The 85,724-nt window shown below is 73.2% G+C and carries 80 protein-coding genes and 1 tRNA gene (1 of these 81 running past the window's edge); 35 read left to right on the forward strand and 46 right to left on the reverse strand.

Features of this window, described 5'->3' with window-relative positions:
- Positions 1-1,481: the 5' portion of an ATP-dependent chaperone ClpB gene (gene clpB / locus AC3X7R_RS03760; protein ID WP_489964221.1), read on the reverse strand. It extends 1,114 nt beyond the left edge of the window; 1,481 of the gene's 2,595 nt are visible here — the first part of the coding sequence; the start codon lies at positions 1,479-1,481; the stop codon falls past the left edge of the window.
- A gap of 173 nt (positions 1,482-1,654) precedes the next feature.
- On the opposite strand from clpB, the gene AC3X7R_RS03765 reads away from it, so the two are divergent.
- Both AC3X7R_RS03765 and AC3X7R_RS03770 read left to right on the forward strand, forming a co-directional pair.
- Positions 1,655-2,200 (forward strand): response regulator, encoded by a 546-nt coding sequence (locus AC3X7R_RS03765; RefSeq protein WP_489964222.1) that lies wholly within the window; start codon positions 1,655-1,657, stop codon positions 2,198-2,200.
- Positions 2,197-2,982 carry a pentapeptide repeat-containing protein gene (locus AC3X7R_RS03770; RefSeq protein WP_489964223.1) on the forward strand — a complete coding sequence of 262 codons (786 nt, stop codon included), beginning with the start codon at positions 2,197-2,199 and terminating at the stop codon, positions 2,980-2,982. The genes AC3X7R_RS03765 and AC3X7R_RS03770 overlap by 4 nt, the downstream gene beginning before the upstream one ends.
- Positions 2,983-2,991: 9 nt before the next feature.
- Here AC3X7R_RS03770 and AC3X7R_RS03775 read toward each other — a convergent pair whose 3' ends face one another.
- From AC3X7R_RS03775 to AC3X7R_RS03800, 6 genes are all read right to left on the reverse strand, one after another.
- Positions 2,992-3,249, reverse strand: coding sequence for a hypothetical protein (locus AC3X7R_RS03775; RefSeq protein WP_489964224.1), 258 nt, complete (start codon positions 3,247-3,249; stop codon positions 2,992-2,994).
- 50 nt (positions 3,250-3,299) lie between these two features.
- Positions 3,300-3,746: a heat shock protein transcriptional repressor HspR gene (locus AC3X7R_RS03780; protein WP_489964225.1), complete on the reverse strand. Its 447-nt coding sequence runs from the start codon at positions 3,744-3,746 to the stop codon at positions 3,300-3,302.
- A 2-nt stretch (positions 3,747-3,748) separates the two neighbouring features.
- A complete protein-coding gene (gene dnaJ, locus AC3X7R_RS03785) occupies positions 3,749-4,915 on the reverse strand; it encodes a molecular chaperone DnaJ (protein ID WP_489964307.1) in 1,167 nt (388 codons plus the stop codon).
- A gap of 73 nt (positions 4,916-4,988) precedes the next feature.
- Positions 4,989-5,642, reverse strand: coding sequence for a nucleotide exchange factor GrpE (gene grpE / locus AC3X7R_RS03790; protein WP_489964226.1), 654 nt, complete (start codon positions 5,640-5,642; stop codon positions 4,989-4,991).
- A complete protein-coding gene (gene dnaK, locus AC3X7R_RS03795; RefSeq protein ID WP_489964227.1) occupies positions 5,639-7,492 on the reverse strand; it encodes a molecular chaperone DnaK in 1,854 nt (617 codons plus the stop codon). The genes grpE and dnaK overlap by 4 nt, the downstream gene beginning before the upstream one ends.
- A gap of 184 nt (positions 7,493-7,676) precedes the next feature.
- Positions 7,677-9,374: an ABC1 kinase family protein gene (locus AC3X7R_RS03800; protein ID WP_489964228.1), complete on the reverse strand. Its 1,698-nt coding sequence runs from the start codon at positions 9,372-9,374 to the stop codon at positions 7,677-7,679.
- A gap of 77 nt (positions 9,375-9,451) precedes the next feature.
- Here AC3X7R_RS03800 and AC3X7R_RS03805 point away from each other — a divergent pair, with 77 nt between their 5' ends.
- Positions 9,452-10,261 (forward strand): hypothetical protein, encoded by an 810-nt coding sequence (locus tag AC3X7R_RS03805; RefSeq protein ID WP_489964229.1) that lies wholly within the window; start codon positions 9,452-9,454, stop codon positions 10,259-10,261.
- A 31-nt stretch (positions 10,262-10,292) separates the two neighbouring features.
- A complete protein-coding gene (locus AC3X7R_RS03810; protein ID WP_489964230.1) occupies positions 10,293-11,510 on the forward strand; it encodes an MFS transporter in 1,218 nt (405 codons plus the stop codon).
- Between the two features lie 7 nt (positions 11,511-11,517).
- Here the strand turns inward: AC3X7R_RS03810 and AC3X7R_RS03815 are convergent, their stop codons facing one another.
- The 5 genes from AC3X7R_RS03815 to AC3X7R_RS03835 all read right to left on the reverse strand — a co-directional run bounded on the left by AC3X7R_RS03815 (position 11,518) and on the right by AC3X7R_RS03835 (position 17,836).
- Complete coding sequence (locus tag AC3X7R_RS03815) at positions 11,518-12,102, reverse strand: hypothetical protein (protein ID WP_489964231.1); 585 nt, start codon at positions 12,100-12,102, stop codon at positions 11,518-11,520.
- Positions 12,103-12,182: 80 nt separating this feature from the next.
- Entirely contained in the window at positions 12,183-13,088 is a 906-nt protein-coding gene (locus tag AC3X7R_RS03820; RefSeq protein WP_489964232.1) for a ferredoxin family protein, read from the reverse strand.
- A 20-nt stretch (positions 13,089-13,108) separates the two neighbouring features.
- Positions 13,109-16,090 (reverse strand): helix-turn-helix transcriptional regulator, encoded by a 2,982-nt coding sequence (locus AC3X7R_RS03825; protein ID WP_489964233.1) that lies wholly within the window; start codon positions 16,088-16,090, stop codon positions 13,109-13,111.
- Positions 16,091-16,127: 37 nt separating this feature from the next.
- A complete protein-coding gene (locus AC3X7R_RS03830; protein ID WP_489964234.1) occupies positions 16,128-16,277 on the reverse strand; it encodes a hypothetical protein in 150 nt (49 codons plus the stop codon).
- Between the two features lie 131 nt (positions 16,278-16,408).
- Positions 16,409-17,836, reverse strand: a complete 1,428-nt coding sequence (locus tag AC3X7R_RS03835) for a formimidoylglutamate deiminase (RefSeq protein WP_489964235.1) — start codon at positions 17,834-17,836, stop codon at positions 16,409-16,411.
- A gap of 72 nt (positions 17,837-17,908) precedes the next feature.
- On the opposite strand from AC3X7R_RS03835, the gene AC3X7R_RS03840 reads away from it, so the two are divergent.
- Positions 17,909-18,511, forward strand: coding sequence for a nitroreductase family protein (locus AC3X7R_RS03840; RefSeq protein ID WP_489964236.1), 603 nt, complete (start codon positions 17,909-17,911; stop codon positions 18,509-18,511).
- 12 nt (positions 18,512-18,523) lie between these two features.
- Here the strand turns inward: AC3X7R_RS03840 and mnhG are convergent, their stop codons facing one another.
- From mnhG to AC3X7R_RS03870, 6 genes are read right to left on the reverse strand one after another with little or no spacing between them, the layout of a single operon-like run.
- Positions 18,524-18,892, reverse strand: a complete 369-nt coding sequence (gene mnhG, locus AC3X7R_RS03845; protein WP_489964237.1) for a monovalent cation/H(+) antiporter subunit G — start codon at positions 18,890-18,892, stop codon at positions 18,524-18,526.
- Positions 18,889-19,191 carry a monovalent cation/H+ antiporter complex subunit F gene (locus AC3X7R_RS03850; RefSeq protein ID WP_489964238.1) on the reverse strand — a complete coding sequence of 101 codons (303 nt, stop codon included), beginning with the start codon at positions 19,189-19,191 and terminating at the stop codon, positions 18,889-18,891. The genes mnhG and AC3X7R_RS03850 overlap by 4 nt, the downstream gene beginning before the upstream one ends.
- Positions 19,188-19,745: a Na+/H+ antiporter subunit E gene (locus AC3X7R_RS03855; protein ID WP_489964239.1), complete on the reverse strand. Its 558-nt coding sequence runs from the start codon at positions 19,743-19,745 to the stop codon at positions 19,188-19,190. Before AC3X7R_RS03855 ends, AC3X7R_RS03850 begins: the two co-directional genes overlap by 4 nt.
- Positions 19,742-21,436 carry a Na+/H+ antiporter subunit D gene (locus AC3X7R_RS03860; RefSeq protein WP_489964240.1) on the reverse strand — a complete coding sequence of 565 codons (1,695 nt, stop codon included), beginning with the start codon at positions 21,434-21,436 and terminating at the stop codon, positions 19,742-19,744. Before AC3X7R_RS03860 ends, AC3X7R_RS03855 begins: the two co-directional genes overlap by 4 nt.
- The gene (locus AC3X7R_RS03865) at positions 21,433-21,969 is read right to left on the reverse strand and encodes a Na(+)/H(+) antiporter subunit C (protein ID WP_489964241.1); all 537 of its coding nucleotides are present in this window, start codon (positions 21,967-21,969) and stop codon (positions 21,433-21,435) included. Before AC3X7R_RS03865 ends, AC3X7R_RS03860 begins: the two co-directional genes overlap by 4 nt.
- A complete protein-coding gene (locus AC3X7R_RS03870; protein WP_489964242.1) occupies positions 21,966-24,860 on the reverse strand; it encodes a Na+/H+ antiporter subunit A in 2,895 nt (964 codons plus the stop codon). The genes AC3X7R_RS03865 and AC3X7R_RS03870 overlap by 4 nt, the downstream gene beginning before the upstream one ends.
- A 108-nt stretch (positions 24,861-24,968) precedes the next feature.
- On the opposite strand from AC3X7R_RS03870, the gene AC3X7R_RS03875 reads away from it, so the two are divergent.
- The 3 genes from AC3X7R_RS03875 to AC3X7R_RS03885 all read left to right on the forward strand — a co-directional run bounded on the left by AC3X7R_RS03875 (position 24,969) and on the right by AC3X7R_RS03885 (position 27,600).
- Positions 24,969-25,565 carry a DnaJ family domain-containing protein gene (locus AC3X7R_RS03875; RefSeq protein WP_489964243.1) on the forward strand — a complete coding sequence of 199 codons (597 nt, stop codon included), beginning with the start codon at positions 24,969-24,971 and terminating at the stop codon, positions 25,563-25,565.
- Between the two features lie 71 nt (positions 25,566-25,636).
- Positions 25,637-26,725, forward strand: a complete 1,089-nt coding sequence (locus AC3X7R_RS03880) for an HpcH/HpaI aldolase/citrate lyase family protein (protein ID WP_489964244.1) — start codon at positions 25,637-25,639, stop codon at positions 26,723-26,725.
- Positions 26,722-27,600: an HpcH/HpaI aldolase/citrate lyase family protein gene (locus AC3X7R_RS03885; protein ID WP_489964245.1), complete on the forward strand. Its 879-nt coding sequence runs from the start codon at positions 26,722-26,724 to the stop codon at positions 27,598-27,600. Before AC3X7R_RS03880 ends, AC3X7R_RS03885 begins: the two co-directional genes overlap by 4 nt.
- 34 nt (positions 27,601-27,634) lie before the next feature.
- On the opposite strand, the gene AC3X7R_RS03890 is transcribed toward AC3X7R_RS03885, so the two are convergent.
- On the reverse strand, positions 27,635-28,429 hold the full coding sequence (locus tag AC3X7R_RS03890; RefSeq protein ID WP_489964246.1) for a hypothetical protein: 795 nt from the start codon (positions 28,427-28,429) through the stop codon (positions 27,635-27,637).
- Positions 28,430-28,950: 521 nt separating this feature from the next.
- On the opposite strand from AC3X7R_RS03890, the gene AC3X7R_RS03895 reads away from it, so the two are divergent.
- Together AC3X7R_RS03895 and AC3X7R_RS03900 are read left to right on the forward strand one after the other, a co-directional pair.
- Positions 28,951-29,094, forward strand: a complete 144-nt coding sequence (locus AC3X7R_RS03895; protein ID WP_181309788.1) for a hypothetical protein — start codon at positions 28,951-28,953, stop codon at positions 29,092-29,094.
- Between the two features lie 160 nt (positions 29,095-29,254).
- A complete protein-coding gene (locus AC3X7R_RS03900; protein ID WP_489964247.1) occupies positions 29,255-29,707 on the forward strand; it encodes a hypothetical protein in 453 nt (150 codons plus the stop codon).
- Between the two features lie 15 nt (positions 29,708-29,722).
- Here the strand turns inward: AC3X7R_RS03900 and AC3X7R_RS03905 are convergent, their stop codons facing one another.
- Entirely contained in the window at positions 29,723-31,456 is a 1,734-nt protein-coding gene (locus AC3X7R_RS03905; RefSeq protein ID WP_489964248.1) for a GDSL-type esterase/lipase family protein, read from the reverse strand.
- A 194-nt stretch (positions 31,457-31,650) separates the two neighbouring features.
- Here AC3X7R_RS03905 and AC3X7R_RS03910 point away from each other — a divergent pair, with 194 nt between their 5' ends.
- Genes AC3X7R_RS03910 through AC3X7R_RS03920 form a run of 3 tightly spaced genes read left to right on the forward strand, consistent with a single transcriptional unit; the run spans position 31,651 to position 34,493 of the window.
- Entirely contained in the window at positions 31,651-32,583 is a 933-nt protein-coding gene (locus tag AC3X7R_RS03910) for a hypothetical protein (RefSeq protein WP_489964249.1), read from the forward strand.
- Between the two features lie 3 nt (positions 32,584-32,586).
- Complete coding sequence (locus AC3X7R_RS03915) at positions 32,587-33,870, forward strand: methyltransferase (RefSeq protein WP_489964250.1); 1,284 nt, start codon at positions 32,587-32,589, stop codon at positions 33,868-33,870.
- Positions 33,867-34,493, forward strand: coding sequence for a TetR family transcriptional regulator (locus AC3X7R_RS03920; RefSeq protein ID WP_489964251.1), 627 nt, complete (start codon positions 33,867-33,869; stop codon positions 34,491-34,493). Before AC3X7R_RS03915 ends, AC3X7R_RS03920 begins: the two co-directional genes overlap by 4 nt.
- Here the strand turns inward: AC3X7R_RS03920 and AC3X7R_RS03925 are convergent.
- On the reverse strand, positions 34,405-34,845 hold the full coding sequence (locus AC3X7R_RS03925) for a hypothetical protein (RefSeq protein ID WP_489964252.1): 441 nt from the start codon (positions 34,843-34,845) through the stop codon (positions 34,405-34,407). The two genes, AC3X7R_RS03920 and AC3X7R_RS03925, sit on opposite strands and share 89 nt — an antisense overlap.
- A gap of 48 nt (positions 34,846-34,893) precedes the next feature.
- Here AC3X7R_RS03925 and AC3X7R_RS03930 point away from each other — a divergent pair, with 48 nt between their 5' ends.
- A complete protein-coding gene (locus AC3X7R_RS03930) occupies positions 34,894-35,625 on the forward strand; it encodes a LamG-like jellyroll fold domain-containing protein (protein ID WP_489964253.1) in 732 nt (243 codons plus the stop codon).
- A gap of 277 nt (positions 35,626-35,902) precedes the next feature.
- Here AC3X7R_RS03930 and AC3X7R_RS03935 read toward each other — a convergent pair whose 3' ends face one another.
- Both AC3X7R_RS03935 and AC3X7R_RS03940 read right to left on the reverse strand, forming a co-directional pair.
- Positions 35,903-36,484: a hypothetical protein gene (locus AC3X7R_RS03935; RefSeq protein WP_489964254.1), complete on the reverse strand. Its 582-nt coding sequence runs from the start codon at positions 36,482-36,484 to the stop codon at positions 35,903-35,905.
- An 89-nt stretch (positions 36,485-36,573) separates the two neighbouring features.
- The gene (locus AC3X7R_RS03940) at positions 36,574-36,741 is read right to left on the reverse strand and encodes a hypothetical protein (RefSeq protein WP_489964255.1); all 168 of its coding nucleotides are present in this window, start codon (positions 36,739-36,741) and stop codon (positions 36,574-36,576) included.
- Positions 36,742-36,882: 141 nt separating this feature from the next.
- On the opposite strand from AC3X7R_RS03940, the gene AC3X7R_RS03945 reads away from it, so the two are divergent.
- From AC3X7R_RS03945 to AC3X7R_RS03970, 6 genes are all read left to right on the forward strand, one after another.
- On the forward strand, positions 36,883-40,215 hold the full coding sequence (locus tag AC3X7R_RS03945) for a heterodisulfide reductase-related iron-sulfur binding cluster (RefSeq protein ID WP_489964256.1): 3,333 nt from the start codon (positions 36,883-36,885) through the stop codon (positions 40,213-40,215).
- 139 nt (positions 40,216-40,354) lie between these two features.
- Positions 40,355-40,906 (forward strand): toxin-antitoxin system HicB family antitoxin, encoded by a 552-nt coding sequence (locus AC3X7R_RS03950; RefSeq protein WP_489964257.1) that lies wholly within the window; start codon positions 40,355-40,357, stop codon positions 40,904-40,906.
- Between the two features lie 90 nt (positions 40,907-40,996).
- Entirely contained in the window at positions 40,997-41,836 is an 840-nt protein-coding gene (locus AC3X7R_RS03955; protein WP_489964258.1) for a DUF4097 family beta strand repeat-containing protein, read from the forward strand.
- 10 nt (positions 41,837-41,846) lie between these two features.
- On the forward strand, positions 41,847-41,993 hold the full coding sequence (locus AC3X7R_RS03960) for a hypothetical protein (RefSeq protein WP_489964259.1): 147 nt from the start codon (positions 41,847-41,849) through the stop codon (positions 41,991-41,993).
- Positions 41,994-42,025: 32 nt separating this feature from the next.
- Complete coding sequence (locus AC3X7R_RS03965) at positions 42,026-42,370, forward strand: TraR/DksA family transcriptional regulator (protein WP_489964260.1); 345 nt, start codon at positions 42,026-42,028, stop codon at positions 42,368-42,370.
- A 67-nt stretch (positions 42,371-42,437) separates the two neighbouring features.
- Positions 42,438-43,199: a class I SAM-dependent methyltransferase gene (locus AC3X7R_RS03970; protein ID WP_489964261.1), complete on the forward strand. Its 762-nt coding sequence runs from the start codon at positions 42,438-42,440 to the stop codon at positions 43,197-43,199.
- Here AC3X7R_RS03970 and AC3X7R_RS03975 read toward each other — a convergent pair.
- From AC3X7R_RS03975 to dcd, 7 genes are all read right to left on the reverse strand, one after another.
- Complete coding sequence (locus AC3X7R_RS03975; RefSeq protein WP_489964262.1) at positions 43,103-44,110, reverse strand: glycosyltransferase family 2 protein; 1,008 nt, start codon at positions 44,108-44,110, stop codon at positions 43,103-43,105. The two genes, AC3X7R_RS03970 and AC3X7R_RS03975, sit on opposite strands and share 97 nt — an antisense overlap.
- 55 nt (positions 44,111-44,165) lie before the next feature.
- Positions 44,166-45,116 (reverse strand): siderophore-interacting protein, encoded by a 951-nt coding sequence (locus tag AC3X7R_RS03980; protein ID WP_489964263.1) that lies wholly within the window; start codon positions 45,114-45,116, stop codon positions 44,166-44,168.
- A gap of 22 nt (positions 45,117-45,138) precedes the next feature.
- Positions 45,139-45,966 carry an ABC transporter ATP-binding protein gene (locus tag AC3X7R_RS03985; protein WP_489964308.1) on the reverse strand — a complete coding sequence of 276 codons (828 nt, stop codon included), beginning with the start codon at positions 45,964-45,966 and terminating at the stop codon, positions 45,139-45,141.
- A gap of 5 nt (positions 45,967-45,971) precedes the next feature.
- Positions 45,972-47,036, reverse strand: coding sequence for a FecCD family ABC transporter permease (locus AC3X7R_RS03990; RefSeq protein WP_489964264.1), 1,065 nt, complete (start codon positions 47,034-47,036; stop codon positions 45,972-45,974).
- Positions 47,033-48,070 carry a FecCD family ABC transporter permease gene (locus tag AC3X7R_RS03995; protein ID WP_489964265.1) on the reverse strand — a complete coding sequence of 346 codons (1,038 nt, stop codon included), beginning with the start codon at positions 48,068-48,070 and terminating at the stop codon, positions 47,033-47,035. The genes AC3X7R_RS03990 and AC3X7R_RS03995 overlap by 4 nt, the downstream gene beginning before the upstream one ends.
- Positions 48,067-49,107 carry an iron-siderophore ABC transporter substrate-binding protein gene (locus AC3X7R_RS04000; protein WP_489964266.1) on the reverse strand — a complete coding sequence of 347 codons (1,041 nt, stop codon included), beginning with the start codon at positions 49,105-49,107 and terminating at the stop codon, positions 48,067-48,069. The genes AC3X7R_RS03995 and AC3X7R_RS04000 overlap by 4 nt, the downstream gene beginning before the upstream one ends.
- 106 nt (positions 49,108-49,213) lie before the next feature.
- Positions 49,214-49,789 carry a dCTP deaminase gene (gene dcd, locus AC3X7R_RS04005; protein ID WP_489964267.1) on the reverse strand — a complete coding sequence of 192 codons (576 nt, stop codon included), beginning with the start codon at positions 49,787-49,789 and terminating at the stop codon, positions 49,214-49,216.
- A gap of 51 nt (positions 49,790-49,840) precedes the next feature.
- Here dcd and AC3X7R_RS04010 point away from each other — a divergent pair, with 51 nt between their 5' ends.
- From AC3X7R_RS04010 to AC3X7R_RS04020, 3 genes are all read left to right on the forward strand, one after another.
- Positions 49,841-50,602, forward strand: coding sequence for an SGNH/GDSL hydrolase family protein (locus AC3X7R_RS04010; RefSeq protein ID WP_489964268.1), 762 nt, complete (start codon positions 49,841-49,843; stop codon positions 50,600-50,602).
- A gap of 39 nt (positions 50,603-50,641) precedes the next feature.
- A tRNA-Gly gene (locus AC3X7R_RS04015) sits at positions 50,642-50,717 on the forward strand.
- Positions 50,717-51,361 carry a DUF2461 domain-containing protein gene (locus AC3X7R_RS04020; protein WP_489964269.1) on the forward strand — a complete coding sequence of 215 codons (645 nt, stop codon included), beginning with the start codon at positions 50,717-50,719 and terminating at the stop codon, positions 51,359-51,361. The genes AC3X7R_RS04015 and AC3X7R_RS04020 overlap by 1 nt, the downstream gene beginning before the upstream one ends.
- 10 nt (positions 51,362-51,371) lie before the next feature.
- On the opposite strand, the gene AC3X7R_RS04025 is transcribed toward AC3X7R_RS04020, so the two are convergent.
- A complete protein-coding gene (locus AC3X7R_RS04025) occupies positions 51,372-51,830 on the reverse strand; it encodes an RrF2 family transcriptional regulator (RefSeq protein WP_489964270.1) in 459 nt (152 codons plus the stop codon).
- A 229-nt stretch (positions 51,831-52,059) separates the two neighbouring features.
- On the opposite strand from AC3X7R_RS04025, the gene AC3X7R_RS04030 reads away from it, so the two are divergent.
- Entirely contained in the window at positions 52,060-53,943 is a 1,884-nt protein-coding gene (locus AC3X7R_RS04030) for an acyl-CoA dehydrogenase (RefSeq protein WP_489964271.1), read from the forward strand.
- A gap of 63 nt (positions 53,944-54,006) precedes the next feature.
- Here the strand turns inward: AC3X7R_RS04030 and AC3X7R_RS04035 are convergent, their stop codons facing one another.
- Positions 54,007-55,740 carry an NHL domain-containing thioredoxin family protein gene (locus tag AC3X7R_RS04035; RefSeq protein WP_489964272.1) on the reverse strand — a complete coding sequence of 578 codons (1,734 nt, stop codon included), beginning with the start codon at positions 55,738-55,740 and terminating at the stop codon, positions 54,007-54,009.
- 43 nt (positions 55,741-55,783) lie between these two features.
- Between AC3X7R_RS04035 and AC3X7R_RS04040 the strand changes: the two genes are divergently transcribed.
- Together AC3X7R_RS04040 and AC3X7R_RS04045 are read left to right on the forward strand one after the other, a co-directional pair.
- Entirely contained in the window at positions 55,784-56,596 is an 813-nt protein-coding gene (locus tag AC3X7R_RS04040) for a maleylpyruvate isomerase family mycothiol-dependent enzyme (RefSeq protein ID WP_489964273.1), read from the forward strand.
- Positions 56,593-57,516: an oxidoreductase gene (locus tag AC3X7R_RS04045; RefSeq protein ID WP_489964274.1), complete on the forward strand. Its 924-nt coding sequence runs from the start codon at positions 56,593-56,595 to the stop codon at positions 57,514-57,516. Before AC3X7R_RS04040 ends, AC3X7R_RS04045 begins: the two co-directional genes overlap by 4 nt.
- A gap of 6 nt (positions 57,517-57,522) precedes the next feature.
- Here the strand turns inward: AC3X7R_RS04045 and AC3X7R_RS04050 are convergent, their stop codons facing one another.
- The 3 genes from AC3X7R_RS04050 to AC3X7R_RS04060 all read right to left on the reverse strand — a co-directional run bounded on the left by AC3X7R_RS04050 (position 57,523) and on the right by AC3X7R_RS04060 (position 61,699).
- Positions 57,523-59,139: a hypothetical protein gene (locus tag AC3X7R_RS04050; RefSeq protein WP_489964275.1), complete on the reverse strand. Its 1,617-nt coding sequence runs from the start codon at positions 59,137-59,139 to the stop codon at positions 57,523-57,525.
- A 114-nt stretch (positions 59,140-59,253) separates the two neighbouring features.
- Entirely contained in the window at positions 59,254-60,507 is a 1,254-nt protein-coding gene (locus tag AC3X7R_RS04055) for a fatty acid desaturase family protein (protein WP_489964276.1), read from the reverse strand.
- Between the two features lie 31 nt (positions 60,508-60,538).
- Positions 60,539-61,699: a ferredoxin reductase gene (locus AC3X7R_RS04060; protein WP_489964277.1), complete on the reverse strand. Its 1,161-nt coding sequence runs from the start codon at positions 61,697-61,699 to the stop codon at positions 60,539-60,541.
- Positions 61,700-61,794: 95 nt separating this feature from the next.
- Between AC3X7R_RS04060 and AC3X7R_RS04065 the strand changes: the two genes are divergently transcribed.
- Positions 61,795-62,952 (forward strand): RsbRD N-terminal domain-containing protein, encoded by a 1,158-nt coding sequence (locus AC3X7R_RS04065; protein WP_489964278.1) that lies wholly within the window; start codon positions 61,795-61,797, stop codon positions 62,950-62,952.
- Between the two features lie 29 nt (positions 62,953-62,981).
- Positions 62,982-63,809 (forward strand): TspO/MBR family protein, encoded by an 828-nt coding sequence (locus AC3X7R_RS04070; RefSeq protein WP_489964309.1) that lies wholly within the window; start codon positions 62,982-62,984, stop codon positions 63,807-63,809.
- Between the two features lie 2 nt (positions 63,810-63,811).
- Here the strand turns inward: AC3X7R_RS04070 and AC3X7R_RS04075 are convergent, their stop codons facing one another.
- The 6 genes from AC3X7R_RS04075 to AC3X7R_RS04100 all read right to left on the reverse strand — a co-directional run bounded on the left by AC3X7R_RS04075 (position 63,812) and on the right by AC3X7R_RS04100 (position 72,776).
- Positions 63,812-66,076 (reverse strand): GNAT family N-acetyltransferase, encoded by a 2,265-nt coding sequence (locus tag AC3X7R_RS04075; RefSeq protein ID WP_489964279.1) that lies wholly within the window; start codon positions 66,074-66,076, stop codon positions 63,812-63,814.
- Positions 66,073-67,830, reverse strand: a complete 1,758-nt coding sequence (locus tag AC3X7R_RS04080) for an IucA/IucC family protein (RefSeq protein ID WP_489964280.1) — start codon at positions 67,828-67,830, stop codon at positions 66,073-66,075. Before AC3X7R_RS04080 ends, AC3X7R_RS04075 begins: the two co-directional genes overlap by 4 nt.
- Positions 67,827-68,363, reverse strand: a complete 537-nt coding sequence (locus tag AC3X7R_RS04085) for a GNAT family N-acetyltransferase (RefSeq protein WP_489964281.1) — start codon at positions 68,361-68,363, stop codon at positions 67,827-67,829. Before AC3X7R_RS04085 ends, AC3X7R_RS04080 begins: the two co-directional genes overlap by 4 nt.
- Positions 68,360-69,631 carry a lysine N(6)-hydroxylase/L-ornithine N(5)-oxygenase family protein gene (locus tag AC3X7R_RS04090; protein ID WP_489964282.1) on the reverse strand — a complete coding sequence of 424 codons (1,272 nt, stop codon included), beginning with the start codon at positions 69,629-69,631 and terminating at the stop codon, positions 68,360-68,362. Before AC3X7R_RS04090 ends, AC3X7R_RS04085 begins: the two co-directional genes overlap by 4 nt.
- A complete protein-coding gene (locus AC3X7R_RS04095; protein ID WP_489964283.1) occupies positions 69,628-71,115 on the reverse strand; it encodes a pyridoxal phosphate-dependent decarboxylase family protein in 1,488 nt (495 codons plus the stop codon). Before AC3X7R_RS04095 ends, AC3X7R_RS04090 begins: the two co-directional genes overlap by 4 nt.
- Before the next feature lie 143 nt (positions 71,116-71,258).
- Positions 71,259-72,776: an amidohydrolase gene (locus AC3X7R_RS04100; protein ID WP_489964284.1), complete on the reverse strand. Its 1,518-nt coding sequence runs from the start codon at positions 72,774-72,776 to the stop codon at positions 71,259-71,261.
- A gap of 104 nt (positions 72,777-72,880) precedes the next feature.
- On the opposite strand from AC3X7R_RS04100, the gene AC3X7R_RS04105 reads away from it, so the two are divergent.
- A complete protein-coding gene (locus AC3X7R_RS04105; protein WP_489964285.1) occupies positions 72,881-74,761 on the forward strand; it encodes an LTA synthase family protein in 1,881 nt (626 codons plus the stop codon).
- Here AC3X7R_RS04105 and AC3X7R_RS04110 read toward each other — a convergent pair.
- Positions 74,722-75,648 carry a hypothetical protein gene (locus tag AC3X7R_RS04110; RefSeq protein ID WP_489964286.1) on the reverse strand — a complete coding sequence of 309 codons (927 nt, stop codon included), beginning with the start codon at positions 75,646-75,648 and terminating at the stop codon, positions 74,722-74,724. The two genes, AC3X7R_RS04105 and AC3X7R_RS04110, sit on opposite strands and share 40 nt — an antisense overlap.
- Before the next feature lie 4 nt (positions 75,649-75,652).
- Positions 75,653-75,799: a hypothetical protein gene (locus AC3X7R_RS04115; protein WP_489964287.1), complete on the reverse strand. Its 147-nt coding sequence runs from the start codon at positions 75,797-75,799 to the stop codon at positions 75,653-75,655.
- A gap of 62 nt (positions 75,800-75,861) precedes the next feature.
- Here AC3X7R_RS04115 and AC3X7R_RS04120 point away from each other — a divergent pair, with 62 nt between their 5' ends.
- Positions 75,862-76,332 carry a PPOX class F420-dependent oxidoreductase gene (locus AC3X7R_RS04120; protein ID WP_489964288.1) on the forward strand — a complete coding sequence of 157 codons (471 nt, stop codon included), beginning with the start codon at positions 75,862-75,864 and terminating at the stop codon, positions 76,330-76,332.
- Between the two features lie 3 nt (positions 76,333-76,335).
- On the opposite strand, the gene AC3X7R_RS04125 is transcribed toward AC3X7R_RS04120, so the two are convergent.
- Positions 76,336-77,964 (reverse strand): bifunctional 3'-5' exonuclease/DNA polymerase, encoded by a 1,629-nt coding sequence (locus AC3X7R_RS04125; RefSeq protein WP_489964289.1) that lies wholly within the window; start codon positions 77,962-77,964, stop codon positions 76,336-76,338.
- Positions 77,965-78,001: 37 nt separating this feature from the next.
- Here AC3X7R_RS04125 and AC3X7R_RS04130 point away from each other — a divergent pair, with 37 nt between their 5' ends.
- Together AC3X7R_RS04130 and AC3X7R_RS04135 are read left to right on the forward strand one after the other, a co-directional pair.
- Positions 78,002-78,637, forward strand: a complete 636-nt coding sequence (locus tag AC3X7R_RS04130; RefSeq protein WP_489964290.1) for a hypothetical protein — start codon at positions 78,002-78,004, stop codon at positions 78,635-78,637.
- 43 nt (positions 78,638-78,680) lie between these two features.
- Positions 78,681-79,358 (forward strand): hypothetical protein, encoded by a 678-nt coding sequence (locus AC3X7R_RS04135; RefSeq protein ID WP_489964291.1) that lies wholly within the window; start codon positions 78,681-78,683, stop codon positions 79,356-79,358.
- A 17-nt stretch (positions 79,359-79,375) separates the two neighbouring features.
- Here AC3X7R_RS04135 and AC3X7R_RS04140 read toward each other — a convergent pair whose 3' ends face one another.
- Positions 79,376-80,779: a serine/threonine-protein kinase gene (locus tag AC3X7R_RS04140; RefSeq protein ID WP_489964292.1), complete on the reverse strand. Its 1,404-nt coding sequence runs from the start codon at positions 80,777-80,779 to the stop codon at positions 79,376-79,378.
- Positions 80,780-80,829: 50 nt separating this feature from the next.
- Between AC3X7R_RS04140 and AC3X7R_RS04145 the strand changes: the two genes are divergently transcribed.
- The 3 genes from AC3X7R_RS04145 to AC3X7R_RS04155 are packed head-to-tail and all read left to right on the forward strand — an operon-like array spanning position 80,830 to position 83,679.
- The gene (locus AC3X7R_RS04145) at positions 80,830-81,627 is read left to right on the forward strand and encodes an SDR family NAD(P)-dependent oxidoreductase (protein WP_489964293.1); all 798 of its coding nucleotides are present in this window, start codon (positions 80,830-80,832) and stop codon (positions 81,625-81,627) included.
- A complete protein-coding gene (locus tag AC3X7R_RS04150) occupies positions 81,624-82,166 on the forward strand; it encodes an RNA polymerase sigma factor (protein WP_489964294.1) in 543 nt (180 codons plus the stop codon). The genes AC3X7R_RS04145 and AC3X7R_RS04150 overlap by 4 nt, the downstream gene beginning before the upstream one ends.
- Before the next feature lie 37 nt (positions 82,167-82,203).
- A complete protein-coding gene (locus tag AC3X7R_RS04155) occupies positions 82,204-83,679 on the forward strand; it encodes a carboxyl transferase domain-containing protein (protein ID WP_489964295.1) in 1,476 nt (491 codons plus the stop codon).
- A gap of 686 nt (positions 83,680-84,365) precedes the next feature.
- Here AC3X7R_RS04155 and AC3X7R_RS04160 read toward each other — a convergent pair.
- Positions 84,366-85,685, reverse strand: coding sequence for an HNH endonuclease (locus AC3X7R_RS04160; RefSeq protein ID WP_489964310.1), 1,320 nt, complete (start codon positions 85,683-85,685; stop codon positions 84,366-84,368).
- Positions 85,686-85,724: the final 39 nt, after the last annotated feature.

Genomic DNA, 85,724 nt, shown 5'->3' on the forward strand with positions numbered 1-85,724 from the left:
AGCTTCTCCGCCTGCACGCGGACGGCGTCGAGCCGGCGCCGCAGCTCGCCCTCACCCTCCAGCGACGACTTCTCCCGCTCCCAGCGGGCCTCGAGGGCGCGCAGCTCCTCCTGGTCGTCGGCCAGCTCGGTGCGCAGCGCGGCGAGCCGCTCGGCGGAGGCCTCGTCGGTCTCCCGGGCGAGGGCGAACTCCTCCATCTTCAGCCGCTCGACGCGGCGGCGCAGCTGGTCGATCTCCTCCGGCGAGGACTCGATCTCCATCCGCAGCCGGGAGGCGGCCTCGTCGACCAGGTCGATCGCCTTGTCCGGCAGCTGGCGGCCGGGGATGTAGCGGTCGCTGAGGGTGGCCGCCGCGACCAGCGCCGCGTCGGTGATCCGGACCCCGTGGTGGGCCTCGTACTTCTCCTGGATGCCGCGCAGGATCTGGATGGTGTCCTCGACGCTGGGCTCGCCGACGAAGACCTGCTGGAAGCGGCGCTCCAGGGCGGGGTCCTTCTCGATCCGCTCCCGGTACTCGTCGAGCGTGGTCGCACCGATCATGTGCAGCTCGCCGCGGGCCAGCATCGGCTTGAGCATGTTGCCGGCGTCCATCGAGGAGTCGCCGCCGGCGCCCGCGCCGACGACCGTGTGCAGCTCGTCGATGAAGGTGATGATCTGCCCGCCGGCGTCCTTGATCTCCTCCAGGACGGCCTTGAGCCGCTCCTCGAACTCGCCGCGGTACTTCGCGCCCGCCACCATCGCCGCCAGGTCGAGGCTGAGCACCCGCCTGCCCTTGAGCGAGTCGGGGACGTCGCCGTCGACGACCCGCTGGGCCAGGCCCTCCACCACGGCCGTCTTGCCGACGCCGGGCTCGCCGATCAGCACCGGGTTGTTCTTGGTGCGGCGGCTGAGCACCTGCACCACGCGCCGGATCTCCGCGTCGCGCCCGATGACCGGGTCGAGCCGGCCCTCGGCCGCCGCGGCGGTGAGGTCGACGGAGTACTTCTCCAGCGCCTCGTAGGTCGACTCCGCGTCCTGGCTGGTCACCCGCCGGTTCCCGCGGACCGCGGTGATCCCCTCGCGCAGTCCCTCGGCGCTGAGGCCGAGGTCGGTGAGCACCTTCTGCGCGGAGGACTCCACCGTGACCAGGCCGATCAGCAGGTGCTCCGTGGCGACGTAGTCGTCCTTGAGGGAGCCGGCCAGGTCGATCGCGGAGGCCAACACCCGGGTCAGCGCGGCCGACGCGGCGGGCTGCTGCACGGTGGAGCCGGTGGCCCGGGGCAGCGCCTCCTGGGCCTCCACGGCGCGCGCCAGCGCGATCTCGGGCTCGACACCGGCCTTGGCCAGCAGGCTGCGCGCGATGCCGTCATCCTGGCGGAGCAGCGCCACCAGCAGGTGGATCGGCTCGGTCTGGCTGTTGCCGCCGGTGGTGGCGGCGAGCTGGGCGGCCTCGATGGCCTCCCGGCTCCGGGTGGTGAACTTGTCGGCTCCGAACTGGCTCACGGGTGACCTCCTGCTTCCCTTGCGGAACGTGTGACGACTGTGGACGACATTCTTCTCAACGCCGGAGAAGTTGAGTCTGTTCCACTCAACTTTGCGTTTTGGCGATTCAACCTGCGCCGAGGGTGGACGCGTGGCACCATTGGTCCGCTGACGCACGACACGTGGAGGAATTGGTGAAGCTGTTTCGAGGCAACTCCGACGCCGGCCGGGCTGCGGAGCCGACGCCGGCTGTGGTGGAGAGCCCTGAGCCGTCTCTCCTCTCCGAGAAGGACCGCGGACCCATCCGGGTGGTGATCGTCGACGACGACGAGGAGGTGCGCTTCGTGCTGCGCATCGCCCTCGACTCCTCCGGGTTCGAGGTGGCCGGCGACGCGGGCGACGCCGAGTCCGCGATGGCGATGATCGCCGCGGAGAAGCCGGACATCGTCCTGCTCGACCTGCACATGCCCGAGATCGGCGGCCTGGAGATCATCCCCCTCATCGCCGAGGACTCCCCGCTGAGCCGGGTCGTGGTCTGCTCCGCCATCAGCGCCACCTACATGACCGAGGCCGCCCTCAAGGAGGGCGCCTGGGGCTACATCGTCAAGGGCGTCTCGGCCAAGACCATCACCGAGCACCTGCTCCGGGTCTACGAGGCCGGGGCCGTCCGCCCGATCCGCCCCTACCCCCTGGGCCGCGACTTCGAGCACCGTGACCACGGGGTCCGCGTCGGTCGGTGAGACCTCTCGAGCTCGTCGCCGACTGCAGCCGGTGCACGGGGCTCTGCTGTGTCCTGCTCCCCTTCCGAGCCGCTGACGGCTTCGGGGTCGACAAGCCCGGCGGGCCGCCCTGTCACCACCTGGCGGCCGACGACCGCTGCTCGATCCACGCCGTCCTGCGCGAGGAGGGGTGGCCCGGCTGCACGGTCTTCGACTGCTTCGGGGCCGGACAGCACCTCACCGAGGTGACGTACGCCGGGCGGACGTGGCGCGACCCGGGGGCCGACCGCGCCGAGATGGCCGCCGTGCTCTCGGTGATGCGGATGCTGCACGAGGCGGCGAGCCACCTGCTCGAGGCCGAGCGCCGCGCCGCCGCTGACGAGGTCGCGGCGATGCTGGCACGGGTCGTCCCGCTCACCGAAGGGACCCCCGAGGAGCTGCTGGCCGTCGACCTCGAGGAGGTGATGGCCGAGGTCTCGCAGGTGCTGCGCGCGGCCTCCAGGAGGGTCCGCGCCCGCGAGGAGGGGCCCGGCCTCGCGCGCGCCGACCTGGCCGGCCAGGACCTGCGCGGCCGCGACCTGCGCGGCGCCGACCTGCACGGCGCGCTGCTCATCGCCGCCGACCTGCGCGACTGCGACCTCACCGACGCCGACCTGCTGGGGGCCGACCTGCGCGATGCGAAGGTCCACGGCGCCCGGCTCGCCGGCGCGCTCTTCCTGACCCGTCCGCAGGTGGCCTCCGCGCGCGGGGACCAGCACACGACGCTGCCCGAGGGCTTCGGGGCGCCAGGGCACTGGCGCTGACCGGCACCGTCAGGAGTAGCGGTGACTCTTGGCGGCGTGGCCCTTCTCGCGGGTGCACGACTTGCCGCCCATGTTGCGGTGGCCGCAGAGCTCCTCGGCGGCCTCCGCGGCCGGGGCAGCGTCGGCGGGCTTCGGCCGCGTCGTCTTCGCGGCGGCGGGCGCCACCGGGGGCTTCGCCTTCGGCTTGGCCGGCGCGCTCCCGGCCCGCTTCATCGTCTGCTCGTAACGGGCCTCACGCATCGCCCGCAGGTTGTCCATCTTGCTCATCGGCGTCTCACGGGCATGAGGCTACGGGAACCCGGCGACACGACCGCAAGTCAGTGCGGGGTGCGACGCCAGACCACCAGGGCGGACGGCGCCTGAGCCTGCCGCAGCACCGGCAGCCGGTCGGGGACGCGACCCAGGGAGCCGTCCTGGCTCCGACCACCCCCGGTGGCGCGTCGCAGCGACTCACGGGTCGCGGCGAGCTCGTCCTCCAGTGCCTCGTTGCGCGCCCGCAGGGCCAGCACCTCGTTGTCCAGGTCGAGGATGCGGCGCACCCCCTCCAGCCCGATGCCGGCGCGGGAGAGGTCGGCGATGCGCCGGAGCAGCTCGAGGTCGCGGTGGGAGTAGCGGCGACCGCCGCCCCCCGTCCGGCCCGGGGTGATGAGCCCCATCCGCTCGTAGGTGCGGAGCGTCTGGGGGTGGAGTCCGGTGAGCTCGGCCGCCACCGAGATGACGTAGACGGCAGCCTCCGGCGACGGCGATCCGAGTCCGTCCCTCATCCTCAGCCCCCTTCGAAGAGGTTCGTCCTCAGCGGCCGACCCGCCGTGGCGGCTCGGTAGGCCTCGACCGCCTCACGCGTCGCGGTGTCCACGGTGGCGGGCACCTGCACCTCCACGGTGGCCAGCAGGTCACCGCGGGTGCCGTCGCGCCGGGTCACTCCCTTGCCACGCACCCGGAAGGTGCGGCCGTTGGGCGTGCCGGCCGGGATCTTCAGGGTGACCGGGGCGCCGCCGAGGGTGGGGATCTTGATCTCCGCGCCCAGCACGGCCTCGTCGAAGGCGACCGGGACCTCGAGGGTGAGGTTGTCGCCCGAGCGCCCGAAGACCCGGTGCTTGCCCACCTTGACGGTGACGAAGAGGTCGCCGGCCGGGCCGCCGTTCTCGCCCGGCGCACCCTTGCCCTTCAGGCGGATCCGCTGGCCGTCCTTGACCCCGGCCGGGATCCTGGCCTGGATGGAGCGCGACGAGGTGCCGCGGCCTGAGCCGTGGCAGGTGGGGCAGGGCTCGTCGTAGACCAGCTGGCGGCCGTGGCAGGCCGGGCACGGCTCGTTCATCGAGAAGGCGCCGCCCACCGAGGAGACCACGAACCCCGAGCCCTCGCACTCCGGGCAGACGTGCGGCTTGGTGCCGGGCTTGCCGCCGGTGCCCTGACAGGTGGGGCAGGCGGCGTCGGAGGTCAGCCGCAGCGAGATGGTGACGCCCTCGATGGCGTCGGTGAAGCCGATGGTCGCGGTCGTCTCGACGTCCTGCCCCTTGCGGGCCCGGCTCTGCGGGCGGGCGCGCCCGCCGCCGCCGCCGAAGAGGTCGCTGAAGACGTCGCCGAAGCCCCCCGCGCCTCCGGCGCCGCCCCGGACCCGGTCGCCGAACAGGTCGTTGAGGTCGAACCCGCCGGCGCCGGCCCCGCCCGGGGCGCCGCCGCCGAAGCCCACGCCGGACCCGTAGAGCGAGCGCATCTCGTCGTACTTCTTGCGCTTCTCCGGGTCCCCGAGTACGTCGTAGGCCTCGGCGACGGACTTGAAGGTGTCGTGCTTCTTCTGGTCACCGGGGTTGGAGTCCGGGTGGTTCTCGCGGGCGAGCTTGCGATAGGCCTTCTTGATCGCGGTCTGGTCGGCGCCCTTGTCGACGCCCAGCACCTTGTAGAAGTCCTTGCTCGCCCAGTCGGCTCGCATGCCGTCGTTGCTCACGTGCTCACCCTCCTCCCGTGCTCCATTGCCTCGTGATCAGTGATGGGGTGCGGCGCCGTCAGGCGCCCGGTTCGGCCGGGCCCTCGTCGGTGGCCCCGGCAGCGTCCTCGGACGGCGCCCCCGCGGCCGGGGGGTCGACGACCAGGACCAGTGCGGCGCGGACGACCCGGTCCCCCATCCGGTAGCCCGACTTGGCGACGACCTTGATCGAGGTCTCGGTGACGTCGGGGTCCTCGCCGAGGTGGCTCAACGCCTCGTGCAGGTTGGGGTCGAAGGGCTCCCCGGGCGCACCGAAACGGACCAGCCCGGACTGCCCCACCGCGCGCTGGAGGTGGTCGGCGACCATGGCGAAGCCGCCCTCGACCTCGCCCGCCTCACGCGCCCGGTCGATGCCGTCGAGCACCTCGATCACCGGCGCCAGCGCCTTGTAGGCCGCGTTCTCGGCGACGAGCTGACGGTCCCGCTCGACCCGGCGCTTGTAGTTGAGGAACTCGGCCTGCAGCCGCTGCAGGTCCGCGGTCAGCGCGACCACGTCCTCCTGCGCCTTGGCGGCCTCGGCGCTGGCCGCGTCCAGGTCGCCGACGGCCGGCTCCTCGGAGCCGGCCGGGGCCGGGGCCCCCTCCTGGGAGGGGGCCCCGGCGACGGAGTCGTCGGTCCCGGCGGACTCCGGACGGTCCTGCTGCTGGGCGGACGGGTCGGAGGACTGGGTCACTTGGACTCACCCTCGTCGGTGGCCTCGTCGACGATCTCGGCGTCGACCACGTCCTCGTCCGCCCCACCGGTGGAGCCGTCGCTGCCTCCGGCCGCGGCCTGGTCGGCCTCGGCGGCGGCGTACATCGCGGCACCCATCTTCTGGCTGGACTCACCGAGCTTGGTGACCCCCGCCTGGATGGTGTCGGCGCTGGCCGACTCGTCGGCCAGGGTGGCCTTGAGGGCGTCCAGGTCGCCCTGGACCTCGGTCTTGACGTCCGCGGGAAGCTTCTCGTCGTTCTCGGTGAGGAACTTCTCGGTGGTGTAGACGAGGCTGTCGGCCTGGTTGCGGGCGTCCACCGCGGCGCGCCGCTGGGCGTCCTCCTCGGCGTACTGCTCGGCCTCCTTGACCATCCGGTCGATCTCGTCCTTGCTCAGCGCCGAGCCACCGGAGATGGTCATCGACTGCTCCCGGCCGGACGCGTGGTCCTTCGCGGAGACGTGGACGATGCCGTTGGCGTCGATGTCGAAGGTGACCTCGATCTTCGGCACGCCGCGCGGGGCCGGCGGCAGGCCGGTGAGCTCGAAGTTGCCGAGCGGCTGGTTCTGCGCCCACATCTGGCGCTCACCCTGCGCGACCTTGATCTCCACCGACGGCTGGTTGTCGTCGGCGGTGGTGAAGATCTCCGAGCGCTTGGTCGGGATGGTGGTGTTGCGCTCGATCAGGGTGGTCATCACGCCGCCCTTGGTCTCGATGCCCAGGCTCAGCGGGGTGACGTCGAGGAGCAGCACGTCCTTGACCTCGCCCTTGAGGACGCCGGCCTGCAGGGCGGCACCCAGGGCCACGACCTCGTCGGGGTTGACGCCCTTGTTGGGCTCCTTGCCGCCGAGCAGGTCCTTGACGACCTCGGCCACGGCGGGCATCCGGGTGGAGCCGCCGACGAGGACCACGTGGTCGATGTCCTTGATCGCGACGCCGCCGTCCTTGAGCACCGACTGGAACGGCTTCTTCGTCCGGTCGAGCAGGTCGGAGGTCATCCGCTGGAACTCGGCGCGGGTCAGCTTCTCCTCGAAGTGGAGCGGGCCGGACTCGCCGTGGGTGATGTAGGGCAGGTGGATCGTGGTCTCGCTGGAGCTGGACAGCTCGATCTTCGCCTTCTCGGCGGCCTCCTGGAGGCGCTGCTTGGCGATCTTGTCGGCGGCCAGGTCGACGCCGTTGTTGTTCTTGAAGCGCTCGACCATCCACTCCACGACGCGGTTGTCCCAGTCGTCACCACCGAGGTGGTTGTCGCCGGAGGTGGCCTTGACCTCGACCACGCCCTCGCCGATCTCCAGCAGCGAGACGTCGAACGTGCCGCCACCGAGGTCGAAGACGAGGATGGTCTGGTCGTCGCCCTTGTCGAGGCCGTAGGCCAGCGCCGCCGCGGTCGGCTCGTTGACGATCCGGGAGACGTTGAGGCCGGCGATCTCGCCCGCCTCCTTGGTGGCCTGGCGCTGGGCGTCGGAGAAGTAGGCCGGGACGGTGATCACCGCGTCGGTGACCGGCTCGCCCAGGTAGGCCTCGGCGTCCCGCTTGAGCTTCTGCAGCACGAAGGCGCTGATCTGCTGGGGGGTGAACGACTTGTCGTCGATCTTGGTGGTCCAGTCGGTCCCCATGTGACGCTTGACGGACCGGATCGTCCGGTCGACGTTGGTGACGGCCTGGCGCTTGGCGACCTCGCCGACCAGCACCTCACCGGACTTGGCGAACGCCACGACCGACGGGGTCGTGCGCGCACCCTCCGCGTTGGCGATGACGGTGGGCTCTCCACCCTCCAGGACGGCGACGACGCTGTTCGTCGTACCGAGGTCGATGCCGACAGCACGTGCCATGTTGGGTTACCTCCGTTGTCACCTCCCGGGTGTCTCCCGGGAGAAATCCAGTGAGCGCCATCCTGCGCCGGTCCCGGCCAGTCTGGCAAATTAGTTGAGTCGACTCAACTCAACTTCGCTCACAGAGCACAACGCAGGACCACTCCGGGTTTGTTCCATCCGGAGCAGGTTCCTTTTTCCGGTCTCATCGGTCGCCGGGGCGGGACCGCGGCCGGGCCGCGACCTTCCGGTCGGTGGAGACGATCCAGACTGTCAGCGCGACGCCGGAGAGCACCGCCAGGGTGAAGAAGGTGAGCGCCACCCCCGGCACCCCGAAGATCCTCGGCCCCTCGTCGACCCGCATCATCAGCGAGGCGCCGACCAGCATCGCGGCGATCACCAGGCCCAGGGTGAGCCGGTTGGCGACCCGCTGGAGCACCGTGTGGAGCCGCTCCTCGTCGATGGCGTCGACGCGGATCACGAACTCGCCGTCGGCGAGGTTGTCCATGATCCGGTTGGCCCGCTTGGGCAGCAGCTTGGTGAACTCCTTGGCCTCCAGCGCCGAGGCCATCAGTCCGCCCGCACTCACCTTCATCCCGCTGGTCAGGATGCTGCTGGCGTTGTCGCGCAGCGCCTCGGCCGGGGAGAAGTCGGGGTCGAGGTGGAGGGTGGAGGCGTCGAGGTTGAGCAGCGCCTTGCCGATCATCGACATCTCCGCGGGCGGCCGGAGGCCGTGCGCGCCGGAGAGCCGGCTCAGCTCCACCAGCACCGAGCCGGCCTGCAGCTGCGGGCCGGCGTTGACCGCCTCGGAGACCAGGTGGGCGACCTCGTTGCGGAAGGCGCCCGCGTCGTAGTCGGAGAGCTGGTGCCCCAGCTCGGCGAGCACCGTGGCCGCCTCCTCGCCGTCACCGTCGGTGATGGCGAGCAGCAGGCGGACCACCTTCTCCTGGAGCCGGGGGGAGATCGTGCTGACCATGCCGAGGTCGAGCAGCGCCAGCCGGCCGTCGTCGGTGAGCAGCAGGTTGCCGGGGTGCGGATCGGCGTGCAGCACGCCCTCCGACAGCATCAGCTCCAGGTAGCAGGAGAAGAGCTGCTCGACCACGGGGGTGGTGTCGCGCTCGACCTGGGCCAGCCGGCCCAGCTCGGTGACCTTGCGCCCGTGGATGTGGTCCATGGTGAGCACCCGCCGCGCACAGTGGGTCGGGACCGGCTGCGGCACCACGAGCAGGTCGTAGCCCGAGGTCAGCTCGCCGAAGCGGGTCAGGTTGCGCGCCTCCCGGCGGTAGTCGAGCTCGCCGGCCAGCGTCTTGCGGAACTCGGTCACCAGCTTCTCGAAGCCGTAGCGCCGCCCCAGCTCGGTGCGCTTGTCGGCCAGGTGGGCCAGGCTGGTGAGGGTCTCCATGTCGCCGCGGACCACCTCGCGCGCCTCCGGGCGCTGCACCTTGACCACGACCTCGCGGCCGTTACGCAGGGTCGCGGTGTGGACCTGGCCGAGCGAGGCCGCCGCGAGCGGCTCCGGGTCGAAGCTGCCGTAGAGGTCCTCCAGGGTCCCGCCGAGCTCACCCTCGACGATCTCGCGCACCTGGTCGAAGTCGAAGGGCGCCACGTCGTCCTGGAGCCGGGCGAGCGCCTGGGTGTAGGCGGCGGGCAGCAGGTCGAACCGGGTGGAAAGGAGCTGCCCGAGCTTGATGTACGTCGGCCCCATGGCCTCCAGGTCGCGGGCGAACGACTCCGCGCGGGCGTCGTCGCCCGCGGCCAGGGGCTCGTCGTCGACGCTGAACTCGTCGAGTTCCATCCCCTGCAGCAGGTCCGAGCGGCCGTGCCGGTAGGCAAGCCTCGCCAGTCGCGCGTAGCGACGGGCGGAGGAGGGGGGCGGGGTCGCGGACCGCGTGAGGCTGCTCATGGATGCCGAGGATGCCACTAAACGACGGCTGGTCCGGTTCCCATCCGCCCAGCGGTGCGAATCGGTACCGTGACCGGATGCAGCTGCTCCGAGGCCGGCCGGCCGGCCTGGTGGGCCTGGGCCTGGTGCTCGTGCTGCTGGCCGGCCTGGCGGTGGCCAGCGCGGTCCTCCTCGCGGCGTACGACGACACCGACGGGCCCGGCGGCGCCGAGGGCCGCGACCGGGAGGAGACCACCGCCGCCCAGGCGCCCCCCGACCTGCCGCTGGTGGCACGGTTCGAGCTCGACGAGACACCGGGGGCGACGGTCTTCCGCGACGCGGTGGGCGGCCTGACCGGGGAGGTCGGCGCGGACGTCACCACCACCGGCCGCCACCACCTCTTCGAGTGGGTCCAGCCGCACTCGGGGGTCTTCCCCGGCCACGTCGACCTGCTGCCGGCCGGGCGCCGGCTGCACCGGCTGCTCAACCCCGGCTCGGCGTCGTTCTCCTTCACCCTGCGCTACCAGACCCGGCACCGCTTCGGGAACGTCATGCAGAAGGGTCAGGGCGAGGCCCCGGGCGGCTACTGGAAGCTGGAGAACCCCGAGCGGGCACCGCGCTGCATGTTCCGCGGGGCCGACGGGCGGACCCGCACCGGCTACCTCGACGGGTTCGAGGAGGGCGCCCGCCTCTCCCCCGGCTGGCACACGCTCACCTGCGTCCGCACGCCCGAGTGGGTGCAGATGTGGGTCGACGGGGTGGCCCAGCCGCGCGCCTGGGGGGCGACCGGCGTGATCCGCAACGACCGCCCACTCTCCCTCGGCGGCAAGAGCGCCTGCGACGCCCGGCGCATCACCTGCGACTACTTCTCCGGCCGGATCGACTGGATCGAGTTCCGCAAGGGCTGAGGCGCCCGGCCGGTGCGGCAGAATCCGCGCCATGCCCGACACCTCGCGCCCCGGCCCCGGCGGGTCGCCCGGCTTCCGGCTGCGGGACGTCGCCCTCACGGCGTACGGCCCGACGATCGTCAACTCGATCGGGCACGGCGCCGTCCTCCCCGTGCTGGCGCTGCACGCCCGCGACCTGGGCGCCGACGTGCCGACCGCCGCCTTCGTGGTCGCCCTGCTCGGGCTGGGGAGCCTGGCGACCGCGCTGCCGATCGGGGCGCTGATCGCCCGGATCGGGGAGCGGCGGGCGCTCTTCCTGGCCGGCTTCGCCGACGCCGGCGCGATGGCCGGGGCGGCCCTCACCGACAGCCTGGTGGGCCTGGCCGTCGCGGTGACGGTCAGCGGCATGGCCTGGACCACCTTCCTGGTCGCCCGCCAGGGCTTCATGATCGACGTCGTCCCGCTGGCCTACCGGGCCCGGGCCCTCGCGGCCCTCGGCGGCAGCCAGCGGGTGGGCGTGCTGGTGGGCCCGCTGATCGGCGCGGGGCTGATCCACCTGGGGGACCTGCGGCTCGTCTTCGTGCTGGCCGCGCTCATGTCGCTGGCCAGCGCCGTGCTCGCGCGGCTGGTGCCCGACCTCGGCGCCGACGACCGGGCCCGCGCCCGGGAGACCGGTCATGTCTCGGTGCGAGCGGTGGTCCGGGGACACCGACGGGTGCTGGCCACCCTGGGGGTCGCCGTGGTGGTGATCAGCACCAGCCGGTCGCTGCGCGGAGCGCTCCTCCCGCTGTGGGCCGAGCACGTGGGGATGAGCGCGAGCACCACCTCGTTGGTCTTCGCCGTCGCCGCGGCCGTCGACGTCGCCCTCTTCTATCCGGGCGGCTGGCTGATGGACACCCGCGGCCGGGCGGTGGTCGCGGTCCCGGTGGTGGCGTCGGCCGCGGTGGCCTGCCTGCTGCTGCCGCTGGCCACCGGGCCCTGGGGGGTCACCGGGGTGATGGTCCTCATGGCGGTCGGCAACGGGCTGGGGTCGGGCATCGTGATGACCCTGGGGGCCGACGCCGCCCCGGCACAGGGGCGGGCACAGTTCCTGGGGGCGTGGCGCCTCTGCGGCGACCTGGGCGTCAGCGGCGGGCCGCTGCTGGTGAGCGCGGCGGCCGCGGTGGTCCCGCTGGCGGGGGCAGCCCTGCTGATCGGTCTGCTGATGGTCGGCGGAACGGCGTGGGTCGGCTTCTGGACCGCCCGCCTCGACGGCCGGACACGCGGATAGGGGGCGGTCAGCCGACCTGGACGACGACCTCGTTGGACTCCAGCCCGCTCTCGGAGTCGACGACGCGGAACTTGTTCTCGCCGGTCTGGCCGGTCATCACGTAGGTCCCGAAGCTCTCCCCGTCGACCGAGACGGTGACCGGGAAGTTGCTCCACTCGCCGTTCTCGAAGCGCTGCACCTGGAGGATCGCGCCGGCCCCCTGCGTGTAGGTGCCGCTCAGGTCGATCTGCTGCATCGCGCCGACGGCCGCCTGGCCCGCGGTGAGGGTGATCGCCTTCTCGGCGGCCGGGGTCTCGGACTCCACGGGAGTCTCGGGGGCCGCAGTCACCGAGCCGGTCGGGACCGGGCCGTTGGCGTCCAGGGTGATCTGGGGACCGCTCGGACTGGCCGTCTCGGAGAACTCCGGCAACGTCAGCGTCTCGCCGGCCGTGGCGCCGGCGACGGAGTCACCGTCGCCCCCGCCGAGGCCGAGCAGCTTGGTGCCCACCAGGACCATGACGCCGGCGAGGACGCCGACGACCAGGGCCACCCCACCCAGGGCGAGCAGTCCGGCGAGGACGGGACGCTCCTCGGACTCGGGACGGTCGCTCACCTGGTGCTCCTGCTCGGTCTGGCCGGTCTGGCCGGTCGGGGGTCGGTCCCGGTCATTGTTCCACCCCGACCCGAACCAGGTCACCTGCTCGGCCCAGATGGCACCGGGCCGGCCGCCAGCACCTCGTGGACGGGGACCGGCTTGGCCGTCAGGTCGGCGCAGCTCTGGCGGCGGGGCTCGCCCGGCCGGGTGACCACGCCCGCCTGCCAGGGGGCGCCGTCGGCGAGCAGCCGCACCACCCCGTCCTGCTCCCCGACGACCACCACGTCTCCCAGGCCGTCGAGACCGGTCTGCTCGATCACGTGCAGCTGGGCCGCCTGGGCGGCCCCGCTCATCCCGGCTCGGCCGCGGGAGAAGCCGATCGGGTGCCGGCCGGCCGCCAGCTCCTCGACCGCCAGCACCGCGGACTCCGGGTCGAGGCGCCCCAGGGTCACCGCGCTGGGGAAGGCGATCATCGTGGCGGAGAAGCGGTGCCCACCCAGGTGGGTGGTCTCCCAGGTCTCCTCCGGCCACCGGCCCGAGAGCGAGGCGACGACCGGGCGGCCGCGCTCGGCGCAGCACAGGTCGCGACGTCCGTTGGTGCAGACCAGGAGCAGCTCCTTGTCGTACGGCGTGAGGCCGGGGCTGCGGCCCGCCGCCAGGGCCGCGGTGTCGACGCCCAGCAGCTCGCCGGCCCCGCCCAGCACGGTCGTCTCGATGCTCACCCGCTCGGGCTCCACCACGACGGTGAAGACCCGGACCCCCGGCCCGGAGACGCCGCCGTGGCGGCGGATCAGCTGGACCCGCACCCCGGCGAGGCCGTCGAGCAGGGTGCGGACCTCGTCGGGCAGCCGGCTCTCGGTGAGCGCCTGACGACCCCAGGCGCCGGCGTACTCCACGAAGAGGAAGGCCCGCTCGGTGGGCGCGGTCCCGGCCAGCGGCTCCCCGTCGTGGCGACTGGCGGTCGTGCAGCGGAAGGTCGGGTCGGGGTCTGCGGAGGGCGGCACCCGGCCGATTCTGCCCGACCTCAGGTCAGCAGCCCCCGGCGGCGAGCCACGGCGGCCGCCTCGGTCCGCGAGGCCGCGCCGAGCTTGCCGAGGATGTTGGAGACGTGGACGCTGACCGTCTTGGTCGCGATGAAGAGCTGCTTGCCGATCTCGCCGTTGCTGCGCCCCTCGGCGACCAGGGCGAGGATCTCCCGCTCGCGCGGGGTGAGCGCCTCCCCGCCGGGCTCGCCGCCCCGACCGGCGGGTGCCCTGCCCTGCGGCGCCACCCCGAGCGCCTGGAGCGCGGCCAGCAGCGGCGGGGCGTCGAGCAGCGCGGCCGCCTCCCGCACCTGGTCGGCCACCTCACGGGCAGTCTCCAGGTCCCCCTCCTGACGCAGCACCTCCACCAGCCGGAGCCGTGCCCTGGCCAGCTCGTGCACGTGGCCGAAGGCGGCGAGCTCGGTCTCGGCGCGACGCCAGGCCGCCAGCAGCTCGGCGCACCGGACCGGCTCGCTCCCGGGCGGGTCCACCTGCGCGAGCCAGCGCCAGCGCAGGTGCTCGGCCTCCAGCAGGACAGCCCAGGCGCGGGTCTCCGGCCCGTAGGTTAGGTCCTCGTCGTGCAGGTAGCCGACCACCCGGTGGCCGTCGTCCAGCAGTCGGTCGGCGTCGGGGCGATGCTCCTCGCGCTCGGCCGCGGACTGGCGGGCCGCGGCCGTCCCGAGCACCCCGAGCGACTGCGCGGCAAGCCGGAGCCGGGCCTGGAAGAGCCCGCGCCACAGCCGGCCGAGGTCGCCCACGACCTGGCCGTAGGTGGCCAGGGCCGCCGCGGCGTCGCCGGACTGCTCGGCCAGCTCCAGCTCCGCACCGGCGGCGTGCAGGGCGACCAGGCCGTCCTGCGTCCAGAAGTCGCGCAGCGCCGCCAGCCGATCGGCGGTGCCGCGCTCCCCCCGGGCGGCGCCCACCGCCGCTCCGAAGGTGTCCAGGGCCGCGACGATCAGCGGCGACGGCGCCTGCCGGGCCTGCGCGGCCGCCGCCAGGACCTCGTCCCAGCGGCCCCGCACGTAGCGCGCCGCGGTGGCCATCACCAGCGCGTCGAAGGAGTACGGCGCCCACCGCAGGCCCACCTCGCGCCCGAGCGCGAGCCCCGCGTCGAAGAGCGCCACCGCCTCCTCGAGCTCGCCGCGGTCCTGGTGCAGCCGCCCGAGCGTGTAGTGGCCGCGCATCTCGGCCTTGACCGCGCCGCTGGCCCGGGCCTGGGCGATGACCTCGCCCATCGCCTCGACCACGTCGTCGCCGAGCTCTCCCTGGCGCAGGCCGGCGAGGGTGGTCAGGATGTCGGCGCTGAGCCTGGGCATGTCGAGCCGCTGGGTCATCGCGAGGGCGGCGGCGCCGACCTCGCGGGCCTCCTCCTCGAAGCGGTGCCCGGCGAGGATGCGGGCGTAGATCGCGTACGTGCGCACCTGCTGCGCCTCGGTGCCATCGGCGACGAGCGCCATCGCCCGGCGGATCATCTCGAGCTCGTCGTCGTTCTCCTCGAACTGGTAGATGTTGATCGCCAGCTGGGAGAGGATCCGGCCGTGGTCGACGGCGCCGACGTCGGCGGGCAGGTCGGCCAGCGTGGAGCGGAGCAGCGCCTGGGCACGCTGGGCGTGGCCCGCGCCGGTGAGGGCGTCGCTGGCGCGGAGCACGAGGTCGGCGTGACCGATCCCGACCTCCTCCTCCAGTCCCGCCACCAGGGCCGGATCGGCGGCCAGCTCGAGCGCGTGCAGGTAGTGCTGGGCCGCCTCGTCGGGGCCGCCCACCTGCATCGCGGCCGCTCCCGCCTCGGCGCTGGCGCGCAGCGCGGTCGGCAGGTCCTGGCCGAGGCGGGCGTGCCGGGCGAGCTCGGCGGAGGTCCCGGGAGCCTGCCCGGCCTGCAGCACCCGGGCGTACGCCGCGTGCCGGCGCACCCGCTCGCCGGGCAGCAGGTCGTCGTAGACCGCCTCGGCCAGCAGTGCGTGGCGGAAGGAGTAGGTGTCGCCGCGCCCCGCCTCCAGCACGTGCCGCTCGACGGCCGTGCGCAGCGCCCCCTCGAGCGCCCGCTCGTCGAGCCCCGAGACCGCGGCGAGCAGGTCGTGCCCCACCCGGCGGCCGGCGACCGCGGCGGTGCGGACCACCTCCTGGGTGTCGTCGTCGAGCCGGTCGAGCCGGACCAGCAGCAGGTCGGCGAGGTCGGCCGGCACGCCTCCGGTGGCCCGGGTCGCCCCCACCAGCTCCTCCACGAAGAAGGCGTTGCCCTCGGCGCGGGCGATGATGTCGTCGAGGTCGGTCTCGGTGATCGGGTCGGGGTGCAGGGCCCGCACCAGCGAGCGCACCGCACCGGCGTCCAGCGGCTCCAGCACCATCCGGTCGACCCGCAGCCGCGACCACTCCGCCACCTGGCGGCGCAAGGGGTGACGGCGGTGCAGGTCGTCGACCCGGTAGGAGACGACCACCGCGACCCGGCCGGCGAAGGTCCGGGCGAAGAGGAAGCTGAGCAGGTCCCGGGTCGACTGGTCGGCCCAGTGGGCGTCCTCGACGACCACGAGCATGGGCAGGCTCTCGGCGGCGCGATCCAGCAGGACGTGCATCGCCTCGTAGAGGTCACCCCGCTCGAGCGAGCCGTCGGCCCCGGTGTCGCCCCCCGAGCGCACCCGGCGGCCGGGCTGGAGATGGCGCAGCACGGGGCGGTCGCTCATCGTCGTCTCGACGACGGCCGGGACCTCGGTGGAGAGCCGGCCGAGGATCTCGGAGAAGGGGAGATAGGGCAGAGCCGAGTCGGAGAGGTCGAGGCAGTGCCCGGCCACCACCCGCCACCCCGCCTCCACGGCCCGGTCGCGCAGCTCGGTCAGCAACCTGGTCTTGCCCACGCCGGCGTCGCCGCCGAGCAGGAGCGCGGTCGTGGGAGGAGTGGGGGGCGTGGGCGGTGCCGCGATGCCGAGCCGGGCGCAGAGCTCTGCCAGCTCGGCCTCGCGTCCGACCATCTCGACGCTGCGGTGAGGCACGTCGTCCATCATGACGTGCCCCGCCGACACGCGCAGGTCAGCGCATCTCCCCGGCGCCCCGCAGCGGCCCCTGCCAGCGGCGTACGCCCCGCGCGTCGCCCTTGCGGCGCCGCGGGCCCCAGGCCCGGCGGACCCGCTCGGTCCGGTAGGCGGTCTCGCTGCGGATGAACTCGTCGTTGCCGTACATCTGATCGTCCTTCCCTCGGTGATGATGAGGAAGAGACTCCGCGGCTGAGGTAGGCCCGCACATCGGACGTGTGCCCTATTCCGGGGGCGGCCGCCGGCGGCTGCTACCTCAGAGGCCGGCGGTGCGCCGACCTAGGCGAGGAGGCGGCGGACCACGTCGTCGAGCTCGTGGCCCACCTCGGCGACCTCGCGGGCGACCACCCAGCCGTCGACGACGACGTGGGTGACGTCGGCCGCCGCGGCGGCGAAGACGATGGTGTCCGCGTCCGCGCCGGTGCCGGCGGTCCGGACGCTGCGGCTGTCGAGGGTGACCAGGTCGGCCCGGCGACCCACCGCGATCTCGCCGGCGTCGTCCCAGCCCAGGGAGGCGTGGCCCCCCACCGCCGCGGCCACCAGCTCCTCGGCCCGCCAGTGGCCGCGCCGCTGGGTGGCCAGCCGCTCGTGCAGCTCCACCGCCCGCATCTCCTCGAAGAGGTCGACCACCGCCTGGCTGCCCGAGCCCAGGGTGATCGGGGAGCCGGCCTCGAGGAGGCGACGGGCGGGCCCCACCCCGTCGGCCAGGTCGCGCTCGGTGGTCGGGCAGAGCGCGACCGTGGTGCCGGTGACGCCGAGCAGGCCGACGTCCCAGGTGTCCACGTGGGTGGCGTGCACCGCGCTGGTGCGGGGACCCAGCACCCCCGCCTCGTGCAGCAGCCGCGTCGGGGAGACGCCGTACGCCGCCCGGCAGGCCTCGTTCTCCGCCGGCCGCGCCGAGAGGTGGACGTGGAGCGGCCGCCCGGCTGCCGCCTCCGCGACGAGGCGCAGCTGGTCGCGTGGCACCGCCCGCACGGAGTGGATCGCCGCCCCGACCCGCGCGTGGTCGAGCCCGGCGAGGGACTTCTCCTGCGCCTCCCGGCGCAGCGCCCACTGCTCGGCGTCACCGTCGCTGTAGCGGAGCCGGACCCCCTCCACCGGCTCCCCGAAGTCGCCCGCGAGGTAGCAGGAGTCCAGCAGCGTGATCCGGATACCGGCCTCGCGGGCCGCCTCCGCCAGGACCGTTCCCATCAGGTTCGGGTCGTCGTAGGGCTTGCCGCCGGGCTGGTGGTGCAGGTGGTGGAACTCCCCCACCACGGTGATCCCCGCCGCCGCCATCTCCCGGTAGACCCCCCGGGCCAGCTCGAACAGGGAGTCCGGGTCGAGCCGCCCGGCGACGTCGTACACCCGCTCGCGCCACCCCGGGAAGCCGCCGCCGCGGTGCGTGCGGCCGCGGAGGGCCCGGTGGAAGGCGTGGCTGTGGGTGTTGGCCAGGCCCGGGAGCGTCACCCCGGGGCGGCGGGTGGGCTCGGGTGGATCCCCGCCTGGGCGGGGATGTGCAGGGTTAGTGGGGTCTGTATGCCCCACTAACCCTGTAGTCCCCCGGCTAGGCGGGGATTCGTGGGACACCTCCACCCGCGAGAAGCGGCCGCCCGTCACCTCCACCAGCACCTCGTCGCGGAACTCGCCGCCGATCCAGGCCCGCTCCAGCAGGTAGGAGGTGTCGGGGCCAGGCGCCGGCGTCGGCCACGTCTCCTCGAAGGTCACGAGCCCAGTGCACCGCGCGCGGCGACCGGGGTCAATCGACACGACGCAGGCAGGACACGGGAGGATGGGCGGGTGGAGCTCTCCGAGGTGGTACGCCGCCGCCGCATGGTCCGCCGGTACGCCGACACCCCCGTCGCCCCGGAGCAGGTGGACCGGATGCTCGCGCACGCCGTCCGGGCCCCCAGCGCGGGCTTCTCCCAGGGCTGGGCGTTCCTGCGGCTGGACCGTCCCGAGGACGTCGCCCGCTTCTGGCGCGCCACCTCCCCCGACCCGGACGCCAGCAACGCCTGGCTCGACGGCATGCGGACCGCCCCGGTGGTCCTGGTGCCGCTGGCCTGCCGTGACGCCTACGTGGAGCGCTACGCCCAGGCCGACAAGGGGTGGGACCCCGACGACGAGGAGCGCTGGCCGGTCCCGTGGTGGTACGTCGACACCGGGATGGCCGCGCTGCTGATCCTGCAGACCGCGGTGGACGAGGGGCTGGGGGCGTGCTTCTTCGGCATCCCTCCCGAGCGGGTGACGGCGTTCCGCGAGGAGTTCGGGGTGCCGGCCGACCACATGCCGCTGGGAGCGGTCACCGTCGGGCACCCCGACCCGGCCGCCGCGCCCGGCGGCTCACCGAGCCGGCGCCGGCGCCGGCCGCTCGACGACGTGGTGCACCGCGGCCACTGGTGACCGGCGAGGGGCTCAGGGAGCGCCTCGGACGCCCTCCCAGTCGTGGGTGCTCTCGGTGAGCTCGTCGACGACCAGCAGGTCCTCACGCACCTGACCGGCCCGGAAGGAGGCCCGGCCCACCATGTGGCTGGAGACCACGCTGGTGGCCATCTGGAGGATCACCACCAGCGCCAGCATGCCGAGCACCGACGGGTCGCGCAGCCGCAGCGCCAGCCCCAGCACCACGAAGGAGAGGCCGATCACCTGCGGCTTGGTCGCGGCGTGCATCCTGCTCAGCAGGTCGGGCAGCCGGACCACGCCGATGGCCGCGACCAGGGCGAACCCCGCTCCCACCAGCAGGCAGACGGCCGCGGCCACGTCCAGCACGGTCTCGATGCTCACGGCTGACCACCTTCCTCCTGCTGGTCGTTCTCGGCCTCCACGTCGTCCACGCCGCTGGCGTAGCGGGCGACCGCCACCGAGCCGACGAACCCGACGGCGGCCAGGCAGAGGAGGGCGGGGAGCGCCACGACGCTCTCCTGCTGCGCCGACCAGACCGCCATCCCGCAGACCATCACCGACATCATCACGTCGAGCGCCATGCTGCGGTCCAGGATGGTGGGGCCGACCGTCACCCGGAAGATCAGCAGGGCGGCGGCCACCACCAGGATCGCCGCGGCCACCATGAGCACGACGGTCATCGGGCCACCTCCTCGGTGATCGGCTCGAACGCCGCCAGGAAGCGGGCCTCGACCGCGAGCGCGTCGCGCCGGAACCGCTCGGCGGCCTCGACGTCGGGCACGTCGAGGACGTGCAGGTAGAGGGTGTGGGTGGACCGGCGTGCCTCGACCACGACCGAGCCCGGCACCAGGCTCAGCATGGCGGCCACGCCGGTGAGCACGAAGTCCGAGGAGCTGTGCAGGTTGACCGCGATCACCGCGTTGCGGACCGGACGGCGCCGCAGCACGACGCGGGTGACGTCGATGCTGGCCCGGACCACGTCGACCGCGAACCGCAGCGTCAGCTGGAGCAGGCGGAGCGGGTGGACCCTGGCCTCGAGCCGCACCGGCGGCAGCGGGAACGCGAGGCAGACCAGCACCGCGACGAGCACCCCGGAGGCGACCAGGAGGGGCGTCACGCCGCCCCACAGCGCCAGCCACACCAGCGTGAGCCAGATCAGGGCGAAGGGCTGGAGCGGGCGGTAGCGGGCCGGCCGCACCGTGCCGTCGCGCCGGATGCGCGTGCGCGGGCTCACTGGCCGCTCTCCGGGAGGACGGCCGAGAGGTACGGCGTCCGTTCGACGAGGTCGCGGGCGGCGCGGTCGGTGAACTCGAAGAGTGGCCCGGCCACCACGGTCAGCAGCAGCGAGAGCACCACCAGGGCCGCGGCGGGGGCGGTCATGCTGGGCGGGGTGGTGCGGGAGTCCTCACCGGCCTCGATCAGCTGGTAGAAGTCACGCTCGGGCTCGTCGTCGTCGACCAGCCTGCGCGACTCCGAGAGCACCTGCGCGGTGAGCACCCCGCCGGCGGTGTGCACGTGGCCGCGGTGCTCGACCCGGGGCCGGGTGTCGTGGCCCGGCAGCGGGTCCGCGCCGACGTCCTCGATCTCCGCGAGCGCCTCGTGCGCCTCGAGCGGGGTGCGCCAGAAGGCGACGGCCCAGGTCTTGGCCACGGCGTACAGGGTGAGCAGGCTGGTGGCCACCCCGGCGACGATCAGCGTCCAGGCCAGGGGGGTGCCGAGCTCCTGGGCCGCCTGGAGCAGCCCGACCTTGCCGATGAAGCCCGAGAACGGCGGGATGCCGGCCAGGTTCATCGCCGGGATGAAGAAGAGCACCCCCAGCAGCGGCGCGATCCGGGCGAGTCCCCCGATCCGCACCAGGGAGGTGCTGCCGGCGCGGCGTTCGACGAGGCCGATGACGAGGAAGAGCGCGGTCTGGACGGTGATGTGGTGGACGACGTAGAACATCGTCGCTGACGCCCCCGCCGCCCCGGCGACGGCGATCCCCAGCACCAGGTAGCCGATGTGGCTGACCAGGGTGAAGGAGAGCATGCGCTTGATGTCGGACTGCGCGATGGCTCCCAGGATCCCGATGACCAGCGTCAGCAGCGCCACCCAGAGCAGCAGGTCGGTCAACGGGCTGTGCGGGAAGATCAGCATCTGCATGCGCAGGATCGCGTAGATGCCGACCTTGGTCAGCAGGCCGGCGAAGACCGCCGTCACCGGGGCCGGCGCGGTGGGGTAGCTGTCCGGCAGCCAGAACGAGAGCGGGAAGATCGCCGCCTTGATGGCGAAGGTGGTCAGCAGCAGCAGCTGGAGCATCAGCGAGACGTGCGGGGGCAGGTCGGCGACCCGCTCGGCGAGGTGCGCCATGGTCAGCGTGCCGGTGGCGGCGTAGGTCGCGGCGATCGAGATGAGGAAGAGCGAGGACGACAGCAGCGCCACCAGGACGTAGATGGTGCCGGCCCGGATCCGGGGGCCGGTGCCGCCCAGCGTCAGCAGCACGTAGCTGGCGAAGAGCAGCATCTCGAAGCTGACGAAGAGGTTGAAGAGGTCGCCGGCCAGGAAGGCGTTGGCGACGCCGGCGACCAGCACCAGGAACGTCGGGTGGTAGATCGACAGCGGCGCGGACTCCTCGTCCTCGACCATGCCCTGCCCGATCGAGTAGCCGAGGACCGCCAGGGTCACCAGCGAGCTGACCAGCACCATGAGCGCGGCGAGCCGGTCGGCGACCAGCACGATCCCGACGGTCTCGGGCCACTGCCCCACCCACATCACCTGCGGGCCGGACTGGTCGGCCTCGATGAGGAGCACCGCCGCGATCACCGCGTTGGCGAGCAGCACGACCACGCTGAGCCAGCGCTGGAGCCGCGGCTTGTGGGTCATCACCAGGCTGATGCCGGCGCCGAGGAGCGGCAGCAGGACGGGGAGCGGGACCAGGAGGCTCATGGGTGACCCACCCCGTCCTGCTCCTCGCGCCGGGCCACGTCGGCCACGTCGCCCTCGGCGCCGAGGCCGGGCTCCGGCTCGTCCACGAGCTCTCCTTCTGCGAAGTCACTGGACTGGTCGACCTCGTCGGGGTCGTCGCTGGCCGCCGAGTAGGCCTGGGAGGTGACGTCGGAGGCCGCGAGCCGTCGGATCATGGCGTCCTCGACGTCGTCCTGGACGTCGTCGTGCCCGGTCAGCTGCCAGCTGCGGTAGGCCATGGCCAGCACGAAGGAGACGGTGGCGAGGGTGATCACGATGGCGGTCAGCACCAGCGCCTGGGGCAGCGGGTCGGAGAGCGGCTCGTCGGCCCCCTCGACCACGATCGGGGCCGCACCGCCGGGGCCGCCGGAGACGAGGAAGGCGATGCTGACGCCGTTGCCCATCATCATCAGGCCGACCAGGACCCGGGAGAGGCTCCGCTCGAGCAGCAGGTAGACCCCGCAGCCGATCAGCGCCGAGGAGGTCAGCACCAGGGTGAGGTTGACGTCGGTCATCGGCTCTCGCTCCCGGCGGTCTCGGCGGTCTCGGCGGCGCGCAGGTCACGGATGATGTGCCGGTCGATCTGGGAGCCGAGCGCCCGGAGCAGGTCGAGCACCAGCCCGACCACCACCAGGTAGACGCCGATGTCGAAGAAGACCGAGGTGACCAGGTGGACCTTGCCGAGCAGCGGGACCGAGAGATCCACGATCGCGGTCTGCAGCACCGCCGCCCCGAAGGCCAGCGGCACGGTCGCGGCCACCGCGGCCACCGCCAGTCCGCCACCGATCAGCTTGCCGGCGTCGACCGGGGCCGCCTCGTCGAGCTCGTAGCGACCGCCGGCCAGGTAGCGGAGCACCAGGGCGAGCCCGGTCACCATCCCGGCGGCGAACCCGCCTCCGGGGTCGTTGTGGCCGGCCAGCAGCAGGTAGATGGAGATCATCAGGATGGTGTGGAAGATCAGCCGGGTGATCACCTCGAAGATGATCGAGCGGTTCTCCGGCGCCAGGGTGCGCGGCGCGGGGAGCCAGGCGCGCTTCCCGGCGATCTTGGGCTCCTTGCGCACACCTGCTGGATAGGGGATCTCGTGGATCCGGCGGATCCCGGCGCCCCGGGTGTCGAGGAAGACCAGGCTGGCCACGCCGGTGGCGGCGGCGACCAGGACGGCGATCTCGCCCAGGGTGTCCCAGGCGCGGACGTCGACCAGGATGACGTTGACGATGTTGTGCCCGCCGCCGTAGTCGACTGCCAGCTCGGGCAGGACGGCGGAGACCGGCTCGGCGGTCCGCGACGAGGCGCCGACCAGCAGGAAGCCGGCGACCGAGACCGCGACCCCCAGGCCGAGCGCGATCCGCAGATAGCGGCGCCGGCTGAGCGGCCGGTCGGTGAAGTACTCCGGCAGGCGGCGCAGGGCGAGCACCGCGACCACCACCGTGACCGTCTCGACGAGCACCTGGGTCAGCGCCAGGTCGGGCGCCCCCTGGATGACGAAGAAGAGGGCCGTGCCGTAGCCGGTCGCCCCGGCGAGCAGCACCGCCCGGAGCCGGCGCCGGGCGCGGGCGGCCATCACCGCGGCGACCGCGATCACCGCGCCGATCCCCGCCTGCACCGGGGACTGCCACAGGGTCACGTGGATGACGTCGCCGGCCTGCAGCAGGGTCGACCCCGGCACCAGCACCACCACCAGCAGGATCAGCGCCAGGTAGGCCGCCGCCGAGCCGCGCTGCACCACTCCGGTGACCTCCACGGCGGTGCGGTCCACCGATCGCATCGTCCACCGGTAGGCCCGCTCCAGGGAGAGCTGGTGGGTGAAGGAGAGCTGCCAGCGCAGCACCGCCTCGCGGGCCACGAAGAGCAGCGCGCCGAGGACCAGGGCGACCACGGTGGCGCCCAGCGGGAGGCCCACGCCGTGCCACAGGGAGAGCTCCGCCGCGTGCGCGCCGGGCGGGAACAGGTCGGCCTGGAGCCCCAGCAGCTCGGTGAGCTGGTGGCCGGCGAAGCCGAGCCCCAGGGAGAGCGCCGCGAGCAGCACGGGGCCGGCGGCGAAGCCGCGGGGCACCGCCCGGACGCCGAGCTCCTCGCTGACCTCGCGGTTGCCGAAGGCGCCCCACACGAAGCGGGCCGAGTAGGCCACGGTGAGCACCGAGCCCAGCACCACACCGATCAGGACCAGCCATCCCACCGCGGCGGGCATCCCGGTGCCGTCGCCCTTCTGCGCCACGTCGACCAGGGCGACGAAGACGCTCTCCTTGGCCACGTAGCCCAGCAGCGGGGGCACGCCGGCCATCGAGGCCGCCGCCACGGCCGCGGAGAGCGCCACCACCGGCATCCGCCGGGCGAGCCCGGTGAGCCGGCGCAGGTCACGGGTCCCGGTGGTGCGGTCGATGAGACCGACGACGAGGAAGAGGCAGGCCTTGAAGAGCGCGTGGGCCAGCAGCAGCGCCAGCCCGGCCAGCGTCGCGCTGCGGGTGCCGACGCCGAGCACGAGGATCATGAAGCCGAGCTGGCTGACCGTGCCGTAGGCCAGCAGCAGCTTGAGGTCGTGCTGGACCAGCGCCCGGATCCCGCCCAGCAGCATGGTGGCCAGGCCCAGGACGACCAGCACCGAGCGCCACCCGGCCACGTCGGCGAAGGCCGGGGCGAGCAGCGCCACCAGGAAGACGCCGGCCTTCACCATGGACGCGGCGTGCAGGTAGGCGCTCACCGGGGTCGGTGCGGCCATCGCCGCGGGCAGCCAGAAGTGGAAGGGCAGGAGGGCGGACTTGCTGATCGCGCCGACCAGCAGCAGGTGGACCGCGACGGTGACCGCCGTCCCGCTCGGCGGGTCGGCCAGGATCGCGCTGATCTGGTAGGTGCCGGCCTCGCTGCCGAGGAGGATCGCCCCGACGAGCAGCGCCAGGCCGCCCAGCGTGGTCACCAGGAGCGCCTGGATGGCCGCCTGCCGGCTGCTGCGCCGCGCCGGGTCGTGGCCGATGAGCAGGAAGGAGAAGACGGTGGTCAGCTCCCAGAAGACGTAGGTGAGCAGCAGGTCGTCGGAGAGGACCAGGCCCAGCATCGCGGCGACGAACGCGGTGAGGACGCCGGCGAACCGGGGCACCCCGGCACTGTCGTCGTGGAAGTACCAGGTGCAGTAGGCCAGCACCACGGCGCCGACGCCCAGCACGACCATCGCCAGCACCCACTGCAGCGCTCCCAGCGAGAAGGAGAGCTCCATCCCGATGCTGGGCACCCAGCTCCAGCTCTCCGCCCGACGCTCGCCGTCGAGCACGGCCGGACCCAGCGTCGCCACCCAGACCGTGCCGGCGAGCACCAGCGCCGCGACCGGCAGGAAGGCGCGGCGACCCCATGCCAGGACCATCGGAGGGCACGCCAAGGAGAGACCGAAGAGTCCGGCGATCAGGATCAGCAACAGGGTCGCCCGTCGGGTCTGGGAGGCTCGTCGAAGGTGCGCGGGGTGGCGCGTCCGAGGTGATTCTACGGAAGGCCGGTCAACCGCCCGGACGCTACCGTCGTCGTGATGGCCGACGAGAGCCCCGACCACGCACGACGCGAGCCGGAACGCGACGCCCGCACCGGTGACACGGCGGCGGCTGCCCGGGTCAAGCACCAGGGCCAGTGGGTGGAGCAGCAGCTGCGCGTCGCGATGGAGCGCGGCGACTTCGACGACCTGCCCGGCTACGGCAAGCCGATCGAGGGGCTGGGCGCCGAGCACGACCCCGACTGGTGGATCAAGAGGCTGGTCGAGCGCGAACAGGTCACCGGCGTGCTGCCGCCGGCCCTGCAGCTGCGCAAGGACGACGCGCAGCTCGACGAGCGACTCGACGGGCTCACCGTGGAGTCGGAGGTCCGTCGCGAGGTCGAGGAGTTCAACGCGAGCGTCCGCAAGGCGATCTACACGCCGCCGGTGGGCAACCAGCCCGCCCCGCCGGTGATCACCCGGCAGCGCGACGTCGAGACGGAGACGGCGCGGTGGCGCGAGCGGCGTACGGCGCGGATCGAGGCCCAGCGCGCCGCCCTGGCCCGCGCCGACTCCGAGGAGCGCGCGCAGCGGCGCGACCGGTCGCGCCGCTGGTTCCGGCGCCGCCGCCGCGACCCCGGCACCCGGGAGCCGTGAGCCGTGAGCCGACCGGTCCACCGTGCGAGGCCCCCGCTCCCGGCTGACCGGGCGCTGTTATCTTCCGCCTCATGCGCACTGCCAAGGACTTCTTCGCCCCGCTCGCCGTCGGTGCCCCCGCACCGGTGCGCGAGATCCCGGCCCGGCCCAGCCGCGCCATCCACTTCTTCGACCCGGGCAACCCCAAGATGGCGGCCAAGGTCCCCGACATGGTCGGCACCGTCGACGTGCTCCTGGGCAACCTCGAGGACGCCGTCAAGGCCGAGAACAAGGAGCTCTCGCGCGAGGGACTGGTGAAGATCGGTCAGGAGACCGACTTCGGCCCCACCCAGTTCTGGACCCGGATCAACTCCCTCGACAGCCCGTGGGTGCTCGACGACCTGACCACGCTGGTGCCGGCGATCGGCGACAAGCTCGACGTCATCATGGTTCCGAAGGTGCAGGGCGCCGAGGACATCCACTACGTCGACCGGCTGCTCGCCCAGCTCGAGGCCAAGGCCGGGATCAAGAAGCCGATCCTGATCCACGCCATCCTCGAGACCGCGCGGGGGGTGGCCAACATCGAGGAGATCTGCGCCGCCTCGCCGCGGATGCAGGGCCTCTCCCTCGGCCCCGCCGACCTGGCGGCCGACCGCCGGATGAAGACCACCCGCGTCGGCGGCGGCCACCCCGGCTACCTGGTCCGGGCGGACGCCCCGAGGAACGACGCCGGTGAGACGCAGTACGACGCGGACCGGACGGTCTACCAGCAGGACCTGTGGCACTACACGATCGCGCGGATGGTCGACGCCTGCGCGATGCACGGCATCTACCCCTACTACGGCCCGTTCGGGGACATCAAGGACACGGTCGCCTGCGAGGACCAGTTCCGCAACGCCTTCCTCCTCGGCTGCGTCGGCGCCTGGAGCCTGCACCCGGTGCAGATCAAGATCGCCAACCGCGTCTTCTCCCCGAGCGTGGAGGACGTCGCCCACGCGCGTCGGGTGATCGCCGCGATGGGCGACGGCACCGGCGCGGTGATGATCGACGGCAAGATGGAGGACGACGCCTCGGTCAAGCAGTGCCAGGTGATGGTGCAGCTCGCCGAGGAGCTCGCAGCCATCGACCCGGAGCTGAAGAAGCAGTACGACGCCATCGAGGTTGAAGGAGTGCAGGCATGAGTGAGTCCACCCCGCAGTTCACCCCGCTCCGTTCCGTCCTCTACATGCCCAGCTCCAACGAGCGGGCCCTGGAGAAGGCGAAGAGCATCCCGTGCGACGCTCTGATCCTCGACCTCGAGGACGCCGTTGCCCCCGACGCCAAGCCGGCCGCCCGCGAGGCCGCCTGCGCCGCGGTCGCCTCCGGCGAGTACGGCCGGCGCACCGTCACCATTCGGGTCAACGGGATCGGCACCGAGTGGCACGACGCCGACCTCGCGGCCGCCAGCAAGGCCGGCCCCGCCGCGATCGTGGTGCCGAAGGTCAACAGCGCCGCCGAGGTCGAGCAGCTCGTCGCCGCGATGGAGGCGGCCGGCGCACCGGAGCACACCAAGCTGTGGGCGATGGTCGAGACCCCGGTGGCGATCCTCGACTGCCTCTCCATCGCCCGGGCGTCCGACCGGCTGACCGCCTTCGTGCTCGGCACCAACGACCTGGTCAAGGAGCTCTACGCCGAGCACGTGCCGGGCCGGGCCCCGATCCTGCCCAGCCTGCACACCGTCCTGCTGGCGGGACGGGCCGCCGGCATCGCGGTCATCGACGGCGTCTACAACAACGTCAAGGACACCGAGGGCTTCCTCGCCGAGTGCGAGCAGGGCCGACAGCTGGGCTTCGACGGCAAGACCCTGATCCACCCGGGCCAGGTCGAGGGCGCCAACGAGGCGTTCGCGCCGTCCGCGCAGGCCGTCGACGACGCCCAGGGGCTCATCCAGGCCTGGGAGGACGGTCAGGGGTCCGGCGTGGTCACCTACAACGGGCGGATGGTGGAGAACCTCCACGTCGAGTCCGCCCGCCGCACGCTGAGCATCCACGAGGCGATCCAGACCCTCCGCGCCTGACCCGACGGCACCGCCACCCCCTGGCCGGCCCGGCTCAGCGCCGGGTCAGCCAGGGGGTGCTCGCCTTGTGCGACCGGGCGGCGCGGCGCCCTCCCCCGGGCGCCCGCTGCGCAGGCACGGCGATGTCGTCGTCTCTCGTGGCCGCCGCCTGCTCCCTGGCGTCGGCGAAACGCTCGATCGCAGCCAGCGCCCGTGCCTCCACCTCCTCGGCGGAGACCACCGGCGACTCGACCGGCGACTCGACCGGCGACTCGACCGGGGAGCCGACCGGCGCCGGGGCGACCTCGTCGGCAGACTCGTCGCGGTCCAGCTGCGTCATCGCCCACCGGGTCCGCAGCGCCGAGCCCGCGAGCAGGGCGACCACGAGCAACCCGTAGAGCCCCCAGGGGACGAGACGGGTCGAGGCGTCGACCGCGCTCTCCTGCCCGCCTGCTGCGACGACCCCGGAGACGGTGTGCTTCCCGTGGGCGAGCGTCCCGAACTCGACCTGCACCTCGACCGTGACGCGGGTGCCGGGGGCGAGCTCGCCCAGCGGCGGGACCCCCACGTCCTTCGGGGAGCCGCTACCGTCGCGCCACTCCAGGTCGAGTGTGGGGACGAGCGGGCTCTGACCCTGGTTGTAGAGCACGAGCTCGAGGACCGGCCGGGCCGCAGCACCGAACCAGGTGCCCAGCGAGCTCGCGCCCTCGAGCCGGGCCGACTGGACGACGACCCGGGGCTCCGACCCCGAGTCGTCGGCGGACGCCGGCGCGGCGCCCATCAGCGCCAGACCTACGAGCGCCAGCACGAGCGTGGGCAGCCAGGCGCGTGCGGTGCTGGTGACGAACATCGTTCCCTCCCGGGCCGGAGGCTCCCAGCCATCGGATCGAGCGTCAACTCGCTTGACACCTTCCCCGCCGCAGGTGTTCGGGATATACCCGATTCTCGGTACTGGCCCTTGATGAAGGTGGTGGCGCGGGCCGTGCGGGGGACCCGGCCCGCGCCACGTGAGACGAACCAAGAACCAACCCGAGAAAGGATCGCCCGGTGTCCGTCTCCTTGTTGGCCCCCCTCCCAAAGGGCCAAAGGAGCATCGATCAGTAGCTAGCTGCGGCAGTGCCGACGACCTCCCAGACGTCTGCACGTTTCCTGACGAGCTCCTTGGATGAAAGTGGCACCAAAGTCGGCCCCACGTCAACGGGGTCGGGCGGAAACTACCTAAAGGTAGGTACTTGCCCGGGCTGCTCAGGCGGGGCGCCGGCCCCCTCCTCGAAACCCCCGGAGATTGGCACGTTTGGCCTCCGTACCGCCGGGTACTAGGCGTTCACCTGCGGCCGTAACCCGGACGCTCTTAACCAAGGAGGAACAGAAATGGTCGTTCTCGGCCTGATTCTGCTCATCGTCGGCCTCGTTGCCAACATCAGCATCCTGACCACGATCGGCGCCATTCTCCTGGTCGTCGGCCTGATCCTGAACTTCGTCCCGATCGGCGGCAACGCCCGACGGGTCTGGTAGCAGGACTCTCACTGTGACCGTGCCTCGCACGGTGTGATGGCCCGAGGCCCCCGCGTACGCCGCGGGGGCCTCGGTCTTTCCATGCCCGGTCGCAATCAGCCCGTCAGCGGAGTGCGGCGCGCACCACATGTCGGGTGTGCGCGCTGGGTACTGCCGGGGCATGGACAATGAAGAGATCGTCTGGCTCGTCGTCGCCATCGTGGTCGTGCTGGCGCTCCTCGCCCTCGCCGCCTGGTTGATGAACAAGAAGAAGCACGAGCGCGCGCAGGCCGAGCAGGCCGAACGCACCCAGCGCGCCGCCGAGCTCCGGCAGGAGGCCGACCGCGACGCCGCGGTGCTGCCCGACGCGGAGCTGCGGGCGAAGGAGGAGGAGGTCCGGGCCGAGAAGCTCCGCCGCGAGGCGCAGCAGGCCGAGGAGCGGGCCCAGGAGGCGCAGGTGGGCTACCAGCAGCAGGCGGCCCGCCACGAGGACCGTATCCGCGAGGCGGACCGTCTCGACCCCGACGGCTCCGCTCGCGCCGACGCCCAGTCGGACGGCACCGTCGACGAGTACGAGAAGGGCTACGAGGACGGCCGCCGCGACGAGACCCCCGGCGGGGACCCCCGCGTCTGAGGCAGCGAGGGCGGGTCAGCGGCAGGCGCCCCACGAGCCTGCAGCCCGGGACCGTGCGGCCCGCTGCGCCTTCACGTAGGCGGACCGGCGCTCGAAGGCCCCCTTGGCCACCCGCAGGTACCCGGTGCGGACCATCCGGAGGCCCAGGTCCTTGCCCGTGACCCGGACGTAGTGGCCGGTGCCGCGCGTCCGGCGATCGCGCACCAGGACGACCTCGGTGCCGCGGCGCAGCTGACTCCGGGCGGCCTTCCGGGCCGCCGGACGGCACGCCGCTCGGGGCTGCCGCACACCGGCGAGCCGGACCACGGTCGTGGCCCCGTCGGCGAGCCTCACCCGGATCCGGTCGGGCCGCTGGCTGCGCAGCACCGTGGCGTGGGAGAGCCGGGGTCCGCCCGCCGGAACTTCGGAGACGCTGCCCGGCGCCCCCTCTGCCGGCACCTCCCGGACCGGGGCCGCCTCCCCGCCCGGGGTGGGGGCGGGGGCGGGGACGGGGTCGGCCGGCGGCGGCTGGCCAGGACCGTAGAGCTCGAAGTCGAAGAGGGAGACCCCGTAGCCGGTGGCCCGCCGCTCCGCAGTCATCCGCACGTACCGCGCCCGGGTCGGGGCGAAGGAGGCGGTGTCGTGCCCGCCGTCGCCGTTGATCGTCGACCAGACGGTGCGCCACCGGGAGCCGTCGTCGGAGACGTCGAGGCGGTAGGCCGTGGCGTAGGCCTTCTCCCAGTTGAGGACCGCACGGTCGACCCACCGGGGCTCGCCCAGGTCGACCTGGAGCCAGGCCCCGTCGGCCCGCTCACCGCTGGCCCACCGGGTCGAGGTGTCGTGGTCGACGGCGTACGACGGCGCGAAGCCGTGCTCTGTCCCCGACGCCTGGACCTGCGTGCCGCGCGCCAGGTCGCGGCCCATCAGGGTCTCGTAGGCGAGCTTGGCGCTGGCCTCCATGCCCGAGGCGAAGGGGTGGTACTCCATCGCCTTGAGCACGTCGATCCACCGGCCCTGCACCCAGGCGTCCTCGCCGGCGCAGGCGTCGTGACCCCGGGAGGGCCCGTACGTGTCGACGTAGAGGACGCCGTGCTCCGCGGCGGCCTCGGCGAGGGCCTCGTTGAGCCGCCGCTGGAGCCCGTCGGCCCAGACCATGTCCTGGCTGGTCATCGGGACCGCACCGTTGGTGCAGGAGCCGCTCTCGGGCATCAGGCGCAGGTAGCCGACCACGGCGACGGTGGCGTAGGGCGAGCGCTCGCGGATCCCGTCGAGGACGCCGAGGACGTCCTTCTTGGTCTGCACGATCTTGGCGGCCATCAGGTCGACCCCGCCCTGAGTGAACTCGTCGCGGCACGGCGAGCCGTCCGGGTCGCTGGGCGCGACCTCCGGGCAGCGGTCGATCAGGGTGCCGAAGAGGCCGCCGTCGTTGCCGCCGATGCCCAGTGTCACCAGGTCGGTGTCGGGGCGCAGCGCGTCGAACTGCGGCGGGGCGGTGCCCAGGATCCCCTCCTGGGGTGCGGCCATGTGCTCGGTGCGCGCCGAGGAGCAGGAGACGTCGGTGAGCTCCAGGCCGAGCCGGTCGGCCAGGATCCGCGGGTAGTTGCGGGTGGAGCGGGCGCAGGGGATCAGCGAGGTCGGCGGGATGAGCGGACCTGCGGTGAAGGAGTCGCCGAGGGCGACGTAGTGGTCGAACGGACGCGTCGGCACCGCGGCCTGGGCCGGGGTCGAGCCGGCCAGCACGGCGGCCAGCGATCCGATGAGGGTGAGCACCACGGAGGTGCAGAGGCGTGGCAAAGGAGGACCTTCCCGAGAGCTGCGGACCCGGGGATGTGACACCCCGGCGCCGACTGTCACGTCGGCGGCAGCAACGTACGTGAGGGGCGCCACAGATCTCAAAAGGTGGTCCAGACCGGTCCAGCCCGCGACCCTGGCCGTGACGGACGTTTTGAGCATATGCTCAAAACATGTCGAAGATCCCGCCGCTGGAGCCGTTCCCCGCCCCGGAACCCGGGCCGCCGGACCCGCCTCCGCGTACCCACTGGGCAGCGCGGGCAGGCATGCTCGCGCTCGTCCTCGTCTTCGCCGTCCTCGGCGTGGTCATCTCCGCGGCCACCGGACGCCTCGACTCGGCGCTGCTCTTCGTCGGCATCCCGTGTGCCCTGGCCCTCGCCGTCGGGTGGATCGACACCAGCCGCAGCGGCGCCGCCACCGCCTTCCAGATCACCACCGTCCTGCTGCTGCTGGCCTCGGCACTGCTTCACGAGGGAGCGCTCTGCGTGCTGATCGTCGCACCTCTGGTCTACGGCGTGGTCTTCCTGGTCTTCGGAGTGGTCTCCGCGGCCCGGGGCGCCTTCACCAAGCACCTCGGCGTGCTGCCGCTGCTCGCCGTGCTCGCGCTCGAGGGAGTCGTCCCGGGCCTGCGGGTCAACCCCGACCAGAGCTCGTCGGCCACCGCCACGGTGGCGCCGACCTGCGCGGAGTTCGAGTCGGCGCTGGCCCGCGGCCCCCGGATCGACCCCGACGACGACCGGGGCCTGCTGCTCCGGCTCGCGCAGTACCCCACCCCCGTCGCCGCCGACGGTGGCGGCCTGGCGGTGGGTGACACCTGGGAGCTCACGATGCCAGCCGGCACGATCGCCACCCGGGTGACGGCCAGCGAGGTCACCACCGGCGAGCGCGGCCGACTCTCCTTCGACGTCACCGAGGACACCGCCCGCACCACCCGCTGGGTCACCCTGCGGACCGGCTCGCTGACCTGGGGGCAGGCCGGCGACGGGTGCCACGCCACGCTGCAGGTGGACTACACGCGCAAGCTCGACCCCAGCTTCTGGTTCGGCCCGATCACCGACCTCTTCATGGGCGCCGGCGCCCAGGCGTTCCTCAACGCGCTGGACTGAGTCGTGGCCCCCGACCCCGGCACGGACGTGCTGCGCAACCTGACGCTCGTGGTCCCGCTGGTGGGGCTGGGGCTCGTGGTGGCGCTGCGCCACGCAGGGGTGCTGCGAAGGCGGCGCCACGACGTCCCGTACGCCGCTCTGGCCGCGCTGCTCGCCTGGGTGGGGATCCTCGCGGTCGAGCAGGCCACGGGGCTGTGGACGTTCGCCGCGGGCCCGACGGACCTGCTGGGGATGCCCCTGGAGACCAGCCTCGGGTGGGCGCTGGCCTGGGGCGCGCTGCCCGTGCTCGCCGGCGGCCGGCTGCTGCTCTGGTGGGGCGCCCTGGCCTGGGTGGACGTGCTGGTGATGCCGCGGCTGGAGCCCCTGGTCGTCCTCGGTCCCCGCTGGTGGGCGGGCGAGCTGTTGCTCCTCGCCGGAGTGCTGGCGCCGGCGCTGGTGCTGGGCCGCACCATGCAGCAGCGCTCCCATCTCTGGCTCCGGGTGACGCTCCAGGGACTCACCGTCGCCGGCGCCTGCCTCTGGCTCGTGCCCACCCTCGCCTTCCGGCGCGACGGCGGCAGCTGGGAGGCCGTGGTGGCCCACCCGCTCCCGGTCCGCACCGCCCTGCTGGCCACGGCGGTGCTGCTCGGCGTCCCGGTGCTTGCCGCAGTCGCCGAGCTGGCCCGCGTCGGCCGTGGCACGCCATACCCGTGGGACCCGCCGGACCGGCTGGTCACCACCGGTCCCTACGCCTACGTCACCAACCCGATGCAGCTGGGCGTCACCGGGATCCTGCTGCTGCTCTCCCTCGCCGCCGGTTCGCCGCACCTGCTCCTCGCCGCGCTCTGCGCCGGCACCTTCTCGGTGACGGTCGCCGGCCGCCACGAGGCGGCGACGATGCGCGACTGGCCCGGGTACGCCGACTACCGCCGCACGGTGCGCGCCTGGCTGCCCCGACGCACCCCCTACGTGCCCGTCGGCTGCGACCTGTGGGTGAGCCGGGAGTGCGGGATCTGCCGGAGCACCGGGGAGGCGATCGTCGCCATGGAGCCGCACGGCCTCACCGTGCGAGCCGCAGAGGAGGCCGGGATCCGCCTGACCCGGATGCGGTGGGTCGGACCCGGTACGGTCGACCGCGGGGTGGCTGCCTTCGCCCGGGCCCTGGAGCACGCCGGTCTCGGCCGTGCCTGGCTCGGGTGGCTGATCCGGCTCCCCGCGGTCACCTGGGTGGTGCAGACTGCCGCCGACGCCTGCGGGCTGGGGCCCCGCGAGGTGGTCCCGTCCCAGGAGCAGAGGAGCACGGCGTGAGCAGCGCGCAGACCCGGCAGAAGCTGATGGACGCGGCCGTCCGGCTGGTCTCCCGGGAGGGGGTCCGTGCGGTGACCGCCAGGGCCGTCGCCGCCGAGGCGGAGGTCAACCAGGCGCTCGTCTTCTACCACTTCGACGGCCTCGACGGGCTGCTCCGCGAGGCCTTCGAGGAGGCCACCGCCCGGATGGTCGCCGGCTACGTCGCCGAGCTCGAGCAGGCCACCACCTTCGCCGACCTGCACGGCGTCGGCGTCCGACTCGCCGAGAACAGCCGGGCGGACGGCACCGCCTCCCTGCTCGCCCACGTGATCGCCGCCTCGCACACCGACGAGGCGATGGCGCGACTCCTCGGCGAGCTGCTGCAGAAGTGGCGGACCGCCCTGTCGGAGACGGTCCGCCGGATCCTCCTCGCGCGGAGGCTCGAGGACTCCCTGGACGTCGACTCGTTCACCGACGCCCTGGCCGCGGCGTCGATCGGGATGATCACACTCGACGCCGTGCCGGGCCAGCCGCTCGGCTCCACCCTGCCGTCGCTCAGCGGGGTGGCGACGCTGGTCGACCGGGCGGCTCGGCTGCTGCCGGCGCCCCTGGTCCGGCGGCTCCTCGGTCGTGCCCAGCGCTGACCTCGCGGACCTGGACGGCGACGTCCCGCGGCTCCTCCTCGGTGCTGCCCCAGATCGTGACCACCGCGAGCCCCGGCGCCACGCCCATCACGTCGTACTCGCGCCCCAGCACGTCACGGACCGCGACCAGCCCCTCGGTCTCGATCCGGAACTCCCCCAGCCTGGTCAGGCCGGGCGCCGGCGCCGGGGAGAGGGCCACCCGGGTCGGGGAGGTGGTCACATCGACCACGGCCACGGCGACGCAGTCGGCCGTCGCCACGCAGGTGGCCCCGCCGAACGTGGTGGGCGGGGAGAACTCCTCACGCCCGACGACGAGGAGCACCGAGTGCGGGGGTCTGGTCATCGTGCTCATCCCGTGATCCTTGCGCAGGACACCGACAACAGCAGCCATCATGGGCGCATGACCTCCCGCCTGCCCGTCGCCCTCGGCGTCCTCCTCTCCGCCGCGGCCCTGCTGGCCGGCGGGCTCTCACCCGCCTCCGCCGCTCCTTCCACGGCGGCCGGCGACGGCACCCGACTGTCGTTCTCCTTCGACCAGGGGCCCGCGCTGGGCCACGGCGACCCCGTGCTCGGCAGCCCCCGACGGGCCTCCGGCACGGCGGTGACCGACGGCAGCGCCCGGATCAAGCGCGCCACGGGCGTGACCGGGCGGGCCATGCGCTTCCCGTGCCTGAGCTGCGGCCGCGCCATCATCGAGGTCCCGGACCGCAACTCCCTCGACCCCCGCCAGGACACCCTCGTCTTCGGCGCCTCGGTGCGGCTGACCGCCCGCCAGGCGGCCGGCTCCATGAACGTGGTGCAGAAGGGCTGGTACGACGAGGTCGGCGGCCAGTACAAGCTCCAGGTCGACGACGGGATCCCCAGCTGCGTGGTCAACGGCTCGGGCGGGCGCGCCACCGTGCTCGGGCAGGCCTCGGTCGCCGACGGCGCCTGGCACGCGCTCGCCTGCCAGCGCGCGGGCAGCGTGGTGGCCCTGCTCGTCGACGGCGCCGTGGTGGCCCAGGTCGCGCTCGAGACGGGCAACGTCGCCAACGCGGCACCGGTCTGGATCGGCGGCAAGGCCGTCGGCACCAGCGACCCCGACCAGTTCCGTGGCCGGATGGACGACGTCTTCATCCGCATCCTCCGCTGACCCGGCCGTCAGCGCTCGCAGCCAGACTCCTGCTCCGCCCGGCACAGGTCGACGCCCTGCCGTCCGAACACGCGGTCCCGGCCGGGACCGCCGAGCAGCCAGGACGAGCACCCCGTCGCGCAGCGTCCGGCCGGCGGCGTTGTCCACCAGCCAGGAGACCAGGTCGACTCCGGGGCCGACGTCGGCCCCGGCTCCGCCGTGGAACCGGTCGGACCCCGCCCCGAGCGACACCACCGCGGCCAGCGCCCTCGGCGGGGCCGCGGGGGCGTCATCGGGATCAGTGGAGCATCCGGCTCCGGGTGACCGCCTCGTAGTAGCGGCTCGACTCCGACTTCCAGAGGAAGACCACGATGACGACCGCGAGCACCACCGTGAGCAGGTTGAGGATCAGGCCGATCCCCGAGGTGCCCGGCTGGGAGAGGCTGGCCAGCGTGAAGAGCACGTTGAGCACCGCCAGGACGGTGGCGGTGATCCTGGCCCAGGACCTGCCCTGCCCGTTCTTCCAGGCCATCCACAGCCAGAGCGCGACACCCACCAGCCCGACCAGGAAGATGAACGCGAGCGAGACCGTGTAGGCCGCGTCGATCGTGCTCTGGGTCGCGTTGGGGTCGGTCTCACGCAACGACTCCTCGATGTCGTCCTTGAGACCGCCGAGGGTGGCCAGGCCGAGGATCAGCGACAGCAGGCTCAACCCCGCCCCGGCGTACATCAGCTTCACCGCGGTGGCGATGCTGCTCGGCTGCTGCGGGGCCGCCTGGCCGGGACCCTGCCCCGCGGGCGACCCGGGGTACTGCGGGTACTGCGGGTACTGCGGATCGGGCTGCTGCGCGTTCGGATCGGACGGATACTGCTCGGACATGGATCCTCCTCGGACCGTAAACATGGGCGTGTTCGTCAGTGTCCGACCCTCCCATGCCCGGCCCCCGGTCCTCAACGTCCGCGGGCTCCTCAGGGGCGCGGCGCGTCTCCGCCGGTCCGCCCGCGGGTCTCGCAGTCGTCGTTGGTGCAGACCCGGTCGTCGATGGTGCCGTCCGGGTCCTTCTCGTTGCGGGAGCGGTGCGCGCGCAGGCGCACCTCGGCGCCGCAGACGCGGCACGGCTGGCTGTCGAAGTACACCGTGAACCCTTCCGTGAAGTTACTGGGCGGCAGCCTCGCTGCACGGGACAGTGCTGACTCGTGCACGGCCACGACATAGGCTCCGCCCTGACGCGTCGTCGCAGGACGGTGCGTGCTGACACCTAGAGGAGCCATCCTTCCATGTTGCAGACCATCGCGATCGTCGTCTCGTTCGCCCTGACCGCCGTGGCCATCGCCATGCTGGTCCCCGCGATCAGGAAGATGCTCGGCGTCATCCGCACCGGCCAGCCCGCGCCGGGCCGCAGCGGCAACCCCGTCGGCCGCACGGTCACCATGCTGAAGGAGACGTTCCTCCACACGCGCATGCTGCAGTGGACGTGGATCGGTGTCCTGCACTGGTTCGTCTTCGCGGCGTTCCTCTTCCTCAGCACCGCCGTGGCGCAGGCGTACTTCCAGCTCTTCGACCCCGAGTTCGTCTGGCCGATCATCGGCCACTTCTACCCCTACGAGTGGTTCAGCGAGCTCATCGGCCTGCTCAGCACCCTCGGCGTGGTGGCGCTCATCGTCTACCGGCAGAAGCACCACCCGCGCTCCGAGGGCCGCAGGAGCCGGTTCTTCGGCTCCACCATGTGGCAGGCCTACTTCGTGGAGTTCCTGGCCCTCTTCGAGGGGTCGGCGATCCTCTTCGTCCGCGGCGCCGAGTACAAGCTCGAGGAGGCCGGCGGCCGGTCGCACTTCCCGATCTCCTCGTGGCTCGGCGACCTGCTCTACCGGACCGATTCCGAGGCCACGCTCCACAACATCATCTTCATCATCGCGATGTTCAAGATCGCGCTCGCCATGGTCTGGCTGATGGTGATCGCGCGCAACATCACCATGGGCGTGGCCTGGCACCGCTTCACCGCCTGGGTCAACATCTGGTTCAAGCGCGAGGACGACGGCAGCACCGCGCTGGGCGCCATGAAGCCGCTGATGTCCAACGGCAAGGCGATCACCCTCGACGACATCGACGACCTCGACGAGGAGTCCGTCCTCGGGGTGGGCAAGCTCGAGGACTTCTCCTGGAAGGGCATCCTCGACTTCACCACCTGCACCGAGTGCGGCCGCTGCCAGTCGCAGTGCCCCGCCTGGAACACCGAGAAGCCCCTCTCCCCCAAGCTGCTGATCATGGGCCTGCGCGACCACGCCTACGCCAAGGTCGAGGGCACCGAGTCGCACGCGGAGCGGGCCCTGGTGGGCAGCGGCTCGAAGGGCGAGAGCGCCGGCGCCGGGACCGACGTCCTGGACTACTTCTACAACCCCGCCGACGGCGACTTCGTCATCGACGAGGACGTGCTCTGGTCGTGCACCTCGTGCGGCGCCTGCGTGCAGCAGTGCCCAGTCGACATCGAGCACGTCGACCACATCATGGACATGCGCCGCTACCAGCTGCTGGTGGAGTCGAACTTCCCCTCCGAGCTCAACCAGCTCTTCAAGGGCCTGGAGAACAAGGGCAACCCCTGGAACATGTCGCCCAACGCGCGCATGGACTGGGCCAAGGACCTCCCCTTCGACGTCAAGGTCGTGGGCGAGACGATCGAGTCCCTCGACGAGGTCGACTGGCTCTTCTGGGTCGGCTGCGCCGGCGCCTACGAGGACCGCGCCAAGAAGACCACCCGCGCGGTCGCCGAGCTGCTCGACATCGCCGGGGTGAGCTTCGGCGTCCTCGGCAACGGCGAGACCTGCAGCGGCGACCCGGCCCGCCGCGCGGGCAACGAGTTCGTCTTCCAGGGGCTCGCGCAGCAGAACGCGGAGACCTTCAAGGAGTACAAGGTCAAGAAGGTCGTCTCGACCTGCGCGCACTGCTTCAACACCCTGAAGAACGAGTACAAGGACTTCGGCGTCGAGCTCGAGGTCGTCCACCACACGCAGCTGCTCAACCGCCTGGTGCGCGACGGCAAGCTCACCCCGGTCAAGGAGGGCGCGGGCGCCGCGAAGCGCTCCATCACCTACCACGACCCCTGCTACCTCGGCCGCCACAACAAGGTCTACGAGCCGCCGCGCGAGCTGCTGCAGATCCTGCCCGGCGCCGAGTACGTCGAGATGGAGCGGAGCAACGAGCGCTCCTTCTGCTGCGGCGCCGGCGGTGCCCGTATGTGGATGGAGGAGAACCTCGGGGAGCGGATCAACGTCAACCGCACCCAGGAGGCCGTGGCCACCGGTGCCGACCAGATCGCCGTCGGCTGCCCCTTCTGCCGGGTGATGCTGGCCGACGGTCTGACCTCGGAGCAGGCCAAGGGGAACGCCCGCGAGGAGGTCGAGGTCCTCGACGTCGCGCAGATGCTGCTGGCCTCGGTCAAGGGCGAGCAGGCGACCAAGGCCGCCCCCGGCTCGTCGAAGAAGGCGGCCGCGGTGGGTGCCAGCGCCGGGACCGGTACGGCGACCGCGGACGTCGCGACTAAGGACGAGCCCGAGGTCGGGGACGTCACCCAGACTGAGGAGACCGTCACCGAGACCGCGGACGTCGGCCCCAACGCGAAGGCCAGCGGCGGCTCCTCGCTCTTCGACACCCCGGCATCCGAGCCCGCCGCCAAGCAGGAGTCCGGCGGCTCGCTCTTCGACACCCCGGCCCCGGCCCCGGCCGAGCAGAAGACCGAGGCCAAGACGGAGACCAAGTCCGACCTCGGCGGCGGTTCGCTCTTCGACCTCGGTTCCGAGACCCCGGCCCCGGCCGAGGCGAAGGTGGAGAAGAAGCCCGAGCCCGAGCAGCCCGAGCAGCCGGAGGCGAAGGCCGCCCCCGCGAAGCCCGCCGCCGACCTGAGCTCGGGTGGGTCGCTCTTCGACCTGGCCGCCCCTGCCGAGGCACCCGCCAAGGCCCCCGCCAAGGCCCCCGCCAAGGCGGAGCCGACGGCAGAGCCCGACGCCAAGGCGGAGCCCGAGCCCACGGCGGAGCCGAAGGCATCGCCCGAGGCCAAGGCAGCGCCCGCCCCGACCCAGTCGATCCCCGCGGGCGGCTCGCTCTTCGACATCGCCACCCCCGAGCCCACCGCCCCGGCGGAGCCCGAGGTCAAGGCAGAGCCCGGGGCCAAGTCCGAGCCGAAGCCGGAGCCCGAGGCAGCGCCCAAGGCAGCGCCGGCACCGACACAGTCGATCCCCGAGGGCGGCTCGCTCTTCGACATCGTCGCGCCGGAGCCCGCCGCTGCGGCGGAGCCGAAGGCACCCGAGCCGGAGGTCGAGGTCGAGGCCGAGCCCGAGGCACAGCCCGAGCCCGAGCCCGAGCCCGAGGCCACGACGGCGCCCCCGGCGCCGGACGGGGCAGCCCTGAGCCAGGAGGCCACCGCCGCCGCGTCGTCCGCCGACACGGTCGCGGAGCCTGAGCAGGCGCCTGCGTCGGCCGAGCCGGCAGAAGAGCCGACCGACGAGCCGGCCGAGGCACCCGCCCCAGAGAAGAAGCCGCAGCCGTCGAACGACGAGGCACACCAGCCGAAGACGGATGTCGACATCCACGGGTCGGGCTCGCTCTTCGACCTCTGAGTCGCATCCCGGCCCCGAACAGCCGCAACCGCCCCGCGCGGTTGCGGCTGTTCCTTTTCCCGAGCATCAACGCCGGTGCTGTCATCTCTGACATCAAAGCTCTTGACCTTGACGTCACAATGACGTCATAGTGATGCGCATGGACATCACGCCGTTCGTCGACCATCTCCGCCGGGACCTGACGTCCGCTGCGGAAGCCGGCGGGGACGAGCTCCGCTCCGCGGCCGAGCGGCTCGCCTTCGCCCTGGAGCCCGCCGCCCGTCTCGCCCTGATGGAGGCCATCAGCCAGGCGGCCGCGGAGATCACCACCGAGATGCCGTCGGGCAGCGTCGACGTCCGGCTCAACGGCCGCGAGCTCGACTTCGTGGTCGAGCTCGCGCCTCCGGCGGGCGGCACCGTCCCCCCGCGGCCTTCTGCACCGCCGCCCTCCCCCGAGGACCCCGACGAGGGGCTCGCCCGCGTCACGCTCCGGCTCCCCGAGTCGGTGAAGGTGAAGGCGGAGGAGATGGCCGCACAGTCCGGGCACAGCCTCAACACCTGGCTGGTCAACCTGGTGCGCCGAGCGACCGACGAGAACGCCGTCAACATCGACATCGACCTGTCGAGCATCCCGTTCCTCGGCGGCGTGGACCCCTTCGGGCGCCCCGGACGCGGAGGCCGCGGCAGCAAGCGCATGACCGGCTGGATCTGACCCGGCACCCACCCCACTCTCCACTCACTCCCCCACCCCTCACGGAGCCGGCCCCGCCGGCGCCGCGGACGAGCACACCCGGAGGTACCCATGTTCCATCGACTCCCCACCCCCGAGCCGGTCCAGCTGCGCGTCGAGGTCGGCCGAGGCAGCATCACCCTCGATGCCACCGGCTCCCGCACCCAGGACGAGACCCTCGTCGAGATCGAGGGACCGCAGGCCGAGCTGGTCGAGGTGAACCAGGACGGCGGACGCATCTCCATCGTGGCGCCCCGCCCGCGCTTCGGCTTCGGCTCCTCGGGCGAGCAGCCGCTCCACGTCACGGTGGCACTGCCCCCCGGCAGCGATGCGGTGGTGCGCAGCGGCAGCGCCCGGACGAAGGTATCCGGCTCGCTGGTCACCCTCGCCGTCAAGAGCGCCTCAGGAGACGTGAACGTCGACCGGCTGGCGGGGCAGGCGCTGCTCGAGACCGGTTCCGGCGCGATCAAGATCGACGTCGTCGCCGGCGAGCTGCAGGTCAAGAGCGGCTCCGGCGACATCTTCCTCGGCTACGTCGGCGCCCCGGCGAGCGTCTCGACCGGATCGGGCGACGTCACGGTGCAGACGGTCGAGGCCGAGCTCGCCGTCAAGACCGGCTCGGGCGACCTCCACGTCACCGAGGCCGGGGCCGGCGCCGACCTCACCATGTCGACCGGCAGCGGCGACGTGCGGCTCTCCAAGGTGCTGTGCGGCCGTGTCGGCGTCCGCGGCGCCTCCGGCGACGTCCTCCTCGGGATACCGGGCGGCACCCCCGTGTGGACCGACATCACCACCCTGTCGGGGGCCATCCGCTCCGACCTCGCTCCGGCCGGTGAGCCGGCCGAGGGCCAGGAGCACGTCGAGGTGCGCGCCAAGACCGTCTCGGGGGACATCGTCCTCACCCAGCTCTGAGGAGAAGACCATGGACTACACCCCCGCCGACATCGAGCTCATCGTCCGCAACCGGATCCGCGGGCGGACGCCGCAGCACCCGCGTCCCCCCGTCGTGCGGCGCCGGACCCGGCTCGCCCAGCAGCTGCGTCACCTCGCCGACCGGCTCGACGGCTGAGCCCCCTGCGCGCCCCCGCCACACTGGAGCCCATGAGCCCCGAAGAAGCCCGCGCCCTGCTCGCCGCCGAGCGGGCCAGCGCGGTGCGCCGGCTGGCCAGCCTGACCGAGGACTTCGATGCCATCGTCGCGGCCTCGCAGGACACCAACGCCGACGACGAGCACGACCCGGAGGGCGCCACGATCGCCTTCGAGCGCTCCCAGGTCGACGCCCTCGTGGCACAGACCCGCCGCCGGCTCGTCGAGGTGGACGACGCCCTGGAGCGTCTCGAGCGCGGCGACTACGGCACCTGCCGCGCCTGCGGTCGGCAGATCCCCGACGAACGGCTCGCGGCCCGGCCGACCGCGCTCACCTGCGTCGCCTGCCCGAAGCCCTGAGAGAGCGCCGGGGAGTCGCCGGGGAGTCGCCGCGTCTCCCCGCCGGAACAGCCATACCCTCGTGAGCATGTCTGCCTCCATGCCAGCCCAGGGAGGATCGCCGTCCCTGCACCAGCCGGACATGTGGTGGTACCGGGCGCGCGCCGATCTTCTCCGCACCGTCTTCGACCCCTGGCTCCCCGAGGCGGGGGCCGGCACGGTCCTCGACATCGGCAGCGCCGACGGCCCCTCGGCCTACTGGACCGGCCGGGACGGCACCGTCGTCCCGGTGGACCCCGACATCCGTGGCCTCAGCCACGGCGGCGTCTGCGCGATGCTGCCCCACCTGCCCTTCCCGGACGCGACCTTCGACGTGGTGAGCGCCTTCGACGTGATCGAGCACTGCGCCGACGAGGCAGCCGCCCTCCGGGAGGTGCGTCGGGTGCTCCGCCCGGAGGGCCTCTTCCTCATGTCGGTGCCGGCCTACACCTGGGCGTGGTCCGACTTCGACGTCAACAACGGCCACCATCGCCGCTACACCCGGACCCGGGCCACCTCCGCAGTCGAGGCCGCCGGGATGGAGGTGGTCAGAGCCACGCATGCCTTCACCTCCGTCTTCCCCGCCTTCGCCGCGCAGCGGCTCACCGCGCGCGTCGCGGAGCGGTTCCGCCGTGACCGCCCGGGAGGCGCCGCGGACGTGGCGCCGGTGCCGAGCATCCCCCAGCCGCTGGAGCGCCTCTTCCTGCGCCTCAGTCAGCTGGACGAGAGGGCGCTGGGGCGGTGGGACCTGCCGTTCGGGTCCTCGATCTTCGTCGCGGCGCGCACGGTGGGCTCCTCGGCGGAGTCGTAGGCGACGACGTACATCGGGCGGTTCTGCAGGTACTGGTAGGTGCGGCCGATGTACTCGCCGAGAATGCCCAGGCTGATCAGCTGAAGGGCGCTGAACCCCGAGACGATCGCCACCGTCGAGGTCCACCCGGGCAGGGTGCGGTCGGCCAGGTGCGCACCCACCGAGGCGGCTCCCGCCGCCAGCGCCAGCATTCCACCGACGAAGCCGACGTAGGTGGCCACCCGCAGGGGCGCGGCGGAGACCCCCGTGATCGAGTCGAGCGACAGGTGCACCATGTCGAAGAGCCCGTACTTGGCCTTGCCGGCACCCCGCCGCTCGCGCCGGTACTCCACCACGGTCGAGGGGAAGCCGAGCGCGGGCACGGCGAAGCGGATGACCCGGCCCTGCTCGGGCAGCCGGACGACGGCGTCCACGAGGGCCCGGGACATCAGCCGGAAGTCACCCGACTGGGGCTGCGCGCTGCCCTTGGTCATCCTGGAGATCAACCAGTAGAAGACTCCCGCGGTCGAGCGCTTGAACCAGCTGTCGCTGGAGCGGTCGTTGCGCACCCCGTAGACCACGTCGGCGTCGTGCTCGTCGGCCGCGGCCAGCATCAGGGGGATGACCTCCGGCGGATCCTGCAGGTCGGCGTCGATGGAGATGACCCGGTCACCGCGGGCTGCTGCCAACCCGGCGGAGAGCGCCGCCTGGTGGCCGGCGTTCATCCGCAGCGCCAGCACGCGCAACTGAGGCCACTCGCGCCGGAGCCGCGCCAGCAGCGCCGGTGTCAGGTCGGTACTGCCGTCGTCGACGGCGACCACCTCGTAGTCCACGTGGAGCCCGTCCAGCACCGGGCGCAACCGGTCCACGAGGAGCGGCAGCACCGCCTCCTCGTTGTACATCGGCACGACGATGCTCAGGGACTGGGACACGCTTTCGATAGTAGGAGCGCACGGGCTCCCGGCGCGGCGAAAGCGGGAGAAAGGGTCAGGAGCGCATGGCGACGCCACGGCGCCAGTAGCCCATGAAGGCGACCTGCCGCCGGTCGACGCCGAGCCCCCTGACCAGGTGGCGGCGGAGCCCGGTGACCATCCCCGACTCGCCCGCGATCCAGGCGTAGAGACCCTCGTGCGGCAGCGGGTCGGCGGCGACCTCCTCACCGGACGAGGAGTAGCTCGGGGTCTCCCACAGGTCGGGGTCGATCTCGTCGGGCTCGACGACCGGGGCCGCGGCCGAGACCCCACGGACGCCGAGGTGCTCGACGACCGCGGCGTGCAGCCGCTCCCCGGGCGTCGACTCCTCACGCGCGATCCAGGTCAGCTCGACCCCCGCGGGCGCGATCACGTCGGGCAGGAAGTCGCCCTCGACCGGCACCTCGAGGAAGGCCGCCCCGCGGGCGTCGGACGGCAGGTCGCGCAGGATCCCGGCCACCGCCGGGACGGCCGTCTCGTCGCCCACCAGCAGCAGCTCGGTGGCCGCCCCGGGGACGAACTCGACCCCGCCGAAGGGCAGCCCTCGCCGCGGCGCGAGGGTGACCAGCCGGTCGCCAGGCTTGGCCTGGGCGGCCCAGTCGGAGCCCGGGCCGTGCTCGCCGTCGCCCACGTGCAGGACCACGTCGACGACCAGGCGGGTGTCGAGCCCGCTGCCGCGGACCTCGCGGATCGTGTAGGTGCGCATGTGCCCGCGCTCCTCGGCGGGGATGTCGAGCCAGGTGGCGAACCACGACTGGTCGGCCCCGGAGAGGTCCGGCAGCTCGCCGGCGGCGTTGGGGAAGACCAGCTTGAAGCGCTGGTCGAGGAGTGGGCCGTCGGTGCCGAAGTCGACGAGGCAGTCGCCTCCCAGCTCGATCCGGACGAACGTCGGCGAGAGGCGGTGCACGTCGACCACCTCGAGGACGCCGAGCACCAGGGGGAGGTCGGGAGCGGTGGTGACAGTCATGGCGGTCCGTTCGGGGTCGCGGTCAGTGGTGGTGGCGGCCCATCGGGACCACCAGCGGGGTGTGGGAGACCGGGTCGTCGATGACCCGGCACTCGAGGTCGAAGACGCGGCGCACCACCTCGGGGGTGACCACCTGGGACGGCGGACCGGCGGCGACGACCTGCCCGGCCTGCATGGCGACCAGGTGGTCGGCGTAGCGCGACGCCATCGCGAGCTCGTGGAGCACCATCACGATGGTCGTCCCGCGGGAGGCGTTGAGGTCGCGCAGCACGTCGAGCAGCTCGACCTGGTGGGCGAGGTCGAGGTAGGTGGTGGGCTCGTCGAGCAGCAGCAGGTCGGTGCGCTGGGCCAGGGCCATCGCCACCCAGACGCGCTGCCGCTGGCCGCCGGAGAGCTCGTCCACGTTGCGCTCGGCCAGCTCGAGGGTGCCGGTCAGCGCGAGCGCGTCGGCCACCGCCTCGTCGTCCTCCCGGCTCCAGCGGCGCAGCAGGCCGCCGTGCGGGTGGCGGCCCCGGGAGACGAGGTCGGTGACGGTGAGCCCCTCGGGGGCCACGGCGCTCTGCGGCAGCAGGCCCAGGGTGCGCGCCACCTGGCGCGACGGCAGGCGGTGGATCGCCTCGCCGTCCAGCAGCACGCTGCCGCCGGTGGGACGAAGCAGGCGGGCCATGCCGCGCAGCAGCGTGGACTTGCCGCAGGCGTTGGCGCCGACGATCACGCTCACCTGGTGGTCGGGCACCGCCAGGGAGAGGTCCTGCACCACGGGGCGGTCCCCGTAGCCGAGGCTGACGTGGTCAGCGACGAGGCGCGACGTGCCGCTCTGCTCCACGGTGACCTCCGGACGTTCGTGGATGAGGGTCACGCGACTCTCCTTCCGGTGCGGCCGCTGGCGAGCAGCCAGAGCAGGAACGGGGCCCCCAAGGCGCCGGTGACGACGCCGGTGGGGAAGTTGATGTCGGCCAGCAGGTAGTCGGCCACGTAGTCGGCCCCCACCACGATGACGGCGCCCACCAGGGCGGAGCCGACCAGGGTGGTGCGCCCGCCCAGCAGCAGCCGCGCGATCGGCCCGGCCAGGAAGGCGACGAAGGAGATGGGTCCCGCTGCGGCCACCCCCACCGCGGTCAGCAGGACGGCCAGCATCAGCACCACGTCGGAGCGGTGCGCCCCGACGCCCAGCCCGGTGGCGGTCTCCTCGCCCAGCTCGAGCAGCGGCAGCGCGCGGGTCGCCCACGCGACGGCGGGGAGGAGCACCAGCAGCGCCAGGGCGAGCAGCCGGATGGTCGGCCAGTCCGCGGAGCCGACGCTGCCGGTGAGCCAGCGCAGCACCAGCTGGGTGTCCCAGACGTCCGCGCGGGTGAAGACGTAGTGGACCACCGAGAGCAGCGCGGCGGCCATGCCGATGCCGGCCAGCACCAGGTGGTGGGTGCCGCCCGGCCCGGCGACCAGCCGGACCAGCACGGCGGCGGCGATGGCGCCGAGGATGGCGGCCAGTGAGACCGCCGCGCCCTCCATGCCGAGGAGCACGATCGCGACCACGGCGAAGGCGCTCGCGCCCAGCGAGACCCCGATGACGTCGGGGCTCGCGAGCGGGTTGCGCAGGGTCGCCTGGAAGATCGCCCCGGCCACGCCGAACGCGACGCCGACCAGCACCCCGAGCACCGCCCTCGGGAGCTTGGACTCCATCAGGATGAACGACGCGCCGGGGATCTCGGCACCGAAGAGGATCCGGAAGAAGTCCGGGACGGTGAAGGTGAAGTCCCCCAGCAGGACACGGGCGGCGAAGACGGCGAAGAGGAGGACGAAGAGTCCGGCGAGCACGAGGCGGCGACGACGGCGGGGGCTCCGGCGCGCGCGACGCACCACGCCCACCCTGTCCTCCGCGGTGCCGCCGAGGTGCTCCTCGAGCAGGAGCGAGCCGCTCACAGCGCCCCCATCCGACCGCGGCGCACCAGGACGAGGAAGAAGGGCACGCCCACGGCCGCCGCCATGATCCCGACCTGGACCTCGGCAGGCGGGAGCACGACCCGGCCGACCGTGTCGGCCAGCACCACCAGCGTCGCGCCGACCAGGGCGGCCAGCGGCAGGAGCCGGGTGTGCGCGGGGCCCACCACGGCGCGGACCGCGTGCGGGACGACCAGGCCGACGAAGGCGATGGGACCGGCGAGGGCGGTCGCGGCGCCGGCGAGCAGGACGATCGCCAGGCCCACCACCGCACGGTCCAGGCCGGCCCGCCGACCCAGGGCACGCGCGGTGTCGTCGCCCAGGACGAGGGCGTCGAGCAGACGGGCCCCGAGGACGGCCAGCACCGCGCCGACCAGGAGGAAGGGCAGCCCGGTGAGCAGCACCCCCAGGCCACGTCCGCTCACGTCGCCGACCTGCCAGAAGCGGTAGGACTCCAGAGTCTCCCGGTCGATCATGAGCACGGCGGTGCTCCAGCTGGTCGCCGCAGCGGTCACCGCGGCTCCGGCGACCGCCAGCTTGACCGGCGTGGCGCCACCGCCGCCCAGCGACGCGATCCCGTGCACCAGCAGCGCGGCGACGGCCGCGCCCGCGAAGGCGAACCAGATGTAGATCTGGAGGGCGTTGATGCCCAGGAGGGAGATGCCGAGCACCATCGCCAGTGACGCGCCGGCGTTGATGCCCAGGATCCCGGGATCGGCCAGCGGGTTGCGGGTCAGGCCCTGCATCAGGGCGCCGGCCAGCCCGAGGGCAGCGCCGACGGCCGCGCCGAGGAGCGTGCGGGCCAGGCGGGCCTCGAAGATCGGGCGGAGCGGGTCGTCGCCGTCGAGGAGCACCGCGGGCGAGAGCGGGCGGGAGCCGATGAAGAGCGAGGCGATGCCGGCGAGGAGCAACGCCACGACCGCTGCCACGCCGAAGCGGGCAGCGGTCGAGGCGCGGCCCCGGGTCCGACCAGCCGTGGTGAGCTGGTCGGTGCCCGGGGCCTGGAGCAGGGTCACGAGCCGTTGGCTCCCGCGGCGACCTCGGCGACCTTCGGCAGGTAGTTCTCGACGATGAAGGGGATCGAGAGCGGCGTCGGGTTGGTGATGGAGAGACCGATGTGCTTGTCGATCTCGCCGTAGACGTTGCCGGCCGCGAGGGCGGGGATCCGCCCGAGCAGCTTGTCCTTGCGGTAGGTCTCGAGCTCGTCCTCGGTCTCCACGTAGGTGAGCAGCAGGTCGGAGTGGATGGTCTCGGCCCGCTCCGCGGAGACGGTGCCGTAGAACTGGCCCTCCTCGACCGACGACTCGACGATGTCGGCGGTGACGAGGCCGAAGCGCTCCAGGATGGCGACTCGCGGGTCCTGGTTGCCGTAGAGGTCGACGGACGCGAGCCTGGTCGGGGTGAAGTAGGCGAAGACGAACGAGGTGCCCTGCAGGTCGGGGTACTCCGCCTTGGTCTCCTCGATCGTGCTGTTGGTCTCCTCGACGACGTCGGCGGCCAGCTCGGCGCGGCCCAGGGCCTGACCGGCCAGCTCCAGCTGGGTCTCCCACGGGGTGACAAACGGGGCCTCGGGGTAGGCGACGACCGGCGCGATCTTGCTGAGCTTCTTGTACTCCGCCTCAGTGATCCCCGAGTTGGTCGCCAGGATCAGGTCGGGCGCCGTCTTGGCGACCTCCTGGACCGGGATGCCGTCGGAGTCGTCGTACCGCACCGGTGCCTCGCCGCCCACCTCGGCCAGCTCGGCGTCGAACCAGTCCGAGGAGCCCTCGTCGTTGCCGCCCCAGCTGAGCTTGGTGGCACCGACGGGGACCACGCCGAGGGCCAGGGCGTTGTCCTGGTCGGTCCAGCCGAGGGTGGCGACCCGGGTGGGCTCCTCCTCGATGGTGGTCTCGCCGAAGGCGTGCTCGATGGTGACGGGGAAGGCGTCGGGGTCGGCGGACGACACGGCCTCCGGGGTCGCCTCCTCCGCGGTGTCGGTGGAGCCGGTGCTGCAGGCGGTGAGGAGGCCCAGGCCGGCGAGGGCCGTGGCGAGCCTGACGGTGGTGCGTCGCATGGAGATCCTTGGGTTAGGGAAGCCTTACCTTTCCCAAGGTAGCCCTGGGCGCGCCCCAGCGCCAGTCCGGGTGACTTCCGTCACCTTCCCAGGTCGGAGCAGGGCCTCAGATCTGGGTGCGGTGGAACCGCGCGAAGGACTTCGACGGGGTGGGTCCCCGCTGGCCCTGGTAGCGCGACCCGTACTTCTCCGACCCGTAGGGATGCGCGGCGGGCGAGGAGAGCCGGAAGAAGCAGAGCTGCCCGATCTTCATCCCCGGGTAGAGCTTGATCGGCAGGGTCGCCACGTTGGCCAGCTCCAGGGTCACGTGCCCGGAGAAGCCGGGGTCGACGAACCCCGCGGTCGCGTGGGTTAGCAGCCCGAGCCGGCCCAGCGACGACTTGCCCTCCACCCGCGCCGCCACGTCGTCGGGCAGCGAGCAGACCTCGTACGTCGACCCCAGGACGAACTCGCCGGGGTGCAGGATGAACGGCTCGTCCCCCTCCGGCTCGACCATCCGGGTCAGGTCGCTCTGGTCGGCCGCGGGGTCGATGTGCGGGTAGCGGTGGTTCTCGAAGACCCGGAAGAAGCGGTCCAGCCGGATGTCGACGCTGGAGGGCTGGAGCATCTCCTCGTCCCAGGGGGTGAGGCCGATGCGGCCGGCGTCGATCTCGGCGAGGATGTCGCGGTCGGAGAGCAGCACGGACGCACCCTACCGTCGGAGCCGCTTGAGCCGATGACGAAGAATGCAGCCATGGCCTTCCATCGTTACGTCGCGCTCGGGGACTCCTTCACCGAGGGGGTGGGCGACCCCGACCCCACCCGGCCCAACGGCCTGCGCGGGTGGGCGGACCGGGTCGCGGAGCACCTGGCGGCCGAGACCGACGACTTCGGCTACGCCAACCTCGCGATCCGGGGGCGCAAGCTCCCCGCGATCCTGGCCGAGCAGCTCGAGCCGGCCCTCGCCCTCCAGCCCGACCTGGTGACGATCCACGGCGGCGGCAACGACGTGCTGCGGCCCAAGGTCGACCTCGACGCCCTCGCCGCGGAGTACGACGACGCCATCGGCCGACTGTCGGCCACCGGCGCCCGGGTGGTGATGTTCACCCTCCTCGACCCCGGACGGGGCAGCATCTACTCCGCGGTGCGCGGCCGGTTCGCGCTCTTCAACGAGTGGGCCCGGGAGATCGCCGACGCCCACGGGGCCACCGTGGTGGACATGTGGCGCATGCGCGACGTCGACCTGGTCGCCCACATGGACGACGACCGGATGCACCTCAACGCCGCCGGGCACCACTACATGGCACTCCAGGTGCTCGACGCGCTGGGCGTGGAGCACCCGCTGGAGCCCCTGGAGGTGGCGGCGGTGCCGCTGCGCGGGCGGCGCGAGCAGCTGCGCGAGAACGTCCGTTGGACCCGCGAGTTCCTCGGACCCTGGGTGCACCGGCGGGTCACCGGGCGCTCGTCGGGCGACGGAGTGCGGCCCAAGCACCCGACGCTCGACCGGATCCGGTAGCATCCACCAGCGTCGGCGCAGCACCACCGCGGCCGGCATGCGGACGTAGCTCAGCTGGTAGAGCGCGACCTTCCCAAGGTCGATGTCGCGAGTTCGAATCTCGTCGTCCGCTCCATGGATTCCACGGAGTTCACCGGCTTCCCGGTCGCGGCACTCGACTTCTACGACGATCTCGAGGTCGACAACACGCGGGCCTTCTGGGAGGCCCACAAGCAGGTCTACGCCGAGGCGGTCCGCCGCCCGATGGAGGCGCTGGTCGCCGCCCTCGAGCCGGAGTTCGGCGCCCCCAAGGTCTTCCGCCCCTACCGCGACGTCCGCTTCAGCAAGGACAAGACGCCGTACAAGACCCACCAGGGAGCCTTCGTCGCGGCCGGCGAGGCCACCGGGTGGTACGTCGAGCTCTCCCCGCGGGGCACCCGGGTCGGCGCCGGCTTCTACGACGCCTCCGGCCCGCGGCTGGCGGCGATCCGGGAGGCGATGGCCCGGAAGACCTCGGGCGCCGCCCTCGCCCGCCTGCTCGAGCACTACGCCGAAGGCGGCTGGGAGATCGGCGGCGACCGGCTCAAGACCTCCCCGCGCGGCTACCCCGCCGACCACCCGAGGATCGAGCTGCTGCGGCACAAGCAGCTCTTCGTGGGGCGGCCCTACGGCTTCGAGGCCGACGCGCTGGGCCCCGGGCTGGTCGACCGGGTCCGTGCGGACTGGCGCGAGCTGCGCCCGCTCGTGGAGTGGATCGCCGACGCGGCCCGCGGCGCCTGAGCAGAGTCGCTCAGTGCGGCTGCCAGGCGTCCTCGTCGCCGGTGCGCGAGGTGACGGCCTCCGGCAGCTCGCGAGCGGCGAGCTGGGCGATGGAGACCTGCTCGAAGACCTCGCGCAACGAGCTGCGGGCGGCGATCCAGACGTGCTGGAGCACCTCGGCCGAGGCGTTGTAGGAGACCGCCTCGGGGCGCAGCCCGTAGACGGAGACGAGCGGGCCGTCGACGGCCCGGATCACGTCGGCGACCGAGACCTCGCCGGGGTCGCGAGCCAGGCGCCACCCGCCGGACTGGCCACGCTGGGAGACCACCACGCCCCCCTTCCGGAGGTCGGCGAGGATCGCTTGGAGGAACCCGTGGGGGATGTCCTGGGACTTGCCGAGCTCCTCGGCGCTGACCGGTTTGGCGTCGGCGCGCGCCGCCATCTCGATGAGGGCCCGAAGGGCGTAGTCGGACTTGGCGGAGACGCGCATGGAGCCATTTTGGCAGACTGCGCCGCCGGCCGGGGTGGCAGCGTGCATCCGCGGTCCTGAACGGACGATTGCGCCTCGTTGCAAAGATCACCACCGAACGGCTTGCGACCGGCCCCGAGCCGGGGCACAATAAGTTACTGACTGGTAGGACCGTGTGTCCACAGTCGCTACGAACAAGGACCGGACCTCGAGGCCCGGTCACCCCATGAGACCGGATAAGGGTGGGTCAGTGAGCCACTACAAGAGCAACCTGCGCGACATCGAGTTCAACCTCTTCGAGGTGTTCGGTCGAGGCGAGATCCTCGGCCAGGGCCCCTTCGCCGAGGTCGACGTCGAGACCGCCCGCGAGGTGCTGGCAGAGGTCGACCGTCTGGCGCGCGAGGACCTCGCCGCCTCCTATGAGGACAGCGACCGCAACCCCCCGGTCTTCGACCCGCAGACGCACACCGCGCCGCTGCCGGAGTCGTTCAAGAAGAGCTACCGCGCCTGGATGGACGCCGAGTTCTGGCGCCTGCAGATCCGTGAGGAGCTCGGCGGCACCCCCGCGCCGTCCAGCCTCAACTGGGCGATCGGCGAGATGGTGCTCGGCGCCAACGCCCCGGTCCACATGTATGCCGCCGGCGCCCCGTTCGCCGGCGTGCTCTACAACAACGCCAACGGCGTGGAGCGCGACCAGCGCGTCGCCCAGATCATGGTCGAGCGCGAGTGGGGCTGCACCATGGTGCTGACCGAGCCCGACGCGGGCTCCGACGTGGGCGCCGGCCGGGCGAAGGCCACCCCCAACGAGGACGGCTCGTGGAACGTCACCGGCGTGAAGCGCTTCATCACCTCCGCCACCAACGACATGACCGAGAACGTCATGCACCTGGTGCTGGCCCGCCCCGAGGGCGTCGAGGGCGCCGGCGGCCCGGGCACCAAGGGCCTCTCGCTCTTCTGGATGCCCGAGCACCACTTCGACCACGAGACCGGTGAGCTGACCGGCGAGCGCAACGGCGTCTACGTCACCAACGTCGAGCACAAGATGGGCATCAAGGTCTCCAACACCTGCGAGCTCACCTTCGGCGACCCGCAGGTCGGCGGCGGCGAGCCCGCCAAGGGCTGGCTGGTGGGCGAGGTCCACAACGGCATCGCGCAGATGTTCGACGTCATCGAGAACGCCCGGATGATGGTCGGCACCAAGGCGATCGCCACCCTCTCCACCGGCTACCTCAACGCGCTGGAGTACGCCAAGGAGCGGATCCAGGGCGCCGACCTCACCCAGTCGGCCGACAAGACCGCCCCCCGCGTCACGATCACCCACCACCCCGACGTCCGCCGCTCGCTGATGGTGCAGAAGTCCTTCGCCGAGGCGATGCGCGCCCTGGTGATCTACACCGCCACCTGGCAGGACAAGGTGATGATCGCCGAGCACGAGGGCGAGCACGACAAGCTGGCCGAGGCGGTCAACGACCTGCTGCTCCCCATCGTCAAGGGCTACGGCTCGGAGCGCTCCTGGGTGCTGCTGGGCACCGAGTCGCTGCAGACCTTCGGCGGCTCGGGCTTCCTCCAGGAGTACCCGCTGGAGCAGTACGTCCGCGACGCCAAGATCGACACCCTCTACGAGGGCACCACCGCGATCCAGGGCCAGGACTTCTTCTTCCGCAAGATCGTCAAGGACCAGGGCCGCGCCCTGGGCCACCTGGCCGGCGAGATCGAGGGCTTCATCAAGTCCGAGGCCGGCAACGGGCAGCTCAAGGTCGAGCGCGAGCTGCTCGCCAAGGCGCTCGAGGACGCCAACGCCCTGGTCGGCCACATGATCAACGACCTGATGTCGGCCGACGCCTCCGCCGAGGGCGGCGACCTGCGCAACATCTACAAGGTGGGCCTCAACACCACCCGCCTGCTGATGGTGCTCGGCGACGTCGTCTGCGCCTGGCTGCTGCTGCGTCAGGCCGAGGTCGCCCTGGGCAAGCTCAACGGCGAGGTCTCGGTCAAGGACAAGGCGTTCTACGAGGGCAAGGTCGCGGCGGCCCGGTTCTTCGCCACCACCAACCTGCCCCGCCTCACCGCCGAGCGTGCCATCGCCGAGTCGATCGACCTCTCGCTGATGGACCTCGACGAGGCCGCCTTCTGATCGCTGCTCCACCTCGAAGGGCCGCCCGGTACGCCGGGCGGCCCTTCGTCGTTCCGCGTCGCCTCAGGCGGAGCCGCCCAGGGGCAGCAGGAGCGTCGCCTCGCCGTCCGGGCTGAGCCGCACCGGGACGCCCCAGTCCTGCTGGTGCACGTGACAGGCCGCCCCCTCGCCGGCGGTGTCGTCGCAGGAGGCCGCGCGCGCCGCCACGTGGAGCACCCCCTCCCCGACCTCGGGGTCGAGCTCGAGCGTGCGGACCAGGTCCGTGCCGCGGCCCTCCCCCGACCGCAGCAGGGCGGCCGGCGTCGCGGTGACCATCAGCTGGGTGGCCGGACCGAAGCGGTCGTCGACCTTCTGCCCCGGCGGCGGCACGAAGACGACGTCGAGCCGCAGCGACGCCCCCACCTCGGTGACCGGCCGCTGGGTGCGGTGGCTGAAGTCGTCGGCCTGCGCGGCCGCCCCCAGCGGCACCCGGGTGAGGCGGTGCGCCGCGGACTCCACGACGACCAGGTGCTCCCCGTCGACGTAGGCCCCGCTCGGCTCGGCGAGCCCGGTGGCCAGCGTCGCCAGCGTGCCCGCCTCCGGGTCCCACCGGCGCAGGGCGCCGTTGTAGGTGTCGCAGACCGCCACCGACCCGTCGGGCAGCGCGGTGACGCCGAGCGGGTGCTGGAGCAGCGCCCGCTCGCCCGGCCCGTCGCGGAACCCGAAGTCGAAGAGGCCGGTGCCGACCGCGGTGTGCAGCTCCCCGTCCTGCACCCAGCGCAACGCCGAGACCTCGCTGTCGGCGAGCCAGAGCCGCTCCCCGTCGGCGGCCAGGCCGCTGGTCTGCGCCAGCCACGCCTGCGACGCCGGCCCGTCGCGCAGCCCCTCGTTGGTCGTGCCCGCGACCACCTGGACCTCCCCGGTGCGCGGGTCGAAGGTCCAGAGCTGGTGGATCCCGGCCATCGCGACCCAGACCCGCCCCTGCCACCAGGCGACGTCCCAGGGGCTGGAGAGCCGCTCGACCCCGTCACCGGGGCGCCACTGCTCCCCGTCGCCGGCCAGCACCCGCACCTCCCCGTCGCGCAGCGCCAGCCCACGCAGCTGGTGGTGCCCGGTGTCGGCGACCACCACGTCGTAGCCGACCTCCTCGGCCACCTCGCTCGGCAGCAGGCAGAGCCCGTTGGGCTCGGCGAAGCCGGCGAAGCGGCGCAGCACCGGGCCGTCGGCGGCCGCCAGCTCCACCACCTCGTCGTGGCCGGCGTCGGCGACCAGGACCCGCCCGTCGGGCAGCGGCACGGCCTTGGCGGGGAAGCGCAGGTCGCTCGGCTCCACCGGCGGCGGCACGTACGGCGTGTCCCCGGGCTGGAGGGTGCCCTGCGCCCGGTGGGTGGCCACCAGCTCCGCCAGCAGCCGGTCGAGCGCGTGCACGTGCCCCTCCCCGGCGTACTGCGCCACCACGTAGCCCTCTGGGTCGACCAGGACCAGGGTGGGCCAGGCCCGGGCCGTGTAGGCCGACCAGGTGACCAGCTCGGGGTCGTCGAGCACCGGGTGGTGCACGCCGTGGCGCTGCACCGCGGCGGCGAGCGCGTCGGGGTCGGCCTCGTGGGCGAACTTCGGGGAGTGCACGCCGACCACGACCAGCTCCTCGGCGTACTTCGCCTCCAGCGGCGCGAGCTCGTCGATGACGTGGAGGCAGTTGACGCAGCAGAAGGTCCAGAAGTCGAGCAGGACGAAGCGGCCCCGCAGGTCGGCGAGGGTGAGAGGACCGGAGGTGTTGAGCCAGCCGCGGCCGGAGAGCTCGGGGGCACGTACGCGCATGCGCCCATTCTCAGGGGCCGGTCCAGCCCCTAGGCTGCGGGCCATGACGCAGAGCGGTTTGGTGCAGCACGTCGACATCTGGTGGCAGGCGGTCAACGACTTCACCGCCCTGCTGGAGGAGCTCTCCGCGGAGGAGTGGTCGACGCCCACCGACCTCGCCGGCTGGGACGTGCACGCCGTGGTCGCGCACACCGCGCACCTGGAGTCGCTGCTCGCGGGCGGGCGCCACGAGGAGGTGGAGGTCGGCGAGGCTGCGCACGTGCGCAGCCCCATGGGCACCTTCACCGAGCAGGGCGTGCTGGCCCGCCGCAACCGCACGCCCGACGACCTGCTGATCGAGCTCCGGGAGTCGACCACACAGCGGCAGACCGCGCTCCTCGAGGATCCGCCGACCGACCCGGACGCCCCGGCCCCGGGGCTCTTCGGGGCGCTGGGCTGGTCGACGCTCACCCTGCTGCGCAACCGTCCGCTGGACGTGTGGATGCACGAGCAGGACGTGCGCCGTGCCGTCGGACGCCCCGGCAACCTCGACGGTCCGGCGGCCCGGCACACGATCGACTACCTCTCCGAGAGCCTCGCCCTGGTGCTGGCCAAGCGGGTCGGCGCGGCCCCGGGCACCACCGTGGCACTGCGGGTGCAGGGGCGCCCCGAGCGGGTCTTCGGCGTCGGGGACGACGGCCGCGGCCGGGAGCTGGCCGAGCCGCCCGCGGAGCCCACCGCCGCGCTGGAGCTCAGCCCGGAGGCGTTCACCGTCCTCGCCGGCGGGAGGCGGAGCCCCGAGCCGGGCACCGCCCGGACCTCCGGCGACACCGCCCTCGGCGAGCGCGTGCTGGCCGCGATGGCGGTCACGCCGTGACCTGGTCGCCCGACGACATCGGCGACCAGACCGGGCGCACCGTCCTGGTCACCGGAGCCAGCCCGGGCGGGCTCGGCCACCACACCGCGCTGGAGCTGGCCCGGCGTGGGGCGCGGGTGGTGCTCGCCGGCCGGAGCCAGGCCAAGCTGGACGCGACCGCGCAGGAGATCCGCGACCAGGTACCCGGCGCGGTGCCCGAGCAGCTGCTGGTCGACCTCGCCTCGCTGGAGTCGGTGCGCGCGGCGTCCGCCCGGGCGCGTGACCTCGGCGACCTCGACGTGCTGGTCAACAACGCCGGCGTCATGGCGCCCCCGCAGCAGGTCACCGGCGAAGGCTTCGAGCTGCAGATGGCGACCAACCACTTCGGCCCGTTCCTGCTCACCGGGCTCCTGCTGCCGCAGCTGTGCGGCAGCGGCGACGGCAGGGTCGTCACGGTCAGCTCGCAGATGCACCGCGTGGCCCGGCACGCGCCGCTGGGCGATCCCCGGGGCCACCACGAGCACTACCGGCGCTGGCCGCGCTACGCCGAGTCGAAGCTGGCCAACCTGCTCTTCACCTTCGAGCTGGAACGCCGGCTGCGCCACGCCGACCTGCCGGTGCGGGCGCTCGCGGCCCATCCCGGGATCGCGGGCACGCACCTGACGGCCAACGGCCAGTTCGGCCGCTCCTCGGGGGGCATGGCCTCGATCCTCGACGCCGCGGTCCGGGCGGTCTCGCAGCCGGCCGCGCACGGCGCCTGGCCGCTGCTGATGGCGGCCACCGCCGACCTCCCCGGCGGCTCCTACTGCGGCCCCGGGGGCCGGCGGCAGATGTCCGGTCCGCCTCGGCTGGTGGGCACCGCGCCGCTGGCCCGGGACGAGGTGGCCCAGCGACGGCTCTGGGAGCTCAGCGAGGAGGCGGTGGGCCTGCGCTGGCCGTGAGCCGGCTCAGTCCTTCTTGGCCTTGCGCTCCACGTCGCGCACCCGGACGAGGCCACCGATGGTGCCGACGTACGCCGCCCCGCGCGGGCCGAGCGTCACCGCGGAGTAGTGGTTGTTGTAGAGCACCCCGGTGCCGGCCCGCACCGAGAAGGCGGTCGTGCCGGTGTGCGCGTCGATCGCGGTGAGGTACCAGCCCGAGACTCCCCACAGGGAGGGCTTCTTGGTCCAGGTGTAGAGCAGGCCGGTCTCCCACGAGACCGTGGGCAGGGCGGAGGGGGCGACCTCGTCGCTGGTCCAGGTGACCCGGCACTCTCCGTCGGCGTGGTCCACCCGGGCGAGTCCGGCCGAGGAGCTGAAGCCCATCACGGTGGAGCGGGGGGTGGCGTAGCCGTGGTTGTTCTCCACGATCACCCCGGAGCCCACCGAGGCCAGCGACGTCTCGGTCGCCGACTCGCCGCCGTCGAAGACGGCCGAGCGGCAGACCTCGGCACCCGTCGCGCGGTCCAGGAAGACCACGTGGAGGCGGGGCTCGGCGTTGTCGGCGATCGCCACCAGGTCCTGGTCGACCAGGGTCGGCGAGGTCCCGCTCCCCTGCGCGAACTGTCCGGTCTTCTGCTCGACGCCGCGGTCGTACTCGGTGCGCCAGGAGACCGCCGGGGCCCCTTCGGCGTCGAGGGCCAGTCGGTAGAGCGCGGTGTCGCTGACGAGGAAGACCCCGCCCGTCTCGTCGACGGCGAAGGTGTTGGTGATCTTCTCCCCCACCAGCTCCGTGCCCTGCACGGACCCGGTGACCGGGTCGACGACCCCGACGCGGCCCTCGCGGCTCGCCCACCAGATCCGGCCGCCCCAGTCCGGCTTGACCGCGACCAGGCAGTCGTCCTCCGGCACCTGCTCCGCAAGGCTCCACGACTCCTCGATGGTGAGGTCGGGGCGCCCCTCGGCGTCAGCCGTGCCGACGACCTGGATCCGTCGCTCGGTGGTCGTCACCACGGCCCGGTCGCCGTTGTCGAGGTAGAACTGCGAGCCGTTGCAGACGTCCTGCCAGCGGTTCGCCCCGGTCTCCGCCCGGGCCGGCAGCCGCCTGGTGCTCAGCGGCCGCATCGACTCGGCGTCGATCACCCGGAGCATGGCGCCACCCCGGTCGTGGCAGAGCGCGACGATCCGACCGGCGGAGTCGAAGGCGACCCGGCCGCACTTCTCCAGGCCGTACCAGGCCGAGTCGACCTCCGGACGATCTCCCAGCGGACCCGCCCCCTGGAGGGCGCCGCTCGACCAGGCGTCGTTGTTGACCGCGTCGGAGCCGGTCTGGGCGAGCCACGGGTGCTGCGGCGGCTGCTCGGCCTCGATCGGCCGGGCGGAGACCTGCCGCCCGTCGTAGCCCGACGCGACCAGGAGCCCGCCCGCGTGCGGCACCGGCAGGCGCCCGTCGGGCACCAGCCACACCAGCCCCGTGAGGGCGAGGAGGCCGCCGACGCCGATCGCGACACCGCGACGGGTGAACCGCGGCCGCGGCACCCGGTGACGCACGCGGGGCACGGCCAGCAGCACGGCCGCGAGCACCAGGGTCCACGGACCCACCAGGAGGTAGGTCAGCCCCAGCAGGGCCAACAGCAGCCAACCCACGTCTCAGAGGCCTCCGTGGCCGGGGACGCCGAGGCGAGTCAGGTGCAGCATGCCCACGAGGATAGTTCGCGAGCCGCCGCCGCCCCGCCTCGGGCCGACCCCCGCGGAGAACGCTCAGGCCGCCAGGCGGGCGTCCTTCGCGTCCTTGGCGCGACGCGCCTCCTGGGTCAGCCGGGCCTGGAGCGCGCGGCGGGTCTTCCGGTCGCCGGTGGCCATCTTGAAGAGGCGGACCAGCTGCTGCGGGGCGTTGCGCACCGTGGTGGTCTCCACGAACCCGTTGGGCAGGCTGAGCCGGACCACCTTGTGCCAGGCGCTGTAGACCTGCTGCGGCAGCGGGCGCTCGAGGTAGGTGAGGCCGTACTTGTCGAAGAGCGCCTTGACCTGCGGGGCGACCTCCTTGTAGCGGTTGCTCGGCAGGTCGGGGAAGAGGTGGTGCTCGATCTGGTGGCTCAGGTTGCCGGTCATGATGTGCATGGCCTCGGAGCCGGAGATGTTGGCCGAGCCCAGCATCTGGCGCAGGTACCACTCGCCGCGGGTCTCCTTCTCCGGGATCGCCGCACGCTCGAAGGTCTCGACGCCCTCGGGGAAGTGGCCGCACATGATGACCGAGTGCGACCAGAGGTTGCGCACCAGGTTGGCGGTGAAGTTGGCGGCCAGGGTCGGCAGGAACGAGCCGGTCGGGATGGCCAGCGCGGGGTGCACGACGTAGTCCTTGGTCATCTGCTGGCGGATCTTCTTCACCGTGTTCTTCGCCCGGCGGGTGAACTCCGGGTCGCGCCGCTCCTTGGGGGTGCGCAGGTTCTTGCCCAGCTCCAGGTCGTAGGCGGCGATGCCGTACTCGAAGAAGCAGGCGTTGATGAAGTTCCACAGGGGCTGACCGAGGTACATCGGGTGCCACTTCTGGTCCTCGTCGACCCGCATGATGCCGTAGCCGAGGTCGTTGTCCTTGCCCACGATGTTGGTGTAGGTGTGGTGGATCTCGTTGTGGCTGTGCTTCCAGCCCTCGGCGGTCGAGGCGTTGTCCCACTCCCAGGTGCTGGAGTGGATCTTCGGGTCACGCATCCAGTCCCACTGGCCGTGCATGACGTTGTGGCCGACCTCCATGTTCTCCAGGATCTTGGCGACGCTCAGGCCGGCCGTGCCGACCAGCCAGGCGGGCGGGAGGGCGGAGAAGAGGAGGACGGCGCGGCTGCCGAGCTCGAGGTAGCGCTGGGTCTTCACCATCCCGCGGATGTAGGCGGCGTCGCTGGCGCCACGGTCGTCGAGGACCTCCTGGCGGATCCGGTCGAGCTCGCGGCCGAGCTCCTCGATGTCCTCGGCGGACAGGTGAGCGGTGGGGTTCTCGGACTTCTTGGTGATGGTGGTCATGTCGACTCCTTGGCCGGTGAGATCGAGCGGGTCAGTGGTCGAGGGTGCAGGCGCCGGCTGCGGCGCTGATGCAGGTCTGGATCTTGATGCCACCGGGGTCAGTCTCACCGGGGACAGCGGTGGTGAGTGCACCGTTGCGCAGATCGCGCACCGTGCCCTCCTTGAGCGGCAGGACGCAGCCCATGCAGATGCCCATCCGGCACCCTGAGGGCATCAGCACGCCCGCCTCCTCGGCGGCGTCGAGGATCGGGGTGGCACCGTCGTCCTCCACCTCGACCCCCGCGCGGGTGAAGGTCACGGTGCCACCTTCCCCGGGCTCGACGCGAGAGACCCGGAACTGCTCGACGGTGAGGTCGAGGCCGCGGGCGGTGTGGTGCGCCTCCAGCGCGTCGAGCAGCGCCGCCGGCCCGCAGGCCAGCGTCTGCCGGGCTGCCAGGTCGGGCACCAGGGAGTCGAGGTCGTCGACGTCGAGGACCCCGTGCACGTCGTCGTAGCGGGCCACCAGCTGGATGAGGCCCGCGGCGTCGAGCGCCTTGAGGTCGCGCAGGAAGATCGAGTCCGGCTCGCTGGGAGCGACGTGCACGACCGTGATGTCGTAGGGGGCGCTGCGCTCGAGGCGCACGACGCCGGAGTCGGCGACCGGGAAGAGGTTGCGCAGCATCCCCACCACGGGGGTGACGCCGGAGCCGGCGGTCACCATCAGGAACTTGCCGCCTTCGGGCGGGAGCACGAACTCGCCGTCGGCCTGCTCGAGGTGGACCAGGGTGCCCGGGCGGGCCTCGCGGACCAGGTGGCTGCTGACGATGCCGTCCTGCACCGCCTTGACGGTGATCGAGATGTTGCCGTCGTCGCGAGGACCGTGGGTGAGCGAGTAGGCCCGCCAGTGGCGGACGCCGTCCACGTCGATCCCGACGCGGGTGTACTGACCGGGGACGTGACCGGCCCAGTCGGCACCGGGGCGGATGACGATCGTGGCCGCGTCGGCGGTCTCCGGCTCGATCGAGACGATCCGGCCGCGGAGCTCGGCGCCGGAGCGCAGCGGGGCGAAGAGGTCGAGGTAGTCGGCGGGCATCAACGGGGTGGTGGCCGCCTCGACGAGCCTGACCGCACGGTCCCGCAGGCGCAGCGGGGCGCCGCCGCGGTGGCGTCCCCCGCGCGGGGACCCGTTGGTCTCGTTCAGAAGCATCGCCATGTCCCCATCATGACTGGTCAACCGAGGTAGATTCCTGACCAACAGACGTGAAGATGCACGTCACATTTGTTCACAGACGCCAAAAAGGAGCCAATATGGCGCGACACGCCGGTCGTCTCGGGGAGGATCACGGCCTGGAGCTCTCCGCGGCCGAGGTCGCGGTGATGCGGAACCGGCTGCCGGCTGTCGCCGACGAGGCCGTCAGCGCCATCATCGCCGAGGTCCCCACCTATGCCAACGCCCTGTCGGGAACGATGGGCGAGACCATCCGCAACGCGGTGCAGCTGGCGCTGGGCGGCTTCATCCAACTCGCCTCCCGACGAGCCCGGACCGGGTCCCGTCCCACGGCCCCCGCCATGGAGGGCGCCTACCAGCTGGGGCGCGGCGAAGCACGCTCCGGCCGGAGCATGGAGGCGCTCCTGGCGGCCTACCGGGTCGGCGCCCGCGTCTCCTGGAGCGAGATGTCGGCCGGATTGCTGGCCGACGGCGTCGACGCCGAGACCCTGGCCAAGTTCGCCGGCCTGGTCTTCGCCTACATCGACCAGCTCTCCGCCTCCAGCGTCGCCGGCCACAGCGACGAGTCGGCGACCACCGGGCGGATGCGGCAGCAGCTGAGGGAGGCCCTCGGCAACGCCCTGCTCCGCGGCGACGCACCCGACCTGCTGGTCCGGGCCGCGGGCCGCGCGGAGTGGGAGCCTCCCGAGACGCTGACGGCCGTGGTGCTGCCGGAGGCCCACCTCCGGGCGGCGCTCTCGGCGGTGGACCCGCGGACCATCACGGTGGCCGATCCCGGCACCGAGGAGCTGGCCGTCCTGCTGGTGCCCGACGTCGCCCGCAGCCTGCTGCTGCGCGCGGTCGCCGGCACCCCGTCGGTCGTGGGCCCGACGCGGCCCTGGCTCGAGGCGCGTGCGTCCTGGCAGCGGGCACGCCGGGCGACCGAGCTGGAACAGGCGGTCCGCGACACCGAGGCGCACCTGGCCGAGCTGGTGGTGCACGCCGACCCCGAGACGCTCGCGGACCTGCGTCTCCAGGTGCTCGCCCCGCTCGCCGAGCTGGCCCCCGCGGCGCAGGAGAAGCTGACCGACACCCTGCGCGCCTGGCTGCTCCACCAGGGCCGGCGCGAGGCGGTCGCCGAGGCGCTCTTCGTCCACCCGCAGACGGTCCGCTACCGGGTGGGTCAGCTGCGCGAGGTGTACGGCGAGCGTCTCGAGGACCCGTCGTTCATCCGGGACGCGACCGTCGCCCTGGCATGAGGCGGGGTGCCGACGGGCACGGCGTGACCATGGAGACCTCGGCAACACCCCATGACCGCGCCCGCCAGGTCGTGGTGACGGTCAGCGAGGTGCTCTGCGTCCTCGGCACCCTCGTCGGCACCGGCGTGATCGGCACCCCGGTCAGCGAGAGCGCGGGGGGCGCCCTCTCCGACCAGGCCACCCTGCTCGCGCCGGCGGGGCCGGCGTTCTCGATCTGGTCGGTGATCTACGCCGGGCTCTTCCTCTACACGGTGTGGCAGTGGCTGCCGGGCCGCGCGACCGACCCGCGGCTGCGAGCCACCGGGTGGCTGGCCGCCGCCTCGATGCTGCTCAACGCCGGGTGGCTGCTGGTCACCCAGACCGGCTCGGTGTGGGGCAGCGTCGTGGTGATCGTCGCCCTGGCCGGGGTGCTGGGGCTGCTGGCCCATCGGCTGGTCACGGTGCGCTCCAAGGCCACCGGTCGGGCGCGCGTGGTGGACCGGGTCGTGGTCGAAGGCACCTTCGGTCTCTACCTGGGGTGGGTGTCGGTCGCCACCTGCGCCAACATCGCGGCCGCGCTGGCCGACAGCGGGGTGACGCCCTCCTCACCGACCGCCGACGTGCTGGCCGCCGTCGTCCTGGCCGTCGTCGCCGCACTCGCGGCGTTCTACGCCTGGCGCCTGGGTGCCCGCAGCGTGCTGATCCTCGGCATCGCCGCCGCCATGGCCTGGGGGCTGGCGTGGATCGCCGTCGGGCGGACCAGCGAGGCGCCGGAGTCGACGCTCACCGCCGTGGTCGCCGTGGTCGCGGCGCTGGTCGCCGCCGGCGCCGCCCTGCTCCGCGTCCGCACCCACGCCGCCTCCCCCGACACCGCCTGAGCTCACCGCTCCACGAACGCGAACTGCGCGGTCTTCCCGGGCATCTCCACCACCGGGCCGAAGGTCGCCCCCAGCCTGTGCAGCAGGCCGACCGACTTCTCGTTCCGCACGTCCGGCTCCAGCACCAGCCGCTCGACCCGCGGGTCGGCGAAGGCGCGCCTGACCAGCTCGGCGACGAGCGCCGGGGTGTGCCCGGCACGCGCCGGCTCCGCGGCCAGGAAGAGGTGGACGCCCAGGTCACCGGGCCGCCGGTCGTAGAACTCGCCGATCTCGTCGACGAACGGGTCGTAGGTCTGGAGGATGCCGATGGGTGTGCCGTCGTCGAGGATGAGCTCGGCGGTGAGGTGCTCCTGCTCGTCGAGGTAGGTGTAGATCGCCTCCACCTCCTCCCGGTCCTTGCCGCGCATCCCCCAGAACTCCGCGCGCGGCTGGTCGACCCAGGAGTGGATCAGCGCGGCGTCGCGCGCCGGGTCGACGGGCCGCAGCACGAACTGCTCCACCGGCACCAGGGACCCGTCCGCCCACCGCGCCACCTGGTCGCCCTCGGGGACCGCCCAGCGACTCCGGGACCGGTCGGCGAGGTCCCAGACGTAGCGCACCACCGGTCCGCGGACCACCAGCTCGGACCCCGGGAACCACCCGGTGGCGGCCACGCAGTCGGTGTCACCGCTCAGCGGGGTGCCGTCGTGGACGAGCCGGTGCCGCTCCCCCCAGGTGCCGCCCGGCGGGTCGGCGGCGACCTCGGCGACCGCGGTGGCCAGCAGGGAAGGGAGGTCGACGTCGAGCAGCCGTCGTACGTCGTCGGGCCGGCGCAGCAGGTGCGGCAGCGCGGTGGCGACCCGCACCCCGAGGTGGAACCAGGGCGCGTGCAGGTCGCCGTACGGGCACGGCCCACGCAGCGGCGCCAGCGCCGGGGCGGCGCAGACGAGCTCCACCAGCCGCGCCCGGACGGCCGCGAAGAGCGCCGCGTCCTCGCTGTCGGCCGCCATCCGGCCGTCCCACTCGCGGAGGCGGGAGACCACCCAGGAGTCACCGACCAGGGCGTCCAGCAAGGGTCGCCAGGCCAGCTGCCGGTCGTCGGTGAGGACCTCGGCGGCCCGCGGCACGTCCCAGCCGTCCCCGACGAGGAGCTCGGTGATCCGGTCCCGGCGGAACGGCGCCGCGAAGTCGTCGGTGAGCACCGCGAAGGAGTCGTCGCGACGGTCGTTGGCGGTGACCAGCACGTCGTCCGGCTTCCCCTCGATCCGGGGAAGCGGCGGGTCCCCGGCCATCCGTCCGGCGACCCGGTGCAGCAGCCGTCCCGTGGTGTCGGCCACGACCCAGTTGTTCACCGGCTCCACCCAGGCGTCGAGGGCGGCCTCCACGTCGGTGACGGTGCGGGCGCGCAGCAGCGGCAGCAGCGCGCCGAAGCCGAGGTCGCCCGCCGACCAGGCGGGGGTCCTCAGCGCCCAGGCCTCGTCCCCGGTGCTGACCACCACCGGCCCGTGCCCGGTGGTGGCGACCTCGATCGTCACCGGCTCGGCCCCGGCGACCTCGATCACCTCGGTGCGCCGCTCCCGCACCTCGTCGTCGTCGACCTGCCGCAGCTCCTGGTGGTCGGCCATCGCGTTGGTCACCGCCCAGGCCGCCTCCCCGGCGTGGCCGAAGTGCTGCACCCCGGGCACCCCCGGGAACGCCAGCCCCGCCACGTCGAACTCGTCGCACGCCAGGCGCACCTGCATGTAGACGTTCGGCGACTCCAGGATCCGGTGCGGGTCCCCGCCGATGATCGGGAGCCCCGAAGCGGTGCGGCCCCCGCCGATCACGAAGGCGTTGCTCCCCTGGGGGACGCCCTCGCGGCGGAAGAGCTCCTTGACCTCCGACCCGAGGAGCCGCTCGACGTGGTGGCGCCACAGCACGCTGGGGTAGTTGGCGAAGTGGATGTGCTGGACCAGGAAGACCGCCAGCGGGGTCCACGGCTGCCAGCCGGTCAGCCCCGCCGCCCGCACGCCGTCCACGTAGGACCCGACGAACTCCCGGCTCTCCCGGTCGAGCCCGTCGTACGCGCGCTCGGCCAGCTCGGCGATCCCGGCACGGCGGGCGAAGGCGTCCCACTCCACCCCGGAGGACCCGGCCACCGAGGCCAGCCGTCCCTCGCCGTGCAGCCGCTCCCGCTCCAGCTGCTCGCCGCGCAGCTGCACGGTCGCCCGACCCTGCAGGTGGGCGAGGTCGACGAGGCTCCCGGCGCGGACCTGCGGAACCCCCCAGGGGTCGAAGGAGACGCTCATGCGACCGGATTCTCCAGCGTGCCCGCGAAGATCAGCGACTCCGCCTGATCCGCGAGATCGACCATCTGCAGGGTGTTGCGCAGCTGGAGCCGGTTGAGGCAGCTGTGCCGGAACCGCTCCCGGGTCAGGTCGTGGCGGGCGACCGCCGCCGCGAGCTCGGGGTGGTCGGCGGCGTGCTCGTCGAGGCAGCGGCGCACCTCCGCCCAGAAGAGCGCGTCGGGGAGGACGCCGTCCTCGTCGAGGATCGCGCCCACGTGACGCAGCACCCCGTCGAAGACGTCGGTGTGGATGGCCAGCGCCTGCACGTCGGGGGGCACGTCGGCGCGGATCCGCTCGACCTCCGGGGGCAGGAGGGCGTCGCCCATCACGGCCACCTCCTCCCCGACGTCCTTCATCACCGCGCGGACGACGACGTGGTCGCGCAGCACGAGGATGAGGTTCTCCCCGTGCGGCATGAAGGCCAGGTCGTGGGCGAGCAGGCAGTGCACCAGCGGCCGCAGGTAGGCGCGCAGCCACGCCCGCACCCACGCGGCGGGCTCCAGCCCCGAGGCCCGGACCAGCGCGCTCACGTGGGACGCCCCGCCCGCGTCGGCGGGGTCGCGGTGGAGCAGCGCGGCCATGGTGGCCAGCCGCTCCCCCTCCGCGAGCCGCGGGACCGGGCTCTCCCGCCACAGCGCGGCGACCATCTTGCGGTACGGCGAGGGGGTCGGGAGCTCGTGGAAGGGGTCGCCGGTCCAGCCGAGGGCGGCGTGCTCGCGCAGCACCGTGAACCCGGCCTCGACCAGCGTGGGGTCGCCGGCGACGAGGTCGGCGACCCAGTCGTTGATGGCCGGGGTGGGCCCCATGTAGGCCGGCGAGAGCCCGCGCAGGAAGCCCATGTTCTGGATGGCCAGCGCGGTCTTCACGTAGGAGCGCTCCGGGTGGTCGACGGGGAAGAAGGTGCGGATCGACTGCTGCGCCCGGAACGCCCCGGGCCCCACGCCGAGCAGCACCACGTCGCGCCGCGCCACCGACGGCGCGAAGGTGACGGCCAGCTTGTTGACCCACTGCCAGGGGTGCAGCGGCAGGAAGCGGTACGCCGCGGCGTCGAGCCCGAGGTCGCGCAGCCGCTCCCGCCACTCCTCGACCGTCGCCGCCCCCAGCTCACGCTGGTAGTGCTCGTCCTCGTCGAGGCCGCGGCCCAGCGAGAGCCGCGACTGGTCGCGGCGCACGGCGAGCCAGAGCAGCCGCACGTCGCGCCCGGTCTCCGGGGCGTACGCCGCGTAGTCGTCGGCGCCGAACCCGATCCGCCCGTTGTTGGCGACGAAGGCGGGGTGCCCCTCGGTCATCGCGGCCTCGATCTCCTGGTAGTCGGCCTTGAGCAGCTCGGTGGCGGAGAACCGGCGGTGGGCCAGCTTCCAGGCCGCGGCACCCAGGGTCGAGGCGAGCTCCTCGAGGTAGAGGGGAAGCAGCCGGTCCGGGATGCCGAGCAGCGGGGCGAGCTCGACCACCAGCTCCTGGGCGTCGAGCTCGGCCGGCACCCCGTCGCGGGTGCGGGTCAGCGACTCCTCGTCGAGGACCCAGTGCTCCAGCGGGTGGACCCGGGCGGTGAACTCGTAGCGGGCTCGCCCGTCGGGGGAGGTGAGCGCCCAGCGCTCACCCTCCCGCACCGGCTCGAGCAGCCGCTCGTGGCTGAACTCGCTGATCGCCTTGGCGACCAGGTGCCGCTGCGCGCGGGCCATCAAGGCGGGGGTGAGGTGCTCGTCGTACGTCATGCGACCACCTCGAACCCCAGCCGCGAGGCTGCGAAGTCGGCCCGGTCGCAGACGCTGAGCGCGGCGATCTTGTCGACCAGCCGCACGTGCCGCACCACCCAGAAGCCGGCCGCGTCGTTGAGGGCGGCGATCCGGGTGTTGCGCACGTCCGGCTCCACCACGACGCGCTCACCCCGGCCGAGGCAGAACGCGACCACCTCCGTCATCACCGCGGCGGTGAAGCCGGGGACCGGGGAGTCGGTCGGAGCGACCAGCAGGTGCATGCCGACGTCGCCCGGCTCGAGCTCGGGCAGGTGACGCAGCTCCGGGTGGTGGGCGGGGTCGTAGGTCTCGGCGAGGAACTGCGGCACCCCGTCGGCGCGGCCGAGCCAGGCGTGGTGGTGCGGGTCGTCGGCGACCCGCTGGTACTCGGTCGCCACGTCGGCCGGCGACGCCCCCTGCATCCCCCAGAAGACCGACCGGGGGTGGGTGACCCAGCCGTGCAGCAGCGCCAGGTCGCGCTCGACGTCCAACGGCTCCAGCGTCAGCCTCATCGGGCGACCTCCTTGAGCCGGTCGGGCACCCCGAACTCCTGGAAGGCGATCCGCTTCTCCACCGGGTAGACCTCCCGGCCGACCATGGCGGCCAGGATCACCGAGCTGCGCATCGCGCCCATCCCCAGGTCGGGGGCGACGAAGCCGTGGGTGTGCTCCTCGGCGTTCTGCACGAAGACCTCGCGCTGCGCGTGGTCGACCGCGAAGGTGGGCCCGGCCAGGAACCGCCCCCGCTCGTCGAGCCGGAGCCGGTCACGCACCGGCTCGAGGAACTCCGGCACGGTCGCGGCGTAGCCGGTGGCCAGCACCACCGAGTCGGTGGTCAGCGCGAACTCCTCCTCGGTCTCGGTGTGGCGAAGCCCCAGCCGCCACCCCGCGCCGCGGCGGGTGGCTCCGGTCACCTCGGTCGCGGTGAGCAGGGTGGTCTCCGGCGCCCCGTCGACCGACCGGGAGTAGAGGGCGTCGTAGATCTCGTTGATGGTGGTCGAGCTGATGCCCTTGGAGAGCGCCGCCTGGCCCGCCTGGACCCGGGCCCGGGTGGCGGCGGGGAGCCCCTGGAAGTGGGTGCTCCACTCCGGCGAGGTCATCTCGAGGGTGAGCTTGGTGTACTCCATCGGGAAGAAGCGCGGGCTGCGCGTCACCCAGTGCAGCGCGTAGCCGTGGGCCGGCTGGTCGGCCAGCAGGTCCGCGTAGACCTCCGCGGCGGACTGGCCGGAGCCGACCACGGTGATCGACCCGGTCCGCTGGAGCTCGGCCTTGCGCCGCAGGTAGTCGGCCGAGTGCGTCCCCACCCCCTCCAACCCGGCCGGCACCCGCGGCGAGGTGCCGGTGCCCAGCACCAGCCGCCGCCCCCGGAACGTCTCCCCCGTGGCGGCGCGGACGACGTACGCCTCGGAGTCGTGGGTGACCTCGACGACCTCGCGACCCCAGCGCAGCGACGGCAGCCGGTCGGCCGCCCACCGGCAGTACTGGTCGTACTCACGGCGCAGCGGGTAGAAGCTCTCCCGGATGTAGAAGGGGTAGAGGCGCCCGGTCTCCTTGAGGAACTGGAGCCAGGAGAAGCGCGAGGTCGGGTCGGCCATCGTCACCAGGTCGGCGAGGAACGGCACCTGGAGGGTGGCGTCGTCGAGCAGCATCCCGTCGTGCCAGGCGAAGCGGTCGCGGGCGTCGAGGAAGACGCCGTCCAGCCCCTCGACCGGGTCGGCCAGCGCCGCGAGCCCCAGGTTGAAGGGGCCGATGCCGACCCCTACGAAGTCGTGGATCCTCATCGACCCACCTCCACCAGTGCACGGGGCCGCGGCACCCGGTGGGCGGTCAGCTCCTCCGCGGTCTGCCGGACCAGGGCGACCACCTCCAGGAGCTGCTCCAGGTCGGCCTTCGGGTTGAGCAGGGTGAGCTTGAGGAAGGTGCGCCCGTCGACCTTGGTGGCCGCCACCATCGCCCGCCCGGAGTCGTAGAGCGCGGCGCGGACCCGGGTGTTGAGCACGTCGAGGCCGGCCTCGTCGACGCCCGCCGGGGCACACCGGAAGACCACGGTGGAGAGCGACGGCTCGGCGGCGAGCTCCAGGCCGGGCAGGGCGCGGATCCGCTCCCCGACCGCACCGGCGAGGTCGATCACGGTGTCGAACCAGTCGCCGATCTCGTCGGCGCCCATGACCCGCAGCGTGAGCCAGAGCTTGAGCGCGTCGAACCGCCGGGTGGTCTGCAGGCTCTTGTCGACCTGGTTGGGATGGGCCGCGTCCTTGGGATTGAGGTAGTCCGCGTGCCAGGTGACGTGCCGCAGGCTCGCGCCGTCGCGGACCAGCAGGGCGCTCGCGGAGACCGGCTGGAACCACGTCTTGTGGAAGTCGACGGTCACCGAGTCGGCGTGCTCGATGCCGGCCAGCAGGTGCCGGCGGGTGCGGGAGGCGAGCAGTCCGCCGCCGTACGCCGCGTCGACGTGGAGCCAGGCGGCGTACCGCCCGGCGAGGGCCGCGACCTCCGGCAGCGGGTCGATCGCCCCGAAGTCGGTGGTGCCGGCGGTGGCGACCACGGCCATCGGCACGTCGCCGCGGGCGACCGTCCCGGCCAGGGTCCGGGCGAGGGCGACCGGGTCCATCGCGCGCGACCGGTCGGTCGCGACCGGCAGCACCGCCGCGTCGCCGAGCCCGAGGAGGCGGGCCGACTTCTGCACGCTGAAGTGCGCCTCCGCGGAGGCCAGGATCCGCAGCCGGTGGGCCGGGGCCCCGGCGGCCACCGCGTGGTCGCGGGCCAGGAGCAGCCCCTGCAGGTTGGACTGGGTGCCGCCGCTGGTGAAGATGCCGTCGGCGGTGCGTCCGTCCCCCCGGGCGTCGTCGCCGTAGATCCGGCCCGCGGTCCAGTCGACCAGGTGGCGCTCCAGGAAGGTCGCTCCCACGCTCTGGTCGAAGGTGTCCAGCGAGGCGTTGACCGAGCTGATCAGCACCTCGGCGAGCAGCGCGGGGATGGCCACCGGGCAGTTGAGGTGCGCGGCGTAGGTGGGCTCGTGGAACCAGACCGTGTCCTGGAGCCAGAGGCGGGAGAGCTCGGCCAGAGCGGCGGCGCTGTCGCCGAGGGGGGCGTCGAGGTCGACGGCCGCGACCTCCGCCGCGGCGTCCCGAGCGGTGCGCCCGGTCGCCGGACGACCTCCGCGGTCGAGGTGGGCGGCGACGGCCGCGGCACCCTCCCGGACGGCGTCCAGGTAGTCACTGGTGTTGTCGTGGTGGAACAGGTGCTGCAAGGGTGGCGTGGTCACCGAGTTGACCTCCAAACAAGTTAGGTAAGGCTTACCTTACTTATCCGCGAGGGTCTTCGCGCAACCCCTTCCTGGTACCGCGACCGGATCGCCTGGCTCGAGACCGCGATCCCCGCGATGCAGCCTGCCGACTGAGCCGTCCCTCAGGCCTGGTCGCGGTCGAAGACCCGCTGCCCGGCCACCCACGTCCCGGCGACGTGCTCGGCCAGCCCGCGCAGGTGGGCGGCGACCTCGGCGCTGCTCCCGGTGCCGCCGAGCGGATCCACGTCGAGGAGCACGAGGTCGCCGGGGTGGCCGGGCGCGACGGCGCCCCAGCCGTCGACCGAGGCGGCCAGCGCCTCCTGCGCGGTGATCGCCTGCTCGGCGTGCCACGGCTCCCGCTCGTCGGCCGAGCGGTGCACGGCGGCCGCCATCGCCAGCCACGGGTCGAGCGGCGCGACCGGGGCGTCGGAGCCCATCGCCAGGCGGACCCCGTCGTCGAGCATCCAGCGCAGCGCGAAGCAGCGGTCGCCGCGCCCGGGCCAGAGCCGCTCACTGACGTCACGGTCGTCGAGCAGGTGGGCCGGCTGGACGCTCGCGGTGAGCCCCAGCGCGGCCATCCGGCGTACGTCGTCGCGCAGGACCAGCTGGGCGTGCTCGACGCCGCCGCGGGCCCCGGTGGCCTCGAAGGCGTCCAGCGCCACGGTGACCGCCCGGTCGCCGATGGCGTGCACCGCGGCGGTCAGCCCGTGGGCGGTGCCCCGGGCCAGCAGCTCCCGGAGCTCCTCGGGCGACTGGTTGGGGTTGCCGTGCGGGAAGCCGAGCGGCGCGGGGCCGGCGTACGGCTCGCAGCACCAGGCGGTCTTGGTGTTGAGCGACCCGTCGCTGATGATCTTGAGCGGCCCCATCCGGGCCAGGTCGCCGCAGCCGGGGAGCACGTCGCCGGTCCGCAGACCGGCCTCGATCACCTCGTCGAGACCGGAGGCGTAGGTGGCCATCCGGATCCGCAGCAGGTCGGCTCCGCCGCTCCACCGACGGGCCCAGTCGCGGTGGCCGCCGCTGAACTCGAAGTCGGTCAGCCCGACGACGCCGAGCGCGGCGGCGTGCTCGAGGGTGCGGCGGTAGGCGTCGGGGCCGGTGCCGTCGTCCCCGATCACCGCGGAGAGGCGGCCGTAGGCGTCGAACCACTCCCGCTCCGAGACGACGCCCTCGCGCAGCGGCAGGTGCAGGGTGTGCAGGGCGACGGAGTTGAGCCAGGCGTGGTGGCCGTCGCCGGCGATCAGCACGATCGGCTGGTCGCTGTCCAGCGCGTCGAGCATGGAGACGACGGGCTCCTCCGGCCACGCGGTGGGGCGGTGGCCCCAGCCGATCACCGGGTGCCCGGGGAGCTCCTCGAGACGGTCGGCGACCATCGTCACCGCCTCGGCCGCCGAGCGCACCGGCCCCAGGTCGAGACGGGAGCTGGCCAGCGTCCACTGCCCGAGGTGGACGTGGTGGTCCCACAGGCCGGGGATGATCCAGCGCCCGTCGGCAGGCACCTCGTCGGCCCCCTCGCGGCCGAGTCCCGGACCGACCTCGACCACCTCGCCGTCGCGGACCCGCAGGTCGACGGGAAGGTCCGGCACGTCGTCGCCGGGGCGCACCGGCACGAGGCGCACGTCGCGCAGGAGAAGGTCGGTCATGTCGGCACCCTAACCACGCGATCCGTACGCCGGGCTGGCACGGCCGCCGGCTTCCTCTTATGCTCCCCCAACCTCCCGCCGTAGTCGATCCGAAGACCTCCCCCATGCTCCCCACACCCCCCGCCGCCCTGCTTCGGCGCGCCGTCTGGCCGGCGGTCATGCTGGTGCTGGTCGCGCTGGTGGTGCTCACGCTGGAGGTGCTGATCGGGCGCACCCACCCCTACGTGGAGAGCACCACCGCGCACCTCGCCCAGCTGCGCCCCCTGGTGCTGCTGCTCGACCTCGCGGTGGTGGCGGTCATGGTGGCCTTCTTCGTCGGGCTCACCGGCTCGCGCGCCGCCGCGGTCCTGCTCACCGGGATGCTGCTGACGGTGGTCGGCATCGCCCACGTGCAGAAGGCGAACCTGCGGGCGGAGCCGCTCGTCCCGACCGACCTCGTCTACCTGCGCCACCCCAGGTTCCTGCTGGAGAGCGCCGGGATCCAGCCGAGCACCGTGATCACCGCGACTCTCGGGGTCGCCGTGCTGCTGGCCGTCCTGGGCGGCCGGACGCGGCTGCGGCGCCGCCGGGCCGGCTCGGGTCTCGACCTGCGGCGCCTCGACGGCCGGGTCCTGCGGGTCGGGCTGGGAGCGGTGGTCCTGGTCTCGCTGCTCCAGTTCAACGACGAGCGCAGCGTGCCGCGGCGGGCCTACGAGGCGCTCGGCGCCAACTGGGTCGAGTGGGACCAGTGGACCAACGCCCACCAGAACGGCTTCCTCGCCTCCTTCCTCTACAACATGCCCGCCCGGGCGATGAACCTGCCGGCGGGCTACGACGCGGAGTCGATGCGCCGCCTCGCGGCCACCTACGAGGAGCGCGCCCGCGAGATCAACCAGCGGCGCGACCCCGCCGCCCTCGACGACACCAACGTGGTGCTGGTGCTGGCGGAGTCCTTCGCGGACCCGACCTGGCTCGACGGGGTCCGGCTCTCCGAGGACCCCATCCCCTTCACCCGTGAGCTGATGACCAGGACGCCGGCAGGCGCCATGCTCTCCCAGGGCTACGGCGGTGGCACGGCGAACGTCGAGTTCGAGGTGCTCACCCAGTTCTCCACCGCCCTGCTCCAGCCGCAGAGCCGGACGCCGTTCCAGCAGGTGGTCGCCAAACGGCTCGAGTTCGACTCGGCGCTCCGCTCGCTGGGACGTCCGGAGCGCTCCCCGATCTCCGTCCACCCCTACAGCCCGGAGTTCTACCAGCGCCACAAGGTCTACCCGGCCCTGGGCTTCGAGCGGAGCCTCTTCTGGGGCCACATGACCCACGCGGAGACCCTCGGGAGCGACACCTACGTCAGCGACGCGTCGCTCTTCGACCAGGTCCTCGCCGAGGTGCGCGACTCCGACGAGCCGCTGCTGGTCAACGCCGTCTCGATGCAGAACCACGGGCCCTACGACGGCCGCTACGAGGACCCGATCGAGGTGACCGGCGAGTTCCCCAGGTCGCAGGGAGCGGCGGCCGGCCACTACCTGCGCGGGCTGCGCCACTCCGACGACGCCCTGCGCCGCTTCGTCCGGCAGCTCGAGTCGCTCGACGAGCGGACGGTCGTCCTCTACTACGGCGACCACCTCGCCTCGGCCTGGCCCGCGAGCGTGCGGAAGGGCAACGACCGGGTGACCCGCTACAAGACCCCCTACCTGGTCTTCGCCAACTTCGACCTCGAGGAGACCCCGGTCCCCGAGGTGGTCAGCTCCCACCAGCTGCTCAACGTGCTGCTGGAGGCATCCGGCGCGCCGGTCACCCCGCTCCAGGCGCTCCTGACGGAGCTCGCCGAAGAGGTGCCCGCCATGGTCCCGGGCCTGCGCCTGCGGCCCGACGGCGAGCCCATCGGCCGCGGGGAGCTGACCGACCGGGGGGCAGAGCTGATCGCCGACTACCGGCTCGCCCAGTACGACCTGGTGGCCGGCGAGGGTCACGCCCGGGACCGGCTGCTCGTCGTCCCGGAGGGGTAGCGCCAGGCCTCCCAGGTCTGCACGGCCCAGAAGGCGACGAAGAGCCCCAGCAGCAGGGCCTCGACGGCGAGGACCCAGCCCGGGCGGGCGTCGGCGACCGCGAGGACGGCGGCCAGCGCGGCGACCGCGACCAGGCCGACCGCCAGGGCCATGTAGACCCCGTCGAGCCGGGTCGCCCCCGTCTCCCCCCGCCGCGCCAGCAGGAGGTGGGCGGAGCCGAGGGAGTCGTCGGCCGGGGTGTCGCCGAGCCGCTCCAGGAGCGCGAGCCCGGTGGTGGTGCGCAGCAGCGCCACCCCGCCCAGCAGCACGAACATCACGACCGCGGCCGGCTCGTGGACGTGCTGGGCGAGCCACGACGGTGCCGCCACGAAGACGACGAGGCCGGCCACCGTCAGCACGGGGGCCACCGCTCCCAGGACCGCCCGGGCGGTGCCCCGCACCCGCCACCCGCCGTCCAGCATCGCCGAGGGCAGCAGCGCGCCGACGACCCGGACCAGCAGCGCCATCACCAGCACCGCCCCGACGGCGTACTCGTTGAGACGGACGACGGCGGGGTCGAACGAGGCCAGTGGCTCGCCGGAGGCGTCCTTCGGCCAGCACGCCGCACCCGCCACCAGGAAGCCGAGGCCGCCGGCCACGTTGAGCAGGGTCTGCTCGGTCAGCGTCTCCCCGCGGACCACGACGAGCAGGCAGGCCGCGGCGGCGAGGCCGAGGACGAAGACCGTGCGCGCGTCGGTGTACCAGGTGTCGGAGATCGAGGGCGGCCAGGAGCCGTCGAGCACCCGCACCGCCAGGGGTGCCGCCAGCACCATCACCGCGGAGAGGACCAGCCCGAGCCGGAGGGCGAAGTACGTCGACCTGAACTCGGGCGAGTCGCGTCCGGGCATCGTGCTACCGACGCCCACCCGCGCGCAGCAGCAGCCACATGCCCAGGGCCGTCCCGACGACCATGATCAGGCCGAGGATCAGCGTGTGCAGGGTCGGGTTCGACGTCGCGGAGGTGCCGGACGCGGTGATCAGCAGGAGTCCCGGGGTCACCCCATGGACGCTAGACCACGGGACAAGAGGGCACGCTCGGAGGAGTGACTAGCCTCGACCCCATGTCCCCCTCGATCGCCACCAACACCCGCGTCGATCTCGACGAGCTGCTGGAGTTCGTCCGCCCCCGCCACCGGTTCCTGCTGATCACCCGCCGCGCCGACGGCAGCCCGCAGGCCTCGCCGGTGACGGGCGGCGTCGACGACTCCGGTCGCCTGGTGGTCGCCACCTACCCGGAGCGCGCGAAGACCCGGAACGCGCGACGCCACCCCGAGGTCGACGTCGTGGTCGTCTCCGACGACTGGAACGGCGCCTGGGTCCAGGTCACCGGGAGCTGCGAGGTCCTCGACGCCACCTCGGGCGACGAGGCGCTGGACGCCTTCGTCGAGTACTTCCGCAACATCTCCGGCGAGCACTCCGACTGGGACGAGTACCGGCAGGCGATGGTCGACCAGGGCAAGTCGCTGCTCCGGATCACCCCCACCGCGTGGGGCCCGATCGCCACCGGCGGCTTCCCCGCCCGGCTGGCCTGAGCGCTACTTCCCGGCCTCGGCGTAGGAGCGCACCACCGCGGTGCTGAGCGGGAAGTCGACGCCCTGCTCGCCGAAGAGCAGCCTCGCTGCGGTGGCGGCCGCGTCGCCCGCCGCCGCCACCACCTCCTCGGCCAGGGCAGCCGGGGTGTGCACCACCACCTCGTCGTGGAGGAAGAAGACCAGGTGCGGCCGCGACTCCAGCGGGCCCTCACCGCCGAGGCGCCAGAGCCGGTTGCGCAGGTCGGCGATCCAGGCGAGCGCCCACTCCGCCCCGGTGCCCTGCACCACGAAGTTCCGGGTGAAGCGGCCGTAGGCCCGCCGGAAGCGGGCCTGGCTCTCGGCGTCGAGGGTCGGCGCGTCGGGATCGATCTCCCAGGCCTCGCCCAGCCCGGGTGAGCCGCGGCCGAGCAGCGTGCGCACCACCTCGCCCCGCTCGCCGGCCCGCGCGGCAGCCTCGACCAGGCCGAACGCGGCGGGGTAGCGCCGGGTCAGGTCGGCGACCATCCGGCCACTCTCGCCACGGGTGGCGCCGTACATCGCGCCGAGCAGCCCCAGCTTGGCGTGCTGGCGGGTCGGCACCGCGCCGGAGTCGACCATGCCCTGGTAGAGGTCGGCGCCGCGCGCCGCAGCGGCCAGCGCCCGGTCCCCGCTCATCCCGGCGAGCACCCGCGGTTCCAGCTGGGCGACGTCGGCGACCACCAGGGTCCAGCCCTCGTCGGCGACGACCGCGGGACGGACCTGGGCGGGGAACGACAGCGCGCCGCCGCCGTTGGACGACCAGCGCCCGGTGCTCGAGCCCGCCGGCTGGTACGACGGCCGGAAGCGGCCGCCCTGGACCCACTCGTCGGCCCAGGCCCAGCCGTTGGTCGAGAAGAGGTGGGCGAGCTGCTTGAACCGCAGCAGCGGCTCGATCGCGGGGTGGTCGATCGCGCGCAGCGTGGAGGCGCGGATGTCGGGGACCTCGTGGCCCGCACGGCGCAGCGCCGCCATCAGCTCGGTCCGTGACTCCGGGTTGAGGCCGCGCACGCCGAGCAGCTCCCCCACCTCCGCGGCCAGCTCGTCGAGCCGCTGGGGCCGCGACCAGGCGGCCGGGCGCGGCCCCAGCAGGTCGGCCAGCAGCCGGGCGTGGACCTCCGCCCGCCAGGGCACCCCGGCGTACGTCATCTCCGAAGCGACCAGCGCTCCCGCCGACTCGGCCGCCAGCAGCAGCCCGAGGCGGGCGGGCTCCGCCGACGCCGCGACGCAGGCCAGCTGGCGCGCGTCCTCGAGGTCGGCGCGCAGGTGCTCGGCCGGGTCGTCGACGGCGAAGAGCCCCGGCTCGGAGACGACGGCCGGACCGAGCCGGTCCCAGACGGCCGACTCGGGGCCGGTGAGCAGGCCCGGGTCCGCCGCCGGCGCCCGTCGCAGCAGCCGGTGGGCCAGGCGGAGGTCCTGGCAACGCTCCACCCGGACCCCGGCGGCGAGCAGCGGCGGGTACCACCGGGCGGTGTCGTCCCAGACCCAGCGCGGCCGCTCGGCCTCGCGCCGGGCGACGTATGCCGGCAGCTCGGCGGCCGCCAGCTCGTGACGGCTCTCCCCCGCCACCGCGAGCACGCGCTCGCCCGGCAGGCGGGAGAGTGCGATCCGGGTCATGGGGCCACCCTGACACCCAGGCGCTACGTTGACGGCCATGAGGTGGCAGACGGCAGCGGCGACCGCCGCCCTGGTGCTCGCGGGCGCCGGCGCGGGGTGGGCGACCCAGCGGGCCGTCGACGGCCCCGGTTCCTCGTCGGGCGCAGCCGCGCCGGCCCCGGCCGCCTCACCGCCGCTGCCCTTCCTGACCGACGAGGAGCTCACCGCCGACCCGCCGCAACCCGCGCTGGGCACCGGCGTGGCACTGCAGGAGGCCTCCTTCGGCAGCAGCCCGACCCGGCTGGTCTTCGAGGTCCCGGTGGGCTGGAAGCGGATCACGAACGCGCCGAACGAGTACCGGTGGAAGGTGCCCGGCCACCCGCAGGACACCTACGTGCTCCGGGTCCAGCACGTCGGCAGCCAGCGGCGCACCATCGCCGAGCACCGTGCCGAGCGGATCCGTGCGACGAAGGCCCGCGAGCACGAGGTCGACGTCGTGGACGACTCCGGCGACGGCCTGACCTACACCTACGTCGACGACCTGGGCCACCGCCGGCACCTCGTCGTGCGCTGGCTCGACCTGGCCGGCAGTCCGTTCGCCGAGGCCGAGATCAACCTCTCCGCCCGGGTGCGCGACGCCGAGGGTGCCGCCGACCTGGTGCGCCGGGTCGCGGCCTCGATGCGCCAGGAGTGACGGCGGTGGCAACCTTTCGGCCGCGGCGCGCGTCTACCCCAGCATGAGAGCACTCGCGGCCGTCACCACGGCCCTCCTGCTGGGTCTGGTCGTCAGCGCCTGCGCCGACGAACCCGACGAACCCGAGGCCACCCATGCGGACCCGACGCCGAAGCCGGAGCCGGAGCCGGAGCCCTCCAGGAAGCCCTCGGCGCCGCCCTCCTCCGTGAAGCCCACCGAGCACGAGCCCTTCGACGATCTCAAGGTCGGCGACCTCTCGGTGGCCGGCACCTGGGAGACCCGTGAGCTGCTGGGCGAGCAGCTGCCGGCCGGGACGCGGTACGGGCTCCCCCAGGTGCTCTACGCCGTCCCGTTCGGCGACAAGGAGGGCGGTGCGGCCCTCTCCCTCGGCCTGCTGAAGGGTGACCGGATCTTCCAGATCGCCCCGGTGCTCTGGCCCCAGGAGGAGGAGGCGCCGGACGGGATCGACCTCTACGGCGGCTACCGGTACGACACCCTGCTCGGCGCCGCGCCCGGCCGGGTGACGGTCTCGATCGAGGGACCGGACGGCACCGTGGTGCCGGTCACCACGCAGAGTCACGACGTGCTGCCGGGCTACACGGTCTTCCAGCACCGCGCGCCCTGGAAGGAGGCATGGGACCCCACCCAGGCCGCCCCGTGGGTGGTGATCACCGACGACGGCGCGAGGGTCGAGGTCCGCGAGCGCAGCTGGGTCGGCTGAGGACGGGTCAGGACACCTCAGGGCCGACGGAGACCCACGGAGTCGAGGACCCGCCAGGCGGCGTCCGCATCCTCGCTGCGCACCTGCACCCACAGCTGCCGGCCGGGGCCGAGCTGCGCGAGGTGCTCCAGGACGACCGGCGCCGCCCCCGGGCAGTCGCGGTGCACGGCGGTCATCGTCTCGGCGCCGGGCTCGCCCTCCACCGTCGGCTCCGGACTGCTGCCGCACTCCGGGTGGCCCGGCAGCGAGGCCGGGAGGTCGTCACGGTCGAGCATGCCCACGAAGACGCCCGTCCCGTCGGTGCGCCACTGATCGCCGGTCCCGGCCGACAGCGCCGGCTGGGACGACCCCGCCCCCGGCGGCGTCCAGCCGCCGTCCTGCACGGACGCCTGCCAGGACGAGGGCACCGTGACCCCCAGCTCTCCTGAGGCGTCCTCGACCCGGGCCTCACCCTCGGTCGCGGCGGCGATCACCCAGCCGGCGAGCGCCCCCACTCCCAGCGCGAGCACGGCGAGAGCCCCCGCGCGGAGCAGGTGCCGGGAGCTCCGCACGGGTTCGCTCGCCGGCTCGCTCACCGGTTCCTCGTGGGTGCGCTGCTGCAGGGTCGGGTCGTCCGTCGCGGCCCGACGGAGCTCGGCGACGAAGTCGGCCACCGACTCCTGCCGCTGCTCGCGGTCGGCGGCGAGGCCGCGCGCCACCACCTGCTCGAGCGCCGGCGGGACACCGCCGCCCATCGGAGGCAGCGGCGGCGGGTCGGCGGCCATGGTCAGCGACTGGTGGGACCAGGCCGGGCGGCCGGCGAGCAGCAGGTAGGCCAGTGCGGCGAGCGAGAAGAGGTCGGCCCGCGCGTCGAGCCCCTCCCCCCGGGCCTGCTCCGGGGCGACGTACGACGGGGTGCCACCGATGACCGTGAGCCTGGAGGAGACGTCGAGCTCCTTGCCCAGGCCCAGGTCGGCGAGCATCGCCCGCACCCCCGCCGCAGCCCCCTCGTCGTGGCGGAGCAGCACGTTGCCCGGCTTCACGTCCCGGTGCAGCACGCCGCGGTCGTGCAGCGCCTGCAGCCCGGCGCCGACCTCGGTCAGCACCCGGACGGCCTCCTCGCGTGGGAGCGGCCCCTCGGCGAGCCTGTCGGCCAGGGTCCCCCGGTCGGCGTAGGCCATCACCAGGAAGGGGCGGCCGTCGTCCAGCTCGCCGGCGTCGTAGACGGGGACGACGTACGGGGAGTCGACCTTGCGCAGGAAGCGCCCCTCCTCCACGAAGCGTCGGCGCACGTGCGCGTCGCCGGCCCAGTTGTCGGCCAGCACCTTGATCGCGACCGGGGAGTCGAGCTCCTCGTCGTGGGCCAGCCAGACGGTCGCGAAGGCGCCGGCGCCGAGTCGACGGCGCACCGGGTAGCGACCGAGGCGGGAGGGCTGGGACATCGGCGACAGTCTGGCAGCATGACCCGGCACCCGCGGGGTACGAGCCGCGCATGAACGAGCCCAGCACCGCACCGGCCAAGCCCCTGGCGCTGGTCACCGGCGCGAGCAGCGGCATCGGCCTCGAGCTCGCACGCCAGTTCGCCGACCACGGCTTCGACCTCGTGGTGACCGCCGAGGACCCGGCCCTGGAGGAGGCGGCCGAGACCCTGCGCGACGGTGGCGCGGAGGTCCGCGCGGTCCAGGTCGACCTCCGGCGGCCCGACGGGGTGAGCGAGCTGATGACCGCGGTCCGCGAGACCGGTCGTCCCCTGGAGGCCGTCGCGCTCAACGCGGGCGTCGGCCACGGCGGTCCCTTCGTCGAGACCGACCTGGCCCACGACCTGGGGATCATCCAGCTCAACATCGTCTCCACCGTCCAGCTGGCCAAGGTGGTGCTGGTCGAGATGGTCCGCACCGGCCACGGCAAGGTGCTGGTCACCTCCTCGATCGCCGCGGAGATGCCCGGCGCCTTCCAGGCCACCTACAACGCGTCGAAGTCGTTCCTGCAGTCCTTCACCCAGGGTCTCCAGGAGGAGCTGAAGGAGACCGGGGTCTCGCTGACCCTGCTGATGCCCGGGCCCACCGACACCGAGTTCTTCGAGCGCGCGGAGATGGAGGACACCCCCGTCGCCAAGGGCGCCAAGGACGACCCCGCCAAGGTCGCCCACCAGGGTTTCGAGGCCCTGATGTCCGGGGAGTCCCGGGTGGTCGGGGGCGGGTGGCGCACCCGGGTGCAGGAGGCGGCCAGCAAGGTGCTGCCCGACCGGGCGAAGTCGGTCCTGCACCGCCGGATGGCCGAGCCGGAGTGACGCCCGACGACATCGACGATCTCGCCCGCCGGGCGCAGGACGGCGACCGGGCGGCGATGGAGCAGCTGCTGGGCGAGGTCCGGCCCCGGGTGCTCCGGCTCTGCCAGGGGGTGCTGCCCTACTCCGACGACGCGGAGGACGCCTGCCAGGAGGCGCTGATCAGCCTCGCCGGCAAGCTCGGTCAATGGCACCGGCGGGGCCGCTTCACGACGTGGCTGCACGTGGTGGCGCTCAACAGTGCGCGCACGACGTACCGTCGGCTCAAGAGCCGGGCCACGCCCACCGACATCGTGCCGCTGGAGCAGCCGGACCCGCGCACCACCAGCGTGATCGCCGGCACCCGGCTGGACCTCCTCGAGGCGTTGGAGACCATCGAGGCCGAGCACCCGGCCTTCGTGCAGCCCCTGGTGCTGCGCGACGTCTACGGGCTCGCCTACGACGAGATCGCCACCCAGCTCGGCGTCCCGCTCGGGACGGTGAAGGCGCAGATCCACCACGGCCGGAAGCTGGCCCGGCCGCTGCTGCGCGACCAGGCCTGAGGCGGCGTCACGGCCCGCCTGGCATAGCCTTCGGCCCGTGACCGAACGCCTCTCCGCCCGCGAGCTCGCCGATCTGGTGCTGGACGAGGGGTCCTGGTCCTCCTGGGACACCCCGCCCGACCGCGGCGAGGTGGACCCGGCGTACGCCGACCAGCTGGCGCGGGCCCGCGAGAGGTCGGGCGCCGACGAGGCCGTCATCACCGGCGAGGCGCGGCTGGACGGGCACCGGGTCGCCGTCGTGCTCGGCGAGTTCTCGTTCCTGGCCGGCTCCATCGGCCGGGCCACCGCCGACCGGTTGGTCTCGGCGATCCGGCGCGCCACGGCCGAACGGCTCCCGCTGCTCGGCGCCCCCGCCAGCGGCGGCACCCGGATGCAGGAGGGGACGGCCGCCTTCGTGCAGATGGTCCGGATCTCCGAGGCCGTGGCGGCGCACAAGGCCGCCGGGCTGCCCTACCTGGTCTACCTGCGCCACCCCACGACCGGCGGGGTGATGGCCTCCTGGGGCTCCACCGGCCACCTGACCGTGGCCGAGCCGGGCGCCCTGGTGGGCTTCTTGGGCCCGCGGGTCTACGAGGCGCTCTACGGCAAGCCGTTCCCCGAGGGCGTGCAGACCTCGGAGAACCTCTACGCCCGCGGCATCGTCGACGGGGTGATCGAGCCCGCCGGGGTGCGCAACATCCTCGGTCGCACGCTCGACATCCTGGAGCGGGCACGGTCCCCGCTGCCGACGGCCCCCGACCCCGCCGAGGAGGAGGTCGGCGAGATCGACGCCTGGGACGCCGTCACCCGGTCGCGCCGTCCCGACCGCCCCGGGGTGCGCCGGCTGCTGCGCTACGGGGCCACCAACGTGATCCCGCTCAACGGCACCGGCCAGGGCGAGAGCGACCCCGGGCTGCTCTTCGCGCTGGCCCGGTTCGGCGAGGCGCCGTGCGTCTTCCTGGGCCAGGACCGCCGCGGCCAGACCACCGACCACCCGATGGGACCGGGCGCGCTGCGCGAGGCCCGCCGCGGGATGCGGCTCGCCTCCGAGCTGGGGCTGCCCCTGGTGACGGTGATCGACACGCAGGGGGCGGCGCTCTCCGCCGAGGCCGAGAACGGCGGGCTGGCCGGGGAGATCGCCCGGTCCCTGGAGGACCTGGTCACCCTGGAGGCCCCCACCCTCTGCCTGATGCTGGGCGAGGGCAACGGTGGCGGGGCGCTCGCCCTGCTGCCCGCCGACCGGGTGGTCGCGGCTCAGCACGCCTGGCTCTCCCCGCTGCCGCCCGAGGGAGCCAGCGCGATCGTGCACCGCGACACCGAGCACGCCCCGGAGATGGCCCGAGCCCAGGGGATCCGCGCCCTCGACCTCAAGCGCCTCGGCATCGTGGACCGGATCGTCGCCGAGCACCCCGACGCCGCCGACGAGCCCGCCGAGTTCTGCCGGCGCGTCGGGGCCGTGCTGGAGCACGAGCTGCTCGGCCTGCTCGCCCGAGGTCCGGGGACGCCGGAGGAGCGGGCGCAGCGGATCCGCTGACCGCCCTCAGTCTCCTCTGCCGAGATCCGATCGACTGGCGCCGACCCATCCGGACCAGCCGCTACGTTCGTCGAATGTCGACCTCGGAGCGCGTACTCGTCAGCCATCAGGGTGCTGCGTGGCTACCGGCTCACGGTCGAGCCGACGTCGTACTTGCCGGGGTGCCCGCCGTCGCTCCTTCACCCATCTGTCTGGTCCGACTCCTAGTGACCCGTGGCAACAGCATTCTCGTGGAGGCTCGTTCTGACGGCAGAGGGCTCGACATCCCAACCCGTGAAATCCGCGATGGGGCATGGGAAGAACCGCTTGAGGACCTGCTGCGCCGGACAGGGACCAACGATGGGCACTACGCCCGGTTGCTGGGATACGTGCGCAACGACGTGCCCGGAGCGCCTCACGACTATCCATGGCCCGCACCGCACGCCTACTTCGCGGTCTGGCACTTCCCGTTGCCCCCGCACCGAGACGCACCTGGGATGTGGCTCGACGCGGTTGAAGCCGAAGCGGAGTTGCGTGACCGCCATTGGTGGCCGCTGGCTGCGCATGCGACGCACGCCAAGCCCTAGGCCGCGGAGCACCCTGCTCGACGCCGCAGGCGTCACCATCCGCACATGCCGCGACGAGTGCGGCCCGCACGGGGCGTGCTCGCTTGCCGGGCCCGTTGAACACGTTCCACTGCTCACCGGTCAGACCGGGAGTGGGGGCGGCTTGCCGTGATAGGTGCGGCCGTTGCTGGTGAAGCCGCGGATCTCGGGGCCACCGGCGGAGAAGCCGACCCAGCTTGTCCAGCCGGGTGCCTCCTTGACCTGGTTGCAGGCCTCGCAGAGCCCCTGACCGTTCTCGAAGCTCGTCAGGCCACCCTCGCGGTCTGGGACCACGTGGTCGAGCTGCCGGATGGGGGCGTCGCACCAGGGCGTCCGGCAGGTCCCGCCGTCGCGCAGCCGGATCATCTCCGCGAGCAACCCGTCGAAGCAGCGGCTCGGGCGCTCCATGGCGACCAGCTGCCCGTCGTCGGGGAGGGCGAAGAGGCGACGCACGGTGACCGCGTGCCGCTCGAAGGCCTCCCCCAGCAGCTGGCGGCAGACCTCCACCGGCAGGTGGCCCGACCCCGGGACCCAGCCCGGCTCGTCGCAGTCGCCCCACAGGCTGGAGAGGCTCATCACGAGCCGCAGGTCGATCCGTGGCGGGGCTGCCGGGTCGAGGCCGGTGACCCGCTCGACCAGGACGTCGGCGCGGACCTGGTCGGCGGTCCGCGGGTCCCCGGCGGCCCGGGCGGAGGCGGCGGCCTCCTGGAGTGCCTTCATCACCGGCCCGTAGTGCTCGGAGCGGACCACCGCGGTGATCCGCCCGGTGCCGTCGCCCAGCAGCCTGCCGGCCACGTGACGGCGGGCGCGGGCACGGGCCATCCGCCGGGCCGCCGCCTCGGAGTCGGCGGCGATCACCAGGCGACGGACCAGCTCGCGCAGCTGGTCGGTGCCGAGGGTGGCCGCACAGCCGGCCCCGGTGCCCGTCCACAGGTCGGCGTCGACCCGGGTGCGGTCCTCGCGGCTCAGGTCGTCGGTCTCCCGGACGATCAGCAGGGCGCGCTCCTCGGTCAGCTCGCCACGCTCCAGCGCCGCCAGGGTCCTCGGGAGCTCCTCGACCAACGCAGTGGCCGCACCGACCAGGAAGCGGCCGCGGGCCGGTGACTCCCGCCGCGCCAGCCCGAGCTGGCTGCCGATCACCGGCTCGAGGGCGGCGCGGCGACGCTCCCGCGCAGCGAAGGCGGCGGTGACCCTGACCTGAGCGGCGGCCGCAGCCGCCTTGAGTGCCTCCAGGGCCTCGACCTGGGCCAGGCACTCCGAGGTGCGGGTCGGGGCGGCGCCGACCTCGGCCAGGCTGCTCGCCAGCGCCGACAGCTCCTCGGTGGACCAGGCCTCGGGCCCGTCGGGCGGCGTGGGTGCCGCGGGGCCGGTCTCGGCGTCCCAGTGTGATGTCTCGGGACATTGGTGACAGTTCTGGGTCAGGACATCGGTGACGGTTCATGTCTCATGACTTGGGTGACG

The organism is Nocardioides sp. Z22_16, from assembly GCF_058134365.1.

Bases quoted from the DNA above. Each gene is read 5' to 3' on its own strand.
- AC3X7R_RS04125 (WP_489964289.1), bottom strand. From the start codon at position 77,964: ATGACCCGGATCGCACTCTCCCGCCTGCCGGGCGAGCGCGTGCTCGCG.
- AC3X7R_RS03780 (WP_489964225.1), bottom strand. From the start codon at position 3,746: ATGAGGGACGGACTCGGATCGCCGTCGCCGGAGGCTGCCGTCTACGTC.
- AC3X7R_RS03860 (WP_489964240.1), bottom strand. From the start codon at position 21,436: ATGAGCCTCCTGGTCCCGCTCCCCGTCCTGCTGCCGCTCCTCGGCGCC.
- AC3X7R_RS03880 (WP_489964244.1), top strand. From the start codon at position 25,637: ATGCGCACTGCCAAGGACTTCTTCGCCCCGCTCGCCGTCGGTGCCCCC.
- AC3X7R_RS03980 (WP_489964263.1), bottom strand. From the start codon at position 45,116: ATGACTGTCACCACCGCTCCCGACCTCCCCCTGGTGCTCGGCGTCCTC.
- AC3X7R_RS03900 (WP_489964247.1), top strand. From the start codon at position 29,255: ATGGACAATGAAGAGATCGTCTGGCTCGTCGTCGCCATCGTGGTCGTG.
- AC3X7R_RS04040 (WP_489964273.1), top strand. From the start codon at position 55,784: ATGACGCAGAGCGGTTTGGTGCAGCACGTCGACATCTGGTGGCAGGCG.
- AC3X7R_RS04080 (WP_489964280.1), bottom strand. From the start codon at position 67,830: ATGACGTACGACGAGCACCTCACCCCCGCCTTGATGGCCCGCGCGCAG.
- AC3X7R_RS04020 (WP_489964269.1), top strand. From the start codon at position 50,717: ATGGATTCCACGGAGTTCACCGGCTTCCCGGTCGCGGCACTCGACTTC.
- AC3X7R_RS04140 (WP_489964292.1), bottom strand. From the start codon at position 80,779: ATGTCCCAGCCCTCCCGCCTCGGTCGCTACCCGGTGCGCCGTCGACTC.
- AC3X7R_RS04135 (WP_489964291.1), top strand. From the start codon at position 78,681: ATGAGAGCACTCGCGGCCGTCACCACGGCCCTCCTGCTGGGTCTGGTC.
- AC3X7R_RS03810 (WP_489964230.1), top strand. From the start codon at position 10,293: ATGCCCGACACCTCGCGCCCCGGCCCCGGCGGGTCGCCCGGCTTCCGG.
- AC3X7R_RS04065 (WP_489964278.1), top strand. From the start codon at position 61,795: ATGGCGCGACACGCCGGTCGTCTCGGGGAGGATCACGGCCTGGAGCTC.
- AC3X7R_RS03950 (WP_489964257.1), top strand. From the start codon at position 40,355: ATGGACATCACGCCGTTCGTCGACCATCTCCGCCGGGACCTGACGTCC.
- AC3X7R_RS04075 (WP_489964279.1), bottom strand. From the start codon at position 66,076: ATGAGCGTCTCCTTCGACCCCTGGGGGGTTCCGCAGGTCCGCGCCGGG.
- AC3X7R_RS04010 (WP_489964268.1), top strand. From the start codon at position 49,841: ATGGCCTTCCATCGTTACGTCGCGCTCGGGGACTCCTTCACCGAGGGG.
- AC3X7R_RS03775 (WP_489964224.1), bottom strand. From the start codon at position 3,249: ATGAGCAAGATGGACAACCTGCGGGCGATGCGTGAGGCCCGTTACGAG.
- AC3X7R_RS04060 (WP_489964277.1), bottom strand. From the start codon at position 61,699: ATGGCGATGCTTCTGAACGAGACCAACGGGTCCCCGCGCGGGGGACGC.
- AC3X7R_RS04035 (WP_489964272.1), bottom strand. From the start codon at position 55,740: ATGCGCGTACGTGCCCCCGAGCTCTCCGGCCGCGGCTGGCTCAACACC.
- AC3X7R_RS03930 (WP_489964253.1), top strand. From the start codon at position 34,894: ATGACCTCCCGCCTGCCCGTCGCCCTCGGCGTCCTCCTCTCCGCCGCG.
- AC3X7R_RS03805 (WP_489964229.1), top strand. From the start codon at position 9,452: ATGCAGCTGCTCCGAGGCCGGCCGGCCGGCCTGGTGGGCCTGGGCCTG.
- AC3X7R_RS03960 (WP_489964259.1), top strand. From the start codon at position 41,847: ATGGACTACACCCCCGCCGACATCGAGCTCATCGTCCGCAACCGGATC.
- AC3X7R_RS03910 (WP_489964249.1), top strand. From the start codon at position 31,651: ATGTCGAAGATCCCGCCGCTGGAGCCGTTCCCCGCCCCGGAACCCGGG.
- AC3X7R_RS04000 (WP_489964266.1), bottom strand. From the start codon at position 49,107: ATGCGACGCACCACCGTCAGGCTCGCCACGGCCCTCGCCGGCCTGGGC.
- AC3X7R_RS03885 (WP_489964245.1), top strand. From the start codon at position 26,722: ATGAGTGAGTCCACCCCGCAGTTCACCCCGCTCCGTTCCGTCCTCTAC.
- AC3X7R_RS03965 (WP_489964260.1), top strand. From the start codon at position 42,026: ATGAGCCCCGAAGAAGCCCGCGCCCTGCTCGCCGCCGAGCGGGCCAGC.
- AC3X7R_RS03890 (WP_489964246.1), bottom strand. From the start codon at position 28,429: ATGTTCGTCACCAGCACCGCACGCGCCTGGCTGCCCACGCTCGTGCTG.
- AC3X7R_RS04100 (WP_489964284.1), bottom strand. From the start codon at position 72,776: ATGACCGACCTTCTCCTGCGCGACGTGCGCCTCGTGCCGGTGCGCCCC.
- AC3X7R_RS03830 (WP_489964234.1), bottom strand. From the start codon at position 16,277: ATGTACGGCAACGACGAGTTCATCCGCAGCGAGACCGCCTACCGGACC.
- AC3X7R_RS04055 (WP_489964276.1), bottom strand. From the start codon at position 60,507: ATGACCACCATCACCAAGAAGTCCGAGAACCCCACCGCTCACCTGTCC.
- AC3X7R_RS03800 (WP_489964228.1), bottom strand. From the start codon at position 9,374: ATGAGCAGCCTCACGCGGTCCGCGACCCCGCCCCCCTCCTCCGCCCGT.
- AC3X7R_RS03955 (WP_489964258.1), top strand. From the start codon at position 40,997: ATGTTCCATCGACTCCCCACCCCCGAGCCGGTCCAGCTGCGCGTCGAG.
- dnaK (WP_489964227.1), bottom strand. From the start codon at position 7,492: ATGGCACGTGCTGTCGGCATCGACCTCGGTACGACGAACAGCGTCGTC.
- AC3X7R_RS04070 (WP_489964309.1), top strand. From the start codon at position 62,982: ATGGAGACCTCGGCAACACCCCATGACCGCGCCCGCCAGGTCGTGGTG.
- AC3X7R_RS03925 (WP_489964252.1), bottom strand. From the start codon at position 34,845: ATGAGCACGATGACCAGACCCCCGCACTCGGTGCTCCTCGTCGTCGGG.
- AC3X7R_RS03970 (WP_489964261.1), top strand. From the start codon at position 42,438: ATGTCTGCCTCCATGCCAGCCCAGGGAGGATCGCCGTCCCTGCACCAG.
- AC3X7R_RS03850 (WP_489964238.1), bottom strand. From the start codon at position 19,191: ATGACCGTCGTGCTCATGGTGGCCGCGGCGATCCTGGTGGTGGCCGCC.
- AC3X7R_RS04090 (WP_489964282.1), bottom strand. From the start codon at position 69,631: ATGAGGATCCACGACTTCGTAGGGGTCGGCATCGGCCCCTTCAACCTG.
- AC3X7R_RS04025 (WP_489964270.1), bottom strand. From the start codon at position 51,830: ATGCGCGTCTCCGCCAAGTCCGACTACGCCCTTCGGGCCCTCATCGAG.
- AC3X7R_RS03875 (WP_489964243.1), top strand. From the start codon at position 24,969: ATGGCCGACGAGAGCCCCGACCACGCACGACGCGAGCCGGAACGCGAC.
- AC3X7R_RS04105 (WP_489964285.1), top strand. From the start codon at position 72,881: ATGCTCCCCACACCCCCCGCCGCCCTGCTTCGGCGCGCCGTCTGGCCG.
- AC3X7R_RS04145 (WP_489964293.1), top strand. From the start codon at position 80,830: ATGAACGAGCCCAGCACCGCACCGGCCAAGCCCCTGGCGCTGGTCACC.
- AC3X7R_RS03865 (WP_489964241.1), bottom strand. From the start codon at position 21,969: ATGACCGACGTCAACCTCACCCTGGTGCTGACCTCCTCGGCGCTGATC.
- AC3X7R_RS04120 (WP_489964288.1), top strand. From the start codon at position 75,862: ATGTCCCCCTCGATCGCCACCAACACCCGCGTCGATCTCGACGAGCTG.
- AC3X7R_RS04085 (WP_489964281.1), bottom strand. From the start codon at position 68,363: ATGAGGCTGACGCTGGAGCCGTTGGACGTCGAGCGCGACCTGGCGCTG.
- AC3X7R_RS04110 (WP_489964286.1), bottom strand. From the start codon at position 75,648: ATGCCCGGACGCGACTCGCCCGAGTTCAGGTCGACGTACTTCGCCCTC.
- AC3X7R_RS03895 (WP_181309788.1), top strand. From the start codon at position 28,951: ATGGTCGTTCTCGGCCTGATTCTGCTCATCGTCGGCCTCGTTGCCAAC.
- AC3X7R_RS03945 (WP_489964256.1), top strand. From the start codon at position 36,883: ATGTTGCAGACCATCGCGATCGTCGTCTCGTTCGCCCTGACCGCCGTG.
- AC3X7R_RS03935 (WP_489964254.1), bottom strand. From the start codon at position 36,484: ATGTCCGAGCAGTATCCGTCCGATCCGAACGCGCAGCAGCCCGATCCG.
- AC3X7R_RS04130 (WP_489964290.1), top strand. From the start codon at position 78,002: ATGAGGTGGCAGACGGCAGCGGCGACCGCCGCCCTGGTGCTCGCGGGC.
- dnaJ (WP_489964307.1), bottom strand. From the start codon at position 4,915: ATGCGAGCCGACTGGGCGAGCAAGGACTTCTACAAGGTGCTGGGCGTC.